The sequence below is a fragment of the Bradyrhizobium sp. IC3123 genome (assembly GCF_020193625.1).
In the GTDB taxonomy this organism is placed as follows: domain Bacteria; phylum Pseudomonadota; class Alphaproteobacteria; order Rhizobiales; family Xanthobacteraceae; genus Bradyrhizobium; species Bradyrhizobium yuanmingense.
On the sequence record NZ_JADYVF010000003.1, the window covers coordinates 789,329 to 894,160 of the forward strand.

The 104,832-nt window shown below is 63.3% G+C and carries 91 protein-coding genes and 5 pseudogenes (1 of these 96 running past the window's edge); 45 read left to right on the forward strand and 51 right to left on the reverse strand.

Annotation, left to right across the window (positions count from 1 at the left end; genetic code table 11):
* Positions 1 to 314: the 3' portion of an NAD(P)H:quinone oxidoreductase gene (gene wrbA / locus I6F20_RS13795; RefSeq protein WP_057028278.1), read on the forward strand. It extends 286 nt beyond the left edge of the window; only the last 314 of its 600 coding nucleotides appear in the window; its start codon lies beyond the left edge, outside the window; its stop codon occupies positions 312 to 314.
* 66 nt (positions 315 to 380) lie between these two features.
* Here the strand turns inward: wrbA and I6F20_RS13800 are convergent, their stop codons facing one another.
* Positions 381 to 1,265, reverse strand: a complete 885-nt coding sequence (locus I6F20_RS13800) for a protein-L-isoaspartate O-methyltransferase family protein (RefSeq protein WP_225126564.1) — start codon at positions 1,263 to 1,265, stop codon at positions 381 to 383.
* 102 nt (positions 1,266 to 1,367) lie between these two features.
* Entirely contained in the window at positions 1,368 to 1,844 is a 477-nt protein-coding gene (locus I6F20_RS13805) for an Lrp/AsnC family transcriptional regulator (RefSeq protein WP_036021132.1), read from the reverse strand.
* A gap of 121 nt (positions 1,845 to 1,965) precedes the next feature.
* On the opposite strand from I6F20_RS13805, the gene I6F20_RS13810 reads away from it, so the two are divergent.
* A complete protein-coding gene (locus I6F20_RS13810) occupies positions 1,966 to 2,505 on the forward strand; it encodes an RBBP9/YdeN family alpha/beta hydrolase (RefSeq protein WP_225126565.1) in 540 nt (179 codons plus the stop codon).
* Positions 2,506 to 2,526: 21 nt separating this feature from the next.
* Here I6F20_RS13810 and I6F20_RS13815 read toward each other — a convergent pair whose 3' ends face one another.
* The 3 genes from I6F20_RS13815 to I6F20_RS13825 are packed head-to-tail and all read right to left on the reverse strand — an operon-like array spanning position 2,527 to position 6,128.
* Positions 2,527 to 3,672: a GNAT family N-acetyltransferase gene (locus tag I6F20_RS13815; protein ID WP_225126566.1), complete on the reverse strand. Its 1,146-nt coding sequence runs from the start codon at positions 3,670 to 3,672 to the stop codon at positions 2,527 to 2,529.
* Positions 3,669 to 5,021 carry an O-antigen ligase family protein gene (locus I6F20_RS13820; RefSeq protein ID WP_225126567.1) on the reverse strand — a complete coding sequence of 451 codons (1,353 nt, stop codon included), beginning with the start codon at positions 5,019 to 5,021 and terminating at the stop codon, positions 3,669 to 3,671. Before I6F20_RS13820 ends, I6F20_RS13815 begins: the two co-directional genes overlap by 4 nt.
* A 3-nt stretch (positions 5,022 to 5,024) precedes the next feature.
* Positions 5,025 to 6,128: a glycosyltransferase gene (locus I6F20_RS13825; RefSeq protein ID WP_225126568.1), complete on the reverse strand. Its 1,104-nt coding sequence runs from the start codon at positions 6,126 to 6,128 to the stop codon at positions 5,025 to 5,027.
* Positions 6,129 to 6,378: 250 nt separating this feature from the next.
* Here I6F20_RS13825 and I6F20_RS13830 point away from each other — a divergent pair, with 250 nt between their 5' ends.
* Entirely contained in the window at positions 6,379 to 7,365 is a 987-nt protein-coding gene (locus I6F20_RS13830) for a glycosyltransferase (RefSeq protein ID WP_225126569.1), read from the forward strand.
* 11 nt (positions 7,366 to 7,376) lie between these two features.
* On the opposite strand, the gene I6F20_RS13835 is transcribed toward I6F20_RS13830, so the two are convergent.
* A complete protein-coding gene (locus I6F20_RS13835; RefSeq protein WP_035997377.1) occupies positions 7,377 to 8,405 on the reverse strand; it encodes a glycosyltransferase family 2 protein in 1,029 nt (342 codons plus the stop codon).
* 322 nt (positions 8,406 to 8,727) lie between these two features.
* Between I6F20_RS13835 and I6F20_RS13840 the strand changes: the two genes are divergently transcribed.
* The 5 genes from I6F20_RS13840 to I6F20_RS13860 all read left to right on the forward strand — a co-directional run bounded on the left by I6F20_RS13840 (position 8,728) and on the right by I6F20_RS13860 (position 14,560).
* Complete coding sequence (locus I6F20_RS13840) at positions 8,728 to 9,528, forward strand: class I SAM-dependent methyltransferase (protein ID WP_109142329.1); 801 nt, start codon at positions 8,728 to 8,730, stop codon at positions 9,526 to 9,528.
* Between the two features lie 282 nt (positions 9,529 to 9,810).
* Entirely contained in the window at positions 9,811 to 12,186 is a 2,376-nt protein-coding gene (locus I6F20_RS13845; RefSeq protein ID WP_225126570.1) for an exopolysaccharide transport family protein, read from the forward strand.
* Positions 12,179 to 12,982: a WecB/TagA/CpsF family glycosyltransferase gene (locus tag I6F20_RS13850; protein ID WP_035997366.1), complete on the forward strand. Its 804-nt coding sequence runs from the start codon at positions 12,179 to 12,181 to the stop codon at positions 12,980 to 12,982. Before I6F20_RS13845 ends, I6F20_RS13850 begins: the two co-directional genes overlap by 8 nt.
* Before the next feature lie 19 nt (positions 12,983 to 13,001).
* The gene (galE, locus tag I6F20_RS13855; RefSeq protein ID WP_225126571.1) at positions 13,002 to 13,994 is read left to right on the forward strand and encodes a UDP-glucose 4-epimerase GalE; all 993 of its coding nucleotides are present in this window, start codon (positions 13,002 to 13,004) and stop codon (positions 13,992 to 13,994) included.
* A 224-nt stretch (positions 13,995 to 14,218) separates the two neighbouring features.
* On the forward strand, positions 14,219 to 14,560 hold the full coding sequence (locus I6F20_RS13860; protein ID WP_035997356.1) for a hypothetical protein: 342 nt from the start codon (positions 14,219 to 14,221) through the stop codon (positions 14,558 to 14,560).
* Here I6F20_RS13860 and I6F20_RS13865 read toward each other — a convergent pair.
* Entirely contained in the window at positions 14,534 to 18,640 is a 4,107-nt protein-coding gene (locus tag I6F20_RS13865) for a bifunctional diguanylate cyclase/phosphodiesterase (protein ID WP_225126574.1), read from the reverse strand. The two genes, I6F20_RS13860 and I6F20_RS13865, sit on opposite strands and share 27 nt — an antisense overlap.
* Positions 18,641 to 18,884: 244 nt before the next feature.
* The gene (locus I6F20_RS13870; protein ID WP_225126576.1) at positions 18,885 to 19,340 is read right to left on the reverse strand and encodes an Lrp/AsnC family transcriptional regulator; all 456 of its coding nucleotides are present in this window, start codon (positions 19,338 to 19,340) and stop codon (positions 18,885 to 18,887) included.
* Positions 19,341 to 19,492: 152 nt separating this feature from the next.
* Between I6F20_RS13870 and I6F20_RS13875 the strand changes: the two genes are divergently transcribed.
* Together I6F20_RS13875 and iaaH are read left to right on the forward strand one after the other, a co-directional pair.
* Positions 19,493 to 22,942 (forward strand): indolepyruvate ferredoxin oxidoreductase family protein, encoded by a 3,450-nt coding sequence (locus I6F20_RS13875; protein WP_225126578.1) that lies wholly within the window; start codon positions 19,493 to 19,495, stop codon positions 22,940 to 22,942.
* Positions 22,943 to 23,017: 75 nt separating this feature from the next.
* Positions 23,018 to 24,439 carry an indoleacetamide hydrolase gene (gene iaaH, locus I6F20_RS13880; protein WP_225126579.1) on the forward strand — a complete coding sequence of 474 codons (1,422 nt, stop codon included), beginning with the start codon at positions 23,018 to 23,020 and terminating at the stop codon, positions 24,437 to 24,439.
* An 81-nt stretch (positions 24,440 to 24,520) separates the two neighbouring features.
* Here the strand turns inward: iaaH and I6F20_RS13885 are convergent, their stop codons facing one another.
* Together I6F20_RS13885 and I6F20_RS13890 are read right to left on the reverse strand one after the other, a co-directional pair.
* The gene (locus I6F20_RS13885; RefSeq protein ID WP_225126580.1) at positions 24,521 to 25,540 is read right to left on the reverse strand and encodes a DUF3616 domain-containing protein; all 1,020 of its coding nucleotides are present in this window, start codon (positions 25,538 to 25,540) and stop codon (positions 24,521 to 24,523) included.
* A gap of 320 nt (positions 25,541 to 25,860) precedes the next feature.
* Entirely contained in the window at positions 25,861 to 26,772 is a 912-nt protein-coding gene (locus I6F20_RS13890; RefSeq protein WP_035997299.1) for a LysR family transcriptional regulator, read from the reverse strand.
* 204 nt (positions 26,773 to 26,976) lie between these two features.
* Here I6F20_RS13890 and I6F20_RS13895 point away from each other — a divergent pair, with 204 nt between their 5' ends.
* From I6F20_RS13895 to I6F20_RS13905, 3 genes are read left to right on the forward strand one after another with little or no spacing between them, the layout of a single operon-like run.
* The gene (locus tag I6F20_RS13895; protein WP_225126581.1) at positions 26,977 to 28,158 is read left to right on the forward strand and encodes an HlyD family secretion protein; all 1,182 of its coding nucleotides are present in this window, start codon (positions 26,977 to 26,979) and stop codon (positions 28,156 to 28,158) included.
* 4 nt (positions 28,159 to 28,162) lie between these two features.
* Positions 28,163 to 29,776: an MDR family MFS transporter gene (locus I6F20_RS13900; RefSeq protein ID WP_225126582.1), complete on the forward strand. Its 1,614-nt coding sequence runs from the start codon at positions 28,163 to 28,165 to the stop codon at positions 29,774 to 29,776.
* A gap of 25 nt (positions 29,777 to 29,801) precedes the next feature.
* Positions 29,802 to 30,263 carry a carboxymuconolactone decarboxylase family protein gene (locus tag I6F20_RS13905; RefSeq protein WP_225126583.1) on the forward strand — a complete coding sequence of 154 codons (462 nt, stop codon included), beginning with the start codon at positions 29,802 to 29,804 and terminating at the stop codon, positions 30,261 to 30,263.
* 133 nt (positions 30,264 to 30,396) lie between these two features.
* On the opposite strand, the gene I6F20_RS13910 is transcribed toward I6F20_RS13905, so the two are convergent.
* The 6 genes from I6F20_RS13910 to I6F20_RS13935 all read right to left on the reverse strand — a co-directional run bounded on the left by I6F20_RS13910 (position 30,397) and on the right by I6F20_RS13935 (position 36,120).
* Complete coding sequence (locus I6F20_RS13910) at positions 30,397 to 31,257, reverse strand: D-amino-acid transaminase (RefSeq protein ID WP_036021055.1); 861 nt, start codon at positions 31,255 to 31,257, stop codon at positions 30,397 to 30,399.
* 176 nt (positions 31,258 to 31,433) lie between these two features.
* Complete coding sequence (locus tag I6F20_RS13915; protein ID WP_036036333.1) at positions 31,434 to 32,165, reverse strand: amino acid ABC transporter ATP-binding protein; 732 nt, start codon at positions 32,163 to 32,165, stop codon at positions 31,434 to 31,436.
* 12 nt (positions 32,166 to 32,177) lie between these two features.
* Positions 32,178 to 32,870 carry an amino acid ABC transporter permease gene (locus I6F20_RS13920; RefSeq protein WP_128266201.1) on the reverse strand — a complete coding sequence of 231 codons (693 nt, stop codon included), beginning with the start codon at positions 32,868 to 32,870 and terminating at the stop codon, positions 32,178 to 32,180.
* Between the two features lie 3 nt (positions 32,871 to 32,873).
* Positions 32,874 to 33,605: an amino acid ABC transporter permease gene (locus I6F20_RS13925; protein ID WP_225126584.1), complete on the reverse strand. Its 732-nt coding sequence runs from the start codon at positions 33,603 to 33,605 to the stop codon at positions 32,874 to 32,876.
* Positions 33,606 to 33,723: 118 nt separating this feature from the next.
* Positions 33,724 to 34,635, reverse strand: a complete 912-nt coding sequence (locus I6F20_RS13930) for an amino acid ABC transporter substrate-binding protein (protein ID WP_225126585.1) — start codon at positions 34,633 to 34,635, stop codon at positions 33,724 to 33,726.
* An 87-nt stretch (positions 34,636 to 34,722) separates the two neighbouring features.
* Positions 34,723 to 36,120: a M20 family metallopeptidase gene (locus I6F20_RS13935; RefSeq protein ID WP_225126586.1), complete on the reverse strand. Its 1,398-nt coding sequence runs from the start codon at positions 36,118 to 36,120 to the stop codon at positions 34,723 to 34,725.
* Positions 36,121 to 36,429: 309 nt separating this feature from the next.
* On the opposite strand from I6F20_RS13935, the gene I6F20_RS13940 reads away from it, so the two are divergent.
* Positions 36,430 to 37,809 (forward strand): LLM class flavin-dependent oxidoreductase, encoded by a 1,380-nt coding sequence (locus tag I6F20_RS13940; protein WP_036021046.1) that lies wholly within the window; start codon positions 36,430 to 36,432, stop codon positions 37,807 to 37,809.
* A 161-nt stretch (positions 37,810 to 37,970) separates the two neighbouring features.
* Here I6F20_RS13940 and I6F20_RS13945 read toward each other — a convergent pair whose 3' ends face one another.
* From I6F20_RS13945 to I6F20_RS13960, 4 genes are all read right to left on the reverse strand, one after another.
* Positions 37,971 to 39,632 carry a thiamine pyrophosphate-binding protein gene (locus I6F20_RS13945; RefSeq protein WP_225126588.1) on the reverse strand — a complete coding sequence of 554 codons (1,662 nt, stop codon included), beginning with the start codon at positions 39,630 to 39,632 and terminating at the stop codon, positions 37,971 to 37,973.
* A 108-nt stretch (positions 39,633 to 39,740) separates the two neighbouring features.
* Complete coding sequence (locus tag I6F20_RS13950) at positions 39,741 to 40,244, reverse strand: GFA family protein (protein WP_225126590.1); 504 nt, start codon at positions 40,242 to 40,244, stop codon at positions 39,741 to 39,743.
* Positions 40,245 to 40,395: 151 nt separating this feature from the next.
* Entirely contained in the window at positions 40,396 to 41,523 is a 1,128-nt protein-coding gene (locus tag I6F20_RS13955) for an alkene reductase (RefSeq protein WP_225126593.1), read from the reverse strand.
* A gap of 235 nt (positions 41,524 to 41,758) precedes the next feature.
* Positions 41,759 to 43,255, reverse strand: a complete 1,497-nt coding sequence (locus I6F20_RS13960) for an aldehyde dehydrogenase family protein (protein WP_035997259.1) — start codon at positions 43,253 to 43,255, stop codon at positions 41,759 to 41,761.
* A gap of 181 nt (positions 43,256 to 43,436) precedes the next feature.
* Here I6F20_RS13960 and I6F20_RS13965 point away from each other — a divergent pair, with 181 nt between their 5' ends.
* The 6 genes from I6F20_RS13965 to I6F20_RS13990 all read left to right on the forward strand — a co-directional run bounded on the left by I6F20_RS13965 (position 43,437) and on the right by I6F20_RS13990 (position 49,799).
* Positions 43,437 to 44,282, forward strand: coding sequence for an SDR family NAD(P)-dependent oxidoreductase (locus I6F20_RS13965; RefSeq protein WP_225126595.1), 846 nt, complete (start codon positions 43,437 to 43,439; stop codon positions 44,280 to 44,282).
* 342 nt (positions 44,283 to 44,624) lie between these two features.
* Positions 44,625 to 45,434: a crotonase/enoyl-CoA hydratase family protein gene (locus I6F20_RS13970; RefSeq protein WP_035997250.1), complete on the forward strand. Its 810-nt coding sequence runs from the start codon at positions 44,625 to 44,627 to the stop codon at positions 45,432 to 45,434.
* 10 nt (positions 45,435 to 45,444) lie between these two features.
* Positions 45,445 to 47,328, forward strand: a complete 1,884-nt coding sequence (locus I6F20_RS13975; protein WP_225126597.1) for a feruloyl-CoA synthase — start codon at positions 45,445 to 45,447, stop codon at positions 47,326 to 47,328.
* Between the two features lie 25 nt (positions 47,329 to 47,353).
* Positions 47,354 to 48,115 carry an SDR family NAD(P)-dependent oxidoreductase gene (locus tag I6F20_RS13980; protein WP_036036313.1) on the forward strand — a complete coding sequence of 254 codons (762 nt, stop codon included), beginning with the start codon at positions 47,354 to 47,356 and terminating at the stop codon, positions 48,113 to 48,115.
* Positions 48,116 to 48,137: 22 nt separating this feature from the next.
* A complete protein-coding gene (locus tag I6F20_RS13985; RefSeq protein ID WP_212260090.1) occupies positions 48,138 to 48,557 on the forward strand; it encodes an acyl-CoA thioesterase in 420 nt (139 codons plus the stop codon).
* 90 nt (positions 48,558 to 48,647) lie between these two features.
* Positions 48,648 to 49,799, forward strand: a complete 1,152-nt coding sequence (locus tag I6F20_RS13990; RefSeq protein ID WP_225126599.1) for an ABC transporter substrate-binding protein — start codon at positions 48,648 to 48,650, stop codon at positions 49,797 to 49,799.
* A 257-nt stretch (positions 49,800 to 50,056) separates the two neighbouring features.
* Here the strand turns inward: I6F20_RS13990 and I6F20_RS13995 are convergent, their stop codons facing one another.
* Complete coding sequence (locus tag I6F20_RS13995; RefSeq protein WP_036021027.1) at positions 50,057 to 50,785, reverse strand: glutathione S-transferase family protein; 729 nt, start codon at positions 50,783 to 50,785, stop codon at positions 50,057 to 50,059.
* A 38-nt stretch (positions 50,786 to 50,823) separates the two neighbouring features.
* Complete coding sequence (locus tag I6F20_RS14000) at positions 50,824 to 51,099, reverse strand: hypothetical protein (RefSeq protein WP_225126601.1); 276 nt, start codon at positions 51,097 to 51,099, stop codon at positions 50,824 to 50,826.
* Positions 51,100 to 51,212: 113 nt separating this feature from the next.
* Here I6F20_RS14000 and I6F20_RS14005 point away from each other — a divergent pair, with 113 nt between their 5' ends.
* Positions 51,213 to 51,911 carry a helix-turn-helix transcriptional regulator gene (locus tag I6F20_RS14005; protein WP_225111545.1) on the forward strand — a complete coding sequence of 233 codons (699 nt, stop codon included), beginning with the start codon at positions 51,213 to 51,215 and terminating at the stop codon, positions 51,909 to 51,911.
* A gap of 5 nt (positions 51,912 to 51,916) precedes the next feature.
* On the forward strand, positions 51,917 to 52,231 hold the full coding sequence (locus tag I6F20_RS14010) for a YkgJ family cysteine cluster protein (protein ID WP_035997229.1): 315 nt from the start codon (positions 51,917 to 51,919) through the stop codon (positions 52,229 to 52,231).
* Here I6F20_RS14010 and I6F20_RS14015 read toward each other — a convergent pair.
* Both I6F20_RS14015 and I6F20_RS14020 read right to left on the reverse strand, forming a co-directional pair.
* On the reverse strand, positions 52,228 to 52,626 hold the full coding sequence (locus I6F20_RS14015) for a hypothetical protein (RefSeq protein WP_035997226.1): 399 nt from the start codon (positions 52,624 to 52,626) through the stop codon (positions 52,228 to 52,230). The two genes, I6F20_RS14010 and I6F20_RS14015, sit on opposite strands and share 4 nt — an antisense overlap.
* 280 nt (positions 52,627 to 52,906) lie before the next feature.
* Positions 52,907 to 53,254 carry a DUF3307 domain-containing protein gene (locus I6F20_RS14020; protein ID WP_050995827.1) on the reverse strand — a complete coding sequence of 116 codons (348 nt, stop codon included), beginning with the start codon at positions 53,252 to 53,254 and terminating at the stop codon, positions 52,907 to 52,909.
* A 403-nt stretch (positions 53,255 to 53,657) separates the two neighbouring features.
* Between I6F20_RS14020 and I6F20_RS14025 the strand changes: the two genes are divergently transcribed.
* The 3 genes from I6F20_RS14025 (at position 53,658) to I6F20_RS14035 (ending at position 56,473) form a co-directional block, all read left to right on the forward strand.
* On the forward strand, positions 53,658 to 55,103 hold the full coding sequence (locus I6F20_RS14025) for a TAXI family TRAP transporter solute-binding subunit (RefSeq protein ID WP_225126603.1): 1,446 nt from the start codon (positions 53,658 to 53,660) through the stop codon (positions 55,101 to 55,103).
* 242 nt (positions 55,104 to 55,345) lie between these two features.
* The gene (locus I6F20_RS14030) at positions 55,346 to 55,564 is read left to right on the forward strand and encodes a hypothetical protein (RefSeq protein WP_035997220.1); all 219 of its coding nucleotides are present in this window, start codon (positions 55,346 to 55,348) and stop codon (positions 55,562 to 55,564) included.
* Positions 55,565 to 55,687: 123 nt separating this feature from the next.
* Entirely contained in the window at positions 55,688 to 56,473 is a 786-nt protein-coding gene (locus I6F20_RS14035) for an enoyl-CoA hydratase/isomerase family protein (protein WP_225126605.1), read from the forward strand.
* A 7-nt stretch (positions 56,474 to 56,480) separates the two neighbouring features.
* On the opposite strand, the gene I6F20_RS14040 is transcribed toward I6F20_RS14035, so the two are convergent.
* Positions 56,481 to 57,125 carry a glutathione S-transferase family protein gene (locus tag I6F20_RS14040; RefSeq protein ID WP_225126607.1) on the reverse strand — a complete coding sequence of 215 codons (645 nt, stop codon included), beginning with the start codon at positions 57,123 to 57,125 and terminating at the stop codon, positions 56,481 to 56,483.
* Between the two features lie 86 nt (positions 57,126 to 57,211).
* On the opposite strand from I6F20_RS14040, the gene I6F20_RS14045 reads away from it, so the two are divergent.
* Positions 57,212 to 58,192, forward strand: a complete 981-nt coding sequence (locus tag I6F20_RS14045; RefSeq protein WP_225126609.1) for a helix-turn-helix transcriptional regulator — start codon at positions 57,212 to 57,214, stop codon at positions 58,190 to 58,192.
* Between the two features lie 137 nt (positions 58,193 to 58,329).
* Positions 58,330 to 58,578: a hypothetical protein gene (locus tag I6F20_RS14050; RefSeq protein ID WP_028138614.1), complete on the forward strand. Its 249-nt coding sequence runs from the start codon at positions 58,330 to 58,332 to the stop codon at positions 58,576 to 58,578.
* Positions 58,579 to 58,634: 56 nt separating this feature from the next.
* Here I6F20_RS14050 and I6F20_RS14055 read toward each other — a convergent pair whose 3' ends face one another.
* The 3 genes from I6F20_RS14055 to I6F20_RS14065 all read right to left on the reverse strand — a co-directional run bounded on the left by I6F20_RS14055 (position 58,635) and on the right by I6F20_RS14065 (position 61,575).
* The gene (locus tag I6F20_RS14055; protein ID WP_225126611.1) at positions 58,635 to 59,582 is read right to left on the reverse strand and encodes a fatty acid desaturase; all 948 of its coding nucleotides are present in this window, start codon (positions 59,580 to 59,582) and stop codon (positions 58,635 to 58,637) included.
* A gap of 15 nt (positions 59,583 to 59,597) precedes the next feature.
* The gene (locus I6F20_RS14060; protein WP_225126613.1) at positions 59,598 to 60,611 is read right to left on the reverse strand and encodes an alpha/beta fold hydrolase; all 1,014 of its coding nucleotides are present in this window, start codon (positions 60,609 to 60,611) and stop codon (positions 59,598 to 59,600) included.
* Positions 60,612 to 60,771: 160 nt separating this feature from the next.
* Complete coding sequence (locus tag I6F20_RS14065; RefSeq protein ID WP_225126614.1) at positions 60,772 to 61,575, reverse strand: MBL fold metallo-hydrolase; 804 nt, start codon at positions 61,573 to 61,575, stop codon at positions 60,772 to 60,774.
* 179 nt (positions 61,576 to 61,754) lie between these two features.
* Here I6F20_RS14065 and I6F20_RS14070 point away from each other — a divergent pair, with 179 nt between their 5' ends.
* Positions 61,755 to 62,954 (forward strand): MFS transporter, encoded by a 1,200-nt coding sequence (locus tag I6F20_RS14070; RefSeq protein WP_157283133.1) that lies wholly within the window; start codon positions 61,755 to 61,757, stop codon positions 62,952 to 62,954.
* 203 nt (positions 62,955 to 63,157) lie between these two features.
* A complete protein-coding gene (locus I6F20_RS14075) occupies positions 63,158 to 64,108 on the forward strand; it encodes an AraC family transcriptional regulator (RefSeq protein ID WP_225126616.1) in 951 nt (316 codons plus the stop codon).
* A gap of 35 nt (positions 64,109 to 64,143) precedes the next feature.
* Here the strand turns inward: I6F20_RS14075 and I6F20_RS14080 are convergent, their stop codons facing one another.
* The 3 genes from I6F20_RS14080 to I6F20_RS14090 all read right to left on the reverse strand — a co-directional run bounded on the left by I6F20_RS14080 (position 64,144) and on the right by I6F20_RS14090 (position 68,320).
* Complete coding sequence (locus tag I6F20_RS14080) at positions 64,144 to 65,757, reverse strand: acyl-CoA synthetase (RefSeq protein WP_225126618.1); 1,614 nt, start codon at positions 65,755 to 65,757, stop codon at positions 64,144 to 64,146.
* A 577-nt stretch (positions 65,758 to 66,334) separates the two neighbouring features.
* A complete protein-coding gene (locus I6F20_RS14085) occupies positions 66,335 to 67,561 on the reverse strand; it encodes an ABC transporter substrate-binding protein (protein ID WP_225111535.1) in 1,227 nt (408 codons plus the stop codon).
* Positions 67,562 to 67,615: 54 nt separating this feature from the next.
* On the reverse strand, positions 67,616 to 68,320 hold the full coding sequence (locus I6F20_RS14090; RefSeq protein ID WP_225111534.1) for a DJ-1/PfpI family protein: 705 nt from the start codon (positions 68,318 to 68,320) through the stop codon (positions 67,616 to 67,618).
* 107 nt (positions 68,321 to 68,427) lie between these two features.
* Between I6F20_RS14090 and I6F20_RS14095 the strand changes: the two genes are divergently transcribed.
* On the forward strand, positions 68,428 to 69,405 hold the full coding sequence (locus tag I6F20_RS14095; protein WP_225126619.1) for a GlxA family transcriptional regulator: 978 nt from the start codon (positions 68,428 to 68,430) through the stop codon (positions 69,403 to 69,405).
* A 66-nt stretch (positions 69,406 to 69,471) separates the two neighbouring features.
* Here the strand turns inward: I6F20_RS14095 and I6F20_RS14100 are convergent, their stop codons facing one another.
* A complete protein-coding gene (locus tag I6F20_RS14100; RefSeq protein WP_225126621.1) occupies positions 69,472 to 70,248 on the reverse strand; it encodes a cyclase family protein in 777 nt (258 codons plus the stop codon).
* 72 nt (positions 70,249 to 70,320) lie between these two features.
* Positions 70,321 to 71,310: a fumarylacetoacetate hydrolase family protein gene (locus I6F20_RS14105; protein ID WP_225126623.1), complete on the reverse strand. Its 990-nt coding sequence runs from the start codon at positions 71,308 to 71,310 to the stop codon at positions 70,321 to 70,323.
* 113 nt (positions 71,311 to 71,423) lie between these two features.
* Here I6F20_RS14105 and I6F20_RS14110 point away from each other — a divergent pair, with 113 nt between their 5' ends.
* Genes I6F20_RS14110 through I6F20_RS14130 form a run of 5 tightly spaced genes read left to right on the forward strand, consistent with a single transcriptional unit; the run spans position 71,424 to position 75,389 of the window.
* A complete protein-coding gene (locus I6F20_RS14110; RefSeq protein WP_311735344.1) occupies positions 71,424 to 72,344 on the forward strand; it encodes an ABC transporter substrate-binding protein in 921 nt (306 codons plus the stop codon).
* Between the two features lie 12 nt (positions 72,345 to 72,356).
* Positions 72,357 to 73,061, forward strand: a complete 705-nt coding sequence (locus tag I6F20_RS14115; protein ID WP_225126625.1) for a GntR family transcriptional regulator — start codon at positions 72,357 to 72,359, stop codon at positions 73,059 to 73,061.
* The gene (locus tag I6F20_RS14120; RefSeq protein ID WP_225126626.1) at positions 73,058 to 73,864 is read left to right on the forward strand and encodes an ABC transporter ATP-binding protein; all 807 of its coding nucleotides are present in this window, start codon (positions 73,058 to 73,060) and stop codon (positions 73,862 to 73,864) included. Before I6F20_RS14115 ends, I6F20_RS14120 begins: the two co-directional genes overlap by 4 nt.
* On the forward strand, positions 73,861 to 74,625 hold the full coding sequence (locus tag I6F20_RS14125; RefSeq protein WP_109142297.1) for an ABC transporter permease: 765 nt from the start codon (positions 73,861 to 73,863) through the stop codon (positions 74,623 to 74,625). The genes I6F20_RS14120 and I6F20_RS14125 overlap by 4 nt, the downstream gene beginning before the upstream one ends.
* Positions 74,622 to 75,389: an ABC transporter permease gene (locus tag I6F20_RS14130; protein WP_225126627.1), complete on the forward strand. Its 768-nt coding sequence runs from the start codon at positions 74,622 to 74,624 to the stop codon at positions 75,387 to 75,389. The genes I6F20_RS14125 and I6F20_RS14130 overlap by 4 nt, the downstream gene beginning before the upstream one ends.
* 1,116 nt (positions 75,390 to 76,505) lie before the next feature.
* On the opposite strand, the gene I6F20_RS14135 is transcribed toward I6F20_RS14130, so the two are convergent.
* The 7 genes from I6F20_RS14135 to I6F20_RS14165 form a co-directional block, all read right to left on the reverse strand.
* A complete protein-coding gene (locus I6F20_RS14135) occupies positions 76,506 to 76,952 on the reverse strand; it encodes an SAM-dependent methyltransferase (RefSeq protein WP_225126628.1) in 447 nt (148 codons plus the stop codon).
* Positions 76,953 to 77,645: 693 nt separating this feature from the next.
* Positions 77,646 to 78,203 (reverse strand): class I SAM-dependent methyltransferase, encoded by a 558-nt coding sequence (locus tag I6F20_RS14140; RefSeq protein WP_081493689.1) that lies wholly within the window; start codon positions 78,201 to 78,203, stop codon positions 77,646 to 77,648.
* Positions 78,204 to 78,215: 12 nt separating this feature from the next.
* Positions 78,216 to 78,926: an alpha/beta fold hydrolase gene (locus I6F20_RS14145; RefSeq protein WP_225126629.1), complete on the reverse strand. Its 711-nt coding sequence runs from the start codon at positions 78,924 to 78,926 to the stop codon at positions 78,216 to 78,218.
* Positions 78,927 to 78,961: 35 nt separating this feature from the next.
* Positions 78,962 to 80,443: a radical SAM protein gene (locus I6F20_RS14150; RefSeq protein ID WP_225126669.1), complete on the reverse strand. Its 1,482-nt coding sequence runs from the start codon at positions 80,441 to 80,443 to the stop codon at positions 78,962 to 78,964.
* Between the two features lie 351 nt (positions 80,444 to 80,794).
* The gene (locus I6F20_RS38365; RefSeq protein WP_369418084.1) at positions 80,795 to 81,127 is read right to left on the reverse strand and encodes an SPASM domain-containing protein; all 333 of its coding nucleotides are present in this window, start codon (positions 81,125 to 81,127) and stop codon (positions 80,795 to 80,797) included.
* Positions 81,128 to 81,131: 4 nt separating this feature from the next.
* A complete protein-coding gene (locus I6F20_RS14160; protein WP_202948374.1) occupies positions 81,132 to 82,235 on the reverse strand; it encodes a radical SAM protein in 1,104 nt (367 codons plus the stop codon).
* 354 nt (positions 82,236 to 82,589) lie between these two features.
* Positions 82,590 to 83,084: an IS4/Tn5 family transposase DNA-binding protein gene (locus I6F20_RS14165; RefSeq protein ID WP_225126631.1), complete on the reverse strand. Its 495-nt coding sequence runs from the start codon at positions 83,082 to 83,084 to the stop codon at positions 82,590 to 82,592.
* Positions 83,085 to 83,629: 545 nt separating this feature from the next.
* Between I6F20_RS14165 and I6F20_RS14170 the strand changes: the two are divergent.
* A pseudogene (locus I6F20_RS14170) lies at positions 83,630 to 84,353 on the forward strand (IS110 family RNA-guided transposase); the annotation flags it as partial.
* On the opposite strand, the pseudogene I6F20_RS14175 reads toward I6F20_RS14170, so the two are convergent.
* Positions 84,295 to 84,511, reverse strand: a pseudogene (locus tag I6F20_RS14175) (ATP-binding protein); the annotation flags it as partial. The pseudogenes I6F20_RS14170 and I6F20_RS14175 sit on opposite strands and share 59 nt — an antisense overlap.
* On the opposite strand from I6F20_RS14175, the gene I6F20_RS38160 reads away from it, so the two are divergent.
* On the forward strand, positions 84,455 to 84,577 hold the full coding sequence (locus I6F20_RS38160) for a hypothetical protein (RefSeq protein WP_346275997.1): 123 nt from the start codon (positions 84,455 to 84,457) through the stop codon (positions 84,575 to 84,577). The pseudogene I6F20_RS14175 and the gene I6F20_RS38160 overlap by 57 nt on opposite strands.
* On the opposite strand, the pseudogene istA reads toward I6F20_RS38160, so the two are convergent.
* Positions 84,574 to 86,105: pseudogene (istA, locus tag I6F20_RS14180) on the reverse strand (IS21 family transposase). The gene I6F20_RS38160 and the pseudogene istA overlap by 4 nt on opposite strands.
* Before the next feature lie 1,058 nt (positions 86,106 to 87,163).
* Between istA and I6F20_RS14185 the strand changes: the two are divergent.
* The 5 genes and pseudogenes from I6F20_RS14185 (at position 87,164) to I6F20_RS14200 (ending at position 90,896) form a co-directional block, all read left to right on the forward strand.
* Entirely contained in the window at positions 87,164 to 87,391 is a 228-nt protein-coding gene (locus I6F20_RS14185) for a hypothetical protein (protein WP_225126633.1), read from the forward strand.
* A 345-nt stretch (positions 87,392 to 87,736) separates the two neighbouring features.
* Positions 87,737 to 89,010 (forward strand): annotated as a pseudogene (locus I6F20_RS14190) (IS256 family transposase).
* A gap of 382 nt (positions 89,011 to 89,392) precedes the next feature.
* Positions 89,393 to 89,869: a hypothetical protein gene (locus I6F20_RS14195; RefSeq protein WP_225126635.1), complete on the forward strand. Its 477-nt coding sequence runs from the start codon at positions 89,393 to 89,395 to the stop codon at positions 89,867 to 89,869.
* 335 nt (positions 89,870 to 90,204) lie between these two features.
* The gene (locus tag I6F20_RS38370; RefSeq protein WP_369418512.1) at positions 90,205 to 90,573 is read left to right on the forward strand and encodes a PilZ domain-containing protein; all 369 of its coding nucleotides are present in this window, start codon (positions 90,205 to 90,207) and stop codon (positions 90,571 to 90,573) included.
* A gap of 107 nt (positions 90,574 to 90,680) precedes the next feature.
* Positions 90,681 to 90,896 carry a hypothetical protein gene (locus tag I6F20_RS14200; RefSeq protein WP_036046582.1) on the forward strand — a complete coding sequence of 72 codons (216 nt, stop codon included), beginning with the start codon at positions 90,681 to 90,683 and terminating at the stop codon, positions 90,894 to 90,896.
* A 436-nt stretch (positions 90,897 to 91,332) separates the two neighbouring features.
* Here the strand turns inward: I6F20_RS14200 and I6F20_RS14205 are convergent, their stop codons facing one another.
* Positions 91,333 to 91,497: a hypothetical protein gene (locus I6F20_RS14205; RefSeq protein WP_157785314.1), complete on the reverse strand. Its 165-nt coding sequence runs from the start codon at positions 91,495 to 91,497 to the stop codon at positions 91,333 to 91,335.
* Positions 91,498 to 91,836: 339 nt separating this feature from the next.
* Between I6F20_RS14205 and I6F20_RS14210 the strand changes: the two genes are divergently transcribed.
* On the forward strand, positions 91,837 to 92,700 hold the full coding sequence (locus tag I6F20_RS14210; protein WP_225126637.1) for an outer membrane protein: 864 nt from the start codon (positions 91,837 to 91,839) through the stop codon (positions 92,698 to 92,700).
* Positions 92,701 to 93,073: 373 nt separating this feature from the next.
* Positions 93,074 to 93,460, forward strand: a complete 387-nt coding sequence (locus I6F20_RS14215) for a hypothetical protein (RefSeq protein ID WP_036046585.1) — start codon at positions 93,074 to 93,076, stop codon at positions 93,458 to 93,460.
* A gap of 956 nt (positions 93,461 to 94,416) precedes the next feature.
* Here I6F20_RS14215 and I6F20_RS14220 read toward each other — a convergent pair.
* Positions 94,417 to 95,190, reverse strand: a complete 774-nt coding sequence (locus I6F20_RS14220; RefSeq protein WP_109146014.1) for an acetoacetate decarboxylase family protein — start codon at positions 95,188 to 95,190, stop codon at positions 94,417 to 94,419.
* 471 nt (positions 95,191 to 95,661) lie between these two features.
* Here I6F20_RS14220 and I6F20_RS14225 point away from each other — a divergent pair, with 471 nt between their 5' ends.
* On the forward strand, positions 95,662 to 96,930 hold the full coding sequence (locus I6F20_RS14225; protein ID WP_225126639.1) for an IS256 family transposase: 1,269 nt from the start codon (positions 95,662 to 95,664) through the stop codon (positions 96,928 to 96,930).
* Positions 96,931 to 97,063: 133 nt separating this feature from the next.
* Here I6F20_RS14225 and I6F20_RS14230 read toward each other — a convergent pair whose 3' ends face one another.
* The 7 genes and pseudogenes from I6F20_RS14230 to I6F20_RS14255 form a co-directional block, all read right to left on the reverse strand.
* On the reverse strand, positions 97,064 to 97,363 hold the full coding sequence (locus tag I6F20_RS14230) for a hypothetical protein (protein WP_225126641.1): 300 nt from the start codon (positions 97,361 to 97,363) through the stop codon (positions 97,064 to 97,066).
* Positions 97,309 to 98,007, reverse strand: coding sequence for a hypothetical protein (locus I6F20_RS14235; protein ID WP_225126644.1), 699 nt, complete (start codon positions 98,005 to 98,007; stop codon positions 97,309 to 97,311). Before I6F20_RS14235 ends, I6F20_RS14230 begins: the two co-directional genes overlap by 55 nt.
* Positions 98,004 to 98,510: a hypothetical protein gene (locus I6F20_RS14240; protein ID WP_225126645.1), complete on the reverse strand. Its 507-nt coding sequence runs from the start codon at positions 98,508 to 98,510 to the stop codon at positions 98,004 to 98,006. The genes I6F20_RS14235 and I6F20_RS14240 overlap by 4 nt, the downstream gene beginning before the upstream one ends.
* A gap of 374 nt (positions 98,511 to 98,884) precedes the next feature.
* The gene (locus tag I6F20_RS37760; protein ID WP_346275986.1) at positions 98,885 to 100,276 is read right to left on the reverse strand and encodes a DUF3141 domain-containing protein; all 1,392 of its coding nucleotides are present in this window, start codon (positions 100,274 to 100,276) and stop codon (positions 98,885 to 98,887) included.
* Positions 100,277 to 100,343: 67 nt separating this feature from the next.
* Positions 100,344 to 101,294 (reverse strand): annotated as a pseudogene (locus I6F20_RS37765) (DUF3141 domain-containing protein); the annotation flags it as partial.
* 1,180 nt (positions 101,295 to 102,474) lie between these two features.
* On the reverse strand, positions 102,475 to 103,452 hold the full coding sequence (locus tag I6F20_RS14250; protein WP_225126647.1) for a threonine/serine dehydratase: 978 nt from the start codon (positions 103,450 to 103,452) through the stop codon (positions 102,475 to 102,477).
* Complete coding sequence (locus I6F20_RS14255) at positions 103,445 to 104,221, reverse strand: cupin-like domain-containing protein (RefSeq protein ID WP_081494001.1); 777 nt, start codon at positions 104,219 to 104,221, stop codon at positions 103,445 to 103,447. The genes I6F20_RS14250 and I6F20_RS14255 overlap by 8 nt, the downstream gene beginning before the upstream one ends.
* Positions 104,222 to 104,832 lie beyond the last annotated feature (611 nt).

Consider the following 104,832-nt stretch of genomic DNA (forward strand, 5'->3'; position numbering starts at 1 on the left):
GGCTCTGGGCCAAGGGCGCGCTGCACGGCAAGGTCGGCGGTGCCTTCACGGCCACCGCGACCCAGCACGGCGGCCAGGAGACCACGCTGTTCTCGATCATCACCAACCTGCTGCATTTCGGCATGGTCGTGGTCGGCATGAACTACGGCTTTGCCGGCCAGATGAAGCTCGACGAGGTCACGGGCGGTGCGCCCTATGGCGCCACCACGATCACCGGCGGCGACGGCAGCCGCCAGCCCAGCGCCAACGAGCTTGCCGGCGCGCGTTATCAGGGCCGCCAGATCGCGGAGACCGCCAAAAAGCTGCATGGCTGATGCAACCCGGGCGGCATTCTCAGTCGGGGAATGCCGCCCCAATCCGGAATTGGGATACGGTCACCGCTAAATCTGCGTGATGTCGGCGTGAGGCCGAACCGGCTCCGTCGGTAGAGGTGCGGGCGCCGTCGAAAGCCACCAGCCCTCGCCGGCAAACCAGCATGTCTCGTCGGGGACGCCCTCTCTCCGCAACGACTGCACCCCTTCCCAACCTTTCGTGAACGCCTCGCCCAATCGCCCGCCGGCCTCGGCATCCTGCAATCCCGCGCAGCCGATGAATTGGGCGCGGCTGAGGAATTTCGCCGGCCAGATCGCACCGTCATCCGGCCGCGTGATCATCAACATGCCGCCGTACATGCCTTCGGGCGCGAGCGGAAACACCAGCCGCCCGCCGGGCCGCAGCGCATCGAGCCATTCCGCCGCCGGCTGCGCCGCGCCCGCGCAGACATAGATCACGTCGGCCTCCGGCAGATCCGCCGCGATGCCCGAGCGTCCGCGCACGTCCACATGGGCGACGTCCTTCAGATTGTCGCGCGCAAGTCCCACCAGACGTTCATCGATCTCATAGGCGTGAACGCGACCGTCGGGACCGACGAGATGCGCGAGAATTGCGGTGTAATAGCCGCTGCCGGCGCCGATCTGGACCACGGTCTCGCCTTCCTTCACGGCGCAGCCATTGAGCCAGTAGGCGTGCGCACCGGGCATTCCGATATTGAGACCGCGCGCCGGGTCCAGCGCCAACAGCGCGTTCTGATAGAGGAAGGCGGGATCATCGTCAGGCGTGACCACATAGGGATGACCGCCGAGACAGATCGACCACGGCCCGGGCCCGGCGAACGGCTCGCGCCTGATGGTCCGAAAGGCCTGTTCGAGGCGAGGGTCTGCAGCCTTCGCAGCACCGCAAATCAACTGCGCATAGAATGCACGATATTTTGCCGAACGGTCTTCCATGTCGCCTCCGCGGAATGGAAGCGACGATAACACAACGAGGACGATCATCGGAAGGCTTGCGCAATCGCGGCCTTTGTGACGGCGCCGTGACGTAGCCACGCCTCAACTCCGTTCCATTTTCTTCCTGACGAGGTCCTTGCCGATCGGCCGCACGGGTTCGCTCCGTAGCACCAGCGAGGTCGTCACAGCACCAAAACCGGCGATGCGATCCACGATGGTCTCGAGATCCTCCGGCGCCGGAACGAGCACCTTGAGCACGAAACAGTCATCGCCCGTGACGCGATGGACTTCGATGATGTGAGGGATTTCGCTGAACCGCTTGAGGCAGGTCTTAATGTGCTCGTGCGAGGTGCGCAGGCGCACCAGCGCCATCAGGCCGAGCCCGAGAGCGCGCGGGTTGATGCGGGCGCCATAGCCCTCGATGATGCCGGCTTCCTCGAGCCGCTTGACGCGTTCGGACACGGCCGGCTGGGACAGCCCGACGGAACGGCCGAGCTCGGACAACGGTACGCGCGCATTGGCCTGCAGCGCCTCGAGGATCTTCAAATCCTTGGCATCGATGCTCCCGAAGCGATCCAAACTCAATTCTCCGTTCCACCTTGAGATCATCGGCAGATGGTCGATTTCGCCGATGACTTGCCATGTGATGCAGGACCGCGATCGGTCACACTGCGGTCAACTCAGATATCACGGGACGTTCATGCACGACATCATCACATTGCCCGGGCTCGGCGGCTCCGGAGATACCCACTGGCAGACGCTATGGGAGCGCGCTGACGCGCGCTTCACGCGATTCCAGCCGGCGAGCTGGGACCAGCCGGAGCTCGACGACTGGGAGCAAGCCCTGGAGCACGTGGTCGCGCGCTGCGCCAGGCCGCCCCTCCTGGTCGCACACAGCCTCGCCTGCCTTTTGGTGGCGCACTGGGCCGCGCGCTTCCCTTCCGCGATTGCGGGCGCCTTTCTGGTCGCCGTGCCCGATCCCGATGGCGGCCATTTTCCCGCGGAGGCCGCAGCGTTCAAGCCGGTCCCCGGCGGCGCGTTGCGCTTTCCCGCGCTGATCATCTCGAGCACGAATGATCCATATGGAGCGCTCGAGGTGACACGGCGGCGGGCGCAGGACTGGCAGTCCGGCCTGATCGTGCCGGGCGCGCTCGGCCACATCAATGCCGCGAGCGGGCTCGGCGACTGGCCGCAAGGACGCGCGTTGCTGGATGCTTTCCGGGCGGGCCTTCCGAGGTGATGGCGAAACAGACGGCGCCCGTCAGCGCGCTCCCTTGCCCATCGCCCTCGCCGCGAGGGAGGCGAGCTTCGGATAGCGCCGAAGGCCCTGCGCGGCGTGATCGCGCCAGGCGAAGGGCAGACCGCGCCAGGACAGCGCGACGCTGACATCGGTCAGCGGCACCCTCTCGGCGCCGAGGCGCCGCTTGTAGTCCTGATTGCCGATGCTGAGGTCGAAACGGCGCAGGCCTTGCGCATGCAGCGCCGCCAGGGTGCGCTCGGTGACGAGCAGACCCGGCGAGCAGCTCGACCATTGATCGCCGCCATGGCTGATGCGCAGCAGGACATAGGTCGCGCCATGCTTGACGCCGAGCGCGGTGGCGACAATGCCTTCCTCGCACACCAGTGCCGAGACCATGGCATGACCTCCCGCGAGGCCCCGGCGGACGACCTCGCGATAGAATCGCGCATGTGTCTCGTCGTTGAGAACGAACCGCGAGCCGAGCTTTTGCATGCGTGCCTGCTGCTGGAGATCCATCACGTCCAACAGCTCGTGCGCACGCCCGACATCGGCGGCGATCTCGAACCGCGCACCGGCAAGACGGCTGAAGACCCGCCAGCAGCGCGGCATCTGCAGGCGCTTGATCGCGGCCTGATAGCCGCCATAGTCGTCGCCCATCAACACGAGATTGCCGTTGAGCGAGGAGGATCCGATTCGGCCGAGCGATACCAGCGGGTTCGGCTTGCCGCCGACCTCCGCCGGCATCTTCTTCAGGCGGAGCAGATCGAAACGGTCGGGCAGAGCGCGTAGCGCGCCGATCAGCGCCGTGTTGATCGCGTCCGTCGCGCCCGCATCCAACGCGGCATCGAGCGCCAGGATCGGTGCGTTGTTGTCGGAGACGCCGAGGTCCGCGAACTCGACGATGCGGATGCCGCGCCTGACATGGCTGATCATCGGCACGATTGCGATGTCCTTGCCGGTGGCAGCATCGGAGATCACGGCGATCAGTGGCGCGACGTCGTGAAACGACTCGTACCAGGCGCCGAGCCAGTTAGCATGCTGGAAGGCGGTGCGGTGCCCGGCGCTCAGGCGCGAGGCCGCGTGCCGCCAGTCACGCAGGAAATCGACCGCGATGGCCGACGCGCTGGACGCAAGATCGTCGGGCTGATCAACGCTGAGGAAGGTCATGCGCGGGGCTCGGTCTGCTCGATGCATTGGAACCTCGCCAGGAAGTGCAGGCCGGCCACCGCCAGCGCGAACATGAACCAGATCGGATTCTGTCGTTCGAGCAGGAAGGTCTCGGTGGCACCGTAGTACAGGCCGAACAGCCACACGGTCAGGAACAGCTTGGCCAGTGCGCCACTGCGGCTGTGAGCCTGCGCCGTCTGGAAATTGCGGAGCGGGGCGAGCACGAAGATGAGGATCACCAGCAGCAGCCCCGGCAGACCGATCGTGACCGCGAGATCGAGGTAGCTATTGTGGCTGTGCGCCGCCGATGTCGCCCATTCGGCTCCTTCCGCGGTGGCCCGCGCACTCACGTCGTCCCAGAACGCAGAATAGCCGTGGCCGATGATCGGCTTCTCCGCGACGGCCGCGAGCGCGAAGTCCCAGATCGCGGAGCGTCCGGTGAAGGTGGGATCGAGCGGAAGCAGCCGTGTCATCGCCGCCAGCACCGGACTGACGACACTGCCGACGGTCAACAGGTTCATCGCAACCAGCGGCACGAAGCAGATGAGCCGCTTCAGCCACAGGCTTGGCGTGACATAGACCAGCGAAGCGAGCACGTAGATCGCAAGGCACAGCACCGAGGACGTCTTGCCGCCGGTGAAGATCAGGAAGGTGCCGGCCAGCACGGCGATCACAGGCCCCATCACGAACGAGCCGACGGCGGACAGGTAGATGCCGACATAGACCAGGATGGTCATCACGGCGGAGGCGATATTCTTGTGGCCAAAGCTGCCGCGCCAGTCGCCGGCAAGCTGCGGCTCGGTGACGTCGAGCGCCGTGTGGACCGCATATTGCGGCGCGAGGAAGACGCCGAGATAGCACAGCGCGAGCAGCACGAGCGCGGCGCCGCCCAGGCAAAGGTTGAAGCTGCGCCGCGTCGGCGGCAGCAATGGCAACACGATGGCGAGCGACGTCACGCTGACCGTGAGCACGAATCGCTGCATCGAAACGCCGCGGCTTTCCGAGAACACGATGTTGATCACAAGCCAGACCAGCAGGCAGAGATGCAGCGGCGTCACCAGGCTCTTCAGCGCGAGCGCATCGGTGGCAGCGACACACAGTATAGCTACCGCAGCCAGCAGACCCCAGGCGATATAGGTCAGCGCCATTCGTCCGCCGACGACCATGGTGACGTCGGGATTGCGCAGGTCCGGGAACGGATCGAGTGTCACCAGCACCAGCAGCAGCGCCCCGACCGCGACGAGGCAGCGCGCCACCTGCACGGCATCGAGCCCTGCGAGGCGATCACGCAGGATATGGCCGAACGATCGGGCCCCGACGTCGGTCATGTTGGCGGCACTGCGGTCCATGGCTCAAGACATTCGGTAACGCCAGTGAAGCTTGGGGTCGCGGCTCAACCCTTCCGAGGCTTCGTCAACGGGTCTTGCGGAGGTCTGCGACATCGCGGGCTGCCGCATGATGCTCCGCGCGATCTCGTAATATTGCAGCGCCCGTTGCTCCAGCGTGAGATTGTCCAGGATGTAGCCGCGCGGATCGAACGCGCCCGCGGTGCACCCGGCCCAGAAATTGTCCCAGCCCGTCTCGAAGCCGGCGATGTCGGTGAACTTGACCCCGCAGCGTTCGTCCCAGTACGGCACCGACGACACCGGCGCGAACTGCACGCGATGCGGATAATAGTCGGGGTCGCGCCATGGCCCGCCCGGATCCCAGGCAAACACCGGCACGCCGCAGGACAAGGCCTGCTGATAGGCGATGCCCTGGCTCTCGCTTTGGCACAGGAAGATCATCGCGCGCGAACGCGCGAGCGCCGCCTGAAAATCGGCTTCCTTGTAGCTGCCGTAGCGCAGCTCCGTGAACGAGCGGCCTTCCTTGACGAGCCGGGCGCGCACGGGCTCAATCATCTCCGACGCGTAGCGCTCGCGGTCCCAGTGGACCTTGTCGTAGATCAAGACATCGACGGTCTTTTGCGCTCGAGCCGACGGCGCCCAGAGATTCGTGTCGATGCCGACAGGCCAGGCCTCGGTCTCGGGCCAATATGGCCGGTACATATCGACGTACCAGGGACCGGGCACCACGACCTTCTTCACCGGCAGACGCTTGAATAGATCAGGGTCGTCGAGCGGATGATTGTGGACGGCAGCGCCGAGCAGGATCGGGTTCTTCCATAGGAACTTGTCGAGCAGGAACGTGCGCCCGACGATACAGGCAAGCTCGTGGGGATGTTCCGCGATGTAACCGTAATCGTTGACGCGGTAGCGGATGCCGAGCCGGTCGAGCCCCGCACAGAGATTGAGGAACACGCGCAGCTGGCCACTCATGCGCGGCTCGCCGAGCAACAACCGGCGGGCGATGCGACGCAGATGCCTGTCGCCCGGAAACCAGCGGTCATCCTTGTCCTCGTAAAAGAGGTTCAGGATCATCGTATCGGGGGCGTGTTCGAACGTGTTTGCGGGCACGGGATTCCATCCGCGGCAGTCCGATGCGCATTCTCGCACGAGGCAGTCCGCCGCACTCTTCCAAATTTGCCACAGGCTTAATGCCAGCGGCTTAACGTTATTCTACGAAACCGGCGGCACACGGCCCTTCTCGGCAACGGTTCGAGCGGAATGCGAGTATCATGCGCGCACGCCGGACTTGCAGATCGCCAGCATTACCAGCGCGGCACATGGGGTCCTGGTTAACGGATCATTAAAGGCGAGCCGTAGCTTGATCACCGCTGAAGAGGTTCTCGAACTGCCAGCCGCATCCCGCGCGGCAGCGCCGGCGCGCTTGCCGCTTCAGGTCGGCTCGACCACACCGGTATCGGTCGTCATTCCGGCCAAGAACGTTGCGGCCTATGTCGGCGAAACGCTTGCCAGCGCTCTGGCGCAGCGCGAGGTGACCGAGGTGATCGTCGTGGACGACGGCTCGGACGACGAAACCGTTGCGATCGTCCGCGGCATGCGTGACCCGCGGCTGCACTTGTTCCACAACGATTCCGCGGGCGTATCGGCCGCACGCAATCTCGGCGCAAGACAGGCAAGCGGCGAGTGGTTGCTCTTCCTCGATGCCGACGACCGCCTGCGCCCCGGCGCGGTAGCGGCGCTGCTCGCTGCAGCGCGTAGCGCGCCGCGCGCCGTCCTCGTCTATGGCGATTACAACACCATCGACAGCGAAGGCCGCCAGATCGGCCGGCGCGGCCTCTTGAAGGGGCGCCGGAAGCCGTCCGGAGACGTCCTGACGCGGCTCGCCGCCGGCAATTTCATCGTCAATGGCGGCATCGCGCTCGCACGCGCGGAAGCTTTCCGTGCCATCGGCGGCTTCGATACGTCCCTCAAATATTGCGAGGACTGGCATTGCTGGTGCCGCCTCGCTGCGATCGGGGAGTTCGCGTTCGCGCCAGAGCTGCTGCTCGACTATCGTCTTCACACCACCAACACCATGAACGCCGCGGTCCGGACGCCGAAGGACTTCTTCCCGGCCATCGCGCGGGTGTTCGATGACGGATTGATCCTGGCGAGATTGCCCGAGCACATGACAGCCGGGCTGCGCCTTGCCGCCGAGATTCATCTCGTTACCTACTCGGCGATGCAAGCGGTCCGCTTCGGCAGGTATCGCCAGGCGTTCGCTTATCTCGCGATGATCGGCCGGCAGTCGCTCAAATCGCTGCCACGCTCGGCAATCCGGGTCGCCCTCGCCCGTTTCGGTATCTAATCCTCGCCGCGTCAGGACGCGATCTTCGAGGCCTCGTAAGGCTTCGGCTCGAGGCCGAGGGCCGCCAGGGCGGCGCCAAACGCAACCATCACGGGATGCATCGCGACGACGGCTTTCGACGACGGCAACAAGGCGGCGGCGCGAAGCAGCGACAGCGGCAAGCGGCCCAGCATCTGCGCAAACACCCGCGCCCGCGCTGCTGCGCTCGGGGCGGCTTTGTACTGCACACGATAATTGATCGCGCCGATGCGCAAGCCGCGCTTTGCGATCCAGCCGAGGCTGGTGCGGCTACGCGGCACGGTCTCGGTGATGACGGCCTCCGCCGTCCAGTGGAACAGCATACCGGCGTCACGGCACCGCACGAAGAAATCACAATCGCCGCCGCCAAGAAAATTGAAGCGCAGGTCGAACGCGGGACGGTCGAACCGCTCGAAGGCGGCCCGCGTGATCAGGCAATTGCCGCAGCCGTAGATCAGCGGCACCGCACCGCTGTAGTCGTAGGCGGGACAGAAGGCGGGATGACGCGAAAGCCAGGGCTTGCTGTCGTCGTCGAAGACCGGCAGCACCGGCCCGCCAACCACTTCGGCGCCGGTCGCCTCCGCGGTGCGGACCATCAGTTCGAGCCAGTCGCTTGATGCGATCTCGTCGTCGTCGATCATCAGGAAACGGGTGGCGGCGGGAAACAGCTGCTGCGCCGTCTCGAAGGCAGCATTGATCGCCTGGCAATTTCCCTGTCGCTTCTCGATCAGGCAGACGCCCTGAAGCCTCCCATCGGCCAAGAACTCCGCGGCAACCGGCGCGCTTTCGCGCCGCACCGCATCGTTCTCGACCATGACGACGGCAAAGGAACGCGGGGTGCGCTGGTTCGCGAGCGACTCCAGCGTCAGGCGCAGGTGTTGCGGACGACGGAAGCATGGAACGCAGACGACGATGCCGACCGACAGGTCGATGACGCGAGAGCTCGCCACGATCTCCCGGTTGGGATCGCGCACGGCATCCGCGATCCGGGCCGCAGACAGGTCTGTCGGGATCAATGTCATGAGATCTAGATGTCCGAGATGTATTGAAGAATCCCTGCTTCGATCGCGCGTCCCACGACGGCACATCGCCGCGGGACAGATGCGTTTCAAAATGAACGGCTGCCGCGCGGCACATAGCCACCAAGTTCGCCGCGCGTCTTGCTGCAATTGGCGGTCCGTGCGCCGACAACGCTCCAACATGAACAATACCGTAGTTAATGCGCATGCGCATTAACCGGGCCGTAAGCACTGCGACCGGTGAGACGGTGCGGCATCGGATTTGCTCTTCGGGCAGGCGCATTTTTTCCTGTAAATTTGAATAGAACAAGCGCGGTCAGAATCCATGAACAAGCCAGCCCCGATCGATTTCGCGACAGCCACGGCGATCCAATTCCCCGCGGCTGCACCATATGCCGAGGCGCTCCATGATCTCGTTCCGGGCGAAGCCCGCGACAGCCTGCTCGCCGTCCACGACGTGCTGTGCCGCGAGCTGCCGCAGGGCCGCCTCGCGATCTATGAGGCGGGCGGCGGCTCGTGCAGCGTTCTGCCACCGGAATTGCTGAGCCGCAGCAAGGTCACCGTGGTCGACATCGACGAGGACCAGGTCCGCAACAACACCTACGCCGACGAGGCGATCCTCGGCGACGTCCAGACCTACAGCTTCGCCCGCGAGACCTTCGATCTCGTGATCTGCTACAACGTGATCGAGCACTTGCCCCATGTCGACGCCGCGCTCTTGAACTTCCGCGATGCGCTGAGGCGCGGCGGGATGATCCTGATCGGCGCACCGAATCCGCGCTCGCTCTCCGGGTTCGTCACCAAATATTCGCCGCACTGGTTTCACGTCTGGTTCTACCGGCACATCCGCGGCATCAAGGACGCCGGCCTGCCGGGCGAGCCGCCGTTCCCGACGTTCTTCCATCCCTTGGTGACGTTGCCGCGGCTGGAAGCATTCGCGGCCGCCAACGGCCTTGAGATGATCTATCGTCGTGAGGTCGAGAGTCCGCGCTATCCCGAGATGCGCCGGCGCAAGCCGCTGTTTGCGGCCCTGGTCGACGCCGGGGCCGCGGTGCTCAACGCCGTGCTGCCGCGCGGCACCGACGTCCGCCGCGGCGACTATCACGTCATCCTTCGGAGGATCTGACGGCGATGGCACGTGCGCGGCCCATCAACGGACGAACGACGGCTCGCGGCCATGCTGCGCGCGGTAACGAACCGTTAAGGAGCGGGTATCGCGAGGTTCACAGGAAGGCGCCGAGGGATGGCATGCGCTTAAACGCTTTGTTTGCCATTTCGGTGAATAGTCCCACAATGAGTATGGTTAATTTTCCCTGTTGCGTTGATTGGGCACCTATATCCCGGGTGCGTGGCGTAAAGCGAAGAGTAACCCCTCAGCCCGCGGCACTTGGAATGAAAGCTGGGGATCATGCTTGATTATAGCCAGCCGATCGATCGAGCCAGACCGGAGGCCGCGCAACGGAAGCCTCAGGCCGGCTTCAACGTGCTGGAGCTCGCCAATCTGCTCTGGCGGCGGAAGGTCGCGATCGCCGCGGCCGCCCTGCTCGGTGCGGCGCTTGCCGTCACGATCGGCAAGAGCGTGACGCCCCGCTACACCGCCACCGCTCAGCTCTATGTCGACCCGCGCGAGCTTCAGCTCGTCGACCGCGAGCTCACGCCCCGGGCCCAGGACGTCACCGGCATGGCCATGGTGGTGGAGAGCCAGGCGCGCCTGATCACCTCCAACAGCGTGCTGCTCCAGGTGATCCAGCAGGCCGGCCTCGACAAGGATCCGGAATTCGGAGGCGGCGAGGCTGGGAGCCTGATGTCGTCGCTGCTCGGCCTGATCGGCCTGCAACCGCGCGCGCCCTCCGCTGCGGAGAAGAGGGAAGTGGAGCTCGCGGCGCTCGATGCGTTGAACAAGCACATCGCGATCCGCAAAACCGAGAAGAGCTTCATCGTCGACATCGAGGTCTGGTCGACGGATCCCGCCAAGGCTGCGATGCTCGCCAACACGCTGACCAATGCCTATCTCTCCGAATCCCGCAAGTCGCAGGCTTCGGCGGCACGGCGCGCCACCAACGATCTCTCCAGCCGCCTGAAGGAGCTGCGCGACCGGCTGCGTAACGCCGAGACCGCGCTGGCGACCTACAAGGCCCAGAACAATTTCGTCGGCACGCAGGATGCGCTGATCAGCGATCAGCAGCTCTCCGCCAGCAACCAGCGGCTTTCCGCGGCCCGCGCGGCGACGATGGACGCGCAGGCGCGGCTCGACCAGATCGAGGCGAGCCGCCGCACCGCTGCCGATGCCGGCGCGATTCCGGAGGCGCTGCAATCGCCGACCATTGCGAATTTGCGCGCGCAATATGCCGACGCCCGGAAGAAATATGCGGAGCAGGCCGGTGAGCTCGGCCCGCGCCATCCGGCGCTGCGCCAGACCGAGAAGCAGGTCGAGGACCTCAAGCGCACCATCAACGAGGAGATCGACCGCTTCGCCCAGTCCGCCAAGAACGATCTGACGCGCGCCCGCGACTTCGAGGCCTCGCTCAACCGCGCGCTGGAAGCGCAGAAGCGGCAGAGCGTTCAGCTCAGCCAGGCCGCCGTGCGCCTGCGCGAGCTCGAGCGCGAGGCCGACGCAAGCCGTGACGTCTATCAGTCCTTTCTCAAGCGCTCCCGCGAGACCGAGGAGCAGGAGAGCCTGAACACCTCGGCCGCCCGCGTCATCGGCGAGGCGACTGTGCCGCAGCGGCGCTCGTTCCCGCCGGCCATGAGCCTGTTCGCCATGATCGGCTTCATCTTCGGGGCGATCGCAGCATCGAGCTGGTTCGTCGTTGCAGATTTGCTTTTCGCCGGTGCAGCCGCGCCCGCGACGCCGACACCCGCCCGGCGTGAGCGCTCGTCGGCGCCGCAGGCGTCCCGAGCACCGGAGCTCCCGCGCGCTGCGGAGGTTGCTCAGCCGCGCCAGGCCCCGCGCGCTCCTGAAGCTGCGCCGTCGATGCCGGAGCTCGCCGCGCCCCCGCTGCAGCCTTCGATGGTCGAGCAGCCAATGATCGAGAAGCCGCTGATCGCACGCTTCCAGGAGGCCGACGTCATCCATACGCTCGGCGCCATACTTCCCACCGGCGGCGGCGTCGATCTCACACGGCTGGGTTGGCCGACGCTGCGCCCCGGCTTTCCCATGACGAGCTTGCTCAACGCCTGGCGCGACATGCGCGCCGCGTTGACGCGGCGCGCCGGCGGCAAGGCGATGCCGGTCGTCGCGCTCGTCGGCACCGGTAAGACCAGCGGCCGCAGCGTGGCCGCGCTGAACTTCGCGCTGGCGGCCGCACGCGACGGCGCCCGCGTGCTGATGATCGATGCCGACCATCAGGCGCGCTCGCTCTCGAACAGGGTCATCCGTCCCGGCAAGAGCGAGCCGAGCAGGCTCGGCTGGCTCTCGATCGGCAGCAAGGACGCGCGCGAGATCAAGACGGTAAACGGCATCTCGGTGCTGCCGGCCGCGGAAGGCGACGCCGGCAAGGCCGCCGATGCCATCCACAAGGCGATTGCGCAGGCCCGTTCCGCGGGAGGCTATGATCTCGTGATCCTCGACGGCCCGGCCATTCCGCTCGCGGCCGGCGGCCGCAAGCTGCTCGAGGACATCGACTCGCTGGTGGCCGTGCTGCCGACCAGCCTCGACGTCAACGATAGCCTGGAAGAGATCCTAGCCGCGCTCGGCCCGGCCGAGCGCAAGCTCGTCGGCGTCGTGCTCGACGAGCTCACCCCTGCAATGCAAACGCGCCAGCGAGGCAGACAATATGCTTGAGCGCCGCGTCAACCTCGACGGACGGGCAGCAACTGCCGAGGTGCCCAGAATCACCGTCGGCGGACTTCGCATGGCCGCGATCGACCTGGAAGAGACCGCCGATTTCATGATCGAGGCGACGAATCCCGACCATCGTATCGGCCGTCCGCTGTTCCTGACCTCGGCCAATGGCGAGGTCCTGGCGCGCTGCTCGACCGAGCCGCAGACCGAGCAGCTGTTCCGTGCCGCCGATTTGATCAACGCCGACGGACAGCCGCTGGTCGCCGCTTCAAAGCTGCAATCCTGGTTCCCGCTGCCGGAGCGCGTCGCAACCACGGACCTGTTCCACGTCGTCGCGCGCAAGGCCGAAGCCGCCGGCCGCACCTTCTACATGTTCGGCGCAAGCGAGGCCGAGAACGCCGCGGCGGTCGCGAACGTCCAGAAAATGTATCCACATCTCAAGATCGTCGGGCACAGCCACGGCTATCTGCGCGGCGAGGCGCTGCGTGCCAAGGTCGAGGAGATCAACGCCCTGGCACCGGACTATCTGTGGGTCGCGCTCGGTGTGCCCAACGAACAGGCATTCGTGAAGGAATTCACGCCGCATCTGACCAATGTTGGCGTCATCAAGACATCCGGCGGATTGTTCAACTTCTTGTCAGGCAGTCGTTCCCGCGCGCCGCAATGGATGCAGAAGATCGGGCTCGAATGGGCCTGGCGCACCTTGCTCGAGCCGCGCCGTCTGCTCTGGCGTTATTTGACCACCAACCCCCGCGCGCTCTATCTTCTCTTCAGCCGCAACCGGCCCCTCCGTTAAGAGAAGAGCAGAATACGACATGACCGACCGACCGACCGTCCTCGTCACCGGGGGCGCTGGCTATATTGGCTCGCATGCCTGCCGTGCATTGTCCGCCGCCGGCTATCAGCCCGTCGTTTATGACAATCTCTCGACAGGTCATCGCAGCTTCGTATCGGGCCCGCTGGTGACGGGCGATCTGCTCGACGGCACGGCGCTGGCGCGCGCCTTCGCCGACCACAAGATCACGGCGGTGATGCATTTCGCGGCGGCGAGCCTCGTCGGGGAATCCATGTCCGACCCGCAGAAATATTACATCAACAACGTCCAGGGCACGCTGTCGCTGCTGCAGGCAATGCGCAACGCGGGCTGCCATCGCATCGTGTTCTCCTCGACCGGCGCCGTCTACGGTAACGCCGATTCCAAGGCGCTGCCGGAAGACTTTCCTTGCGCGCCGATCAATCCTTACGGCGCGTCGAAATTGATGATCGAGCGCATGCTCGCCGACTACCGCACGGCCTATGGCTTCGGCGCGTTCTGCCTGCGCTATTTCAACGCCAGCGGCGCCGATCCGGCCGGCGGCATCGGCGAGCTGCGCGACAACGAAACCCACCTCATTCCCCGCGCGATGATGGCGCTTCAGGGCCATGTCGAGTTCGCGGTGTTCGGCGACGATTACGACACGCCCGACGGCACCGCGATCCGCGACTACATCCACGTCACGGACCTTGCGGCGGCGCATGTGGCGGCCTTGAGGCTTCTGGAGCAAGGCCATGCCGGCGGCAGCTTCAATCTCGGCACCGGCTCCGGCTTTTCCGTGCGCGAGATCCTCGACGCCATCAGGCAGGAGACCGGGCGCGAGGTGCCGCACACGATCAAGCCGCGCCGCGCCGGCGATCCCACCTTTCTGGTCGCCGATCCCTCTGCTGCAAGAAAGGTGCTGAACTTCGTTCCGCGTCACTCCGACCTACCGACGATCGTCCGCACGGCCTGGGCCTGGCATCAGAAGGCGCATCCGTTCAGGCCGCGTTAGGCAATCGCGGCTCCGATCGCTTGCTTGCCGTGCCCTGCAGCGGCTAGAATGACTTGTCGCGGCTGCGCCGGCACATTGCCGGCAGCCGCACGTTCCGCATTGCCGACGACGACGTCGGCCTGCATGGTTCGGCTCGCTTGCACGAGCCGATTTTTCCGAACGACGTGACGATCAAATCAGCGTGTCGACCCGTCGTCGGACGCGATTCCGGGAGCATCGACCACATGCATCAGGCTGCCCGCCTGGAATTCGAGCGCGTGATGGAGGAGTTCGTCCGCTGGCATGTGGTGCCGGAGAACGAGCGTTCGCCCGCGCCCGCCTGGTGGTGGGGGCCCGCGATGGCCGTGGTCGACGACCAGGAGCCGATGAGCGCAACAAGCTGCTGCGCGTTGAACGTGAGCGAAGGGACGAGCTTCGCCGAGGGCGCGCGCGCCATTCTCGCGCTGTTCACCGAGCAGACGTCACTGACCGGTCCCCAGGACTTTCCGAGCAAGGCCGAGGGGGAAGAGCACGAGGTGCGCGAGCTGCACCCGCAGCCGTCAGACGACAGCGCGTTTCAGCCCTGAGCCTGCGTCTTCGTCGGCCACTTCCGGCTGGAGCGGCGGCGCGACGGGCAGCGCCATGGGCCGCAGCAGCTCGCCCATCTGCCGCCCCGGCAGCGGCTTGGAGATCAGGAAGCCCTGCATCTCGTCGCAGCCATGGGCGCGCAGGAATGCCTCCTGCTCGGCGTTCTCGACGCCTTCGGCGACGACGGTCATGCCGAGGGCCTTGCCCATGCTGATGATCGCCTGCGCGATGGCCTGATCCTCCGAATCCTGCGGCAGGTCGCGCACGAAGGAGCGGTCGATCTTGATCGTGTCGATCGGGAAGTGCTTCATCAGCGACATCGACGAATAGCCGGTGCCGAAATCGTCGATGGCGAGACGGATGCCGCGGCTCTGGATGGAGTCGAGCACCTTCAGCGCGCGGCCGACATTGCGCATCATCATGCTCTCGGTGACCTCGAGCTGGAGCAGCACCGGCGACATGCCGGAGGCCGCCAGCGCCTCGTCGACGTCCTGCAACAGATGCTCGTCGGCAAACTGCCGCGGCGACAGGTTGACCGCCATCGACAGCGGCAGCAGGCCGCGGCGCTGCCAGGCCATGGCCTGCGCGCAGGCCTCTTTCAGCACCCAGCGGCCGATCGGCACGATCAGCCCGGTTTCCTCAGCAAGCGGAATGAACTGTGCCGGCGAGACGCTGCCGAGATCGGGATGCGTCCAGCGCAGCAGCGCCTCGACGCCCGTGATCTGACCCGTCGCCATGTCCACCTTGGGCTGGTAGTTGAGCGAGAACTGCTCGCGCTCCAGCGCGCGGCGCAGTGCGCTCTCCAGCGACAGCCGCTCGATCGACTGCGTCTTCACCTCGTTGGAGAAGAAGCGATAGCCGTTCTTGCCGTCCTCCTTGGCGAGGTACATCGCCATGTCGGCGTTCTTGGTCAGCGTCTGCGCGTCGGAGCCGTTGGCTGGATACATCGCGATGCCGATCGAGGCGGTGGAATGGCACTCGTGGCCGGCCAGCTGCATGGGCTCGGCGAGCGCGGCGAGCAGCCCGGTGGCGATGCGCTGGACGTCCTCGATCTCGCCGCACTGGTCGAGGATCACCACGAACTCGTCGCCGCCGAGCCGCGCGACCACGTCGCTCGCCCGCAGGGCGCCGCGCAGACGGTTCGCCACCTCGAGCAGGAGCAGGTCGCCCGCCTCGTGACCCAGCGAATCGTTGATGACCTTGAAGCGGTCGAGGTCGATGAACAGCACCGCAAAGCGGTGATCGTGGCGTTGCGCCGCATCGATCGCCTCGCGCAGCAGGGCGTTGAAGGTCTCGCGGTTCGGCAGATCGGTCAGGCTGTCGTGCGAGGCGAGGTATTCGATGCGCTCGTCGGCCTTGTTCTTCTCGTCGGCGCGATCGAAGTTCTCCATCGCGAAGGAGACGTTGTCGGCGAGGCGCTGCAACAGCTCGACGAATTCGGGCGTGAAGGTCGCCGGTTCGGTCGACATGTAGATCATGACGCCGACCGCCTGGTCGTGCACGATGAGCGGAAACGCGGCGCCCGACCGCGCGCCGTCCGCGCGCACGATGGGGTGGAAGACACGGACGCGGTCGTCGTTGAGATAATCGTTGCTGATGCAGGGCTGGCGCGTGCGGAACGCCGTGCCGCTCATGCCGCGCCCTTCCGGCCGTTCGGGATCGACGGAAAGACGGACATTGCGCGTGGTGCCGGCGGAGGGACCTGCGGCGGCGACGATCTCAAGCTGGTCCGTGCCGGGTCTGGCCAGGGCAATCGTGGTCGAAGTGAACTTGGCGCCGTTCGACGCCGCAAGGCAGACGAGGTCGAACAGCTCGGCCCGCGACTTCGCGCGCATGATCGCCTCGTTGGTCGCGCTCAGCGCCGCGAACATGCGCGTCAGGCGCTCCTTCTGCGCTTCGGTGCGGGCCTTCTCCTCGGCGCGCTCGAAATTGTCGAGTGCGAAGGAGACGTTCTCCGCGAGCCGCCCTAGCAGCTCGACCAGATCGGGCGTGAACGTATTCTCTTCCGGTGCGAGGAAGAGCAGAATGCCGACCGGTTCCCGTCCCGCTCTCAGAAGCGGGAAGCTCGCCGCAGCCCGCGTTCCATCCTCGATGGCCTGCGCGCGCCAATATGCGGAGCGCGGCTCGTTCAGATAATCGTTCATCACACTGGGCCGGCACGTCCGCAGCGAGGTGCCGATGATGCCCTGGCCCTCGGGATGGTCGGCGGAAATGATGCAGGTACGCCCGCTCATGCGCTCCTGCAAGCGTCCCTTGACGGCAACGACGCGGACGAGTTCGCGTGCTTCGTCGATGATGCCGATCGTCGCCGAGGCGAACAGATCGCCGAGCACGGCCGCCTGGCAGGCCGCGTCGAACAACTCCTCGCGCGTCTTGGCGCGCATGATGGCTTCGTTGGTCGCGCTCAGCGCCTCGAACATTCCGCTCAGACGATTGCGCTGCTTGTCCGCCCGCGCCTTCTCATCGGCACGGTCGAAGCTTTCGAGCGCGAAGGCGACGTTGGCCTGAAGCTTGCGCAGCAGCTCGACGAGCTCCGGCGTGAAGGTGCCGCGCTCCGGGGAGTTGAACAGAAAGACGCCCTCGACCCGGTCGCCGTTGAACAGCGGCAAGGCCGCGGAGGATGCGATGCCGGTGCGGCGGGCGCTGGCCTGCCAGGGCGCAATGCGGTCGTCGGCGAGCACGTCGTTGCTGACGGCGGGCTGGCGCGTGCGAAACGCGGTGCCGGTCAAGCCGCGCCCTTCGGGCACCTGGTCGGAGGTGGAGAACGTGAAGTTGCGAACCTGATCCGCATTCGGGCCGTAGCAGGCGACGACGCGCAGCAGCCCGGTCCGATCGTCGACCAGCGCGACGGTGGCTGAGGTGAACTTTGCTCCCGTTGCGGTCGCCTCGCAGACGAGGTCGAACAGCTCAGCCCGCGACCGTGCCCGCAGGATCGCCTCGTTGGTGGCGCTGAGCGCTGCATACATGCGCGCCAGGCACTCTTCTTCGGCGGAGATCCGGGCTTTCTCGGCCTCGCGGCCGAAATTCTCGATCGCGAAGGAGACGTTCTCGGTCATGCGCAGCAGCAGCGCGACGATCTCCTCGTCCTTGGCCCAGGACCGGCTGATGAAGAACAGCAGCACGCCGACGCTCTCGCCGTGCCTGATCAACGGCGCGACCACGCAGGCGGCGACGCCGGTGTTGACGTTGGCCTGCTCCCACGGCGTGCCCCTGGTGCGGCTGGCGAGATCGTCCTCGACAATGGCCTTCTGCGTCCGGAACACCTCGCCCGAGATACCCTTGCCGTAAGGATTGTCCGGATCGACCGAATAGCGTGCCTGGGTGACGAGATCGAGGTTCTGCCCGGTGGCGGCGACAGGCTTCATCCAGTGCGAGTCCGGCTCGCGAAGTAGCACGATGGTCGCCAGCGACTTGCCGCTGTGGACCGAAGCGTCGCACACGAGCTGGTATAGCTCCCGCTCGGTCTTGGCGCGCAGGATAGCTTCGTTGGTGGCGCTGATGGCGCCGAACATGCGGTTGAGGCGCCGCGTCGCCCGCTCGCTGGTCTGCCGCGCGGTCTCACGGGCGAAATTGTCCAACGCGTAGGAAATGTTCGCCGACATGCGCTCGAACAGTGACACCATCTGCTCGTTCAGCGAGTTGGCCTCGCTCCGCGTCACATACAATACGCCGACGCTCTTGCCATTGCAGAGCAGCGGCAGCGCCGCGGCCGCACCGATATGCGCCTTGGCGGCGCCTTCGCGCCACGCCAGCGAGCGCGGATCGTTCAGATAGTCGTTGCTGACGCACAGCTTCTGATCGCGAAACGCCTCGCCGCCGACGCCGGCTCCTTCTGGCGTCCCGGCTTCCGTCGTGATCACGATCGAGCGGAGCCGCGCAACGTCATCGCCACAACCGGCCGCGTAGCGCAGCCTTCGGCCGTCCGGCTCGACCAGGAAAACGGCAACGGCCAGAAAATCCCCGCTCGAAAACCCGGCGTCGCAGACCTTCTGGTACAGCTCCTCCGGCGATCTCGCGTACAGGATCGCTTCATTGATGGCGCTCAACGCCGCAAAGGTGCGCGCGAGTGTCGTCGGCACGATCTCAGCTCCCGGGCATTTCTGCCTATTTATCCCGGGACCTTTATGCGCGGCGATCGCCTAAGTGGTCGTTATTGCGCGGCGCAAACCGTCGATCAAAGTGAACGAGCTGCGAACGAGCGCGACAAAACTGACCGGAATACCGCTGCGACGCCGAACCGCCTACGAATGGCATGTTCAGTTACCACTTTGCAGCCTGTGTTGGTTTACGGGAGGTTGATATCGCGGTGCCGTAGCACCTCCTTCAAAACGGCAGCGCCACGCTGGTCTTGATCTCCTTCAGCACCACGTTGCTGCGGACGTAGCGGATGCCGGGGATGCGGAACATGAACTCGTCGAGGAAGCGGTTGTAGGCCGCCATGTCCTGCACGACGACGCGCAAATGATAATCGGCGTCCCCGGTGGTCGCAAAACACTCCAGCACCTCGCGGCGCTTGGTGACCCTCGCCACGAATTCATCGACGAACTTCGCATCGTGCCGCTCCAGCGAGACGTGGAGGATGGCGGACATCGCAAAGCCCGCCTGCTCGCGCGCGACCAGCGCCGCATAGCCCTGGATGACGCCGCTCTCCTCCAGCGCGCGCACCCGCCGCCAGCAGGCCGAGGTGGACATGCCGACCCCGTCGGCGAGTTGCTGGTTGGTGGCGCGGCCATCTCGCTGGAGATGGGCGAGAATGCGGGTGTCCTGCTCTTCGATCATGGGAGGCTCCAATTCGAGCAGATCTACCAGATTGGGCGCCTGCATGCAAAATTCTACCGGATTTCCATAACAGAAGGGATAAATAGGTAAGACCTACCAGCGGCCCGGGCATAACCTTCCAGCACTGGGCAGGATGCCGCGCGAGGTCCGCCATGGACGCCATTCCGTCACTCGACACGTACGAGCTCTCCGATCGCTATGAGCGCGAGGAGGGCCGCGTCTTCCTCACGGGCACGCAGACCATCGTCCGCATCGCGCTCGACCAGGCGCGACGAGACCGTGCGGCCGGGCTCAACACCGCCGGCTTCATCTCCGGCTATCGCGGCTCGCCGCTCGGTGGCATCGATCTCGAGCTCTGGCGCATCCAGCAGCGGCTCAAGCGGGATCACATCGAATTCCTTCCCGCCGTGAACGAGGACCTCGCGGCGACAGCTGTACTCGGCTCGCAACAGGTCGAGACGCAAGGCGACCGCGAGGTCGATGGCGTGTTCGGGCTCTGGTACGGCAAGGGCCCGGGCGTCGATCGGTCCGGCGATGCGCTCAAGCACGGCAATGCCTATGGCTCCTCGCCGCATGGCGGCGTGCTGGTGGTCGCCGGCGACGACCATGGCTGCGTCTCCTCCTCGATGCCGCACCAGTCCGACGTCGCCTTCATGAGCTGGTTCATGCCGACGCTGCACCCCTCGGACGTCGGCGAATATCTGGCGTTCGGCGAATATGGCTACGCGCTGAGCCGCTTCTCCGGCATGTGGGTCGGCTTCAAGGCGATCTCCGAGATCGTGGAATCAGGCGCATCCATCGCGCTACGCCCGCCGCGCGTCTTCCGCACGCCAGACTTCACGCCGCCGCCGGGCGGCCTGCACTATCGCTGGCCCGATTTGCCGGGCCCGCAGATCGAGGAACGGCTGGAAGCGAAGAAGCACGCGGTCTACGCCTTTGCCAAGGCCAACCCGATCGACCGGCACATCTACGATATCCCCAGCGCCACCTACGGCATCGTCACCACCGGCAAGGCGCATCTCGACCTGATGGAAGCGCTGCGGCTGATGGGCCTCGATGAAGCGGCCTGTCGCCGCATCGGCATCGACGTCTACAAGGTCGGCATGGTCTGGCCGCTGGCGCTGCACGACGCGATGGAGTTCGTGAAGGGCAAGCGCGAGATCCTGGTGGTCGAGGAGAAGCGCGGCATCATCGAGAGCCAGTTCAAGGAATATTTTTACGATTATCCCGGCAGCAAGCCCGAGCGCATGGTCGGCAAGCACGACGAAACCGGCGCACGGCTGATCTCCTGGATCGGCGAATTGTCGCCTCGCGCGCTCGCGAACGTGCTCGCGCGCCGGCTCGATCCGATGTTTCCGGGTCTCAATCTCGCCGCGCGCGCGGCCGCCCTGATGCCGGAAGCCGCGCGCACGATCAATGTCAGCGGCGCGACGCGCACGCCCTATTTCTGCTCGGGATGTCCGCACAACACCTCGACCAAAGTGCCGGAAGGATCGAAGGCGCTCGCCGGCATCGGCTGTCACTTCATGGCGAGCTGGATGGACCGCGAGACCTCCTCGCTGATCCAGATGGGCGGCGAGGGCGTGAACTGGGCTGCTTCATCGCGATTTACCGGCCGCAAGCACGTGTTCCAGAATCTCGGCGAAGGCACCTATTATCACTCCGGCTCGATGGCGATCCGGCAGGCGATCGCGGCCAAGGCCAACATCACCTATAAGGTCCTGTTCAACGACGCGGTCGCCATGACCGGCGGCCAGCCGGTCGACGGGCCCGTCAGCGTCCATGCCATCGCCCACAGCGTCCGCGCCGAAGGTGTCGAGCGCATCGCCCTGGTGTCGGACGATCCCGCGCAATTCAGGCCGGCCGACCTGCCATCCGGCGTGACCATCCATCCGCGTGAGGAGATGGATGCCGTGCAGCGCGAGCTGCGCCAGGTTCCCGGCGTCTCGGTGCTGATCTACCAGCAGACCTGCGCCACCGAGAAGCGGCGCCGGCGCAAGCGCGGGCAGATGGCCGATCCCATGCGCTTCGCCTACATCAACGATCTCGTCTGCGAAGGCTGCGGCGACTGCTCGGTGGAATCCAACTGCCTCAGCGTCGAGCCGAAGGAGACGCCGTTCGGGCGCAAGCGGCAGATCAATCTGTCGGCCTGCAACAAGGATTTTTCCTGCCTCAACGGCTTCTGTCCGAGCTTTGTCACAGTCGAAGGCGCGACGCGGCGGAAGAAGAGCGCGAGCCGGATCGATGCGGCCGGCCGCGCCGCCACACTACCCCTGCCCGCGCCCGCAACGCTCGAGCGGCCCTACGATCTCTTGGTGACCGGCGTCGGCGGCACCGGCGTGATCACCGTCGGCGCGCTGATCGGCATGGCCGCGCATCTGGAACACCGCGGCGTTTCGGTGCTCGACTTCACCGGCTTTGCGCAGAAATTCGGGCCTGTGCTGAGCTACATTCGCCTGGCCGCGAGCCCTGAGGCGCTGCACCAGGTCCGCATCGACCAGGGCGCGGCCGATGCGCTGATCGGCTGCGACCTCGTCGTCAGCTCCTCGCCCAAAGCCTCAGGCACATATCGCCGCGGCACCCGTGCCGCCGTCAACACCGCGGAAATGCCGACCGGCGACGTGGTCCGCTTCCGCGACGCCGATCTCGCTGCGCCAAGCCGCCTGCGCGCAATCGGTCAGGTCATCGGCGAGCACAATCTCGACACGTTCAATGCCAATGCGCTGGCCGAACGCCTGCTCGGCGATGCCGTCTACGCCAACATCATCATGCTCGGCTTTGCCTGGCAGCGCGGTCTCGTCCCTGTTTCGCTGCAGGCGCTGCTCCGCGCGATCGAGCTCAACGGCGTCGCGATCGAACGCAACAAGCAGGCCTTTGCCTGGGGCCGGATCGCCGCTGCCGATCCGGATTTTCTGCCGACCTCGGACAAGGCACCTGAAGCCGAGACGCTCGACCAGATCATTGCCCGGCGCGCCGAGTTCCTCGCGGCCTATCAGAACAACGCCTACGCGGCGCGCTACCGGGCGATGGTCGGAAAGGTCCGCAATGCCGAGGCCAAGCTGAACAGTGAGGCGCTGACCGAGGCGGTCGGTCGCGGCCTGTTCAAGCTGATGGCCTACAAGGACGAGTACGAGGTGGCGCGGCTCCACATGCGAAGCGGCTTTCTCGACGAGCTGAAGCGTGAATTCGAGGACGGCTTCAGCATCCAGTACCACCTCGCCCCGCCGTTCCTGAAGTCGCGGCGCGATGCACGGGGACGTCCGCGCAAACGCGCCTTCGGCCAGTGGATTCAGGTGCCTCTGGCCATGCTCGCGCGCTTGAAAGCACTGCGCGGAACGCCTTTCGATCCGTTCGGCTACACCGCGGAACGGCGCGCAGAGCGTGAACTGATCGCCTGGTATGAAGGCCTGATCGAGCGGATGCTGGGCGAGCTCGATGCGGCGCATCTGCCAAATCTCGTGGCGATCGCCAAAGGCCCGATGGATATCCGCGGCTATGGCCCGGTGAAGGACATCGCGGTTGTGCAGGTGAAGGCCGACGTCGAGCGGCTGCTCGCCGAACTGGACACGCCATCGCCGGCAAGGATGCACGCCACCGGTTGACGCGGCGCCGCGGACGCTTCAGCCTCTGCTCCTTAAGGGACGCTCTGATGGCCTCCTGCGATCGGGTGATGCATCATGGATTTCGACCAGTTGACACTGACCGAGGCCGCGGCCGGCCTCGCCGCCGGGACATTCACGAGCACCGCACTCACCCGGGAAGCCCTGGCCCGCGCCAAGGCCAACGCCGAACTCAATGTCTTTGTCACCCTGGACGAAGCCGGCGCCTTGAAGGCCGCGGCCGCGTTCGACGCGGCAGGCGATAAGACAAAGCCGCTCGGCGGCGTACCTATCGTGATCAAGGACAATATCGAGGTCGCGGGACTGCCCTGCAGCGCCGGCACACCGGCGCTGAAGGATTACATTCCGAAGGCCGACGCGCCTGTCGTGACAAAGCTGCGCGATGCCGGGGCGGTCATCATCGGCAAGACCAGCATGCACGAGCTCGCCTTCGGCATCTCCGGCTACAACACCGCGTTCAAGACCGGCGCCGAGTACGGCGTGCGCAACGCCTATGATCGCACTTTGATCGCCGGCGGCTCCTCGTCAGGCACGGGCGCGGCGATCGGCGCACGGATCGTCGCCGGCGGGCTCGGCACGGACACCGGCGGATCGGTGCGGGTGCCTGCCGCCCTGAACGGATGCGCCTCGCTGCGCCCGACGGTCGGCCGCTACCCGCAAGACGGCATCGCGCCGATCTCGCACACCCGCGATACCGCAGGCCCGATGGCTGCGACCATAGCGGATGTCGCGCTGCTCGACCGCGTCATCGCCGGTGGCGATGCGCTTGCGCCGGCGGATCTGACGCAGGTCCGCGTCGGCCTCGCGAGATCGATGCTGGCCAATCTCGATGCCGACACCGAGGCCGCGTTCCAGGAAGCCGTCGCGAAAATGAAGGTGCAAGGCGTCACGGTCGTCGGGATCGAGATGCCGCAACTGGCAGAGCTCGACGCCCAGGTCAGCTTTCCCGTCGCGCTGTACGAGGCCTATGACGATCTGGTCGTCTATCTCAGGCACACCGGCACCGGCCTCTCCATCGCGGCACTGGCGGAGCAGATCGCCAGCGCCGATGTGAAGGGCACCTATGACGGCTTGGTGATCCCGCGCAAGCTGCCTGGTCCCGACGGCACCCTGGTTGACGCCAAGCCGATCTACGACGCCGCGATCGAGATTGCGCGCCCCGCGCTGCAGGCGCTGTACGCCAGGAGCTTTGCCGACAACCGGCTCGATGCGATCGCCTTCCCGACCACGCCGCGCGTCGCCATTCCCTCCAATCCGGAGTCCAGCAGCCTCGAGAATTTCGGCCTGTTCATTCAGAACACGGACCCAGGCAGCAATGCCGGGATTCCCGGCATCCAGATCCCGATCGCGCTCGGCGCCAGCAGCAGATTGCCGATCGGGCTTGAGCTCGATGGCCCCGCCGGCAGCGATCCCCGCCTGCTCGCGATCGGCATGGCGCTCGAGGCTGCGTTCGGGCGCTTGCCGCCACCGGCTCGCTGACGGACTCCCTCCGGAAATGCTGGAAGGTGGCGCCTCGTTCGTTCGGCCGGCTGGACAAGGCGAGGGGAGGTCCGATCCCGTTCATCGTGGTATTTCGATGGGGGTGGGCGTACCTTCCTTATCGCTGTCGAATACGATCAGGACCCGCAGTCCGGCGGAAGTCGCGCCCAACGGCAGCAGTCCCTCCGGCTTTCGCTTTGGATCGAACGGGAGTTCCTTCAATAGCCGCACGGTCTCGGACTCTCCGTCCCAAGAATATATTGCGTAGGCTCCCGGCCCGTCCGCAACAGGACCGGCCAGGATGAGGGTGCGATCGCCGAACGCGGCGAGATCGCGTACACCCCTGTTGTCACCGAGCGGAAGTCGGAACAGCCGGTGAGTCGTGCTTTTTCGATCACCGAACAGCGCGTCTATCTCTACCGACAGGACGACGGCGCGATTGTCGTTCAAGACGGGGCCCCGGAATCCCGCGAGCAACGTCCGATCGTCCTTGATCGCCAGGCCCTCGATGGTCAAGCCGTTCTCCTCCAGCCTGATATCCATGAACTCGAGAAGCGCAGGTTCGGCCGCGATGACCTCTCGCAATTGCCCTGTACGCTCGATGCCCGACGCATTGCCATCTGCCCCCGTCGTGCGGAACCGAACGATCTGGCTGCTTGCGGCAATCCTCGCCCGAATCTTATCGGCATCTTTCTTGGGGTCGAGCTTGTGGTCCTTGTCCCGCGGATGGCCATGCGAGCCGATGACGTAATACTGCCCTTTGGAGAAGGCGACGCCCTCGCCATCAAGTTCGAGCGCCTTGCCATTGAACGTGTTGTCGATCAACTTCACGGGGCTGCCGGCGACGAGCTTGCCGTCGGTCAATTCGATGAATTGAGCGCCCTGGAGATTGTCGTCGATAACGAGGCACGAACGGGGAAACCCATCAGCGGTCGTGCAGGCGATGCCGCTGACATCCTTCGACTTGCCTCCGTCCTTGCCGATCAGCTTGTTCTTGACCGGCCACACATCGTCGGCCGCAGCAGGAGAAGGCTGCACGCCACCAGCCATCACGAGGCCGAGCAGCAAAGTCGCAATCCATCCTGTTCTGGCAATGGTCATCGAAGCCTCCCTAGAGCCGCAGTCGGGCCAGACCAAGCCATCCAGCTCCATCACAGGATGATGCCGCCAATCCCTTGCGAAGCTCTCACGCAAGCGAACGTTGACCGGCTTGCCCCCGGTCGATCGGTCAAACATGGAAGAGCAACAGATGGAAGAGGAGAAGCTAGAAAGCTGGCCTGGACGAAACGTCGTATCAAAAAAGAATCGAACCGAATGCCTCGGTCCCAAATACATCATTCATATCTCAGGTTGTATTGTTGCAGGCAACTCGGCGTTGTCAACACGCTTTCTGCCGCACGTGGAGCCGGCGGTGAAAGGTCTCATGAATACGGGTTGATCAGCTTCTGCTGCTCGGCGCTGTGGTGCACGAGCAGGTCGATGAAGGTCCTCACTTTCGCCGACAGATGATGACGATGCGGATAGACCGCGTTCATGGAGAGCTCGACCGTCCGATATTCCGGCAACAGGCGCACGAGGCGGCCAGCTTCGAGATCATCCTGAATGAGGAACCCCGCCATCAGGCAGATTGCGGCGCCCTCCAGCGCGACCTCGCGCAGCGCTTCTCCGCTATTGGTGACGAAGCTGCCGGAGACGCGCACCGAGGCCGGCGTGCCCTTGCGATCGAGGAAGCGCCATTCGTCGCCGAACGGATAGTTCAAGTGCCGACCACAATTGTGCCCGGTGAGCTCGTCGAGCTTCTGCACCCGGCCGTGCTTCTCGATGTAATCGTGGGAGCAGCACAGCACGTGGCGCCAGGTGGCAAGGCTGCGCACGATCAGGCTTGAATCCGGTGGCTGTGTCATGCGCAGGGCAACGTCATAGCCTTCTTCGATGAGGTCGACCTCGGCCTCGCCCATGCGCAGATCGATCTTGAGCTCCGGATAGGTCGACAGCAGTTTGGCCGCAATCGGCGCGACGAACGGCACCATGTGCGTGGCGACGTGAATGCGCAGCGTGCCGCGCGGCACCGACTGCAATTCGCTCGCGATGTCGTCGGCCTGTTCGATGTCGGCGAGAATCTGCACGCAGCGGTCGTAATAGGCCTTCCCGATCTCGGTCAGATTGACCTTGCGCGTGGTGCGGTGAAGCAGCCGCACCCCGAGCCGGTCTTCCAATGCCTGCACGTGATTGCTCACCATGGTGGTCGACATGTTGAGCTTGCGGGCTGCTGCGGAGAAGCCGCCGGTCTCGACCACCCGGCTGAACACTTCGAGGCTGGTCAATCGATCCATGGCTTTCCTTGACTGGGATGTGCGCCTCAGCAGCAATCGCGCGGCAATCGCGCTGGCGTAGCCGCTCGCCTGACCCGGTAGACATCACGAACCAGGGTGACCGCTCAGATTATCCACCTTGAATGGATAATCCTTCCAGAATCTAGCCAATTATCATCCGGGCCAGCAAGACCGATAGTCTCAGCGAGCCGACAGGAGACTGCAATGTCCGAAATGCCCCGCACCGAGACCTTCCAGCAAGCCACTGAAATCACGCGCGATTACGCCAAGGCGCCGCCCGCTATGCCGGCCCGGAACAGGGTCCGGCGCGCGGCCTTGGCGCTCGCGCTGCTCGCAGGCACTGCGACCATGGCCTACTACGGACACGATTACTGGACCAACGGCCGCTACCTCGAATCCACCGACGACGCCTATGTGAAGGCGGACTCCACGATCGTCGCGCCGAAAGTCTCCGGCTACATCGCCAAGGTGCTGGTCGGCGACAATGAGAAGGTTCGGGCGGGCCAGCTGCTGGCCAAGATCGACGACCGCGATTTCAAGGCGGCGCTCGACCAGGCGAAAGCCGACGTCGCTGCCGGCGAAGCCTCGGTCCGCAACATCGACGCCCAGCTCGAACTGCAGCAGCCGATCATTGAACAGAGCACCGCCGACGTCGCCGCTGCAGAAGCCAATCTGAAATTCGCTCAGGAGGAGCGCGCCCGCTACGACGACCTCATGAAGTCGGGCTCCGGCACGATCCAGCGCGCGCAGCAGACCGACGCGGCGCTGCGCGCCAGCAGCGCGCAATTGCAGCATGCCAAGTCCGGCCTCGTCGCCGCGCAGCGCAAGGTCGACGTGCTCACCACCCAGCGCGCCCAGGCCACCGCCCAGCTCGAACGCGCCCGCGCGGTCGCGCAGCAGGCGGCGCTGAACCTGTCCTATACCGAGATCACCGCGCCGGTGGACGGCACGGTCGGCGCCCGCAGCTTGCGTGTCGGCCAATACGTGCAGGCCGGCACGCAATTGATGGCGGTGGTGCCGCTCGACGCCGTCTACGTCGTCGCCAATTTCAAGGAGACCCAGCTCACGCATGTGCGGCCGGGCCAGCCGGTCGAGCTGCACGTCGACAGCTTCCGCAACATCAGCCTGCGCGGCCATGTCGACAGCCTGTCGCCGGCGAGCGGGCTCGAATTCGCGCTGCTGCCGCCCGACAACGCCACCGGCAATTTCACCGAGATCGTGCAGCGCGTTCCGGTGAAGATCGTCCTCGACGACCACAGCCTCACCGGCTTGCTGCGGCCCGGCATGTCCGCGGTGCCGACCGTCGACACCAAACAGGCGGTGCTGGCCGAGCGCGAGACGGCCAAGCGCCTTGCCGACAATACGCCCCGCGCGAATGGGGGTTGAAGCCATGGGCACGCTCCAACCGGCCCTCAACGCCACCTCCGCCAATCTTCCCGCCCCCGTAGCATCCGCCGCGCCGGCGGTGTCGACAAAGACCTGGATCGCGGTGATCGGCGCCACGCTCGGCGCCTTTATGGCGGTTCTGAACATCCAGATCGTCAACGCCTCGCTCGCGGACATTCAGGGCGCGATCGGCGCCGGCATCGACGACGGCGGCTGGATCTCGACCTCCTATTTGATCGCCGAGATCGTGGTCATCCCGCTGTCGGGCTGGCTCGCGCAGGTGTTCTCGATCCGCATCTATCTCCTCACCAACGCGATCCTGTTCCTGGTTCTGTCCGCGGCCTGCGCACTGGCGCAGGATCTGTCGCAGATGATCGTGCTGCGTGCCATCCAGGGCTTCACCGGCGGCGTGCTGATCCCGATGGCCTTCACGCTGATCATCATGCTGCTGCCGCGCGCCAAGCAGCCGGTCGGCCTTGCGCTGTTCGCGCTGTCGGCGACTTTCGCGCCGGCGATCGGCCCGACCATCGGCGGCTATCTCACCGAGAATTTCGGCTGGCAATACATCTTCTACGTCAACCTGGTTCCCGGCGCGATGATGGTCGGCATGCTCTGGTACGCGCTCGAGCCCAAGCCGATGAAGCTGGCGCTGCTTCGCGAGGGCGACTGGGCCGGCATCATCACCATGGCGATCGGCCTGTCCGCGCTCCAGACCGTGCTGGAGGAAGGCAACAAGGACGACTGGTTCGGCTCGCCGTTCATCGTCAAGCTCTCGATCATCGCCGCTGTTGCGCTGACGGCATTCCTGATCATCGAGCTCACGGTGAAGAAGCCACTGCTCAATCTGCGTCTGCTCGTGCGTCGCAATTTCGGCTTCGGCATGCTCGCGAACTTCCTGCTCGGCATTGCACTCTACGGCTCCGTGTTCATCCTGCCGCAATATCTGGCGCGTATTCAGGGCTACAATGCCGAGCAGATCGGCATGGTGCTGGCCTGGACCGGGCTGCCGCAACTCGTGCTGATCCCGCTGGTGCCGCGCCTGATGCAGAAGTTCGATGCGCGGATCATCATCGGCGTCGGCTTCGTTCTGTTCGCAGCATCCAACTTCATGAACATCAACATGACCAACGACTATGCCGCCGACCAGCTGCTGTGGCCCAATATCGTGCGCGCCATCGGCCAGGCGCTGGTGATGGCGCCGTTGTCGGCGGTCGCGACCGCAGGCATCGAAGCGGAGAATGCGGGCTCGGCCTCCGGCCTGTTCAACATGATGCGCAATCTCGGCGGCGCCGTCGGCATCGCGCTGCTGCAAACCGTGCTGTCCAAGCGCGAGCAATATCACTCCAACGTGCTGATGCAGTCGGTCTCTGTGTTCGAAGAGGCCACGCGCACGCGGCTCGAGCAGCTCACGCAATATTTCGTCAATCACGGCGTTATCGACCGTGCGGACGCCGCGCATCGCGCCTATGTCGCGATCGGCCATACCGTACAGAAGCAGGCCTTCATCTTCGCCTTCAGCGACACGTTCTACCTGCTCGGCATGGCGCTGATCGTCGCTCTCATCGCCGTATTCTTTCTGAAGAAGCCTGGCCAGGTCTCGGCCGGCGGAGCCCACTGATCAACCAACGAAAAGGAGAACGACCATGAAGCCCCGCATGAACTACTATCAGGCCGCACCCGATACGATCAAAGCGCTGATGGCGCTGGAGGCGCAGATCCAGTCGACGGGCCTCGAGAAATCGCTGATCGAGTTGGTCAAGATCCGGGCCTCGCAGATCAATGGCTGCGCCTTCTGCATCAACATGCACACCGAGGACGCCCGCAAGCGCGGCGAGACCGAGCAGCGCATCTACCTGCTCAATGCCTGGCGCGAATCCCCGCTCTATTCCGACCGCGAGCGCGCCGCGCTCGCCTGGACCGAAGCGGTGACGCTGATCTCAGAGACGCATGCGCCCGACGAGACTTACGAACAGGTCCGCGCGCAGTTCTCCGAGGAGGAGACGGTGAACCTGACCATGCTGATCGGTGCCATCAATGCCTGGAACAGGATCGCGATCGCATTCCGCGCCGTGCATTCGGTGAAGGTGAAGGCGTCAGTGGCTTAAACCGACGGCAACGGACGGTCTCGTAGGGTGGGCAAAGCGTAAGCGTGCCCACCATTCTTCAGCAAAAACGTGAGAAGGCGTGGGCACGGCGCAAGCGCGCCTTTGCTCACCCTACGACAGCTGCCTATGCCGCTTACACCGCCGTCGCCTTGGCGAAGTCCACGTAGATCTCGCGCAGGCGCGTCGCCATCGGGCCGGGCTTGCCGTCGCCGATCGTCTTGCCGTCGATGGCGACCACCGGCTGCACGAAGGAGGATGCGCTGGTGATGAAGGCTTCCTTGGCGGCGAGCGCTTCGGCGACCGTGAAGGAGCGTTCCTCGACGCGCAGCTGGCGCTCCTCGGCAAGCGCAATCACGGCCTTGCGGGTGCAGCCGGGCAGGATCGCGTTGGAGTTCTGGCGGGTGACGATGACGTCGTCCTTGGTCAGGATGAACGCCGTGGACGAGCCGCCTTCGGTCACATAGCCATCCTGCAGCATCCAGGCTTCGCCGGCGCCGGCTTCCGCCGCGGCCTGCTTTGCCAGCACCTGCGCCAGCAGCGCCACGCTCTTGATGTCGCGGCGCTCCCAGCGGATGTCGGGCACCGTGATGACGTTGATGCCGGTCTTGGCCACCGCGGCATTGATGATGTCCTTCTCCGACGTGAACATCACCAGGCTCGACCTGACGTCAGCCTTGGGGAACGGGAAGTCGCGCCCCTTGTCGGCACCGCGCGTCACCTGGAGATAGACGAGGCCGTTCACGAGCTTGTTGCGCGCGATCAGCTCCTTCTGCAGCTCGGTGATGCGCTCGATGGTCTCCGGCAGCTTCAACTTGATCTCGCCGACGGACCGCTCCAGCCGCGCCAGATGCGAAGCATTGTCGACCAGCTTGCCGTCGAGCACGGCCGAGACCTCGTAGATGCCGTCGGCGAACAGGAAGCCGCGATCGAGCACCGAGATCTTGGCTTCCGAGAGCGGGACGAATGAGCCGTTGACGTAGGCGATCGAGTCCAAGGCAGGTCTCCTGGGAGGGGGAATTTGGCGCGCTTATACGCCAGTTAGAGGGACGGATCATCCCTCTATTTGTCATTCCGGGGCGGCGCGAAGCGACGAGCCCGGAATCCATAACCCCGGCTGGTGATTATGGATTCCGGGCCCGCGCCAAGGCGCGTCCCGGAATGACAGAGGAGTTAATGCGACAGAATCTTCGACAAGAACTTCTGCGCGCGGTCGCTGCGGGGCTTGCCGAAGAAATCGTCCTTTGCCGCGTCCTCGACGATCTCGCCGCGGTCCATGAAGATGACGCGGTTGGCGACCTTGCGGGCAAAACCCATCTCGTGGGTTACGACCATCATGGTCATGCCCTCGCGGGCGAGATCGACCATGACGTCGAGCACCTCGCTGACCATTTCCGGATCGAGCGCCGAGGTCGGCTCGTCGAACAGCATCACGATCGGATCCATTGCGAGCGCGCGCGCGATGGCGACACGCTGCTGCTGGCCGCCGGAGAGCTGCGCCGGGAATTTCTGCGCCTGCTCCTTCAAGCCGACGCGCTCGAGCAGCTGCACGGCCTTGGCCTGCGCCTTGTCATGCCCCCTGCCCAGCACCTTCTCCTGCGCCAGGCAGAGATTGTCGATGATCTTAAGGTGCGGAAACAGCTCGAAATGCTGGAACACCATGCCGACGCGCGAGCGCAGCTTCGGCAGATCGGTCTTGGGATCGTTGACCTTGGTGCCGTCGACCAGGATGTCGCCGCTCTGGAACGGCTCCAGCGCATTGACGCATTTGATCAGCGTCGACTTGCCCGAGCCGGAGGGGCCGCAGACCACGACGACCTCGCCCTTGGTGACATTGGTGGTGCAGTCGGTCAGCACCTGGAAGGTGGGGCTGTACCATTTGTTGACGTGGCTGATTTCGATCATGAGCGGGGAGCCCTAGCGAATGATGGCGATGCGCGCCTGGAGGCGGCGGACGCCGTAGGACGCGATACAGGAGATGGTGAAGTAGACCACGGCGGCGAACAGATACATTTCGACCAGGCGGCCGTCACGCTGCGCCACCTTGCTCGCCGCGCCCAGGAAGTCGGTGATCGACAGGACGTAGACCAGCGAGGTGTCCTGGAACAGCACGATGGTCTGCGTGATCAGCACCGGCAGCATATTGCGGAAGGCCTGCGGCAGCACGACGTAGCGCATGGTCTGGGCGTAGGTCAGCCCCAGCGCGCTGGCCGCGGCCGGCTGGCCGCGCGAGATCGACTGGATGCCGGCGCGCATGATCTCGGAGAAATATGCCGCCTCGAACATGATGAAAGTGACGAGCGAGGACGTGAACGCGCCGACGCTGATCGGACGCGAGGCGCCTGTCACCCACTGCCCGATATAGGGCACCAGGAAGTAGAACCAGAAGATCACCAGCACCAGCGGCAGGGAGCGCATGAAGTCGACATAGATGCCGGCGATGCGGCCCAGAATCTTGAATCCGGACAGGCGCATCAGGGCGAGCGCCGTGCCGAAGACTAGGCCGCCGAGAGCTGCGAGGAAGGTCAGCGTCAGCGTGAACGTCATGCCCTCGTAGAACAGATACGGCAGCGCGCGGCGGATGACGTCGAAATCGAGATTGCCGAACATCGCTTATTTCCCCGTGATGTAGCCGGGGATCGCGACCCAGCGCTCGAGGAAGCGCATCGCGGTCACGACGACGGCGTTGACGAGGAGATAGAGGATGGTCGCGGCCGTGAAGGCCTCGAACACCTGGAACGAGAATTCCTGCATCGAGCGCGCCTGTCCGGTCAGCTCGAGCAGGCCGATGGTGATGGCGACCGCGGTGTTCTTGATGGTGTTGAGGAATTCAGACGTCAGCGGCGGCAGGATGATGCGGAAGGCCATCGGCAGCAGCACGTAGCGATAGCCCTGCACGGTGGTCAGGCCGAGCGCAGTCGCCGCCATCTTCTGCCCGCGCGGCAGCGAGGAGATGCCGGCCTGCAGCTGCACGGCCACGCGCGCCGACATGAAGAAGCCGACGCCGATCGCGGCCGTCCAGAACGGCGCGTTCGGCAATTGCTTCAGCCACAGCCCGGCCGCCCTCGGCAGAATTTCCGGCAGCACGAAAAACCACAGGAAGAGCTGCACCAGAAGCGGCATGTTGCGGAAGAATTCGACGTAGGCGAAGCCGAACCAATTGGCGCCCTTCGACGGCAGCGTGCGCATGACGCCGACGATCGAGCCTGTGATCAGCGCGATCACCCAGGCCAGCGCCGCGGTCTCGAGGGTCAGCGCCAGCCCCGACAGCAGCATGTCGAGGTAGGTGCCGGTCCCCATCGGATTCGGCTGGAAGAAGATTCCCCAGTTCCAGTTGTAGTTCACGTGTCCCCCGCGCGAACGCGCCCGTCATTGGACGTCTTGAGCGCCTATGCAAATGTCCGGCCACCCTGGTGTCAAGAGTGGCCGGACATGATCCCGATCGAAAAATCGAGGTTTTATCTTACTTGTAGTCGTCCGGGTTCGGCGAGTCCGTCGGCTTGGCGAACTCGTTCTTCAGCTCGGCCGAGATCGGCGTGTTGAGGTTCAGGCCCTTCGGCGGGATCTTCTGGGTGAACCACTTGTTGTAGATCTTCTCGGCCTCGCCGGAGGTGTAGAGCGCGGCGGTCGCCGCATCAACCACCTTCTTGAAGGCGGGATCGTCCTTGCGCAGCATGATGCCGTAGGGCTCGGGCTTGGAGAACGCGTCCTTGGAGATAACGTAGTCGTCCGGGTTCTTCGAACCGGCGACGAGGCTCGCCAGCAAGATGTCGTCCATGACGAAGGCGACCGCGCGGTCGGTCTCCACCATCAGGAAGGCTTCGGCGTGATCCTTGGCCGGAATGATGTTAGCGCCGAGGCCCTTGGCGACATTGGCTTCGGTGAGCTGCTTGATGTTGGTGGTGCCGGCGGTCGAGACCACGGTCTTGCCCTTGAGGTCATCGATCGACTTCAGGCCGCTCGACTTCTTGAAGACATAGCGGCTGGCGGTCAGGTAGTGGGTGTTGGTGAAGGCGACCTGCTTCTGGCGCTCGGCATTGTTGGTGGTCGAGCCGCATTCGAGGTCGATGGTGCCGTTGGCCATCAGCGGGATACGCGTCGCCGACGTCACCGGGTTGAGCTTGACCTCGAGCTTGTCGAGCTTGAGCTCCTTCTTCACGGCCTCGACGATCTTGTAGCAGATGTCCATCGCGAACCCGACGGGCTTCTGGCTGTCGTCGAGATAGGAGAACGGGATCGAGGAATCGCGGAAGCCGAGCGTGATCGCGCCGGTGTCCTTGATGTTCTTCAGCGTGCCGGTCAGCTCCTGGGCCCCGGCTTGGCTGACGACGAAGGTCGCGGCGAGCGCGAGCCCGATGTGACGGAAATGTTTCACGTTTTTCTTCCCCTTTCGGATGATGCGGCCCGGATGCAAGCACAAATCGGGCCGGATTAGAATGTAACTTTCGGCTGGATCGTCGGCTCAGGTTAACGGGCCTGTCAGTGGCTTTGGCAACTCTCCGAGATCCCAGAACAGCCCGGCCATCACCGTCAAGGCCTCTTCGGTCAATGGCAGCAGGATGTGCTCATTGGGCGCATGCTGGGAGCAGCCGGGATAGGAGTGCGGCACCCAGATCGTCGGCAGTCCCAGGATCTCGGAGAACACGTCATTGGGCAGCGAACCGCCGAAATTCGGCAGGACGGCCGGCGCCTTGCCGGTGGTCGCTCGCACCGAATCCGCCGCCCATTTGATCCACGGACTGTCGAAATCGGTGCGCGATGCAGCAAAACTCTGCGCCGCGCGCACCTCGACCATCGGAAAGCCGCGTCCGACCAGATGTGCGCGGACAGCGTCGATCAGCCCTTCAACCTTGGTCCCAACCACGAAACGCAGTTGCAGCACGGCACTGGCCTGGCCGGGGATCGCGTTGGCCGGCTTCTCGATATTGCCTGAGGACATCGCCAGCACTTCCAGCGTGTTCCAGGCGTAGAGCCGTTCAGCAGCCGAAAGCCCCTCCTCGCCCCAATTTTCGGCCAGCGCCGGCTCGTCGGCAGTCGGCACCACCTCGACGTCGGCGAGATAGGAGCGGATCTGGTTGGTCAGCCGCGGCGGCTTCAAGGCATCGAGCTGCAGACGGCCGTGGCCGTCGACCAGGGTAGAGATCGCGTTGACCAGGATGGTCGCGGGGTTGGCGAGCACGCCGCCCCAATTGCCGGAATGGTGGCCGCCGTCGCGCAAGTTCACGTCGAGGTGGATGCGGATGCCTCCACGACAGCCGAGAAACAGCGTCGGCCGATCGGCCGAGAGGCGCGGCCCGTCGGAGGCCATGAACAGGTCGGCCTTGAGCGCGTCGCGATGGAGATCGCAGACCTTGCCGAGATCGGGCGAGCCGATCTCCTCGCCCATCTCGATGATGAACTTGGCGTTGAAGCCGAGCTTACCGCCGCGCGCCTCGCGCACCGCACGCAGCGCGGCCATATTGATGCTGTGCTGCCCCTTGTTGTCGGCGGTGCCGCGGCCATAGAGGCGCGTCCCGGAAGCATTGGTGCGCCAGGGATCCCGGCCATCACGCCACTCGCCTTCCATGCCGTCGACGACATCGCCATGGCCGTAGACCAGCACGGTCGGCGCAGACGCGCTCTCGTGATGCTCGGCGAACAGGAACGGCGCCTTGCCGCTCGGGGATTCGACGATGCGGCTGGAAAAATCGAGCGCGGCGAAAGCCGGCTGCATCTCCTGCTCCAGATAGGCGCGCAGCTCGGGGCCGCGCTGCGGATTCTGGCTCTCGGTCTTGTAGGCGACGCGGCGGTCGAGTTCAGCGAGGAACGCGCCGGACTTGAAATCCTCACGGGCGCGGGCGATGGCGTCGGCTCTGGTCATGCTTGCTTTTCGAGATGTGAGACGAAGGACCTTACCTGAGGCGGGTTGGCCTTCGAAAGTGGCGGGGACTCGGATAGTTCTTGTAGTTCGCTTCTTGTAGGTCTCTTCTCGTGGTCCTCTTGGGATTTCGTTCTTGCTTCCTTGAGACTGGCTTGCCAGGCACAGCTGCGACGCTGACTTTGGCTTTGCCAAGCGCAAGCCTTCTATCTTGGCCCTTGCCAAGGGCCAATTATATGCAAGAACTTCGCCAAGTTGGGGCGCACATCTATCATTCGAAGAGCGCTCAGTACAGGGCGCCGAGGGACCAGCATGGCCAAAGAGATCAGGCTCAACGCCTTTGCGATGAATTGCGTCGCACACCAATCACCGGGCCTGTGGACCCATCCGCGCGACCGTACCGCCGAGTATAACCGCCTGTCCTACTGGATCGATCTCGCCAAGACGCTGGAGCGCGGCCGTTTCGACGGGCTGTTCCTGGCCGACGTGCTTGGCGTCTATGACGTGTATGGCAACAGCCCTGACGCAGCCTTGCGCAATGCAGCGCAGACGCCGTCGAACGAGCCGCTGCTGCTGCTGTCGGCGATGGCGGCGGTGACGCAAAATCTCGGCTTCGGCGTCACCAGCAATCTGTCCTTCGAGCCGCCCTATCCGTTCGCACGGCGGATGTCGACGCTCGATCACCTCACCGAGGGGCGGATCGGCTGGAACGTCGTCACCGGCTATCTCGACAGCGCCGCGCGCGGTGCCGGCAAGGACAAGCAGACCGGCCATGACGACCGCTACGACATCGCCGACGAATATATGGAGGTCGTCTACAAGCTCTGGGAAGGCAGCTGGGAAGACGATGCCGTGCTGCGCGACCGCAAGCGCGGCATCTTCACCGACCCGGCAAAAGTTCATCGCGTCAATCATGCGGGCGCGAACTACCGCATCAACAACACCATTCACCTCAGCGAGCCCTCGCCGCAGCGCACGCCCGTGCTGTACCAGGCCGGCACCTCGCCGCGCGGCCGGCAATTCGCGGCCAGGCACGCCGAGTGCGTGTTCATGTCGGGACCGTCAGCCAAGGTGATCGCGCCGCGCGTCTCCGCAATCCGGCAGGAGGCGGCCGCACTCGGCCGCGATCCGGCGGAGATCCTGATGTTCTCGATGATGACGATCATCCTCGGACGGACGGAAGCCGAGGCGAAGGAAAAATACGCCGACTACCGCCGCCACATCAGCCCAGAAGGCGCGCTGGCGCTGATGTCGGGATGGACCGGCGTCGACTTCTCCGGCTACGACCTCGACCAGCAGGTGCGCCACGTCCAGAACGATGCCGGCCGCAGCGCGATGGACAACGTGACCCGCGCCGACCCTGACCGCGTCTGGACCGTGCGCGACGTCATCGAGCATGTCGGCATCGGCGGCGCTGGCCCGGTCGTGGTCGGCACGCCCGAGATGGTCGCAGACAAGATCGAAGCATGGTTCGAGGCGACGGATGTCGACGGCCTCAACGTCGCGTTCGCGATCTCGCCCGGCGATTTCGAGGATATCGCCGACATGCTGGTGCCCGAGCTGACGCGGCGCGGAAGGTACAAGAGCGAGTACGCCAAGGGCACGTTGCGGGAAAAACTGTTCGGCGAGGGCCGCGCGCGCCTCGACGCGCCGCATCCCGCGGCGGAGTATCGCGTGGGGAAGAAGGGGTAGGCGGAAGATCGCGCCACAGCCAGGCTGTCGTCCCCGCGAAGGCGGGGACCCATAACCACAGGAAGTAGTTTGGCGAAGACTCGGGAGCTCGATACGCCTACCAGCCGCAGTCGATAGATCACGCGGTATGGGTCCCCGCCTTCGCGGGGACGACTGCGGGGCTACACCTTCCCGTCCACCATCACCTCGATCAGCTTGGTTCCCGGCCGATTGAACGCTGACGTCAGCGTTGCCTTCAGTTCGCTGACATCGCTGACCTTGATCGCCTCACAGCCGAGTGCCTTGGCGACGCCGGCGAAATCGACCGGCGGATCGACGAAATCCATGCCGACGTAATTGTCATCGCCGTGGAAGGCGAGCAGGCGCTGCTTGATGATGCGATAGCCGCCGTTGTTGGCGATGACGACGTTGAGCGGCAGCTTGTGATGCGCTGCGGTCCAGAGCGACTGGATCGAGTACATCGCGCTGCCATCGCCGGAGAAGCACACCACGGGGCGATCGGGATTGGCAATGCTGGCGCCGACCGAGGCCGGCAGGCCCCAGCCGATGCCGCCGGAGGCGAGCCCGTGATAGCCGTAGCGGTCGCGATGCGGATGCAGGGCCGTGATCTGGCGGCTGGAGGTGAGACCTTCGTCGACCAGGATGGCGTTATCGGGCATGGCCTCGACCATTTGCAGCACCAGGAAGTCCGGATCAATCGGTGTGCGGCCGGCACTCTTGCCGATCTGCTCGACCAGCGCGGCGCGGCGCGCGGTCCAGTTCTTCGGCGCGAGCTCGGCGAGACGCTGCTTGGCGCGGCTCGCGAGGGCCGCGCCGCCCATCTCCTTGAGTACCGGGATCAGCGCGCGCAGTGTTTCCTTCAGATCCGCCTTCAGCGCGATCTCGGCCCCGTAGTTCTTGGCAATCTCCCAATCGATGAGACCGATCTGCACGATGCCGAGGCCCTCAGGCAGCGCGTCGACCTCGCTATAGACCGACATCCGCAGCGGGTCGCCGCCGAGGGCGATCAAGAGATCGTAGGGCGCGAGCGTATCGCGCGCGGCCTTCTGCACGCGCGCGAGCGTGCCGACGAAGCTCGGGCTTTCGGACAGAAAGTGCGAGCCGTAGGGCGTCGAGGACTGATAGGCCGCAGCGCCGAGCAGCTCGGCCAGTTCAGCCGCCTCCGTCAAAGCATCGCTCTTGACCACCTCGTCCATGGTCACGATCACGGGACGCTCGGCCTTGAGCAGACGTGCGGCAAAGGCCTTCAGCGCCTCGTCCGAAGGTTTCGTGCGCGCATCGATGCGGGTGGAACGACCGAGATCGAGTCCCGCCTCGCTGTTGAGGATGTCGCCGGGCAGCGAGATGAACACCGGCCCGGTCGGCGGCGTCATCGCCACCTTGGCGGCGCGGCGCACGATGCGCGGCAGGTCCTCCAGCCGTGTCACCTCGACCGCCCATTTCACCAGCGGCTCGGCCATGCGCACCAGCGGACCATAGAGCACCGGCTCCATCAGACCGTGGCCCTGCTCCTGCTGGCCCGCCGTCAGGATCATCGGCGTGCCCGTGAACTGGGCGTTGTAGAGCGAGCCCATGGCGTTGCCGAGGCCGGGCGCGACGTGAACGTTGCAGGCGACGAGCTTGCCCGAAGCGCGGCTGTAGCCGTCGGCGATCGCGACCACCAGGCTCTCCTGCATCGCCATCACATAAGTGAGATCGGGATGGTCCTTCAGCGCATGCATGATCGGCAGTTCGGTGGTTCCAGGGTTGCCGAACAGATGCGTGATGCCCTCGTCCTTGAGCAGCGCGAGAAAGGCGGAGCGGCCGGTGATCTTGTTCTTCATGTTTCCTCCAGGAGCGGACCGTTGCCGCAAGGACCGAAAGCATGATGGCCGAGATGCTGGCAGAGGCGCAAGGAAGCGCGGTCATGGCTGCGTTGCGCGGGAGAGGCGCTACATCTCCTCCCGCCCGAGTTCGAACGGGTCGTCCCCGCTCGCGCGCTTCTTCTTTTTCGAGCGCTGCCAGACGACGCCGGGAAAGCCCTTCAGCGGCACCAGGGACTCGCCGGTATAGGCCCATTCCTGCAGCTCTTCGATGGCGATGTGATAGAGCGGCTGGCGGCCGGTGCGCTCGTTGAACAGGGCGCGGGGGATGTTGACCATGTGCGGCCCGCGCGGACGCTCGTACATGATCGGCGTGCCGCAATGCGAGCAGAAGCTGCGCGCGATCTTCGTCGCCTTGTCCTCGTAGCGGGTCAGCGCGGTCTTGCCTGAGGTGATGCGGAAGCGCTTCTTCCAGCTTCCGACATAGGTGGCGTAGGCCGCGCCATGGGCGCGGCGGCTGGCAGCGGAATGATCGTGCCAGGCCCAGCGCGCGGGCACGTCGATCTCGAAGGCGACCTTGCCGCAGAGGCATTGGCCGGTGGCGATCCCTGCGGCGGCTGCGGCTTTGGCCATGGACGTCTCTCCGTCGTCATCGCTAGCGCAGCGAAGCAAGCTCGTCATTCCGGGGCGATGCGAAGCATCGAGCCCGGAATCCATCCCACGTCCAGGTATGCGGCCCGATGGATTCCGGGTTCGCGACTTCGTCGCGCCCCGGAATGACAGATCAAGCCGCCGTCAGCTCGTCATACACCGGATAATCCGTGTACCCCTTCTCCTCGCCGCTGTAGAACGTCGCGCGATTATACGGCGTGATTGGGTAGCCGTGCTCGAGACGACGCGGCAGATCAGGATTGGAGATGAAGATGCGGCCGAAGGCGATGATGTCCGCATGTCCGTCGGCGATCGCCGCATTCGCGGTCTCCCCGGTGAAGCCGCCGGCGGTCATCAGCACGCCGCTGTAGAGCGGACGGAACAGCACCATCGCCGATGGCACGTTCTGCCAGTTGACCTCGGCGCGGCCCGAGCCGCTGGAGCGCGGTTCGATGAAATGCAGGTACGCCAAACCCAGCTTCTCGAGCGCCTTCACGACATGGGTATAGAGCGGCATCGGATCGGGCTCGCCGGAATCATTGGCGATGCCGTAGGGCGACAGTCGCACAGCGACACGGTTCGAGCCCCAGACGTCGATCGCAGCCTGAGTGACCTCGAGCAGAAGGCGCGCGCGGTTCTCGATTCCGCCGCCATATTGATCGGTGCGCTGGTTGCTGCGCGATTGCAGGAATTGCTCGAGCAGATAGCCGTTGGCGCCGTGGATCTCGACACCGTCGAAGCCGGCGGCGAGCGCATTCTTGGCACCCTGCCGGAACGCCTCGACGATGCCCTTCACCTCATCAGTCTCCAGCGCGCGCGGCGTCTCGTAGTCGGCGATCTTTCCGTCGGCCGTCATCGCCTTCATGCCTTCGGCCTTGATCGGAATTGCCGAAGCCGAAACCGGCAGCTCGCCGCCGTGGAAGGAGGAATGAGAGACGCGGCCGACATGCCAGAGCTGGAGAAAGATGATGCCGCCCTTGGCGTGCACGGCATCCGTCACCTTGCGCCAGCCCGCGACTTGCGCCTCCGAATAGATGCCGGGTGTCGCCGGATTGCCGCGGCCGTGCGAGAGCACCGGCGAGGCTTCGGCGATGATCAGGCCGCCCTTCGTCGCACGCTGGCCGTAATATTCGGCGTTGAGTGGCCGCGGCGCGAAAGTGTCGCGCTCGGCCCGCATGCGCGTTAGCGGCGCCATCGCGACGCGATGCGCGAGCTGGTAGGGACCGACCTGCAACGGCTTGAACAAGGCTTCGAATTTCATGTGGTCCCCGGATGTCTTTGAAAGGATGCAGATGATTGTGAGGGAGACTGACCGCCTGAAGGCGGTGGTTGTTCTCCCTCTCCCCGTTCTTACGGGGAGAGGGTTGGGGTGAGGGGCTGCCTCGGCAATCGCGGTGAGAGTTGGACTCGCGGAGAGTCCCCCTCACCCGGAATCCGCGCGTTGCGCGAATTCCGGCCTCTCCCCGCAAGCGGGGAGAGGCGAAGGAGAGCCGGCCTTACGCCGTCTTGATCCAGACGGCCTTCACGTTGAGATATTCCTCGACGTGCTGCTTGCCGGATTCGCGGCCGTAGCCGCTCATCTTGTAGCCGCCGAACGGCACGGCCGGATCCATCGCCTGGTAGCAGTTGACCCACACCGAGCCGGCACGCAAGCGTTTCGCCACCGCATGGGCCTTGCTGACGTCGCGCGTCCACAGACCGGAGCCGAGGCCGAACGTGGTGTTGTTGGCGCGTTTGACCAGCTCGTCCATGTCCTTGAACGCGATTGCGGAGATGACGGGGCCGAAAATCTCCTCCTGCGCGATGCGCATGTTGTCCTCGACACCCGCGAACACCGTCGGCGAGACGAAGAAGCCCTTCGACAGCGCGCCTTCGGTGACACGGCCGCCGCCGGCAAGCGCCCTCGCGCCCTCCTTCTGGCCGATGTCGAGATAGCCGGTGACGCGCTCGAGCTGCTGCTCCGAGACGAGCGGCCCGATCTGCACGTTGGGATCGAGGCCGTTGCCGACCTGCAGCTTCTTGCCGAACTCGGCGACGCGGCCGACGAATTCGTCATAGATCGAGTGCTCGACGAACAGGCGCGTTCCGGCGCTGCAGATCTGCCCTGAATTGGCGAACACCGCCATCGCCGCGCCGGGCACGGCGGCGTCGAGATCGGCATCGGCGAACACGATGTCCGGCGACTTGCCGCCGAGCTCGAGCGAGACGCGCTTGAGATTGCCGGCGGACGCACGGATGATCGACTGGCCCGTGACATGAGAGCCGGTGAAGGCGACCTTGTCGACGTCGTGATGCGAGGCGAGCGCCGCCCCCGCGGTCTCGCCATAGCCGGGGACAACGTTGATGACGCCGGGCGGCACGCCCGCTTCCATTGCGAGCTCGGCGATGCGCAGCGAGGTCAGCGGCGCTTCTTCGGCAGGCTTGAGCACCACGGTGCAGCCGGTCGCGATCGCCGGACCGATCTTCCAGATCGTCGCGGTCAGCGGCCCGTTCCAGGGAATGATGGCGCCGACGACGCCGATCGGCTCCTTCAGCGTGTAGGAGAATATCTCGCCGGGTAGCGAGTTCTCGATGGTCTCGCCGTGGATCGCGGTGGTCTGGCCGGCGTAATAGCGCAGCATGCCGACGGCGCGCAGGCGGTAGGCACGGGTGCGGCTCAGCGGCGCGCCCATGTCGAGCGTGTCGAGCTGCGACAATTCGTCGAAATTCTTCTCGACGAGATCGGCGAGCCTCAGGAGCAGGTTCTGCCGCTCGAACGGCTTGACCTTACTCCACGGACCTTCGAAAGCGCGACGCGCAGCCGCGACCGCACGATCGATGTCTTCCTTGTCGCCTTCGGCGACGGTTGCGAGCAGCTCGCCGGTGGCGGGATTGCGGGTCTCGAAGCGCTTGCCCGAGGCTGCATCGACCCACTTGCCGTCGATCAGCATCTGCTTGTAGGACCCGTTGGCGAACGGATGGCGCGTGATCGGAATAGCCTGCGACACAGCCATGGCTGCACTCCCTGTCAGGTGATTGATTGGTTCGATCTGGGCGGGATCGTTCGGCCGAGGATACAGCCGCGCCTGATAGGCGTAAAGGCAGCGCGGAACGAAGACCTCCCATGCCGACTTGTGCAGGGTCGCATCGCTGCCATGCTATAGCTCGGCTGAAGGCTTTCCACGGAGACGCTCGATGTCACATCCCGCCATCGTCAAGGACAATGTTGCCGTGATCACGGGTGGCGCAGCCGGCATCGGATTTGCCGCCGCCGCGGCATTTGCGCGCGCTGGAATGAAGGTATGTATCGCTGACGTCGACGAGACACGCTTGGCAGAAGCTGCAACAAAATTGTCATCCGTAACATCGGCCGCAAACGTCATGACCTCGGCCGTCGATGTCAGCAAGATCGAGAGCGTGACGGAACTCGAGCGCGCCGTCCACGCGCGGTTCGGCGGCACCGATGTCCTCATGAACAATGCCGGCATTCAGCCCGGCAGCACGTTGTTCGACGCGCCGGACAATTGGCAACGCATCATCGCCGTCAACATGTGGGGCATCATCAACGGCTCGCGCATCTTCGCGCCAAACATGATCGCCCGTGGCAGGCGCGGCCTCATCATCAACACCGGTTCCAAGCAGGGCATCACCACGCCGCCCGGCGATCCCGCCTACAACGTCTCCAAGGCCGGCGTGAAGGCCTTCACCGAGGCGCTCCAGCACGAGTTGCGCAACACGAATGACTGTCGCGTCACGGCGCACCTGCTGATCCCGGGCTTCGTCTTCACCGGCCTGACCGCAAAGGGACGCACCGAGAAGCCGGCCGGCGCCTGGACGCCGGAGCAGACGGTCGATTTCATGCTGGCGCGGCTGGAGGCCGGCGACTTCTACATTCTCTGCCCGGACAATGATGTGCCGCGCGCGCTCGACGAGAAGCGCATGCTCTGGGCGGCCGGCGACATCGTCGAGAACCGCCCGCCATTGTCGCGCTGGCATCCGGATTACGCCGATGCGTTCGCGAAGTTTGTGACGCGAGAGTAGGCCTGCACCGCTTTCTCGCTCGCCCCCAGGGCTATCGCATATGACTTGTGGCGGCGGTCTGCGCGCACGCCTCGTCCTTCGAGACGGCGCTGACGCGCCTCCTCAGGATGAGGCAAATCGGCGTCAGTGCCCGTTGAAACTGCTGCCGCGCACTCCGACCTCATCCTGAGGAGCCCGCCTCAAGCGGGCGTCTCGAAGGATGGCCGCAGGGAAATCTCAAATGCGATAGCCCTGGGCTCGCCTCGGCCTCCCGGGAGGGTGGGGTCACGGCCACCTGGCCTTGCCCCACCTTGACTCCCCCAAAATTCGTTATACAACATAACTATTCTGACAAGGACGCAAATGACACAAGGAAACGCCGAGACCGCGAATGCGGGTCCCTCCGGGCTGTTGAGGATCGAGCGGGCGGACCGGGTTCTGACCGTGGGTCTGAACCGGCCGGCCAAGCGCAATGCGCTCAATGACGGCATCATCCTGGAAATCGGCGAGTGTTTTGCGAACCTGCCCGAGGATATCGGCGCGGTCGTCATCCACGGTATCGGCGACCATTTCTCCAGTGGCCTCGACCTCTCCGAGCTGACCGAGCACGACGCCACCGGCGGGCTCCTGCACTCCCAGATGTGGCACCGGGTGTTCGACCGCATCCAGTACAGCCGCGTGCCCGTGATCGCAGCGCTCCGGGGCGCCGTGATCGGCGGCGGGCTGGAGCTTGCCTGCGCGGCCCATATCCGCGTCGCCGAGCCCTCGACCTATTTCGCGCTGCCGGAGGGGCAGCGCGGCATTTTCGTCGGCGGCGGCGGCTCGGTGCGGCTGCCGCGGCTGATCGGCGTTGCCCGGATGATGGACATGATGCTGACGGGACGCGTCTACAGCGCGACCGAGGGCGCGTCCTACGGCTTTGCGCAATATCTGACGGAGGCCGGCAACGGGCTCGGCAAAGCGCTGGAGCTTGCGACCAAGGTGGCGTCCAACGCCCCGCTGACGAATTTCGCCGTGCTCCAGGCGCTGCCGATGATCGCGGAGGCCAATCCGCAGACCGGCCTGTTGATGGAGTCGCTGATGGCCACCGTCGCGCAGAGCGACAAGGAGGCCAAGCGGCGGATCCGCGAATTCCTCGAGCACAAGACCGCGAAGGTGAAGCCCAAATCATGAGCGTAAAGTCATGAGCGCCCAGCCGTCCACTTCCGGCATCGAGCGCGGCGCGAGCAATTTCCCGCTGCGGCCCATCTCGTTCGGCGATCCCGTCGTCAACATCGAGCGGCGCGACGACGGCACGATTTACCTGCGGCCAAAGCAGCCGCTTGGCGACTATCCGGTCCGCATCACCGACCGCCTGCATCATTGGGCCACGACGACGCCGGACCGCGTCTTCATGGCCGAGCGCGAAGGCGGCCGCGGCTGGCGCAAGATCACCTATGCCGAGCTGCTCACCGCGAGCCGTCACATCGCCTCCGCATTGATCCAGCGCGGCCTGTCGGCCGAGCGGCCGGTCGTCATCCTCTCCGGTAATTCGATCGACCACGCGCTCCTGGCGTTCGGCGCGTTCTATGCCGGCGTTCCGTTCTGCCCGGTGTCGCCGGCCTATTCGCTGGTGTCGAAGGATTACGGCAAGCTGTCCTATCTGATGAAGCTGCTGACGCCGGGCCTCGTCTTCGCCGACGATGCCGACAAGTTCGCCGATGCGCTCGCCGCCAACGTCTCGCTCGGCACCGAGATCGCCGCGTCCTATGGCCACGTGCCGGGCCACGACGTCACCCTGCTCGCCGACCTGATGGCGACGCCGATCCGTGGCGATCTCGACGACGTTCACGGCAGGATCGGCCCTGACACGATCGCAAAATTCCTGCTGACCTCGGGCTCGACCGGCAATCCCAAGGCCGTCGTCAACACCCAGCGTATGATCTGCGCCAATCAGGTGATGCTGCGCGAGACGCTCGCTTTCCTGAAGGACGAGCCGCCGGTCATCATCGATTGGCTGCCGTGGAATCACACCTTCGGTGGCAATCACAATATCGGCCTGACGCTCTACAACGGCGGCTCGATGTATCTGGACGCCGGCAAGCCGGTGCCTGGGGGCATCGAGGAGACCGTGCGCAATCTCCGGGAGATGTCACCGACGGTCTATTTCAACGTGCCCAAGGGCTACGAATCGCTGCTGCCCTATTTGCGCGACGACCAGGGCCTGCGCGCCAAGTTCTTCGACCGGCTGCATGCGATGTTCTTCTCGGGCGCGGCGCTGTCGCCGTTCGTCTGGGACAGCCTCGACGAGCTCGCGGCGAAGGAGAAGGGCTATCGCGTGCCGATGCTGACCGGTCTCGGCGCGACCGAGACCGCGCCGTTCTTCATGTCGGTCAATCCGCGCACCAGCCGCTCCGGCCATGTCGGCCTGCCCGTCTCCGGCAACGACGCCAAGCTGGTGCCGAACAACGGCAAGCTGGAAGTGCGCGCCAAGGGGCCGAACGTGATGCCTGGCTACTGGCGCCAACCCGACATCACGGCAAAATCCTTCGACGAGGAAGGATTTTACAAGATGGGCGATGCGCTCAAGCCCGCCGATCCCGATGATTTCAACGCCGGCTTCGATTTCGACGGCCGCGTCAGCGAGGACTTCAAGCTCGCGAGCGGCACCTGGGTCAGCGTCGGTCCTCTGCGCGCGCGCCTCACCGCGGCCTGCGCGCCCCTGGTGCGCGACGTCGTCATCGCCGGCATCAACCGCGACGAGATCTCCGCGCTGGTCGTGCTCGATCTCGACGGCTGCCGGCTGATCAACCCGACGCTGCCGCCCGACGATCTCGTCGTCGCGACGCGCGACCGCCTGGTGCGCGAGGCTTTCCGCGAGCGCCTGACCCGTTTCCTCGGCCAGGCCACGGGATCCTCGACACGGATCACGCGCGCGATCCTGATGGACACGCCACTCTCGATCGACAAGGGCGAAGTCACCGACAAGGGCTCGATCAACCAGCGCGCAGTGCTGGAGCATCGCGGCGAGCTGATCGAGGAGCTCTACGCTGCCAATCCGTCGAACCGTGTGATATCGGTCACCTAGAAGAATATCGCCAAAGGAGAACGCCATGTTGTTGAAGGATCAGGCAGCCATCGTCACCGGCGGCGCATCGGGACTGGGCGCGGCCACCGCGCGAAAGCTGGCCGCACAGGGCGCCAAGGTCGCGGTGTGCGACCTCAACACCAAGCTGGCCGAAACGGTCGCCGCAGAGATCAAGGGCGTTGCCGTCACCTGCGACGTCTCCGATGCCGCCTCCGCTGAAGCCGCGATCGCGCAGGCGACCAAGGCCCACGGCCCGGCGCGCGTGCTGGTCAATTGCGCCGGCATCGGCGTTGCCAAGCGCGTGGTCGGCCGCGACGGCCCGATGGCGCTGTCGGATTTCGACAAGGTGATCAAGGTCAACCTGATCGGCACCTTCAACATGCTGCGCCTCGCCGCCACCGAAATGTCAAAGCTGGAGCCGCAGGCGACCGGCGAGCGCGGCGTCATCATCAACACTGCCTCCGTTGCCGCCTATGACGGCCAGATCGGCCAATCCGCCTATTCGGCCTCCAAGGGCGGCATCGTCGGCATGACGCTGCCGATCGCGCGCGAGCTCGCGCAGTTCGGCGTCCGTGTGCTGACGATCGCCCCCGGCCTGTTCCTGACGCCGCTGCTGGCGAACCTGCCACAGGAAGCCCAGGACTCGCTCGCCGCCGCCATCCCGTTCCCGCGCCGGCTCGGCCAGGCCGACGAGTTCGCCGCGCTCGCGCTGCACATGGTCGAGAATGCGTATCTGAACGGCGAGGTGGTGCGCCTCGACGGCTCGCTGCGCATGGCGCCCAAGTAAATTCGCAGAGTAAGGCCGCCAGATGTTCGTGAACCGGCGCGAGGTCCAGATCCAGTGGGGCGATTGCGACCCCGCGAACATCGTCTACTACCCGCGCTATTTCGCGATGTTCGACGATTCGACCTCGACCCTGTTCGAAGCCGCCGGCTTCTCCAAGCAGGACCTGGTCCGCAAATACGGCCTGGTGGGCATCCCGATGGTCGACACGCGGGCCAAGTTCTACATCCCCTCGACCTATGGCGACTGGATCACCATCGAGACCAGAATCGAGAGCATCAAGCGCTCGAGCTTCGAGGTGAAGCACAATGTCTACAAGGGCGAGGCGCTCGCGATCGAGGGTTTCGAGACCCGCGTCCTGGTGGGCCGCGACCCTGATAACCACGACAAGCTGAAATCCGCACCATTCCCGGCGGAAATGGTAGCCAAGTTCACGGGGAGTTAAGTCCGGAGCTAAATCGCCGCATCACCAAAAGACGGGGCTGAATTACCCCGCGATTTCTGCTTTCAAATAAACACGTCAAGGGAGGAATAGATGAAACGCTTTTATTTAACCGCTGCCATCACTGCGGCTGCGCTGACCCTGCCGGCATTGCCCGCGCTGGCCCAGACCAGCGAAGTCACCATCGGCATCACCACGACCACGACCGGTCCAGGTGCGGCACTCGGTATTCCCGAGCGCAACGCGCTGGAATTCGTGCCGAAGGAGATCGGCGGCGTGCCGTTGAAGGTGATCGTGCTCGACGACGGCGGCGATCCCACCACCGCTACCACCAACGCCCGCCGCTTCGTCACCGAATCCAAGGCCGACATCATCATGGGCTCGGCGCTGACGCCGCCGACCATCGCGGTCTCCAACGTCGCCAACGAGGCCGGTATCCCGCACTTCGGTCTGGCGCCCTTCCCGATCACGCCGGAGCGCATGAAGTGGTCGGTGGCGATGCCGCAGCCGATTCCGATCGTCGGCAAGGTGCTGTATGATCACATGAAGGCCAAGGGCGTGAAGACGCTCGGCTACATCGGCTATTCCGATTCCTACGGCGACCTCTGGTTCAACGATTTGAAGGCGCAGGCCGTGCCGATGGGGATGACGATCGTCGACGAGGAGCGCTTCGCTCGTCCCGACACCTCGGTGACCGGCCAGGTGCTGAAGCTCGTCGCCGCCAATCCCGACGCCATCCTGGTCGGCGCCTCCGGCACCGCGGCCGCGCTGCCGCAGACCGAGCTGCGCGAGCGCGGCTACAAGGGCCTGATCTACCAGACCCACGGCGCGGCCAGCATGGACTTCATCCGCATTGCCGGCAAAGCAGCGGAAGGCGTGCTGATGGCCTCGGGTCCCGTGATGGCCCCCGAGGAACAGCCGGACAGCGCGCTGACCAAAAAGCCCGGCCTCGCGCTGAACTCCGCCTACGAGGCAAAGTACGGCCCCAACAGCCGCAGCCAGTTCGCCGGCCATTCCTTTGATGCGTTCGAGATCCTCAAGCGCGTCATTCCGGCGGCGTTGAAGACGGCCAAGCCCGGCACGCCGGAATTCCGCGAGGCCATCCGCCAGGCGCTGCTGACGGAGAAGGAGCTGGCGGCGAGCCAGGGCGTCTACAACTTCACCGAAAAGGACCGCTACGGCCTCGACGAGCGCTCGCGCATCCTGCTCACGGTGAAGGACGGCAAGTACACGCTGGTGAAGTAGGCGTCGCCAAGATTCGAGACAACGAGAGCCGGCCCGATGGGCCGGCTCTTTGTTTTGGTTAGTGGAGTGAGCTGCAGCTCCGGCACCGGTGCGCCCCCTCTCCCGCTTGCGGGAGAGGGTTGGGGAGAGGTGCCTCCGCGGAGGGACCCTCCGAGACTTACGGAGAAAACCCCCTAGAGGAGAAAACCACCCGGCGCTTCGCGCCGACCTCTCCCGCAAGCGGGAGAGGTTGCACCGAGTCAGCCGATGCACCGCGGCTACGCCGCCTGCCGCAGCGGCGTCCAGGCGAACTCGGGATAATAGTCGTCCATCATGCGGTCGACATAGGCGGTGAGGTTCGGAAATCCCTCGGCCCGCTCGCGCAAGGCGGATTCGAAGAACGGTGAGAGGACGCCGGCGAGCATACCGAACGCAGTGGCATCGACGCCGCAGGGCCTGTTGCCCATCAGGAAGGCTTTGTCGCCGAGCTGCACCGACAGCGCGAACAGCGAACGCACGGCAAGATCGACGTCGTCATCCGGCGCATGGCGGCCGAGGCCAGAGAGCAGATAGTTCTCGGCGACGCGGAATTGAGCGTCCTCGCGCAGCTTCTCGCGATTGTGCTCCGGCGCACCGTCGAAGAAATGCGCGGGCCCCTTGGCGAAATTGACCGGATCGACCCAGCGCGCGCCCACCAGCGCCCAATAGACGTGGTGCTCGATCATGCGCTCGAACGCCCAGGCCTGCGCACGCTCGGCCAAGGTGAGGCCGGCATCGAAATCGAAGCCGTAGCGGCGCTCGATATGGGCCCGGATGAAGGTGGAATCGGCCACCGCCTCGCCGCCATCGTCGATGAAGGGCAGCTGCCCCTTGGGCGAGGCCGGCGGCATCGCCCGCTCTTTCCGATAAGGCAGTCCCGCCATCTTGAGCTGCACCTCGGTCTTGGTGACGAAGGGGCTGATTTCCGGCAGGCCGAAGCCGGCGCCAAAACCGTAAAGCGTGATCATGCAAGCTCTCCTGAACCTGTCGAACGAGTGGAAGGAACCTAGCGGCCGGCTGCTGCCACCATGGTGGCAGCAGCCGTGATATCTTCTGCGAAGCGGGCCCCGCGCCAGGCGCGGCCCATCAGATGGCGGACCAGCGCATTCGCGGCATGGTTCAGCGAGCGTGTCACCACGCTTGCGAGCGCAAATCGGAGATCAACGGCCATGAGATCGAGCGGAACGAGGCGGCCAAACGCCCAAGCCCGCAACATTTGGCCGTGCCACAGCTGCGCCCGCCACAGTGGACCGGCCTGGCCGAAATGGGTTGGAATGATCATGGACAAATCCTCTTCAGTCGATGTGTTGTCCCGGTATAGAACCCCCCTGCTGCCAACATCCTGTCAGCAGCCGCGCGCCGATTTCTGATCCGTCGTTCGAGAAGAGAACTGTCATGAGACGCGCCGACCGGCTGTTTCAAATCATCCAGGTGCTAAGGCGCACGCGTAAGCCGCTGACGGCAGACGCGATCGCGGCCGAGCTCGAGACTTCGAAGCGCACCATCTATCGCGACATCGCAACCCTGATCGGCCAGCGCGTGCCGATCCGCGGCGAAGCCGGCATGGGTTACATCCTCGAAAAGGGTTTCGACCTGCCGCCCCTGATGCTGACGCCGGACGAGATCGAGGCGGCCGTGCTGGGCGCGCAATGGGTCGCAGGCCACGCCGATTCCGCGCTGGCGCGCGCGGCCGAAGACTTGATGGCCAAGATCGCCGATACCGTCCCGGAGCGCCTGCGCCCCTTCGTACTGGAGCCGGCGAGCCGGGCGCGTCCGAGCTGGAACCGGGAACCGGACCGCCTGGACATGGCGCGCACCCGGACCCAGATCCACGAAGGCAAGAAGATCATGCTGCGCTATCGCGACGAACAGGGCCGCCCCAGCGAGCGCATGATCTGGCCGATCTCGGTCGGCTATCTCGAAGCCGTGCGGCTGCTGGCGGCCTGGTGCGAGCTGCGCGGCGACTTCCGCAGCTTCCGCACCGACCGCGTGGTCGATGCGACCTATCTCGACGAGAAATATCCGGAACGGCGCGACGTGCTGCGCGCGAGATGGCGGCAGAGCCTGGTCTGGGGTCCGCCGAAGGACACGTGAGGACGATGGACGAGACCGAGCTGTCGAGCTGTTGCCAGGGCTGCGGCGCCTGCTGCGGCTATTCGCAGAACTGGCCGCGCTTCTCGATCGAGAGCGACGAGGAGCTTGCGCTGATCCCGGAGGCGCTCGTCAACGACCGGCAATCGGGCATGCGCTGCGAGGGCGATCGCTGCGCGGCATTGCAAGGCGAGATCGGAAGGATGACGGCCTGCGGCATCTATGACGTGCGGCCGGAGGTGTGCCGCACCTGCATGCCTGGTGACGCCGAATGCGCGATGGCGCGGCGGAAGTTCGGCCTGCCCGTTATCGAGGCCGCTTAGGCGGGGACGGCTTCGCCGATCTCGTCGTCGAGCTCGTCATCGAGCGGTGCGAGCACCGAGAGCGGCTTGGTCGACAGCGTGATCGGCTTGCGCCCACCCGTCAGCGACGTCGAAGCTTTCGCGGTGCCTTCGCGCGACAGCGCGAAGAGCGTCGAGCCGACGCGGCCGCCATTCTCGATCAGGTCGCGCTCGCTGCAGCTCGCTGCGATCGCGACCGCCAGCGAGTGCAAATGGCTCCGGCGGTAGCAGAACAGCGCCAGCCTGGCGCGCACGTCAGGGGAAACACTCTCAACCAGCCTCGGCAGGCCACTCTCGCTGGCGCGATACATCTCGCCAAGGAGCTCGTCGCGGACCGGGCAGAAATCGCTTTCAAAGGCGTCGCGGCTTGAAAACATTGCAGTTCTCCCTCGTGTAAGGAAGATGCAGCGCAATTCTCTAACGAAAGGTTAACCACGCTGCCGGTAGTCACCCGGGGCGGTTGCGCGTCGGCCGCGAATCGGTGGGACGCCTTGGTGGGGTTTTCAAAGACTTCCGCGGCGTCATGACCAGGCTTGTCCCGACCCTTCACGGAAAGCCAGGAGGCACGAAGAACGTGGAGGCCCGGGACAAGCCCGGGCATGACGATCCCTCGTGCTGATGGCGATTGCCTCTCCCCGAAAGGCCCAAAGGCGACCTTCAGTTCGCCGCCATGAAGATCGCGAGGCCGAAGCCGGTCAGGTGGTGCAGCGCCTGGTCGACGCCGATCAGCGTCCAGAACCAGGGATGGGCGAGATCGACGCCGAAATTGGCGGAGACGTATCCCTTGGCGCGGTCGATCGTGATGTGGATCAGGAAGTCGAAGAAGGCCACGAACCAGAATCGCGGCGCCACGATCACGATCAGCGGCAGCGCGACGGCAAGGTGGACCAGGCAGTGCACCAGGAGCGGCAGGGCCCAGCCATGCTTCTGATCCTTGCCGTGCGCCATCCAGGCGGTTTGAAGAACGAAATCGGCGATGACGTGCTTGAAGGTGAGCAGCAACATCCAGCCAATGAGCGCTTCAACCGGAATCGCCGATGACATGGGTGGAAACGACAAAGCTGACGCCCTCATTGACGTGACGAGAAGAATTGGAGCGTTCAGCGCAACTTCTTCTTGGACCGGTCAAATCGCCGGGACGCGCAATTTATGACATCTCCCGCGGCGGAATGCAGCCGGGTGGAACCGGAAAATCGCCAAGTGTGGCTAACCGGTGATAGGATGGCCAATCGCCGCGGACATATCGACTAAGGTTACCTTCGGCTCGAAATTTGCATTCCGCTGCCTTCGCGCTATCATCGGCGATCGGGAATATCGTTCTTTTTTCAGGCGTTTACGAATTACCGGGCCCGCCGCGCTTCCAAGCCACGCGCCGCCGCCAGCCAAACGATAAGGCCAGAGTGCCGCCATGAGTACCGAAGGCCCCATCGCATCGCCGACCATGCCGCCGCCCCGGCGCCCCAAGGTGATCAAGACCAACCAGCAGCAGGTTCTCCTCTACGTCGTGCTGACCCTGCTGCTGTCGTTCGCCACCGTCTGGGCCGGCCGCACGCTGGTGCACAATTCGGAGACGCTGACCTTTGCCGTCGGCGGCCCCAACAGCGATGAGGCGCTGTTCGCGGCCAAGCTCGCCGCCCTCCTGAAGAACAACGCTTCGCGCTTGCGGATCAACATCGTCAACAACGCCGACAATGCCAAGGCGCTCGCGCAGTTCGACCGCAGGCAGGCCGACCTCGCCGTGCTGCGCACCGACGCCAAGGTGCCGCTGCGGGCGCGCACGCTCGCGATCCTCGAGCACGATCTCGTGCTCCTGCTCGGTCCCGGCAACAAGAAGATCAAGTCGCTGGCCGAATTGAAGAAGAAGAAGGTCGCGGTCGTCGCCGAGAACGAATCCTCGCTCGCCTTCGTCCGCAGCATCCTCGACGTCCCCGATGGCCCTGAGGCTGCGAAGATCCAGATGGCGCCGCAGGGCGCGACGCTCGACAAGCTGTTCGCCCCGGCAAACGGCTTCAGCGCGGTGATCGCGATCGTCCACGCCTCGAAGGCGGTCCGGGACAAATCCTATGAGCAAGCCGCCAAGCGCGGCGGCTTCACACTGAACACCATCGAAGAAGCCAAGACGCTGGCGCGCAAATTTCCCGGCATTTCCGACGAGACCGTGACAGCTGGCTCGGTGTCGACATCCCCGCAGATTCCCGACGACGATCTCGACACGATCGGTCTCGAATGGCTGCTGGTCGCGCAATCCCGGATGTCCCCAAGCACGGCCGGCGAGCTCGCCCGCATCGTCTACGAGAACAAGTCGGCGCTCGGGCTCGACAACGGCTTTGCCACCAGGATCGAGCCGGCCTCGGTGGAGAAGGACGCCTTCGTGATCGCGCATCGGGGCGCCGCCGACTACATCAACGACGACACCAAGTCGTTCGTGGATAAGTACAGCGACCTGATGTATCTGGGCGTCGCGGCGCTCAGCGTCATCGGGTCGATCTTCGCCGCGATCTACGCCAAGATCACCCGCATCGCGCCGGAGAAGGCCAGCGAGCTCTCGACCGCCATCCTCGACATCGGCGAGCGGATCGAGCACGCCCATTCGCTGGATCAGCTCGAATGTCTCCAGGATGAGCTCGAGACCATCTTGCGCGGTGCCGTCATCGGCCTCAGGGACGGCACGATCAGTACCGACGGGCTCGACACCTTCAAGCTCGGCTACGAATTCGTCCGTGACGAGATCGGCATGCGCCGCGACTATCTGAAACGTCATGCCGGCGAAGCCGACAAGACGCTATGCGATGCCGGCCCGGCTCCGTCAGACGACAGCAATGTCGTGGTGGTGAAGACCGCCCAGAGCGCCTGACAGCCGCCCCCACCGTTGTCGTGTCCCGGACAAGCTGCAATGCCGAAGGCATCCCAGCGATGAGCCGGACCCAGGAACCGGCACAATATCCGTGACCACATGGACCCCGGTCCTGCGGTGCATCACTTCGTGCTGCGCCGCGTCCGGGGCACGAGACGGAGGCTACCCGTCCGATCGCCAGCCAGTCTGGAACCCTGCCCACCCGCAACCGTTGGTTTCCGGTTGCAACCGGAGAACGCGGCATGCGTGCACTCCTCATCATCCTCCTTCTGGCAATGCTGGCGGCGGCCGGCTACTTCGCCTATTCCGCAATGGCGGTCGAAGGTGAGCCGATCCCGACGGAAGGCTATGTGGCACTGGCGCTGGGCGCGGGGTTTTCCGTCATTGTCGGCGTCGGGCTGATGGTGCTGCTGTTCTTCAGCAGCCGCCGCGGCTACGACGAGCCGCCACATTTCAGGTAAGGCACCCCGCCCGGGACGGCGGCGTGGACGGCAGGCCCGCTGCAGCGGCGCGGCAAACGACCGGCGCCGTCGTTGACGGCCTCCGCCCGGGCGGGCACTTTGGCGCCGACAACGGAGACGAGAATGTCGGACACAGCCGACGCAGCATCTAGCCCCCTGCTCGAAATCATCGGCGCCCGCGCCACCATCCGCCTCAACCGGCCGAAACATCTCAACCGGCTGCAGGCGGAGGATCTCGACGAGCTGACGAGACTGTTCGACCGGGTCGAGGCCGATCCCGATATTCGCGTGCTGGTGCTGACCGGAACCGGGCGCGCCTTCTCCGCCGGCTACGATCTCAATTCGGTCGCGGAACGCGCGGTCAGCGCGGGCGAGCAGCAGAGCGCGGGCTCGGCCTTCGAGGCCGTCGTCAACCGGCTCGAGGATCTCGGCGTGCCGACCATCTGCCGGCTCAATGGCGGCGTCTATGGCGGCTCGACCGACCTCGCACTCGCCTGCGATTTCCGCGTCGGCGTCGATACCGCGGAAATGTTCATGCCGGCGGCGCGCCTTGGGCTGCATTACTACCCGAGCGGCATCAAGCGCTACGTGACCCGCCTCGGCGTCGACAATGCGAAGAAGCTGTTCCTCACCGCGCAGAAGATCGACGCCCCGGAAATGCTGCGCATCGGCTATCTCACCACAATGGTGCCGGTGGAATTCCTGGACGAGGAGGTCGACACGCTCGCTACGATCCTCGCCGGCAACGCCCCCCAAGCGATGCGCGGCATGAAGCGCGCGATCAACGAGTTCGCCCGCGGCGAGCTCGATGAAGGCGCCGCCGACCGGCGCCACCGCGACAGCATGCGCGGCGACGAGATCAAGGAAGGCATCAAGGCGTTCGCCGACAAGCGGGCACCGCGATTTTGACGCCCTCTCATCCACCCGCCGCGGCGGCATGCTGCGCCGCCATCTCCGCATCTGCGGCATTGATGCGCTGGAACGCCGGCCGCGCCGTCATGCGCTCCGCATAGCGGACGAAGACATCCTTCTTCGGCACGATGCCGAACATCATGGTCCAGCTGAACGCGACGCCCCACAATACGTCGGCCGCCGTCATGCGCTCGCCGAGCAGATAGGGCCCGTTCGCCAGCTGGGCCTCGAGCGCACCCAGCATCGTATCGTAATCGGCATAGGGCGATTGCGTGATCGGCGCCGGCTCTCGCTGCATGAACTTGTCGATCAAGGCCGGCTCGAACGACGACCCATAATAGGCGATCGAGCGCAGATAAGGCCCGCGCAGCGGATCGTTCAGGGCGGGGGTCAGCCCCGCTTGCGGGAACAGGTCGGCGAGATAGATGGTGATCGCGACCTGCTCGGTCACCAGCGCCTCGCCGTGGCGAATCGCCGGCACCTTGCCGAGCGGGTTGAGGGCGAGATAGGCGGGCTTGCGCTGATCGCCGGCCTTCATATTGAGGACATGGAGATCGTAAGGTGCCGCCAGCTCCTCCAGCAGCACGCGCGTGCCGGTGGCGCGCGTCTGCGGCGAATAGAACAGGGTGATGCGGTTTGGATCGGTCATGGCAGTCTCCATCTGGCCGGCTGGCGATGGCGCTGCTTGTAGCGGACCATACCTGACATCTTGTGTCAGGTATGGTCTAAGGGATCATGCGCGCGAGTCGGATGCTGTCGATCCTCACCACCCTCCAGGCCAGGGGACAGGTCACCGCGCCCGAGCTCGCGGAGGCCTGCGAAGTGTCGGTGCGCACGATCTATCGGGACATCGACGCGCTCGCGGCGTCCGGCGTTCCCGTTTATGCAGACCGCGGCGCAGACGGCGGCTATCGCCTGCTCGACGGCTATCGCGTGCGGCTGAACGGACTGTCGCAGAGCGAGGCGGGCGCGTTGTTCCTGGCGGGATTGCCAGGCCCGGCCGCCGCACTCGGGCTCGATGCTGCGATGATCGCCGCCCAAAACAAGCTGATGGCGGCACTGCCCCCGAATTTGCGTGAGGATGCCGGGCGGATGCAGGAGCGTTTCCACCTGGACGCGCCCGGCTGGTTCGGCGAAGCGGAAGACCCGAAGCACCTGCGCACCATCGCCGGCGCCGTGCTGCGCGGGACGCTGATCAGGATCCGGTACCGGAGCTGGCGCGCCGAGAAGCAGCGCCGCGTCGCGCCGCTCGGCCTCGTGCTGAAGGGCGGCAGCTGGTATCTCGCAGGACAAGTCGATGGCAGCGTGCGTATCTATCGCGTCGCACGCGTGCTCGACTGCACAGCCCTCGGCGACCACTTCGATCGTCCCGCCGGCTTCGACCTCGCCGCCCATTGGCGGGCCGCGACGCTGCGGCTCGAAGGCGAGATGCACCCCAATGTTGCGATCGTCCGGCTGTCGCCGTTCGGCGTGAAGCTGCTCGACGCGCTCAGCCAGCCCTATGTCAAGGCACGCACACAGCTCGAGGAGACAACCGATGCAGACGGCTGGCGCATTGCGCGCGTGCCGGTCGGAAAGACATCGTGGCATGCCGCGGCCGAACTGCTGCGGCTCGGCCCGGAAGCCGAAGTCCTTGAACCGGCCGATCTCCGCGACAAGATGGCCGAGCTGACGCAGGCAATGGCCGTGCGCTATCGCGCGGCGCAGAAAGCCTGATCGCGGCGCATTCTGCCGCAGCCGACGAAACATTCCTGAAACACGATTCTTCCCGCTTGCCATGAACGCGATCGCGTCTCGTCTCGACGGAAATGCAGGGACGCAACAATGGCCCTAGCGCCGAATGGAGAATGAAGATGTTTCGTAAGCTTGCACTTGGTCTGATCGCCGCCGGCTCGCTCGGCGTTGCCGCTCTCGCCCCCACCGCGGCCTCGGCCGGCGGCTTCCATCACCATCATGGTCATCACCACTGGGGTCCCGGCTGGGGCTTTGGCGGTATCTACCTCAACACCGGCGTCAGCAATTGCTATCAGGAGCGCCTGGTCCGGACCCGTCACGGCCTGCGCGTGCGCGTCGTGAACGTCTGCGCCTACGGGATCTACTGATATCTCGATATCACGACAAAGCTCCGGTCGCATCGCGGCCGGAGTTTTGCGTTGAGCTAGCCGGCCTGCCGCTGCCGGCGAAACCAGGCCCAGGTCTCGCGCGTCGTTCTGATGTAGCCGCGGCCGCGATGGACGATCTCGCCGTCGACGATCGCGTTCAGCTTCGGCAGGGCGTGAAAGGGGATCGAGGGATAAGCGTGGTGCTCGACATGATACGGCATGTTCCACGCGAACCATTTGACGATAGCACCGGTGTAAGTCGTGCGGGTGTTCTGAAAGGCGCTGCGGGTGCGGTCGCAACCGGTATGCTCGGCGTAGAGATAGGGCCGCAGGAAGAACTGCCCGATCACGAGCGGCACGATCCAGACCCAGAGCAGCAGCGCTGAAGAGAACCACAGCGACAGCGCGAGCAGCAGGGCGTAGAGCGCGACATAGGCGCGCGCCTCGGCAACGATGGTGCTGCGCTTGCTCTCGGGAATCCATGGCACGACGACCTTGCCGGTGATCGCGTGGCCGAGCATCAGCCGCAGACGGCCGGCGACCTGGAGCAGGCCGCTATAGGCGAGCGCAAGCTGGGTGTCGGACGTCGGCTTCACGCCAACGATCAGCTCGGGATCCCTTTCCGGGTCCTGCGTGAAGCGATGATGGTCCCAGTGAAACAGACAGTAATATTCGTAAGGCAGCCCGATGATGAACGCCGAGAGATAGCCGACGCCGAGATTGAGGCCCCGGCTCCTGAATGCCGTCTTGTGCGCGGTCTCGTGCACCGCCATGAACAGGAAGGCAACGACATAGCCCTGCACCACCATCAGCGGCAGCGCCCAGAGCGCGCCCCAGCTCGACGAAACCTTCCAGATCAGCCCGCCCACCAGCACAATCACGCTGTAATGGCCGAGGCTCTGCACCGCACCTCTGATGTTGGAGCGAACCGACAATTCGCGCAGCGTGGTGGGCGTCAGGGGCTTCAGGCGATGGCCGGCGTCCGGAATGGTTGCGTCGCTCATGGTCGGTTGCGTGCCCTACTTGCGGAGAAGCTCGGCGATCTCGACCTTGATGAAGGCCTGGTCGCGGGGATTGTTGATGGGATTGCCGGAGCGATGGCCATGCAGCGACGGGATCGGATGCAGCACCGCCGATCTCGCGTTGACGAGCTTGCCGAGCTCGTCCTCGTTGTCGTGCACGTCGAAATAACGGTCAGTCGCGCCCGGCATCAGCAGCATGTGGGCCTTGATCGCCGCCAGCGCGCGATCGAGATCGCCGGCGAATGCCCCACACCGACTGATGTCGCCACGCTGCCAGATGCCGATCTGCGCCAGAAGATCGTTGGCATCGCGCCGCGCGAAGGTCGCATCCCAGGCGCGGACGAGATAATCCTCGAGTGAAGTGAAGCCGGCCTCGCGCCAGAGCTCGTCGCGGTAGAAGCCGTGCGACATCGCCCAGCCGGCATAGACGCGTCCCATGGCGCGGTAGCCGGCGACGGGTTTTTCGAGGAAACGACCATCGCGGAAGGCGGGATCGGCCGTGAGCGCGGCCTTCACGCTTTCAAGGAAGACGTAGTAGGGTGCGCAGCGGGCGCTGCCGCAGACGACCGCGGCGCGCTCGACCATGTCCGGATGCAGCGCCGACCAGTGATAGGCCTGCATGCCGCCCATCGACCAGCCATAGACCAGCGCAAGCTTCGAGATGCCAAAGCGCTCGGTGAGCAGCCGGTGCTGGACCGCGACGGCATCGTGATAGCTCACTTCCGGGAAAGGCGCGGGCGTGTTCGAGGGCGACGACGACAGGCCGTTGCCGAACAGGTTCGGGATGATGATGAAGTAGTGCGTGGGATCGAGCACGCCGTCGGGCCCGATCAGCCATTCAATGTCGGTGTGCTGGGCGCTGAACGAGGTCGGATAGAGAATGACGTTGTCTTTGGCCGGGCTCAGCGTGCCGTAGGTCTTGTAGGCGAGCTTCAGCGCGGGAAACACGGACCCGGATTGGAGCGTGACGTCGCCAGCCTCGAAGATGTCGTAGCCGCGCTGCGCCGTCATGCACTCAGCTCCCGCTCACGGAGGCCGCTAGACCTCACGGCTTCTTCGATGCATCGATCATGCCGGCTCCCGCCAGATGCGCCGTTTGCGCCCGATCTTATAATGTACTTATAGTACACTAATTAGAGGCCGGCAAGATAAATCCGATCCGCAACCCGGCTCAGGCGATGGCCGCGAGATAGCGCGCGACCGACGCAGCAAACGCCGCCTTGGCACCGCTGGCGATGTTGCGGCCCCACCAGGCGCCATAGATCCGGTCGAAGGCGAACGGCTCGACGGCTGACGCAATCCGCCGCACCGCGGCGGCGTTGAGCGGCATGTAGTTCGGATAGGAATACATGAAGCTGACGAAGCGCCGGTCCATCGTCACCTGCGCGATATCCCCCGTGAGCAGTGCACCCTTGCCGTCCGCACCACGCGCATAATGCAGCACGGTGGCGCCGGAGAAGTGGCCTCCGGTGCGAAGCAGCAGCACGTCGCCGGAGAGGCGATGGCTTTCGCCGGTCCAGTGCACGATCGCCGGATGAGGCCGCGTGACAAAGGCGCGATCGTCGGCGTGCAGATAGACCGGCACGCCACCGAACCTGTCGCTCCAGTCGGCGACCGCGCCATAGTAATGCGGATGCGAGATCGCGATGGCCTTGAGACCGCCGAGTGCTGTGATGTGATGGATGGCCTCGTCGCTCGCGAGTGGAATGCAGTCCCACATTACGCAGCCGCCGCCGTCGGGCACCAGCAGCGCTCGCTGCCCGATGGCAAAGCTCGGCTCCATGCCGATCCCGGTCAGGCCGAGATCGTCGCGCCCCACCAGTCGGTGCTTGCGCGCGAGCTCCTCGCGCGTGAGGAAAGCTTGACCGTCCCAGCCGACGAACTGGCGCTCGTCCTCGCAGATCGGACAGGCCGCAGGGGGTTTTCCGCTATCCGGGAATTGAGCGCCGCAGGTTGCGCAGGTCCAGAGGGGCATCGCGCTGATCCATCATGATCCAGTCTTGCAAGACATGACGTCGCACTCGCCGGATCGCAAGAGCAACCGGAACCAACGCCATGAGAGCAGGTTAAGTTCTGGTCCGCCCGGGCACCCGCCCGCCGAGTCCGCATCATGCGAGATCCGATTCGATCGGCAGCATCAAGTTCAGCGTCTCGATGACATCTCGCCCTTCAACGTCTCGCATCTGGCCCCTGTTCGCGCTCAATTTCTTCATGGCCGACATGCAGTCGGGCATCGGGCCGTTCGTCGGGGTCTTCCTTCAGGAACGCGGCTGGGCGACCGGCCTGATCGGCACGGCAATGACGATCGGCAACGTCGCGGGCATGCTGGTCACGACTCCGATCGGCGGCTTCATCGATTCCAGCCGCAACAAGCGGCTGTGGGTGATCATTCCCGGCATCTGCGTCGTCTCGGCGTCTGCAATCATCCTGATCTCGCAAAACTTCTGGGCGGTGACGTTCTCGCAAGTCGCGCAATCGCTGGCGAGCGCCGCAATCGTGCCGGCCGTCACGGGCATCACGCTCGGCATCGCCAAGCAGAAGGGCTTCAATGCGCTCAACGGCCGCAACCAGGCGTACAACCACGCCGGCAACATGGTCGGAGCCGCGCTCTCAGGCTATCTCGGCTACAAGTATGGCTATTTTGCCGTGTTCGCGCTGGCGGCCCTGTTCGGCGCCATCGCCATCGCTTGCGTGCTGATGATTCCAGCCAAGGCGATCGACGATCGCGCCGCGCGCGGCAGCAAGGAGGACGATTCCAAGGCGCCGCCGGATGCGATGACGATGCTGCTGAAGCACAAGGCGCTGCTCGTGCTGGCTCTCGCCCTCGCGCTGTTCCACCTCGGCAATGCCGCGATCGTGCCGCTGTACGGACTTGCCGCGGTCGCCGAGGGACAGGCCAACGGCCCGAGCTTCGTCGCAACCACCGTGGTGATCGCACAGGGCGTGATGATCGTCACGTCGCTGATCGCGATGAAGGCCGCGAGCAAGCGCAATTACTGGCCGGTGATCCTGGTGTCTTTCATGTTCTTGCCGGTCCGCGGCGTGCTCGCCTTCTTCGTCACGGGATGGTGGGGCGTCGTGCCGATGCAGGTGCTCGACGGCATCGGCACCGGACTGCAAACGGTCGCCGTCCCCGGCATGGTCGCGCGCTCGCTCAACGGCACCGGCCGCATCAATCTCGGCCAGGGCGCCGTGATCACCGTGCAGGGTATCGGCGCGAGCCTCAGTCCCGCTCTCGGCGGCTGGATCGCGCAATGGATCGGCTATGGGCCGACCTTCCTGCTGCTCGGCGGCTTTGGCCTGGCGTCGATCGCGCTGTGGCTGGCCTTCAGTGCGGCGGTGAAGAAGTATTGAGCGACAGCGCCGTATGGCGGTCGCGGCGCAACGTGCCCGCCTTCGATCTGCCCAATAAGCAGGCTGCGGCACCTGGTCGCTGGCTCAGCGCGTAGGCGCGAATGGTTTTTTGCGCAATCTGGCGCTTTTCCAGTTGCCGCATCCCCGGCGCGCCGACGAAAGTGCGGACCGCAATGAATCGGCAATAGGCGTTCCGGCGATCGATGACCCAGCCGCAGCTCTCATTCGATGGCGACCCGAACGGTGCGGCCTATGAACAATGGCGCGAGCAGTTTTGCCGTCAGGTAGCGAACGTCGATTTCGTGCCGGTTGGTGAAGGGCGCGTTCACCGAACCATTGCGCCTGCCATTCTTCCCCGCCTCAGGCTCTCGGCCTCGTTCGGCACGCCGATGTCCTTCGTGTCATTGGGAACGAACGACGAGTTGGTGATCACGACGTCGCCCAATTCGGCATTGCGTGGGGCCATGGGGAAACGGCCACTGGAGGTCGCCGCCGGCGACATCACGATCGGCGATCCCTCGATCAAGGGGGCCCAAATCACGCAACTGGCGTATGGTAATTTCCAGACCGCGCTGCTGCCGCGAAAGGCCCTGCTGCGCGCCTGCCCGAATGCCGAGGACCTGATCGCGGGGTCGATCTCTGGCGCCAACCCGATCACATCGATGTTCCTGCGATATTACGATCTCGCGCATGCGCACGCGGACAAGCTCGCGCCGGCGGAGCTCGATGCGGTCTCGCAGCACCTGTTCGACCTCGCCGTCCTGATGCTCGGCGCACGCGGCGATGCCGCCGAAGAGGCTCAATTGCGCGGCCTTGCGGCGGCGCGCTTCGAAGCGCTCAAGTCCGACATCCTGGCGCAGCTGGACAGCACCGCATTGTCGCTGTCCGACCTTGCAGCCACGCACCGCATCAGCGCGCGCACGATCCAGTTACTGTTCGAGAAGGCCGGCATCACCTATAGCGGCTTCGTGCTGGAGCAACGATTACTGCGCGCCGAACGACTGCTGCGAAATCCTGCGATGCGCAGCCGCAAGATCATCGAGATCGCGCACCTCGCCGGATTTCACGACGTCTCTTACTTCCATCGCGCGTTTCGCCGCCGTTTCGGAGCGACGCCCGACGACGTCAGGAAGCTGGCTGGCGAGGCCGAATAGGCGAGTTCGCCGCGACGGCGCCGGAACGGCGCCTGCTACGTCCCAAAGCTCTTCTGCACCGCCTTGTCGAGCGTCTCGCCGCCGACGAAGTGCTGGCGCAGCTCGCGCTTGAGCAGCTTGCCGCTCGGATTCTTCGGCAGGGCGTCCACGAAGATCACGCGCTTGGGCACCTTGAAGTGGGCCATATGGCCGGCGCAATGTCTGATGACGGTTTCTTCGTCGAGCTTTGCCCCGGTCTTGACCACGACGATGGCGGTCACCGCCTCGATCCAGCGCGGATCGGGCAGGCCGACGACCGCGACTTCGGAGACCTCCGGGATGCGATAGACCATCTCCTCGACCTCGCGGCTCGCGACGTTCTCGCCGCCGGTCTTGATCATGTCCTTGACGCGGTCGACCACGGTGATGTGGCCTTCCTCGTCGACCGTGGCGAGATCGCCGGAATGAAACCAGCCGCCGGTGAATGCCGCTGCGGTCTTGACCGGATCGTTGTAATAGCCGGAGAGCAGATGCGGCGAGCGATGCACGATCTCGCCGACTTCGCCGACCTTGACGTCCTCCATCGCCGTGTTGACGACGCGCGTCTCGACGTTGAGCACGGGCTTGCCGGCGGAGCCGGCCTTGCGGAGCTGATCCTCCGGCCGCAGCACGGTCGCGAGCGGCGCGATCTCGGTCTGGCCGTAGAAATTCCAGAACTTTACGGCCGGCAGCCGGCGCTGCAATTCGAGCAGCACCTCCACCGGCATGATCGAGGCGCCGTAATACCCCTTCTGCAACGTCGACAGATCAGTCCTGTCGAAGTTCGGCGAGCGCAGCATCGCGATCCAGATCGTCGGCGGCGCGAAGAATGAGGTGATCCTGTGCGCCTGGATCAGCGCCAGGATGTTGTCGGCGGTCGGCTTGCCCGTGATCACGCCGGAGGCGCCGAGATAGACCTGCGGACCCAGGAACACATCCAGCTGCGCACAATGATAGAGCGGCAGAGCGTGCAGGAACTTGTCGTCCACGCTCATGCCGCCATCGATGATGCAGCTGACATACTGCCACATCACGGCTTCATGGGTCAGCATCGCGCCCTTGGGCAGCGATTCCGTGCCCGAGGTGTAGACGATCTGCGCGAGATCGCGGCTATCGACCGAGGCGTCCAGGAACGACCCGTCGGGATGCAATAGATCATCGATGGTGGTGAGGTCGGCAGGCGCCGCGGCCGGATCCTCGCCCGGCAGCCAGATCATCTTCTCGACCGCGCAATCCTTCGCGCTCGCCGCGCGTGCCGGCCCGACGAAATCGGGACCGGTCGCGAGCAGCTTTGCGCCGGAGCTCTTCAGGATGAAGTTGATCTCGTCCGGATTGAGCATGAAGTTGATCGGCACCAGCACCGCGCCGATCCGTGCGGCCGCGAAGCGCAACGCCGCGAAGACGTGCGAGTTGCGCGAGAGCACGGCGAGGCGATCGCCCTTCTCGACGCCGAGCCCAAGCAGGCCGCGGCCGAGCCGGTTGCAGATCGCATCCATCTCGGCAAAGCTCCAGCTGACATCGCCGCAGCTCACGGCGAGCTTGCTCGGCTCACGGCCTGCGGAGCGGCGCAGGAGATCGCCGATGGAATGCTCGCGCGCTTTCGAGATGGTGGCTGCGGTGTCGCCGGTCATTTCTTCCCCGTGGAATTTCGCTCGGCTCAACGCTCGCGAGCTTTCGTGTTTCGCGGAACGTAGTCGGCGCTGTCAGCGACGTCAAATTGCACGGGGCAGATCAAAACTCGCGAAAACAACCCCATGCACAGTAGACGGGGGCTGCAAGATCAATGGGTTAGGTGTGGAGCCGGATTGGGTGCGGGTCGGCAGGCTTTCAGGAGCCAAGAGGCCGAGGAATCGTGGTGACTCGCCTGTCCGGCTCGCCCAAGCGAGCCGAGGCGAATTGGCCGCGATCGTTGCCGCCCATTCCGAATGGGGTCTCTCGCGATTTGCTTCGTCGGGCAAAACAGGAGCATAGTGGCATCATCGCAGGAGGTCGGGCGGGCCGGGATGTGGCGGCGCCTTTCGGCGAGCGAGTTGCGCGGTTGAGGCTCGTCAGGCCTTTTTGTTTTCTCCAACGTTGGCCGATGCACAGTCGGAGTTGGCGCGGTCCAGCACTGTCACCGTGGCGCGGTCCAGCACCGTCACCGTAATGCGCGCCGACCAAGCCCGCGATCACGATTATCCATCAGATCGCGGGTTTGGCACTCCAACCTCAATTGCCCCGCTTGACCAGCGGGCATTCGCTGTCAGCCAGCGAAGCGTAGACTTCGCCGCTTGGGATTTTCTCGAGCACGTTATAGTACTCCCAGGGTGCCTTGACCTCGGACGGATCCTTCACCTGCACAAGATAGAAGTCGTGCACGAGCTTGCCGTCGTCGCGCAACCTCGCGCCGCGTGCGTAGAAATCGTCGACGGGCGTCGAGCGCATCTTCTCCAGCACTGGATCCGTCGCATCCGTGCCTGCGGCAGCGACTGCTTTCAGATAGTGGCTGACGCCGGAATAGACCGCGGCTTGCGGTGCCGTGGGCATGGCGCTGCGAAGCTTGAAGAAGCGCTGGCCGAACGCCCTGCTCTCGTCATCCAACGCCCAGTACCATGCCGTCAGCGTGGTCAGGCCCTTGGCGGTTTTCGGGCCCATCGCATGAACATCAGTGTCGAACATCAGTTCGGCCACCGGCTTCTGGCTTCCCGTGTTCATGCCGAACTCGTTCCATTGCTTCATCAGGTTGACGAGCTGGTCGCCGGCATTGGCGAAGGCGATCGCCTTGGCGCCGGACGCCTTCGCCTGCAGGATGAAAGAGCTGTAGTCCGCGTTGCCAATAGGGTGATACACCGCGCCGAGCGACTTGCCGCCCGCCGCCGCCAGCACGCGCTGCGATTCCGACACCATGTTCTTGCCGAACGCGTAATCGGCCGCGATGAAGAACCAGGTGTCGTAGCCCTGGCTGACCAGGGTGCGGATCGGTCCCGACACCAGATTGTAGGAATCGTGCAGCCACGCCAGGCCGTTTCGCGAACATTGTTTGCCCGTCAGTTCGGTGGTCGCCACCGCCGAGTAGACCGCAATCTTGTTCTTGTCACGCGCCAGCGACTGGATCGCCAGCCCCACGGCCGAATTGGAGACGTCGGCGACCATGTCGACGCCGTCGACGTCGAACCATTTCCGGACAATGCCGACGCCGATATCGGGCTTGTTCTGGTGATCGGCGGCCAAAATCTCGACATTGATCGACGGCACCAGTTTCTGAAAGTCTTCCGCCGCCATCCTGGCTGCCGCCACGGAGCCCGATCCCGACAGGTCGGACAATGGCCCGGTCTGGTCATTGATAATGCCGATCCGGACCACGCGACCGGAGAGTTCGGCGGCGTGGGTGGGCAGAAAAGATGCGATGAAAGTCCCAACGACGAGAAGCGTAGCGATGCGGCCGTGCCAGTTCATGCGAACACCTTTCCAATAAGGGCGCTTGTGCCTTTCCTCCCTGTCTCGAACAGCTTAAGCCGCCGTTGCTCTCGCCTTGAGTTTAGAAACCGCCTTCTGCACCGCGGCTGCGCGCTTTTGCAGCCAAGGTTCGGCCTCGCGGCGCATGCGGGAAATCAGCTCACGCGGCGCATTCTGCACGGTGATGTCGAACGGCGGCTGCGGCTGATATTCCAGCATCAGCTGGAGGTTTTTTGCAACGTCTTCGCCGCAGAGTTCGGCGGCAACCTGAAAACCGAAATCGATACCGGCGGTGACCCCACCGCCGGAAATGCGGTTGCGGTCGACCACGACGCGTTCGTCGACGGCGATGGCGCCAAACGCAGCAAGCTGGTCGCTCATCAGCCAATGGCAGGCTGACCTGTATCCATCGATGAGGCCCGCGGCGCCGAGGATCAGACAGCCGGCGCAAACTGAGGTGATGTAGCGCGCCGATCCACCCTTGTCGCGAACGAAGGCAATCACCTCGTCATCGTCCATGGTGGCGACTTGTCCCGGACCGCCGCCGATGCAGAACACGTCCAGATCCGGGCAGTCGGCAAAGGTCGTGGTTGGCAGCAGCGGCAGACCGACGTCGCTGACGACGGGCTCGATGCGCTTCCACAGCAGGTGCATGCGGACGTTCGGCAGACGGGCAAAAACTTCGAATGGTCCGGTGACGTCCAGTTGCGTCATCCCAGGATAGTACAGAATTCCGATTTCGATCCGCTTGCCGGACATGGAGCCCTCCTAACGTTGGATAACTCATGTTGACAGCGGAGGGCCTTTGCCGAAATGTCATAACACACGCAATTCCTGCCAAGCCTTCCCTGCTCAAGGCGCTGCCAATGGCCCGTTCCGCCCCCCGCCGCGTGGTCTTCGTCCTTTTCGACGACTGTCTGCTGCTCGACTTTGCCGGACCGCTACAGGCCTTCGAACTGGCCTGCGAAACGTCGAAAGCGGGGCGCGCGCCCTATGTCTGGCAGATCTGCTCGTTGAAAGGCGGGTCGGTCAAAACCTCGTCCGGTCTGGAGGTGATGACGACCGCCCTCGCTGACTGCGACCACAAGAACATCGACACCCTCATGGTGGGTGGCGGTCCCGGCGTCCATCGCGCCGCTGCAGAAGCCGCGCTGGTCGATTGGTTTCGCCTGGCAGCGCCGAAGGCAAGGCGCGTCTGCTCGGTCTGCACGGGCACATTCATCCTCGCCGCAGCCGGGCTGCTGCGCGGGCGGCGCGCGGTCACCCATTGGGGTTCCTGTGACCTGCTGCGCGCAAAACATCCCGACGTTTCGGTTCAGGTCGACCCGGTCTTCGTGCATGACGGCGGCATCTGGACATCGGCAGGCGTGACGGCCGGCATCGATCTGGCGCTCACGCTGCTGGAAGATGATCTCGGCCATCGCGAGGCCATGCGCATCGCGCGGCGCCTCGTCGTTTTCCTCAAGCGGCCCGGCGGGCAGGCGCAATTCAGCGTGCCGCTGTCAATGCAGGCCTCGGAAGATCGGGCTCTCGAAAAAATTTCGAGCTGGATGCAAGAAAATCTCGGCCGCGATTTGCGTGTCGAAAGTCTCGCCGAACGAGCGGGCATGAGCCCGCGCACCTTCGCGCGCGTGTTTCGCCAGAAGACCGGCCGCACGCCCGCCAAGGCGGTCGAAGAGCTTCGCGTCGAGGCTGCCCGGCGCGCGCTGGAAGAGTCCGCCTCCCCTATCAAGGAAATCGCCGCGCGCGCAGGCTTTCAGAGCGAGGAGCATCTACGCCGCGCGTTCCGCCGCCGCCTGAACGTGCTGCCGCATGACTACCGGGTTCGATTCCATCAAGGGTAGAGACAACAAGCGACGGGCGGGGTGGCTCGACCTTTTGACGCCATGGGCACCCAACGGGACAATAAGCTACCCCTCCAAAATCGCGACCGCTCGCGTCCATCCCGCCGAGGCTCGCTCGATCTTCACGGGGAAGCATGACACCTTGAAGCCGGTTGGCGGCAGCTGTTCGAGATTGTGCAGCTTCTCGAGATGACAATAGCCGATATGGCGTCCGGCCTTGTGGCCTTCCCAGATCAGGCTGGCGTCTTTCGTCTCGGCGTATTTCTTCGCGGTGTGAACGAACGGCGCGTCCCAGCTCCAGCCGTCGATGCCGGTCAGGCGCACGCCGCGCTCGAGCAGGTACATGGTAGCTTCATAGCCCATGCCGCAGCCCGAGGTAACGTAGTCCTGCCGGCCATATTTGGCGCCGGCGCTGGTGTTGACCACGACGATCTCGAGCGGCTTCAGCTCGTGGCCGATGCGCTTGAGCTCGGCCTCGACGTCCTTGGCCGTCGCGACATAGCCGTCCGGCAAGTGCCGGAAGTCGAGCTTCACGCCGGGCTGGAAGCACCATTCCAACGGCACCTCGTCGATGGTCCAGGACCGCTCGCCGCGATTCATGGTCGGGTGAAAATGCCAGGGCGCATCGAGATGCGTGCCGTTGTGGGTGGAGAGGCTGACCTGCTCCACCGCCCAGCCCTGGCCATCAGGCAGATCCTCGGCCTTCAGTCCATCGAAGAACTGCAGCATGCGCGGCAGGCCCTGCTGATGATTGATGTACTGGATCGTCGGATGATTGCCAGGCGGGTCGGCCGGCACGTCGTTCTGGAGGGGGACGGAGATGTCGATCAGCTTGCTCGTCATGGCGCTTCCTCGTTGATTGTTCTCGTTGGCGGCAGTCAGGCGTCGCTTCAAGCGCGCCTTCAGACGCCCCCTTCAGGTTTCTTGCCGCTCGACGCGATTCTTCAAAATGCCGATCTTCTCGACCTCGAGCTCGATCGTATCGCCATGCTCGAGAAACCAGCCGAGCTCGAGGCCGCAGCCATTGCCGACCGTGCCGGAGCCGATGAATTCACCGGGCATCAGCGTCTCGTCCTGGGAGACGTGCGCGATGATCTCCTCGAACGAAAACAGCATGCCCTCACTCACGCCTTTCGAGCGGGTCTCGCCGTTGACGCGCGCTTCCATCTTCAGCTTGTAGGGATCACCGATCTCGTCCGGTGTCACGATCCAGGGCCCCATCACGTTGCCGCCGTCAAAACTCTTGCCCTTGGCAGGGCCGAGCCGTCCCTCCATCTCGATGCGCTGGGCGTCGCGCGCGGAGAAATCATTGAAGATGGTGTAGCCGAAGATGTGATCCTTGGCTTTCGCGGCGGAAATGTTCGCGCCCTTGTTCTTGGTGATGATCCCGAATTCGAGCTCGTAGTCCATCACCTTGCTGTAGCGCGGCCATTTCACTGTGGTGTTGGTGCCGCGGACGCTGAAGCGGTTGGTGATGTAGAAGATCGGCTGCTTGCGATAGACCTCGGGCAATTCGCCGAGCGGCTCGGCGTCGATGCGCGCCAACTCTGCCATGTCGCCCTTGGCACGCGCGGCGAGCTTCAGCTGCCCGCGCGGCGCCTGCAGGATGTGCAGGGGAAACGACATGCCGTCGCGCATTTGCCTGGGCTCCGGCACCGGCGCGAGGATGTCGACGGCGCTGACCGCCGCCGACAGCGTCGCGTCCTGGCCGTGCTTGTCCAGCAGAGCCCGGGCCCGATCCAGCGCACGGGGCCCGGCGTCGATCAGCGCCAGCATCGAGCCGAAGGCCGGATCGGCCCCGCCGTCCCGTGCGGCCGCGGCAACGAGGTCGAACACCTGGCTGTCGTTGCTGTGGACGGCTCCGATCTTCTCCTGACCGGCCGATCTGAATGTTGCGAGCTTCACCTTGGGCACCCCTTGTCATCGTTTCGAATATATGATCAGATAAAATATCGATAAACAAGAACGAAAAATATAAAATGAGGAGGAGCGCAGTGGGGCGAACGCAGATCACAGCGATGTTGGCAGGTCTCGTGTTGGGGATGTCTGCTGGCTTGACGGCACCCGCGCTGGCGCAGGCCAAGATCCAGATCGGCTGCACCGCGACCTCCGACTGCGCCTCGGCCATGGTCGCGGTCGACGAAGGCATCTTCAAAAAGCACGGGCTGGAGGTCGAGATGACGCCGATCGCGATCAACTCCAACATCCCGGCGGCGATCCTGTCGAATTCGATTCAGGTCGGCGGCCCCACCTCCACCGTCTTCTTGCAAGCCGTGGACGGCGGCCTCGACCTCGTCGCGATCGCCGGCGCCTCGGTCATGAACCCGACCTCCAACACCGCGATCGCGGCCTTCGTCCGCAACGGCATCACCATCAAGGATCCCAAGGATTTCATCGGCAAGAAGGTCGGCGCGCCCGGCCTGAACGCCTTCCTGCACGTACTCTTCGTGAAATGGCTGGTCGAGAAAGGCGTCGATCCCAAAAGCGTCAATTTCGTCGAGGTCACCTTCCCGACCATGGCCGACATCATCAAATCAGGCGGCGTCGATGCGGTGCTCACGGCCGAACCGTTCGTCACGCGCATGAGCAATGCGGGGCTCGGCTCGGTTGGCGCGCGGTACGGCGCCGAGCTCGGCCGCACCGATCCGATCATCTTCTATGCCGCATCGCGCGACTGGGCGGAGAAGAATGTGGCCACCGTGAAGAAGTTTCGCGAGGCCGTCGCGGAGGCCGCCGCGATCGTCAACAGCGACCGCGAGAAGGCCTCGGCCTCGATCGCCAAGTTCACCAAGCAGCCGCTCGATCTCGTCAAGGCGACGCCGCCGAACCAGTCCGAGCCGAACCTCAAGCCGCAAAACCTCAGCTGGTGGATCGAGGTGATGTCGTCGCAGAAGATGCTTCAATCGAAGCTCGACACCGCGAAACTGGTGCTGAACTAAGGGATATCGACGATGCCAGCTCCCGAGCGCACTCTCGAACGCCTGCCGACGGAAGCCGGCACCTTGAGCGAGCGTGCCGCAAACCTCATCGAGCAGGACATCCTGGCGGGAGATCTCGCACCGGGATCGCGGCTGGGCATCCTCGACCTCGTGCAACGTTACGATATCGGCGCCACGCCCCTGCGCGAAGGCCTTTCGCGGTTGATGTCGCGCGGCCTCATCGTCGGCATCGGCCAGCGCGGCTTCCGCGTCGCCGAGGTCAGCCGCGAGGATCTCGCCGACATCACCTGCATGCGGACGGCGGTCGAGATCGAGGCGGTCAAGCTCGCCATCCTCCACGGCGATGCTGCCTGGGAGGCCGGCATCATCAGCGCGCTGCATCAGATGCGCCGACACATCGAGCGCACCGGCGACGAATTCCGCGAGGGCGCGGCGGAGTTCGACCGGCTGCACAAGGGCTTCCACACCGCGCTGCTCGCCGCCTGCGGCTCGCGGCGCATGCTGGCCGCCCACTCCGACCTCTACGACCAGGCCTACCGCTACCGCCGCGTGATGATGGGCGCCATCGACAGCGGCGAGAGATTCATCCGCAGTCACCAGATGCTCGCCGACCTCGTGCTCGCCCGCGACGTGGCCGCCGCGCAAAAAATGCTGGCGGCGCATCTGCACTCGACCATCGATTTCGTCTATCCGCAGGTGAGCGGGGAACAATCATGAGCGTCGTTGCAAGGCTCATTGAGGCGCGCGCCGCGCGGCGGCAGAAACCGCTGATCGCGTTCAATGCCGCGACGCTGCGGCTCGGCGGCAAGACCATCATCGAGAATCTCGATCTTCAGGTGCGGCCGGGCGAATTCCTCTGCATCGTCGGCGCCTCCGGCTGCGGCAAGACCACGGCGCTGCGGCTCGCCGCAGGTCTCTATCGCCCCACGAGCGGCGCGGTGACGTTTGACGGCGAAGAGATCACCGAGCCGCGGCGTGAGGTCGCGATCGTGTTCCAGGATTACGGCAAGGCGCTGTTGCCGTGGCGGACCGCGGCCGGAAACATCTCGCTGGCGCTGGAAGCCTCGCGCGTGCCGGCGCGCGAACGCGGCGCACGCATCGAGGCGCTGCTGCGGAAGGTCGGACTGCCCGGTCATGCCGACAAATATCCGACCGAGATGTCCGGGGGCATGCAGCAGCGCCTGCAGATCGCGCGCTGCCTTGCGCAGGAGCCGACCACCCTGCTGATGGACGAGCCGTTCGGCGCGCTGGATGCGATGACGCGGCAGGGCTTGCAGGACGAGGTCCTGTCGCTGACGCAGGCGAGCGAGACCACCGTGATCTTCGTGACCCACGATCTCGACGAGGCGATCTATCTCGGCGACCGCGTCATCGGCCTCTTGCCGCATCCGGGCCGGATCGGGATCGAGCTCGACGTCGACCTGCCGCGTCCGCGCGACCAGCTCGCCACCCGCGAGCATCCGGAATTCCTGCGGCTGCGCCGGCAATTGTTCGACTTCATCAAGGCGACCGAGCATTGAGCCTCGATCGCACCAAGCCCTTGCTGCTGCCGCTGGCGCTGGTGCTGGCGTTTGAGCTCTGGGCGCGCCTCACCCATCTGCAAAGCGACAGCCTGGCGCCGCCGAGCGCAATCCTCGCGGCGCTGGCCACGGCGCTCGCCGATCTCTCGATCCCGATCGCGACCCGCGACACGCTGTTCGCTGCCTTCGCGGGTCTTTCCATCGGCAGCGCCATCGGGCTTGCGCTCGGCATCGCCTTCGGCATTTCGCGTCCGCTTGACCGGCTGATGGAGGTGACGGTCGAGGCGATCCGCCCGATTCCCTCGATCGCGCTGCTGCCGATTGCGTTGATCGCGCTCGGCTTCGGCTACCGCATGGAGATCGTGATCGTGGCGTTCGCCTGCGTCTGGCCGATGCTGATCATGACCCGCAGCGCGGTGCGCAGCATCGAGCCGCGATTGATGGAAGTGTCGCGGGCCTTGCGGCTGAGCGCGCCGCAACGGATCGCGAAGATCGTGATCCCGGCCGCACTGCCGCGGATCTTCGTCGCCTTCCGCCTGTCGGCCGGGATCGCCCTGATCGTCGCGGTCACCGTCGAGATCGCCATCAACCCGATCGGCTTGGGTGCCGGCATCATGCTGGCACAGCAGGCCCTGCGCGCCGACCTGATGCTGGCCTATCTCGTCTGGATCGGCGCGATCGGCTACGCGCTGAACATGCTGTTGATCGCCGCCCAGCGCCGTCTGTTCGGCCGCGCCGCGCTCGCCGGAGACAATCCATGAAGCGCACCGCGATCCTCTGGCGTGTCGCAAGCGCCCTCGTCGCAGCCGGCTTCATCGCGGCGTGGCAACTCGTCGCCAATCTGAAGCTAGTGTCGCCGGTGTTCCTGCCCGGTCCGGACCGCGCCTGGGCCGCTTTGGTGCGCGGCTTTTCCAGCGGCGATCTCGCGGGCAAGCTGATCGGCACGCTGGAGCACATGGCCTATGGCTGGTTCGCCGCATCGATCGCCGGCATTGCACTGGGCGCGCTGATCGGCTCGTCCAAGATGATGCGCGCCTATGTCGCGCCGTCGCTGGAATTCTTAAGGCCCCTGCCGGTCTCGGCGATCATCCCGGTCGCGATCGCGATGCTCGGGCTGACGCAAGGCATGGCGCTGTTCGTGATCGCCTTCGGCGCGATCTGGCCGATCATGCTCGCCACCATTCACGGCTTTGCCGCAGTCGAGCCGCGGCTCTATGAGGTCGCCCGCTCGCTGCAGATGTCGCGCACCGCAATCATCGCCAAGATCGCCCTGCCCTCGGCATTGCCGGATATCCTCGCGGGCATGCGGCTCAGCCTGACCGTCGCGCTGATCCTCTCGGTGGTCTGCGAGATCCTGGCCGGCCTCGACGGCCTTGGTCACTGGGTGCTGCTTTCGGCACGCGCGTTCCGGTCCGCCGACCTCTTCGCCGGCGTCATCCTGCTCGGCGCGACCGGATATTTGACGTCGATTGCGATGTCACTGGTCGAGCAGCGGCTACTCGCCTGGCAGACCGCGGCGAGGTAGCGCGGCGATCCCATCGCCAAACAAAAACGGCCCGCTTCACGCGGGCCGTTTCCGTCTCGGATCCGGTCAATCCGAATTTGGTTGCGGGGAGGCGCAACACCCGATTGTTGCGATTGATTGAACAGGAGATTCCTAAGCTTGCTGCATAACTGATTCGGACCGGGCCGCTGATTAAGAGACAGCCCCGGGGTGAGAACAATCAATGACTTACTGGTCGCACCACTGGGCTTATCCGACTGAAAGTGGGCATTCGTCGCACGATCTTAGTGATTGCACTGCTTGATATCCGAACACGCGCTACTCGGACTTTACGGGGTCAACTGCGACCAGGTTTTACGCGGCATGGCGTGCCGACCTGGCCCGGGCTGAGGCTTTCAGATTCTAACTGGCCGGGAAGATTTACACTGGCGACGCGCCTCATTACGATCCGAGGCAAACCGGTGGCCAGCTTCGAGGCATTGATAGCCGCCGTCGACGCCGCCGTCCAGCGAGGGCTGTGCGCCTGCCGGGGGCTGTCGCCACCGCCGAAGGACAGCTTGTAGGCGTCAGCGCGTCGCTGCGCGGTTTGACGTCGCCTATGGAACTAGGCTTTGAGCAGCCGTTCGGCATGGTGATTGCGGCGGCGTTCGTTGGAGAGTTTTACCACAGGGACCACATGTTTTCTGAACGTGCGAAGCATCTTCCCGGAACCGAGCCTGCCGTAGCATTATTCGTCGAGTTCTTTCCGAACGAAATCGCGGCGATCCTATCGGGCCGCGCTTGCAAGCCCAACCACGCAATCTGGCTACTTCGAATTCTTCCGCGCCGAAGACGTTGTCGCGAAGTCTCTTGAAATCCTCGGGCGCTTCGGCAACGCCGGCGACATTCCCGTCCTTCGTACCTGGTCGATACACCCTACTCTTGATCGTCTCGCCGTACAGGCAATCAGAATGATCGAAGAAGCACCGCCTACTCAGAAAACGAGCCAGGTCGGATAATTCATCCCGAGGCAGCACCATCATGGTGAGGATTGCCCGAAGCTCCATTTTATAGAGCTTCCGTTTCAGGACCTCCGTAAGGCGGGCGTTCTCACGCTGCCCCTGATCACCTTGGGCTAACTACTCGCCACTCCTTCCTTCATTCCTTGTAGTAATCCTTCATGACCTCGTTGGACCAAGCTGGTTGCGCTATCGCTCCTCGCGGGCCAAATTCTTCCATGTAGGGTTTCACATCGATGACCGGGCTGCTATCGATTGCGTCCAGCCCGCGCACATGGAGTGTGTGGCCCGAAACCCCGAGCAACGCGCAACGTGAGACACCCAGCCGGTTCGGCCGCGACTTGCCGCGCTGGGCAAAGATTCCCACCAAGGGCCAATCCGCTCGCTCCCTCGGGTGCCGCGCGCCCTTCTCTACCGAATCCGGTGGCACCTTGTGCATCAGGAAAACTACTTCAACGTGACAAAACTCCGAGAGCCCCAGTAGCGCGTTTGCACCGAATTGGCGTTGATCGAAGTCGATGTATGATTCCACCGCCCCCCAATGGTCATCTTCAGGTGTCTTACGCGACGACCTGACGGTCGCCACGGGTCGGATGCATATATCCTGCTTCGGTCACGTTGCCCCCTCAACTTCCTGCCAAATCCCGCCTCGCACCAGGGTCTCTCCCGGTTGAACGCGCTGCACGGTCGCGTAGACGGCAGCCGCATCGCACGACAAGCCACTCGCAAGCGTATCCCGCGTGAAGAGCAACATCCGCGAGATCTCCTCCTTTTGTATGTTCGCTTGCAGTAGATCGTGACGATCGGCCCGTTGTCCATGGCGCCGTAATGCCAGCCGTCGCGATGGAAATTGTGGGGCGCCACCTCGTGCCAAATCGCCCAGCAATGCCCCGGCGGTAGGTGAAGAATGCCGAGGATCCCCGAGCAGAGGTTCTCGAGCAGCGCCGATGGCGGCGAATCGAGAGGTGAATAGATATGAAGGACAGGCACCTGAACCTCACCCACCAACCGTGACACACGCGCTTCGCAACAAAGGCCCCCGTCCCCGCTCAGTGATTAACGGCCGGCTTGCGCGCAACCGCAAGCAACGTCCTCACCGGAATCAGGAATTCGGCTTGATCTACCGCGAAATCAATCCCCAAGGCGTTCAACGTCGCCGCGGGGGCCGACGCAAGCTGCGCACGGATAGCCTGTTCCGCCTCAGGGCCAGAGGCTGCAATTTCGCACCAGCGCTGTATGCTGACACCTTTCGGACTCTCTCGAAGATGCGTCTCGAAGGTCAGGATCTCCAGATCGGCGCCCGCCAGGGTATCTCGCCAGGCCAGCGGCGTGTGGCTTCGGACGTGCGTTGGATCGTGCAAAACTTCCAGCCGATGGTTGAATTCGTCAAGGTCGGAATCGTCGTAGCCATGCAGGTCGATAACTGCGACATGCCCCCCGGCCGAACCAGCCTCGCCATCTCCCGCACCGACGCTTGCAGGTTCGGAAAATGATGCGGTGCAAGCCGGGAAACCGCGACGTCGAATTCGCCGGATCGCAGCGAGACAGAATCGCTCATGGCCAGCACAGTTTCGACCTGGATTGCCTTCTCGTTCGCAAGTCTCTGGAAGGCCCCCAGCATGGTCGGGGCACCATCGACTCCCACGATGCGTTTCGCGCGACCTGCAAACGACAGAGCAAGATGGCCAGCGCCGCAGGCTATGTCGACAACCGACGCGCCGGCCGGCAGGTCGAGCAATTCATGCAATCGCCTGATGGAATGACTGCTCGAATGGACCTCGCTTGTCGCAAAGTTTGTCGACAGTTTGTCGAAGCGCTGGGTTGCCAAAGACGTCATCGTCGATCTCTCCTATTGCGCGGCCGGGGCAGACGGCGGAAAAGCGGATTGCTTCGTTAGGTCGACGATGACATCCAACGTGTCATCGTCAGGCGCGTGGGCACCAGGCCGCGCGAGCATGTGTCCGACCCCTTCGATGATGCGGGTGGTAACGACGGTTCTCGGCCGAACGATCAATTGCTGCGCCGACCGAGGTCCATACGTGTCCGGACCGACGACTTCGCTCAGTTCACCGTCACTGTTACAATATCCGACCAGATCCCGCGCGCCGTAGAGGAAGTCGATTCGCTCGACCGGCGGCATAACAACGCTGGGTTCTTCGATCACACATCCAAGCAGAACAGCCGCGCAGATATTGAGCGAGGTCGGGCGTCTTAGAACGTCAACAATCGAAAGTGCGCCGAGCGACACGCCGAGTAGAATGAGCGGAGATGATCGTGCCGCAATCGCCTCGTGTTCCAAGATCTCGGACAACCGCCGCGTCCGGTTCGCCCGGCGCGCCGTTATCGACACACCTCCGCGCGGTCGATCGGACTCGACATCAAATCGAACCGTAATCATTCCGGAGGAAACGAGCCTGCCGGCCAGCCGCTCGTACAATTCGGATTCGAAGCCGCCCTGATCCATCGGCCCGACATTTCCGGATGGTACAATCAAGACGCGGCCGATCTCGGATCCCGATATCGGTACGAACTCATGAATGCGAATTGCTTCCGGGTTCATCGTTCTCTGCGTTTGCAACATGAGTAGGCAGCCTCTTAGCGCCGGCAGACGGCGGCGACGACACCGCCGATACGGCCGTGGATATGCGTCGTAATGATCTCCTCGTGGAGGGTTTCACCATCAAGCGTCGGCTTCAGGTACTCCGACGACCCATTGACCGGCTCGAGCAGTCCCTTTGCCATGAGGTCTTCGATCACGCCGGCATAGGGCTCATCGGACAACAGATTCACGCCATAGATCCGGGCAAACCGCTGCACGGAGATCGGCTGGTTTGACTTGAAGGCGAACCCAAGCGCCGTCGCGACGGCTTCCGCGCCGGTCAGGCGCCTGCCGGACGCGAGCGGTGCGGTGCTCTGAGATTCCACATGGCGCGCATGGGCGGAGATGTCGGCGATGTTGCGGGTCTGGATAGGATCCGGCCGAATACCCGCGAGCCAGCCATAGGAGCCGGGACCGAATCCGATCATCGTGTCGTAATTCTGCCACTTGTTGCGCGACACCTGTGGGATGTTGCCGTCAGGATAAGATCCTGGCGCACTCCACCAGCCGCAGGGGCTGGGTTCATAGTTTGCATCGAGCAGGACATCCACCATCGCTTCGCGCATCGCGTAGGTGGTTTCAAGCGTCGGGAACAGATTCTGGTCGTGCAGACGTTGGCGGATCTTGTCGTTGTTCCAGGCGGCTTGATTTCCGATCCCCATTTTGTGCCTATCCGCATTTCGCAGGCAGTAGATCGTAATGGTGGGCACGCCCATAGATACCAGAAGGCTCACGTCATCCCGTACGGAATCGGCTGTATGATAAGGGAGGCCGAACATCAGATCGGCGTTGAAGGGCCGACCGCCCATGGACAGTTTTTCGATGGACTTCAGCGACATTTGTCGGTCGTGCCCCCGACCAGCGAAGGCGTTGACCTTGCTGTCGAGCGACTGGAGGCCGACGCTGAACCGGTTGAAGCCGATCTCGATTGCATCACTGACTTCGTCGGCGAGGAAGTTGTCCGGATTGCCTTCCAACGTCGCCTCGCATCCCGGTATGACGGAATAGTTGTCTTGCACATGCCGCATGATCCGCGCCAGGTGCCTGGGTCTGAGCAGCGATGCGGTGCCGCCCCCCAGAAACAGCGACTCAACGCGAGCCGCTGACAACCACGGCGCTCCCCGCAGATATCGTTGCGATTCCTCAATCAGCAAGCCGGTCCAATGATCGAGGGCATCATCGAGCTTCGCGCCGGTCGGGGCCTGCCGCTTGACGTAGTTACAGAACCGGCAAACGTAGCTGCACAGGGGCAAATGGAAATAAAGATGGACTGGCTTCTGCGCGCCATCATGTGTCGCGATCTGCTGCCAAGTCTCTGATGCAGTCAGCGTCGCACCGAAGTTGGCCGTGACATTGATGTTGTAGATGTCTTGATCTATGCGCAATTCGGGGTGTAGCGCCAGCAGAGCACCTGGATTTGTGATGCGCGATCGCGGCGGAGCCGACCTCACCAGCGGAGTAGCAGTCGGTGCATGCATGATCTTTCTCCGGATTGTAATCCCGGCCACCGGTGGCGGCCGGGATCGGCTTCTTAGGCCTTGGTTGCGGAGGCGGCCCCGACAAGCGCAAGGGTGATCCCGTCGTTGCTTGGGGTAAGGCGGGCGACGTGCCGATTGCCGCTTTTGAGCGACGGCAGAGGCGGCGCCGACGGTTGCCAGCGATACTCCGTCTTGCGCCAGATCGAGGCCGTTGCCGGGACTCGCGCTGATCTCGATGCCGTCAACTGGCAACAGCTGTCGGCCAATGGCTTTCGTGCTCATGGTTCGATGTCTCCTTTCATTGCAGCCCGCCAAACCATATCGGCGCGGGGCGGGCGACCGGTGCCGATCTCAGGCGACGGTATGCTCCGCTCGATGTGGTCGGGACGGCGCCATCGTGAGCCGGACACCCGCCTTTCGTCTCTCTTCCCAGAAGGCGCCCGCACGCAGCATGAACAGGCGAAGGTATTCGGTCGCGCCGCATCCCTTTTGATTCCGGGAGACATTTTGCGCGAGTGGCGGACACCGAAACTGACACCAGATTCCGGCATTGTGGACAGGACATTCCTGACATCCATTGTGATCGTCGAACGTGATGCGCCTGAATTCGTCAAAACCATTGGCCCATATCTCGGCGAACGGCTGATCGACGACGCTGCCGGCCCTGTAGAGCCCGCCGCTCATGCAGTTACTGCAGGGAAACACATCGCACGCTGTTGACGTAGACGAGCGAACGTCCGCACTTCTCCTGCCCGGTCGCGCGCTCGAGCCTCTGGCAGAATTTGATCGTATCGACACTGCGGACGGCCACCGCCGATGCTACGCCCCCGACTTCCTCCGCCTCCGGCGCGGCCGAGTAGCGGTCCATGCACCGACGATACACCTCGAACACCTCGTCGATCTGATCCGGCTGGAGAAGAATGCCTGGGTGCAGAAGAGCCCGGCCGACCGGGCGTGTTTCAAGCCATTGCGGCCGCGGATAGTCGTTGATCGCGCACCATTCAAAGATCTCCTCCGCGTCAGCTACATTGTTGCGATGGACGGAGATCGCAGTTCGAAAGGCGTGACCGTGCGTTTTCATCCATTCGAAGGCGCTTCGGAGCTTCGGAAAATCCATCTTACCGCGAACTGTTCGCTCAGGGTCCGCGGTGTCGAAGCTGATGAAGAAGGAGGTCCCAGGGGTTATGCGCGCCAGGGCTTCTTCCGTGATCAGAAGACCATTGGTGAAGATTTGCGTGCTGAACGGCTTAGTTCGGGCATAGTTTATGATTTCGATTGCGTCCGGGTGGGCGAAAATCTCGCCACCGGTGAGAAACACCTGCAATACGCCGGATTCCGCAAACTGATCCAGCAGACCGATGATCTTTTCGGTCGTCATTTCGTTGGGTCGCTTCGGACCCGACCACGTATAGCAATGCTTGCAGCGCAGATTGCAAAGGTTGGTGAGCTCGATGAAGGCAATGGCCGGCGCGGTCAAATGGAATTGCTCGAGCCGGACCAGAGGAGACGAGAGGATGTTGTCGTCAATGTCCGGCAACTTGGCGTCGCCCGCGCGGGCGGCTTCGAGTAGAGGGAGCGCCGCTGGATGAAGGAATTCGACCCGTCCATCCGGCAAGAGCGCAACAATGCCGCCCTCATTTTGCTGATAGGGGGTGTTCATCGCGCCACCCGCAATGGCTGGATGGTCCGCGAGATTGCAGGTGCGTATCCGCGCAAATCCGCTGTCAGGCCGATGCTTCTGGAAGCCATGTGTCAGTCCTCCGTCAACCAGAACGTAGGCGGCGACACTCACCGGGGAATCTCAGGCTGATCTCCAGCCAATCACCGGAGCAATTTGCACCAGAGTTCGTGTTGGTTGGACGGCATTTGGATCGCAGCCACTCGCACCGCGGGCGCTATTAAGGGACTCGCATGTCCAGCGGATCGCATCTCCATCCCCAGCCAAACGGTCAACGCAAGTCCTAGTCACAAATGCGTTCCTACTTCTCGAGCCGCGCAGAACAGCTCATAGATGTCGCTCTCGCGATCACCGACGTGAACGCATCGTCCTGGATCGCCCAGCAGCCCCGTGGATTGCTGGACATTGTCCAGCCACCGAATGCTCTCCTTCTTCTCGATGGGAACGCGCGTCGGATTGATTGTTTTCTTAAGCGCGGCGGTCCCCTTGAATTTCTTCCGGGTCCAGAATTTGACCGCCGTCAGTCCAAGCGGCAGCCCTTCGGTCGTCACCGCCAGGCTCGAGTGCATCAGGATGCCGCAAACCGTGTGCGATCTCAGGCCGCCCGCCTTGTCCCGGCCGCTGTTTGTGCTTTTGGTGATCCCGATCGCGTCCGAGCTCTCTCTGATAGCTGAATTCGGTCGTATCATGGAGCACTAGAACAGGACCGTCGGTGCCAATCGTGCGCTCCCGCGTCGATTGAAAGTGGCCGGCCAGAATGTCCGCCTCACTGACCCGGTCGTTGGAGAAAACACGATACGCAGCCTTGGTATTGGCCCAGTCCTGGCACACCAGCGGAATGCTTTCACCCATCGCGCTCCCGATCTGCGCTACCAGTTTGCGGAGCCGCTTGTTCAGGCGCTCGTCGGCAAGGCTGCAGCCAGCGAGCTCGCGATCAAACCATGCGTCGGCTTCTTCGTCCATTGGCACCGCCCCCTGCGAATCGGTGCCAGACAAGGAATCCGGTCGATTCCTGCGATGCAATGGTTTGTGCGCTCCCTCAGCCCGTTCGGCCAAATGTGGGTAATTGAAAGCGTCACCGGACGCGTACGCTCATAATGGTCTCGTTGCTGGTTCAAGTCCAGCCGGGCTCACCACTAACTTGGTAAAATGTGCGGACACCGAAAGAGTGACTCGATTCCTCTAAACGCGCCAAAAAACGGACTCGTCGTGTTCCAAGTAAACCCTACATGCGGATTCCGACGAAGTCGCCCAGGCGTACCGATATGAAGTCGCCCGTGGATTCCGAGACGATGTCGCCCACCTTTCCGATTTGATCTCGCCCAGCGGCGAGGCGTGCTGGCCGGCTGGTTCTCTGGCATCGGTCAAGCCGCGCGGTCAATCTGGAATCGCGACTTCAACCTTTTTTCTTCTTCTGCGGTTGCTGTGATGGGGTGGACGCCCCCTCGACGGCATCGATGTGCCAAAGTGAAGGGTGTTGAACAACCATCACCAGAGAGGAAGCGTCCATGAACGAAGTTAGCACGATTGGACTAGATTTAGCGAAGTATGTCTTTCAGGCCCATGGAGCGGATGCCGCCGGCAAGGTCGTTTTTCGCAAACAGCTGCGCCGGAATAAGCTGCTGGCATTCTTTGCCGAGCAGCCGGCTTGCCTCGTGGCGATCGAAGCCTGCTCGGGCGCGCATTACTGGGCTCGTGAGATCGGCAAGCTCGGCCATGAAGTGCGGCTGATCCCACCGGCTTATGAAGCCCTTCGTGAAGCGGCAGAAGAACGACATGGCCGATGCAGCGGCGATCTGTGAAGCGGCGCAGAGACCGACGAGTGAAGAGCAGCAAGCGAGCGCGGTGGTGTTTCGGACCCGCGACCTGCTGATCCGGCAGCGGACCCAGGCGATCAATGCTTTGCGTGGTCATCTCGCCGAATACGGGGTGATTATGGCAAAGGGCACGGCCTATGTCGCAGAGCTTGTCGAGCGCGCAATGGATCCAAAAACCGACGTGCCCGAAGCGGCACGGTTCGTACTCGAGATATTGATCAAGACGATGTTGACGCTGGAAATGCAGATCAAGAAACTCGACAGCGAGATCACCCATCGCGCCCGAAAAGAAGAAGATGCCCGCCGTTTGATGACAATCCCAGGCGTAGGACCAATGACGGCGACGGCTTTGCTTGCTTGGCGAACAGCGGGCGGTCGAGACCGCGCGGGGTGCGATAGTCGATGTCCTCGACGCATGCCTGCTGGCGCAGCTTGGCGTAGCGCAGGCGAGTGGCGAGCCATTTTGTCGTGCCGCAGCGAGGCTTCACGTTCGAGCAGCAGAGCAAGCCATTCGGCGTGACCGAGGCTGCCAGCCTCACCGGCGGCTTCAATGTCGGCGAAGGCCTTGGCCATGCCGTGGAGGCCGAGGGCGTTGAGGCGGTCGAGGGTCGGATGGGTGAGCAAGGGACGGTCTCCTAATTGTAGTAGCGCGGTCCGCGGATGTTGGCATGCAGGATCGACGCATCGTCCGCGGAGCGCTGGTGAGCGGGACGCCGATCGAGATTGTTGGCGAGGATCGACTTGACCGAGCCATAGGTGCGCGCGCCGATGTCGATCGCCCGCGCAGCCGCCGCGTCCAGCCGTTCGCGCCCATAGGAGGCGGCGAGCCTGAGGATGGCGAGGCAGGCGCGGAAGCCTTGTTCGGGGTGCGAGCGCTCGTCGAGAATGAGGTCGCACAATGCGCTGGTTGCCGGCCCGATCGCGGCGGCGTCCTGACGGATACGCCCGATAGTCCAGCCGGCGTAGCGCCGATGGCTGGAGGCCATGTGCTCCGGCACGGTGGTGTGCTTGTGATTGCCACTCATGCGCTGATGCGCGGCAATCCGCTCGCCCTTGTGGAAGATCTCGACGGTGCGGGCGGTGAACCGCACCTCGACCTCGGCACGCGCGAAGCGATGCGGAACGCTGTAATAATGCTTCTCCACCTCGACGTGGTAGTCGAGGCTGACGCGGCGGATCCGCCACTCGGCGAGCAGGTAGGGGCTCGCCGGCAACGGCTTGAGCGCCGGCCGGTCGATCTCCTCGAGCAGCCGGCGGCGCGTCACGCCGAGCCGCCGGATCGGCCGCTCCTCGTTGAGCCTGGTGAGCAACTCGCCGATCGCTGCATTGACCTCGGCGAGGCTGTAGAAGACGCGGTGGCGCAGGCGGCCGAGCAGCCAGCGCTCGATAATGAGGACGGCCTGCTCGACCTTGGCCTTGTCGCGCGGCTTGCGAGGTCGCGCCGGCAAGACGGCCGTGCCGTAATGCGCGGCCATCTCCGCATAGGTGCGATTGATCTGCGGGTCGTGGAGGCTCGCCTTGATGACTGCGACTTTGGTGTTGTCAGGCACCAAGAGCGCCGGGACGCCGCCGATCGCCGCGAAGGCGCCAACATGGGCGCTGATCCAGTCGGCGAGTCCCTGCGTCCACGTCGCCTGCGCGGAGGTGAAGCTCGAGGCGCCGAGCACGGCGACGAAGATCTGCCCCGTCCTCCGCTCGCCGGTGAGGCGGTCGACTACCACCGGCACGCCGTCGCCCGCGTAGTCGACGAACAGCTTGTCGCCGGCCGCGTGCGCCTGGCGCATCGTCACCGACAGGCGTCCCTCCCAGGCGCGGTAAAGCTCGCATAAGCGCGAGTACCGGTATCCGCCGGGCTCGGCGCCGATGTACTCCTCCCACAGGATCGACAGCGTCACATGCTTGCGCTTGAGCTGCGGTGCACCGCCGCCCAGTCGGGCTCGGCGATGCGGCGATGACCCTGCCGGTTACCGTTGCCGGTCTTGGCGAACAGGCGGGCCTCCAGGGCCGCGTCCGTGAGTTCGTCGGGCAACGGCCAGCTCAGGCCTGCGGCCTCGAATCGCCGGATGGTCAGCCGCACTGTCGAGGGCGCCGCGCCCATCCGCCGAGCAATCTCGCGGCTCGGCAGCCCAGCCGCCTTCATCCTGATCACATCGCGCACACGGCGCATCGCAAGCCTCTCCGTCGGCATCCAGGGTCCCCCTTCGCAAAACCGAAAGGTTGACCCTATGGGAGCCAGAAGAGGTCTCGTCACCCCGGGTTCGCCCTTGCGAGACCCGGGCGACATCATCCCGGAATGGTGGGTGACATCATCTCGGAACGGGTGGGCGACTTCAAATCGGAATGGTGGGCGAGATCATCTCGGAATCCTGGGCGACATCGATCGGAATCCGCAACCCTACAAGCACGCCACTCGAATCGGTTGGCTCCTCCGTGGGTCCTCTAGAAGCGCGCGTATGCGCGCTGCGATCTTCCGTGCCTCCTCAGGCCCGGGTTCGAGCTTCACGCAATCGAGGATGCTGAGCAGCGCCTGGGCCTCCTCAGCATTAAACGTCGCGACTTGTCGATCTGCCAGGCTCAAAGATTGATCGGCCGCCCGGGCCTGATTGGCTGCAAGCACCGCAAGCGCCTGCGAGCGTAGGGAGGTGGCGTGTCGCTCCAACGTGTGCATTCCGTTTGGACCTGCAAGGTGGCGTCGCAAGCGATGGTGGCCAGCCCGTCCTCGAAGACTGAGGCTGACCACCTTTGCTCCCGAGAGGCTGAAATTCTCAAGATGCTACCAATTTGTATTCTGAGAACAGTTGGAGAGCACCTACCAGCACGAGGGGGTTGCCGCATCCCGCGTGCCTGTATAAAATGCTCGGCCTGTAACTGTTCGAGCTGGCTCCGCTCATAGGAGTAACGCCTTGCCAAGGACCGAAGTGGCAATCCAAGCATTCACGGACTACGTCCGTAGGCCAAGCCATACACCGGCAGAAGACACGTACGGCCCACAGCGAACTAAAGAACAGCTGGCCGATTGGCGATCCCGGGTTGAAGTTATCCGCTCAAAAATGGACGCGGTGGCGGATTGCCCGATTTCGACCTTATCCGAATTCGAGGCGCTCAGACGCGAGATGGGGACAGATTTTCCCGCAACGCCACCCGCTTTACTTAACCGTGTAGCGGACGCATTTTTACACCGTGGTTCGGCGGATGCCCGACCCTCAATCAGGACGGAGCCGGATGATGCCTAGCACATTCTCGCTGCACAAGATCGACGAAGCGATACGCGACCTCGAAGAAAAAGTTGCTCTCGGTGCAGAAATCAGCCGCGAGGAGCTCGCGAGCAGCATTCTGCGGATTACGAAGCGTCTTCGAGATGAACTCGAAGCGGCGGTCACGGTAGTCGATAGCCTCAAGGATCACACCGGACTCACGGTGGCAGCCGCGCGACCTAAACAGCGGGAACGTTAGCGGCAACTTGACTCGACGCTTGGAAGTGGACCAATAAAGTGCTGTCCCTGCCACTCGCTAGTGACTTCTACGCAGCCAGCCTCAGCGACGAAAGAAGCTGACGGGGATACATCATCCCGACGAATGCCCTAGCGCAACTACCAGGATAGGGCGGTGACTTGGCGATCAGTCCCGGATCGTAGGCAGCACGGGCGCGGCGCGCTGGCGAAAGTCTCACAGGCATCCCACCCGAGAACCGGCTGGTACGGGGATGTCCCGGGTTCTGTTGAATTTCTGAAGAGGTCGGCGTTGCTCACCTTGAGCCGGTAGGCTCGGGGTGCTGATTCCACAAAGGAGAGCAACGCCATGACGAGAGATATCACACCGGCTGGTTCGCCGGCCACTGGGGCTGTGGACGAAGCGTTTGCGGAAGTGCGGGCGAGCTTTGATCGGTTCTGCCTTGCGGCGGGGATCGAGGCGCTCGGCACGATGATGGAGGCGGACGTGACGGCGGCCTGCGGGCCGCGCCACGGTCGCGATGCGGCGCGGCGGGCGCACCGTTGGGGCCGAACGCGCGGACGGATGGGTTTCCACGGCGGCAAGATCGAGGTCGAGCGCCCGCGGGTCCGGGGCGTGGACGGCCGCGAGGTCACGATCCCGAGCTGGGAAACGGCGGCGCAGGAGGACTGGCACGGTCGCTGGGCGATGAACCTGATGCTGATCAATGTGTCGACGCGCCGGTTCGGCCGCGCTGTCCGGCTGCCCGAGGGTGACGTGCCGGCACCGCCCGGATCGGGGGTTTCGAAGTCGGCGGCCTCGCGGAGGTTCGTAGCGCTGTCGCGGCGCGGCTGGCCGACTTCATGGCTGCCGATCTGTCCGCGCTCGACCTTCTGGTGGTCCAAATCGACGGGCTGCATCTCGGCGACGATCTCGTGCTGGTCGCCGCGATCGGGGTTGACGGCGAAGGCAACAAGCATCCGCTGGCGCTGGTGGAAGGGGCGACCGAGAATGCCGCAACGGTTCAGGCCCTGCTGGGCAACCTGGTCTCGCGCGGGCTCGACCCGACGGTGCCAAGACTGTTCATCGCCGACGGCGCGAAGGCGTTGTCGAAGGCGATCCTCCGCACCTTCGGTTCGGCCGCTGCGATCCAGCGCTGCCAGATCCACAAGGCGCGCCACATCATGGAACGCCTGCCGAAACAGCATCATGCGGCCACCCGTCGGGCGCTGCGCCAGGCCTGGGAGCTCGATGATACCGACAAGGCCGAAAAATTGATCCGCAATCCCGCGCGTCGACTCGACCAGCAATGGCCCGGCGTAGCGGCCAGCATCCTCGAAGGCCTCGACGAAATCCTGACCGTCGTCCGGTTGAAGTTGCCGAAGGAGCTTCGTCGATCGCTCGCCTGTACCAACATCGCCGAGAACATGATGGGCACCATTCGCCGCGTCACGCGCAACGTCAAACGCTGGCGGGATGCCGGTATGGCCTTGCGATGGGTCGCGGCCGGCATGATCGAGGCCAACAAGGGCTTCCGACGATTGAAGGCGCATAAGCAATTGTCGGTTCTGCGTGCGGCTCTTCAAGCTCGCCACAATCGCATGACGATCAACCCCGTTGCCCACGTCACGAGGGCCGCGTAACATTCATTCCGGCAACGTCGATCCGACCTAGTTCAACAGCGATCGGGACATCCCCGGCTGGTACACCGCGACGCTCATTGGAACGAGGGCCCGAAATCACCATCGGCCCCTTTGGCCAGTGCCCACGGCAGTAACCAGCATTATTGAGGATTGGATTGAGGGCGTCATCATCTTAACCGACAACGATGAGAACCTGGAGGAGATTGCCGCGCTTCACTAGGGCAACGGGCCGACCTGTATGGCGCAACCTGACCGAAATCCCGCGGTGATAGTGGAGCGGGCGCCACTACGTCTTGGCTGACGCGCGGAATTTTTCAGCATTCTCCGCGGCCACAGCTAAGGATCGAGATAACTCACGTGCCTGCCCCGCCGTCACCTGGAGGTGAACGCCGACGACGCTCGCGATGGCAATGGAGATTTCACCATCTATCTGCTCAACTATGATGGCAGCCGACTTGTCGATCTCGATCTCGGCAATACGTCCAATGATAACATCCTGTTCATTCGCCATCACGACACGGCCTCGATTTGTGGTCGGTTCGGCTGGAGGTGCAGCGGCGGGACCCTATCCGTAGAATCGAATCAAAAGGCGGATAGCAAAGAACGCCCCCGCAGCTACCACTGCCGTCATGGCTATCGCGAAAGCTATTCTAGCGGCTTGGATGGTGATCTCTTGGCGTTAATTCGAGGGGGCGATCTTGGTGGGCAGATTCCCATGCTTCCGCCCCTTACGAGTGACGGTCGCGATGAGGCATTATCGCCGAAGGCGAACTGCGACGCACCTACCAAGATGGTGGGGTATTATGAAGATTTAACGGCCTTGCTGTGGCAATACCATCCGCTCAATCCTGCCTTTTGACATACTGAAGGAACACACCGGGAGGACAATTTGCCTTACACAATCGTCTTTACACAACACCTCCACCCCAGCCACTGACAGTCCTTTCTGCGGCGAGCGGCCACAGGCCTACCGTGGTATTTTGCACCATTGCCGCCATCTCCACCGTTGAGGCCAGCAGTGCCATTCAAGGCCCGGAAAGCTACGGGTCCAACCGCGAAATCGCGATCGGCCACAAACGGTAGTCCTCCGGAATTCCCTCAACCTGAGGATCGCTCTACAGAATTTATCGCGATGGTTATTGGGTTTCGGAATAATGTGGGAAGCGCCAACAAGAATAACGGAGAATGAGGGATATGAGCCTGGAGCGCCAGTACCGAGAGCTAAAGGATTTGCAAGAAAAGGTCCGTCAACGTGAAGGGAAGAATTGGTCCCGGCGGTCCCTCGAAAGGCAGTCGGTGTGGCGAGAGGTTCTTCTCTCAATTCCGGGACACATCACCTCCGAGCCATGCCTGGTGCGTGATCTATCCAGTAGAGGCGCTGGCATTCAGCTTAACGGACTCACGCTTCTGCCGACGGAGTTTTCGCTTTCTTTCGATGGGTTTCGCACCACCTCTCCTTGTCGCCTCACGTGGCGACAGGGAGACTTTATCGGGGTGGCGTTCCAAAACACGGACCGTTATTCAGCCCTCGTGAAGCCAAATACGAAGCCTGTTTTGCGGTAGTAGCGCCTTGCGTCAGCTTCCCGCACCGAGAAAATGAGTAGTTGCTAAATCGCGCAAATTGAGATGAATACGCCCACTGGCTGGAGGCAAAGCCCCAGAGGCCGACTATGCCAAGGACCATTCGTGAACAGCTCGAAGAAGTGGAGCGAGATATCACGCTTTACAATGAATTCGCAGAGGCTGAGAAAGCTCGCTTCAAACTTGAGTGTTTCCTTTGGACCGCGGAAGAACGCATCGAATGGCAGGAGACGCAGCGTTCGATTGCCGAGTACCTCAGGGAGCTCCACGACAAGCGCATCTTGCTTGATGAGCTTGAAGAATGACCTAGTGCTTCGCCGCCGTAGGCATACGATGAAGGCGCCAGATTGGCACATGCACGTGAGAGTCGGGCTTGCCAAAATACCTCCCGGCCCGGGGCGCGCGTACGCACGTCTTCCGCTAGGGGAACGAACACTGGTGCTACACAACACGGACAAAAGACACTCAAGTCGTCTTATGGGTCTTTCTGAAACACGCCTTGGCGACTGCTGGCGCAAATTGCGCTAATTAAGGCCGCATTCGCCCGATGAGCCACAGCTCGACTGCGGCTTTGTGCGTCCATTTCCGCGCCAATTTTCCTCGCGTCTTCTGGCCGATTTCTAGCTGGTTCGCAGCGCAGTCAAAGGCCGAAAGGGAAGGTGCGCAGTCCCGCGATCCCGGGCCGCCTCGGCTTTCCCAAAGTACCTTTGCAATCGATGGCCCTCGGCGGCCTCGCGCGGGTCAATCGACCCACGTCGCGCGCCATCCCTTGCGCTCGGCATCAGAGACCACGCGCTGCCGATCCCAGCCGAGCATGTAGCTGAGGATGGGGTGTGTTCGGATCACGCGGCTTGTCGGTCCTAGGACTACAGCAGCGTGGAAGTGCGGCGCATCGATCACGATCATCGGCCGTGCCCTTGTCGGCGCAGGTCTCGTCTAATCCGGCCAGCTCGATCTTGAGCGCTTGGTCCCGGTAGCCGAACGTACTGCACCGGCTGCGCTGGCTGTCGGCATTGAGACCATTGTCAGCAACTTGACGCCGGACGCCGCGACGAAGTGCCTGCAGAGCCCGCGAATTCACTTCGGCACGCGACTTGCTCTCTTTGCCGCATCATCACCAATCGCAGTGCGATGGTCTTCGGGACGGACTCGGCGCGCGTCGGTGTTAGCGTCTGGTCCGCCCCGACGGTTTTGCTGCGCGATAACTTAAGGGCGCTCGGTCGTGGACCGAGAAAATACAGGGACGTGTTGGATGCGATCTGGAGTTCTTCTTTTGGGAGCCACGACAATTGCGCTCGTCGCAACCGATGCAACGAATGCGGCAGACCTCGAGCCAGGAGTGAAACTGCCACCGGCGGCTATATTGGCGGGCACGTCGGCGGCGGCTACGGCCGCACCTCCTTCAGCAATCCCTACGGTCCGTCGATCTATGGCGATGTCGTCGATACCCCAGTGTTCCTCGCCGGTGGCCAGATCGGCTACAATTGGCAGAAGAACGGTTGGGTATTTGGTGTCGAACTGGATGCCAGCGGTGCTGTCTCCGACGGGACAAATACCTGCCTCGCCGCCTCCGGCTTTATTGTGAGCGCAAACTGCAAGGCAGGTCCCAACGTCTTTGCCACCGGGACCGGTCGCGTCGGTTACGCGTTTGGCGCGCTGGGCCACACGCCGGCCTATCTCAAGGGAGGCGTCGCTTGGCAAAACAACCGGGGCGACGTCGTCAACAACTTCGAAGGCGGGTCGCCACAGGAGAAAGCCCACTTCGACTATGGTCGCCTTGGCGCCACCATCGGGCTGGGCGTCGAGCAAGCGCTTACGCCTGCATGGTCGGTGAAAGCTGAGTATGACTATCTGCATTTCGGCGGACCGAGTGTCGCGACTCCTCCGACGGAGCAGAATCCGCCGTTCGCAATTCTTCCGGCGAACACAACGGGCCTCTCCAGCAACTATCACATCGGAAAGATCGGCTTGAACTACCTTTTGGCTCCGACCCATGGACGGCGCAATGGTCGGATGCGCCGCTGTACGCGAAAGCACCCGCCGGTGCGCCGATCCGGTGTAGCCGGTGTAGGCCGCAGGCTGGTTGGTTCATTCCCGTGCCAGCGCTGAGCAGCTTGGGGTTTTCTTTGTGGAACCTGACGAACTCGATCAGGTTTTCGATGCCAAAGTCGCAGAACGCCTGAACACCATCTTCGCCGACGCCATAGACCCACTGGCCGCTCTCTACACGGCTTTTGCGACATGCCGATTCAGACTCTCCGCGAATTATAGCCATCGGAGCACCTACCGGGAATCTGGCAGACTGAACAATCCGCCTCCAGCATTGGTCACGTCAAATGTCGTCCTTAAGTCAGGTCCTTGCGATCAGGGCTACCAAAAGTGGCAGGTGTCCCATATTGGAGATCGTGTTACCCTCTGAAGGTTGATTGAGCTGAGCCGCGAAACCAATCACAACGTTACAGTTCAGAGAGGAGACGTTCCAATGGCATCGAGCGTAGCTGAAGACGAGAAACGCCGTACACAGCAAGCGCCGCAAGTGACCCAGGCATCGGCTGCTGGGCCAGGTGGCGCCGCCGAGCACACTAAGCAGTCGACGGCAGCCACGCGCGCTTCATTCGTGTTTGCAGATTGGCAGAAGTCGATCGAAGCAACGACAAACTTCTTCGCGGCGGCTTTGAAAGACGGTTTGAGATTGACTGCTTCCTCTTTGCACGATCACGCCAATTTTCTAAAAGTCGTTGCTGAGGTCAAAACGCCCTCCGAGTTGCTGAAAAGCTATCTGGACTTGGCAGAGCGATCTTGGTCGAGATCGTTCAGTGAAGGCTCGAAGTTGTTGGATAATCTCAAGATACAACAACATCAGCGTTGAGCAGTCGAATCGTGTAGATCATATAAGCGACGACGAGCTTGGGGCAGTCGCCTAGTACTTTCCCAAGATCGTCTGATCGGCCAGTTCTGATGGCAATGCGCCTTCGGTAGAGCAAAGCATTTTCGAGCGGCCGGTCGTCAGCTCATTGTCGCCGTTTGCTGAAAACGGACGCGGGTGTAAGAGCAGGAAGGCCGTCCAGGCATTGGTGCCCGCAATTTGTATTATAAGGCCACGATCGGAGCAGCGACAGCATTGCTTATGTGCCGGTCCGCACCGTGGCTGCAGGCGCACCTTGAAAGAACTCGGAAGCCGCGAGCCAAAGGCCGCTGGCGGCGTGGGTTCCTTGGCATTAGCGCCTCGATTTCTGTCCTGGGCCAGCCATTAGGGATACGCTGAAGCGTTGTGGTGATCATGCGAATGATCGACGTTGTTCATATTCGCAGTCTGCAGCAGTGATGATCACCGCTTTTCATCCGCGAGCTCGCTGATTATGCCGCAAGCCGGATTATGCCGCATGAGCAGTCTTCTTCGCTTCGAGGCTGGCACCCGTTGGTCGCCACGTCGCTGCGCGGGGACCAGGTCGCCGCTGGCATGGCACTGACCAAGCGGCTAGTTCCGAACGACGCAACGCACGTGCCCGCGGCTGCTCGGCAGCTGTGGAGGGGCACCAGCGCAGCATAGCTGGCATAGGAGAGCCAACGGGTTCTTTCATAGCCGTCGGCGTAGACGGCGTTGATGGTCTCGGGCGTTAGATGGCGATGAAAGGCGGACGTTCTCCGTCGAGTCGCCACCGAGAAGTCGCCCCGCGGCGGGCGCACGCGGCAGCCTTCTCCCTTGCGTGTTTCATGCAGTGCGTTAGGACCCTAGCTTGCGTCGCTGTAATGGCCCATCAATGGGCACGCCGAGAGCCCGCGGCTGAACTCAGGATCCGATGAACTCCTAAAGCTTATCGATCACTATTTGCCTGGAGTTGCGGTTTCCGAAAGGATATCAATGACCTCGAGCTTGGCGTCATACTCCTCGTATGTGCCAAGCATGGGTTCGCCAAGTGCAATATTGTGCACGGGATCGACAATCGAGGGTGAGTCGTAAGTTAGGGAGATGGGTCCAGTAAATTGAACTTGATCGCCAAGCTCGTCGCGTCGCAACGTTCGCGCGGTGCACCATTTGACGAGCTGCGTTACTGCGCCCTTCCCGCGCTCATTGATGGGGGGCAAATGCCGAACCGAGTAGAAATACGTCCGCGCAGAAAACATCTGTTGCGAACTCGAGCTCATGCGCTGGTCCGGTTGAGCGGTAAGAGTCAGCAGGCGCTTGCCAGCTGGACGCTCGAGCGTACCCTGAATTAGGCCACCTTCTCTAATCAGAGTAATGTGCGCCAGCTTTTTTGGAGCACCAAGAACCTCTCGTCCCGAGGCAAGCGCTGCATCATTCGTTGTCACGTAAATGTAAGGAATGTAAAAGCCGGTCTCACCGCCGGGATCACGAACTTGAATTCCTGAATAGCACTCCAAGTACGGCCCCACAGTGCTTGAGGGATAGCTCGCGACCCCCACAACGGCGATAGCAGGGTTTGCTACGGGTACTAATCCCTTCGGTAGTAGAGAGGACACCTCGCTCCCCACGCTGAATACAAGGTTTATGGCTTGGCAGCCGAGAAACGCGCTGCCACGGTCTCTGCTCCCACGGTAGAGAGGCGCATCAAGAGGAATACCTTTTACCTCGGGCATCGCATTCCTCCTCGCTCTTGGAGTGTTTGGACGCAACTGTAGATTCAGCTAACTCATCTCAGCAACAGTGCTCGGTTTTTGAAGCATCCTGAAGAGACTGTGATGATGCAACCTCGATGATGCAACCTCCAATGCAGCTCGGTGATCCCTCGGCTCATAGAGCGCTGATCATGATCGTCTCGCCGACGACGCGTACAGTACTGCGCGCTGCACCTCAATTCTGTGGTGCAGAATGAGCTTGACGATCGTGCGTTCATTCCCGTGAAGTATGCTCACCGACGATGATGATAACTCGATAGGCCTCTCTATCTGTCGCATGCAACGTCGATGCCAAGCACCTCATTCGGTGTTAGAGGACTCGCTCGGATGAAGATGAGCTATGCGGGAAAGTGGGTGCTGACGGAATGAGATAGGCGGCGTATCGAGGCGGGTGTCGAGCCTGCCAGAACCTCTCGAGGAGAGCGATACGCCATGAACGATACTAGCAACATTGTCCCGCTTCGTCAGCCCGACGAGATCGATGATCCACTGACCAATATCCTGCGCGCCGGAGCGCGGCAGCTTCTTGCACAGGCCGTCGAGGTCGAAGTCGAGACATTTCTTGCCACGGTGAATGATTTGAAGCTTGCCGACGGACGCGCCCGTGTCGTGCGGCATGGTTACGGCCCGACGCGAACGATCCAGACTGGCGTCGGCCCGGTCGAGGTCGCGCGGGCGAAGGTTCGCGACCGTGGAGCGTCCAGCGAAGGCGAACGCATCCGGTTCAGCTCGGCAATCCTGCCGCTGTGGGCGCGGCGAACCAGAAGTCTGGATGCGCTGTTGCCAGTGCTCTATCTGCGCGGCATCTCGACCGGCGACTTCCAGGAGGCGCTGACGGCCCTGCTGGGCAAGGATGCGCCGAACCTGTCGCCGGCGGTGGTGTCCCGGCTGACGGCCGAGTGGCAGGGCGAGTACGAGCGCTGGCAGAGACGCGATCTGTCGGCGCGGCGATACGTGTACGTGTGGGCCGATGGGGTCTTCCTGCAGGCCCGCATGGAAGACCACGGCGAATGTATGCTGGTGCTGATCGGCGCGACGCCGGAAGGCAAGAAGGAACTGATCGGCTTCCAGGTCGGCGTCCGGGAGAGCGCGCAGAGCTGGCGCGAACTCCTGATCGACGTCAAACAGCGCGGATTGCAGATCGCGCCGGAAATTGCCGTCGGCGACGGCGCGCTCGGCTTCTGGAAGGCGCTCGACGAGGTCTTTCCCGGCACACGGCACCAGCGATGTTGGGTACACAAGACCGTCAACGTCCTGGACAAGGTCCCGCTCTCGGTGCAGGCCACCATGAAGAAGGATCTGCGCGAGGTCTATTGGGCGCCGAGCCGGGCGTCCGCCGAAGCGGCGATCGACGTCTTTGCCGAGAAATACTGCGCCAAATACGGCCGGGCGGTCGACTGCCTCGCCAAGGACCGCGACGCGCTGCTGGCCTTCTACGACTTCCCTGCCCAGCATTGGGATCATCTGCGCACGACCAACCCCATCGAAAGCGTGTTCGCGACTGTACGGCACAGAACCGTGCGGACGAAGGGCTCGTTGTCGCCGACCACCGCCAAGCTGATGGTGTTCAAGCTGGTGATCACCGCTTCAAAGACCTGGCGGCGGCTCAAAGGCACAAATCAGTTGCCCAAGGTCATCGCAGGTGTCAGATTCAACGACGGCATCGAGGTCATCCACGTGCCGGCAAACCACGCCGCCTGATCGCCTCATCACCCAAAATCCCGCATAGCTCCCGAGCAAGAAGCGAACGCGAAAAGGCGCTTTTATCGGTTCGCTTGGCTGGAGCTCCGAGCTAATTACGCTCTTCATAAGTTTGCCGCTTGGTGCAGGCGGTTCATCGGCAATGCAACGAGCTGCCAGCGAGAATGCCAATCGCGCGCAGCGCGGCGGCCGCTTTCGCGAGTGGTGTAGTCATCTTGACGGTGCCGATTTCGTTGCTGGGCATGGTGTCAATTCGTTGCAGCAGTCGCGCGAAGCTGCTGACTTGTCTGTCCAGAAGAGCGACGTCGACGTAGTCACCCGGTTCAATACTTAACAGGTACTGCGGCACGGTTACGAGCGCGATGTTTGGGATGCCTTTCAGGTAGAGCGGCTGGCCTTCGCCGAACTGAATGAGCGCGTTTGGGGCCGACACTCTCGGCGCTTGCCCGGTGTACGCCACTCTGATTCGATAAGCGCCGTCAGCTGCGCGGTGGAGGCGTAGAGCAGTTCGGGTGCGGGGTTGCCTGTCGGCCCGTAGGTGTTTTTGAGGGGATTGTCCCGGTATTCCCGAGCGCCGAGGTGCTCGATCACCAGGCCCGCCACCGCGTGGCGATCTCCCGGGCCACCAGCCCACCATTGTGGGTGATCCCGCAACCAGCGCGAAGTGGCTTGGCCATGCTCGGTCACCGCCGGTATTCGAAGGTGTCCAGCTGTTAACACGAAGATGACCGTGCGTGCCAATGGGTGAGCGACAGTCTGGCGCGCGAGTTCGACCACACCGATGTGGCCGTTCTCCTCGACAATATTTGTACCATCGCTGTGGCTTACCACGAGCACAGTTTCGTGGGGTGCGCCGCGACCTTCCACAGCCGCCCATACTGTACGCATGGCGCTATTTCGTTCGATCACCGCGTCAAGGATGAGCGTCGCCCGCCTGGCCCGTGAGGCGGCGTCCAACACAAAGTCGGCGTCGTCTCCGGCCACGAAGACCGCTGGAATGTTCTGGTAGGGCAACGTGAACGGTAAGTACTGTCCTTTGGCGTTGAAAATGCTTATGCCACGCCAGGCGAAGATCACCGCCTCAACGCCAGCTCGTCGAGCACGCGCCAGACCGAGGCCGGCGAACTGGCAGGAAGCAGCGGCATAGTGGTCTTGCCCCATGCACGCGCCCGATCCCAAGTCTTGACCGCCGCATCAAACGGGAACTCCCGATTTCGGACCTCGACGACCGCAATTCCTCCGCGCGCTTTGGTCCATCGCGGTATTGGACCGCGCAATCTGTACAACTGCTTCTCGGTCCCTAGGGGGCCGGTGGTCCCGGAGTAGGGAAAGACCGAAGAGATCGCTATGTCGCGCCCGTCGATCTTAAGACGCAGAACGTCGGGATTTTCTGCAGCCATGCTCCAGCGATCGAAATGCAAGACGTCCTCGTGAACTCGCATACCGAAGTCGGCCCACTGCTGTTTGACATGCTCTACAAGTTGATCGTGGCTCTTTGAGCCCGAGATTCGGGAGCCAAGGGACTCCAAGTACATCAGCTCGGCGCGGATGGTATCGTGGTCCACGGCGAAGAACTCCATTCCGCGGATTTCGGCAGGGAGAAAGTGCCCCAACAACTAATATCTCTGCTCGGTCCGGAGGAAGTCGCCAGATTCGATGACTTCAGCGCGGCTGGTTATTTTCTGCAAAGGGAACGCATCGGTATCTGCTCGCTTCTTTCGTCAAGCTAATTCTTGAACGTCGAGCCCTCCGTTACCATCAGCGCACAGGATCCGGAACACACAATAGGCGCGTGTCGAACATGTTTGGCCGCTCCAGCCGCAAGCGTCAGAGTACAACGTGCAGGACGAACTGGCTTCATCCTGTGCCAACTACGAGGCGCATCGACATTGCCCTCAGTTGCCACGCCTGGCGCTCAAGCCGATGGTCATCCTTTACGCCAAGCATCGACGCTTTACTCAGCCTTCATTTGCGCCAAAGGATTTTCGGTAACATCGCCGGTGATTGGCGGCTGCTCAAGCACCTGAGCAAACCGCCCTAGGAGGTCGATCGTCTTCGGCGACATTTCCGCGATGGGACCGGGTACATAGCGTGCGACCAGGCAGGCGCGGCGGCGCTCCTCAGAGTCATCCAGCAGCAATGGCAGGGTCTCGATTGCTTGCTCCCGTTCCAAAGTGGCGATGATGGTCTGTTGGCGAGTGATTGTAGTCAGACGGTCAGAAGGGACCGAGCGGAACGGCTCGTTCTGCGTCAGGACGCGTGACCAGCGATCGAGACGATCGCGGCGGATACCGCCGCGATCGCTCACAAGCAGCGCCATCATGCGGATGACGGCCTCGATAAAGCCGCCGGTCGCGATCATCTTAAGCGCACACTGAACGTCCGGGCGCGACCTCAATTCTTCTGGCGTCATTTGCCTCGCCTGCACTTCGTAGCGATCACCAAAATAGTGCTGCAAAGGAGTGTTCCACATGCTGTGGAACGTCAGCTCATACATCATGTCGCGCAGGTCGCGCCAGTAGATCATCACCTGTGCGATATGCTGCACATACAAGGCTTCCGCCAGCAGGAATGGATTATCTACTCTGGCCTTGGCTCGAGACTGGCGAACCTGCTCGCTTATGGACCTGAAGCCAGCCAGCATCGGATTTCGCGAAGAAATTAGCGCTCGCGACAGGCGCTCCGGGTGAACACTACGGCAAGCTTGGGCCGTGAAGGTCGTGACTGCAGCTCTGACGAAGGGGCGGGCGATTGTGTGATAGATCTGTGCCTGAAGTTCAGACGCCCGGTCAACTGCACCGAAAGGGAACTCATCGCGATAGTTGTCGTTCAATGCCCGGATGTCCTTGAAGCTGCGTTCGACTAGTTCAACACTGAAGCTTTTTCGTCCATCATGTTCCTGAACATCTTTGACGCACATTTCGTAGAGGCCGGGCATCAACGCTTCGATTGCCTCAAGCGTGGTTGCAACTTGCCGGAACTCCCTGTTGACAACTTTTGAAGAGACGAAGATGCCGAGGTGCCCGATGTCGTCATGCACCATATAGATAATGTGTTGGCCGCGAACGCGGATCTCCTCCTCGTCCTCGTAAACATCTGTGATCCAATTCAGAGCCTGCTGGGGCGGCGTCACTTTGTCGCCATGGCTGGCAAACACGATGATCGGCGCGCGGATCTGCTTGAGATCCACGTGCTGACGCCCCGATCCCAGGTAGGCCATGTTCTTGCCGAGCCGGTTGCCGATGAACAAGTTTTCGAGAATCCAGCAGATCTCGTTTTCGTGCAGCAAGCAGAAGCTGCTCCACCACTTCTCGGTGGCAAGAAAGCTTTCGCGCGTCGTATCCACGTCGCGGAAAAGCTCGGCGTACCTTTAGGAACAGCCGGCGCTCGGGATTGAGCATCTCGAAATTGTGTATGAGATTGGCTCCATCAAACATGCCCTGGCCAAGGTCGCACAGAAGCATCGGGATCCAGACTCCGCCGAATATGCCGGCAATGTAGCGGAAAGTGTTGTCGCCGATGTTTCCCGACACAGCCGTCACCGGTGATCCATTGATGACGACGGGTCCTGTCAAGTCAGGGTTTGTTGCGGCCAGAACGAGGCTCGCCCAGCCTGCTTGGCAGTTGCCGATAATGGCCGGCAGAGGCGCGCGCGGATGCCGGCGGATCACTTCTCGAACAAACGCCGCTTCCGCATAGGCCACATCAGAGAGTTGCTGATCCTGCTCCGGCTCGCGACGGAAGCTCACCAGATAAACCGGATGACCTTCGCGCAATGCGACGCCGAGCTGACTATCGTGCTCGTGAGCTCCCACACCCGCAGTGTGTCCCGCTCGTGGAGGGATGATAACAAAGGGCCGACGACGGGAGTAATCGACCGTAACATCTTGCGGCGGGATGATGCGCAGCAATACGAAGTTGGACTTTACGGGAAGATCCCTTCCGTCCATGATCTTCTCGTACTCGTAGAAAAGAACCGGCTGACAGCCTGCCGCCTCATGTTCAAGGAAGAGGTCGCCGCTCTCCCGGAGAAGATCGATTAGCAATATAGCGCGCTCGCCCGCGTCGCGGGTGTATTCACGCCAGGAAACGCCAAGCTGTCCATCGTCACGCAGGCTCCGCAGATCTTTGGCTAGACGTTCGCCGCTTGCCAAGAGCTCGGGCAGGCGCATAAAGACCATTTCGCAGCCGCGCTTGACCCGCAGTATCCAGGCAACTTGTAGAATGTTGATGGTCTTCGCGCCCTGTTGGACCATGCGATCAGCGTGGAGTCTGAATGGGCTGCGGGTGAGCGCGTGCTCGAGTTCTGCATGTTGCGCTTCCATTGACTGGGCCAAGTTGGAGCGCTGGAACGAGTCAGACATGGCCTGACCTCCTCTGTTCTAGAGTCGATGCCGCCCCGTGATACTAAATTGCGCTGTGGTGCCGGATTGCCTATCGATGGCGTCTTTCATCCGGCAAACTGCTCGCAAGCGAGGTCAAAGTGTGACCAAGGAAGCGTAACCTCAAGAGGACGTTTTGCGAGCAGGGTGACTTTCCACGACGTTCCCAGATCTCTCGGTGCAAAGTCGATGCCAGGCATCTCGTTGCTGCCGAGACGAAGGATGGCCAAGCAACTTCCGTCTTTCCTCTTCTGCTGCATAGCGTTTGTCCGATTGAGAACCAAGCTTGTCAGAGATCGGACGCTGTGGGTCGCCTTTGTTAGACAGCCACCTCGCATGCCTAGGGAGCATTCCCCGGGACCACCTATTATTTCAGATGGGTCCTGCTCAATCTTCCAAACTTTCGACCGGTCGCCCGTAGCCATCGCCTCAAACATGATCTCTCACACATGAGCGCTCAATCAGGAGGCGAGTTGGCACATTGGTTGCTATTACGGTCTATGACGACCTGGTCCGCTCAGCGCAGTCAGAGATTGCGCCTTCCAGAATGATCTCAAACATGGAGTTAGATCATGGCGAATGAGACGAGAGTACCCGTCACCAGGAAGGCTAGTGAGCCCGCGTTTTTTCCTGAAGCATGGCGCCCACTCGAGGCATTGCGCAACGAGGTGGATCGCTTGTTCGAAGACTTCTTTGGCGGCGATTTCTGGCGCCGCTCGTTCCCCCCGCACGCTAGTCTTGGAAGGTCGGTTGCCAAGAAGGTCGCCGCAAGCCCCGCAGTGGATCTTAGCCTAGCCTAGGATTACCCCTAGGGCCTGCAGCCCTCGCCTTCGTCAAACAAGACGGTCCTCAATGGAGGAATACGATTGGTTGGCGAGTGTGGTCTGTTCGGAGTCGCACTCTGGGTTCCCCGGGGGCGGGCTCGTGTCCCCGGTTCAGCTCACCACTGGGTCGGTAAGGTGACAATCGCCTGAGCGCTGGATTCAGGCTGGAACGTGCCGTGCAAACAGCAATACTTCAATTACCTTATCTCGTAGGCTTATTTGTGCGAGCTCGGCTAGGATCGATAGTTTGCGAGGTACCTACGATCGTGCTCTAATCGCGGCATGCCACGCCCCGTTCGTCACCGCACGCGCACTGAAGCCGACAGCCGGCCGCTCTGTTAGCAGAGGATTGAGCATAGCATCTCATAGGAAATATTACCGCCGCAAACCACGACGGCAACGTTCTGGCCAGCGTATCGCTCCGCCGTCTTCAGATAGCCGGCTACCGCCACTCCTGCGGCTCCTTCGATTGCCATCCTGTGGCCAGCGAGCACGAGCCGAATAGCGTCCACGATTTCGTTTTCTTGAACCAGGACGCACTCGTCTATGAGATCTCTAGCGTAATTGAAAGTGATGGCCTCACTTTCGATGCCGCCCGCAGTACCGTCCGACAATGTAGGGTTCTCGCACACATCCACTATTTTTCCAGCCTTTAACGCAAGATACAGTGCCGGGGAATTCTCAGGCCAGCAGCCGACGATCCGGAGCTCAGGATGGAGGGGCTTGAGATAACTAGCGATGCCGCTGATAAGGCCGCCGCCACCGACCGATACAAACACTGCGTCTAGCCTAGGGCATTGCCGCTCAAGTTCAATGCCAATGGTGCCCTGACCCACGATAACGTCTAAGTCATTATAGGGCGAGATGTATGTCCTATGTTGGACGACCGCGACTTCGCGCGCGTGCGCTTCGGAAGTAACAGCATCCGCGCCGAAAAACTGCAGCTTGACGGATTTGTACTGCTCAAGAGCGACGATCTTGGATTTCGAGGCAGTCGTGGGCAGAAATATGGTCCCGCGTGCCTTTAGCGCGGAAAGGCTATAGGCGACGCCAAGTCCATGGTTCCCCGTTGACGAGGCGATGACGCCTCGGGCGAGATCGTCTTTGGAGAGGGACAGGATCTTGTTGAGAGCGCCGCGGACCTTGAAAGATCCCGTGTGCTGAAGATTCTCGTACTTGAGCCACACCTCCCCTCCCCCGGACAAACCCGAAAGAATTGGGGAACGGTCGACGAAAGTCTCCCTCACGAGTGATCGGATGCGAGCTTCAGCCGCAACTATACGACCAACAAGGCTTGCGCCAGCGCCCTCAGGCATGCCCTTCTATCCACCACCAGTTCACAGCAACGTTCAGGCCGTGAGACCGAAGATAGTGCCACCACCCCTCGGGAATGTAAAGAATATCGCCACGACACAATACGCATTCGAAAGGCCGCGCGTTCAACAATCTCGGAAACCGATCGAGATCTGGAAGGCGAAGGTTTAAACGACTGAAGTGACGATGCTTAGGATGGTCATTATATGGGTAGAGATTCCTGCGATCCGCCGGCGGGAACAAGGTAATATGCTTACGACCGCTTATCATTGCATACAGGTTGTCGTAGGAATCGTAATGCAGCTTCGAGGCGTTACGGCCAATTCCCATCCATAAGTATGGAGGCCTCATTATCTTCGCGAGTGGGGCGAACGGCGGACGAACGACATCACCCACAAGTTCAGGGAGATACCGCAACGTATCAATCTGGGCGAGATAATAGGTCGTTTGACTGGCTACGTCGCCATAGAGCAGATAATCGACGAAGCGGCCGAAGGTCGAGTGGGTTTGATCTTTGCCAATTCGCTCTGGGACTGCGAACTCTTTGTCCGGAGAGAATTCGATGGGCACCCGCCTATGGCCTGCTGCTGCCTTTAAGTAGCCGGAGCTCCAACGTTCGATAGCCCCCAAGGTCAATGCCGCGCCTTTGATGACGACCGGAAGCGCCGGACGCACAAATCGTCGATAAAATTCCTCTGCACTCGGAGTAGCGATGCTTTCGATCGATTGCGCGGTCTCCAGCCACGCTCTGTTAACCACGGACGGATTCATGATCGCTCCTAAATTTGAACTCTGTCGCACCGAGTGGAGGAGTTTCGTCTATGACTTCATCACTGTGGCCGTTCTGCTTAAGGTCACGCCTATAAAGGATGTCCTGGTTCAGCTCTTCCGTGGCGTAGTGACCTCCAGAAACGGTTACTATCGGGGTCCTCCTCGATCATGCGAAGCAACAGCCGGCACATCGATTCTGGCGGTGAGAAGGATTCGCTTAGTCGCGTCGATGCGATGGCGGATGAAGTATTCCTCATGGAGATATGCGGTCGGACCTCCAAATTTAGGAGGAGGCCCACTCGCTTCTCGGATGGAGTGAGCACTGTACTACTTCACAATTCTAGACCGCCTGGAAATCGCGCCACCATCGGGCGGCCACCGTTCCCAGCTCACGCGCCACACGCGCTGCAAGTACAGCCATTTCACTCCCTTCGTCGCGTCAAACGCGCTGCACGATCAGCCCGCAGTTCCTCATTCCGCAACTAGCGCGCCGCACGATCTGCGAGCTCGGCCCGCAACTCCTCGTCGCGCAGGGAGCGCGCTGCACGATCGGCCCGCAGTTCCTCATCCCGCAACGAGCGCGCCGCACGATCTGCGAGCTCGGCCCGCAA

Excerpts from the sequence above, each read along its gene's own strand:
- I6F20_RS13800 (WP_225126564.1), bottom strand. The coding sequence starts at position 1,265 with ATGGAAGACCGTTCGGCAAAATATCGTGCATTCTATGCGCAGTTGATT.
- I6F20_RS13810 (WP_225126565.1), top strand. The coding sequence starts at position 1,966 with ATGCACGACATCATCACATTGCCCGGGCTCGGCGGCTCCGGAGATACC.
- I6F20_RS13815 (WP_225126566.1), bottom strand. The coding sequence starts at position 3,672 with ATGACCTTCCTCAGCGTTGATCAGCCCGACGATCTTGCGTCCAGCGCG.
- I6F20_RS13820 (WP_225126567.1), bottom strand. The coding sequence starts at position 5,021 with ATGGACCGCAGTGCCGCCAACATGACCGACGTCGGGGCCCGATCGTTC.
- I6F20_RS13835 (WP_035997377.1), bottom strand. The coding sequence starts at position 8,405 with ATGACATTGATCCCGACAGACCTGTCTGCGGCCCGGATCGCGGATGCC.
- I6F20_RS13840 (WP_109142329.1), top strand. The coding sequence starts at position 8,728 with ATGAACAAGCCAGCCCCGATCGATTTCGCGACAGCCACGGCGATCCAA.
- I6F20_RS13845 (WP_225126570.1), top strand. The coding sequence starts at position 9,811 with ATGCTTGATTATAGCCAGCCGATCGATCGAGCCAGACCGGAGGCCGCG.
- I6F20_RS13850 (WP_035997366.1), top strand. The coding sequence starts at position 12,179 with ATGCTTGAGCGCCGCGTCAACCTCGACGGACGGGCAGCAACTGCCGAG.
- galE (WP_225126571.1), top strand. The coding sequence starts at position 13,002 with ATGACCGACCGACCGACCGTCCTCGTCACCGGGGGCGCTGGCTATATT.
- I6F20_RS13860 (WP_035997356.1), top strand. The coding sequence starts at position 14,219 with ATGCATCAGGCTGCCCGCCTGGAATTCGAGCGCGTGATGGAGGAGTTC.
- I6F20_RS13870 (WP_225126576.1), bottom strand. The coding sequence starts at position 19,340 with ATGATCGAAGAGCAGGACACCCGCATTCTCGCCCATCTCCAGCGAGAT.
- I6F20_RS13875 (WP_225126578.1), top strand. The coding sequence starts at position 19,493 with ATGGACGCCATTCCGTCACTCGACACGTACGAGCTCTCCGATCGCTAT.
- iaaH (WP_225126579.1), top strand. The coding sequence starts at position 23,018 with ATGGATTTCGACCAGTTGACACTGACCGAGGCCGCGGCCGGCCTCGCC.
- I6F20_RS13885 (WP_225126580.1), bottom strand. The coding sequence starts at position 25,540 with ATGACCATTGCCAGAACAGGATGGATTGCGACTTTGCTGCTCGGCCTC.
- I6F20_RS13890 (WP_035997299.1), bottom strand. The coding sequence starts at position 26,772 with ATGGATCGATTGACCAGCCTCGAAGTGTTCAGCCGGGTGGTCGAGACC.
- I6F20_RS13895 (WP_225126581.1), top strand. The coding sequence starts at position 26,977 with ATGTCCGAAATGCCCCGCACCGAGACCTTCCAGCAAGCCACTGAAATC.
- I6F20_RS13900 (WP_225126582.1), top strand. The coding sequence starts at position 28,163 with ATGGGCACGCTCCAACCGGCCCTCAACGCCACCTCCGCCAATCTTCCC.
- I6F20_RS13905 (WP_225126583.1), top strand. The coding sequence starts at position 29,802 with ATGAAGCCCCGCATGAACTACTATCAGGCCGCACCCGATACGATCAAA.
- I6F20_RS13915 (WP_036036333.1), bottom strand. The coding sequence starts at position 32,165 with ATGATCGAAATCAGCCACGTCAACAAATGGTACAGCCCCACCTTCCAG.
- I6F20_RS13920 (WP_128266201.1), bottom strand. The coding sequence starts at position 32,870 with ATGTTCGGCAATCTCGATTTCGACGTCATCCGCCGCGCGCTGCCGTAT.
- I6F20_RS13935 (WP_225126586.1), bottom strand. The coding sequence starts at position 36,120 with ATGACCAGAGCCGACGCCATCGCCCGCGCCCGTGAGGATTTCAAGTCC.
- I6F20_RS13940 (WP_036021046.1), top strand. The coding sequence starts at position 36,430 with ATGGCCAAAGAGATCAGGCTCAACGCCTTTGCGATGAATTGCGTCGCA.
- I6F20_RS13945 (WP_225126588.1), bottom strand. The coding sequence starts at position 39,632 with ATGAAGAACAAGATCACCGGCCGCTCCGCCTTTCTCGCGCTGCTCAAG.
- I6F20_RS13950 (WP_225126590.1), bottom strand. The coding sequence starts at position 40,244 with ATGGCCAAAGCCGCAGCCGCCGCAGGGATCGCCACCGGCCAATGCCTC.
- I6F20_RS13955 (WP_225126593.1), bottom strand. The coding sequence starts at position 41,523 with ATGAAATTCGAAGCCTTGTTCAAGCCGTTGCAGGTCGGTCCCTACCAG.
- I6F20_RS13960 (WP_035997259.1), bottom strand. The coding sequence starts at position 43,255 with ATGGCTGTGTCGCAGGCTATTCCGATCACGCGCCATCCGTTCGCCAAC.
- I6F20_RS13965 (WP_225126595.1), top strand. The coding sequence starts at position 43,437 with ATGTCACATCCCGCCATCGTCAAGGACAATGTTGCCGTGATCACGGGT.
- I6F20_RS13970 (WP_035997250.1), top strand. The coding sequence starts at position 44,625 with ATGACACAAGGAAACGCCGAGACCGCGAATGCGGGTCCCTCCGGGCTG.
- I6F20_RS13975 (WP_225126597.1), top strand. The coding sequence starts at position 45,445 with ATGAGCGCCCAGCCGTCCACTTCCGGCATCGAGCGCGGCGCGAGCAAT.
- I6F20_RS13980 (WP_036036313.1), top strand. The coding sequence starts at position 47,354 with ATGTTGTTGAAGGATCAGGCAGCCATCGTCACCGGCGGCGCATCGGGA.
- I6F20_RS13985 (WP_212260090.1), top strand. The coding sequence starts at position 48,138 with ATGTTCGTGAACCGGCGCGAGGTCCAGATCCAGTGGGGCGATTGCGAC.
- I6F20_RS13990 (WP_225126599.1), top strand. The coding sequence starts at position 48,648 with ATGAAACGCTTTTATTTAACCGCTGCCATCACTGCGGCTGCGCTGACC.
- I6F20_RS13995 (WP_036021027.1), bottom strand. The coding sequence starts at position 50,785 with ATGATCACGCTTTACGGTTTTGGCGCCGGCTTCGGCCTGCCGGAAATC.
- I6F20_RS14000 (WP_225126601.1), bottom strand. The coding sequence starts at position 51,099 with ATGATCATTCCAACCCATTTCGGCCAGGCCGGTCCACTGTGGCGGGCG.
- I6F20_RS14005 (WP_225111545.1), top strand. The coding sequence starts at position 51,213 with ATGAGACGCGCCGACCGGCTGTTTCAAATCATCCAGGTGCTAAGGCGC.
- I6F20_RS14010 (WP_035997229.1), top strand. The coding sequence starts at position 51,917 with ATGGACGAGACCGAGCTGTCGAGCTGTTGCCAGGGCTGCGGCGCCTGC.
- I6F20_RS14015 (WP_035997226.1), bottom strand. The coding sequence starts at position 52,626 with ATGTTTTCAAGCCGCGACGCCTTTGAAAGCGATTTCTGCCCGGTCCGC.
- I6F20_RS14020 (WP_050995827.1), bottom strand. The coding sequence starts at position 53,254 with ATGTTGCTGCTCACCTTCAAGCACGTCATCGCCGATTTCGTTCTTCAA.
- I6F20_RS14025 (WP_225126603.1), top strand. The coding sequence starts at position 53,658 with ATGAGTACCGAAGGCCCCATCGCATCGCCGACCATGCCGCCGCCCCGG.
- I6F20_RS14030 (WP_035997220.1), top strand. The coding sequence starts at position 55,346 with ATGCGTGCACTCCTCATCATCCTCCTTCTGGCAATGCTGGCGGCGGCC.
- I6F20_RS14035 (WP_225126605.1), top strand. The coding sequence starts at position 55,688 with ATGTCGGACACAGCCGACGCAGCATCTAGCCCCCTGCTCGAAATCATC.
- I6F20_RS14040 (WP_225126607.1), bottom strand. The coding sequence starts at position 57,125 with ATGACCGATCCAAACCGCATCACCCTGTTCTATTCGCCGCAGACGCGC.
- I6F20_RS14045 (WP_225126609.1), top strand. The coding sequence starts at position 57,212 with ATGCGCGCGAGTCGGATGCTGTCGATCCTCACCACCCTCCAGGCCAGG.
- I6F20_RS14050 (WP_028138614.1), top strand. The coding sequence starts at position 58,330 with ATGTTTCGTAAGCTTGCACTTGGTCTGATCGCCGCCGGCTCGCTCGGC.
- I6F20_RS14055 (WP_225126611.1), bottom strand. The coding sequence starts at position 59,582 with ATGAGCGACGCAACCATTCCGGACGCCGGCCATCGCCTGAAGCCCCTG.
- I6F20_RS14060 (WP_225126613.1), bottom strand. The coding sequence starts at position 60,611 with ATGACGGCGCAGCGCGGCTACGACATCTTCGAGGCTGGCGACGTCACG.
- I6F20_RS14065 (WP_225126614.1), bottom strand. The coding sequence starts at position 61,575 with ATGCCCCTCTGGACCTGCGCAACCTGCGGCGCTCAATTCCCGGATAGC.
- I6F20_RS14070 (WP_157283133.1), top strand. The coding sequence starts at position 61,755 with ATGACATCTCGCCCTTCAACGTCTCGCATCTGGCCCCTGTTCGCGCTC.
- I6F20_RS14075 (WP_225126616.1), top strand. The coding sequence starts at position 63,158 with ATGACCCAGCCGCAGCTCTCATTCGATGGCGACCCGAACGGTGCGGCC.
- I6F20_RS14080 (WP_225126618.1), bottom strand. The coding sequence starts at position 65,757 with ATGACCGGCGACACCGCAGCCACCATCTCGAAAGCGCGCGAGCATTCC.
- I6F20_RS14085 (WP_225111535.1), bottom strand. The coding sequence starts at position 67,561 with ATGAACTGGCACGGCCGCATCGCTACGCTTCTCGTCGTTGGGACTTTC.
- I6F20_RS14090 (WP_225111534.1), bottom strand. The coding sequence starts at position 68,320 with ATGTCCGGCAAGCGGATCGAAATCGGAATTCTGTACTATCCTGGGATG.
- I6F20_RS14095 (WP_225126619.1), top strand. The coding sequence starts at position 68,428 with ATGGCCCGTTCCGCCCCCCGCCGCGTGGTCTTCGTCCTTTTCGACGAC.
- I6F20_RS14100 (WP_225126621.1), bottom strand. The coding sequence starts at position 70,248 with ATGACGAGCAAGCTGATCGACATCTCCGTCCCCCTCCAGAACGACGTG.
- I6F20_RS14110 (WP_311735344.1), top strand. The coding sequence starts at position 71,424 with ATGTTGGCAGGTCTCGTGTTGGGGATGTCTGCTGGCTTGACGGCACCC.
- I6F20_RS14115 (WP_225126625.1), top strand. The coding sequence starts at position 72,357 with ATGCCAGCTCCCGAGCGCACTCTCGAACGCCTGCCGACGGAAGCCGGC.
- I6F20_RS14120 (WP_225126626.1), top strand. The coding sequence starts at position 73,058 with ATGAGCGTCGTTGCAAGGCTCATTGAGGCGCGCGCCGCGCGGCGGCAG.
- I6F20_RS14130 (WP_225126627.1), top strand. The coding sequence starts at position 74,622 with ATGAAGCGCACCGCGATCCTCTGGCGTGTCGCAAGCGCCCTCGTCGCA.
- I6F20_RS14140 (WP_081493689.1), bottom strand. The coding sequence starts at position 78,203 with ATGACGTCTTTGGCAACCCAGCGCTTCGACAAACTGTCGACAAACTTT.
- I6F20_RS14145 (WP_225126629.1), bottom strand. The coding sequence starts at position 78,926 with ATGAACCCGGAAGCAATTCGCATTCATGAGTTCGTACCGATATCGGGA.
- I6F20_RS14150 (WP_225126669.1), bottom strand. The coding sequence starts at position 80,443 with ATGCATGCACCGACTGCTACTCCGCTGGTGAGGTCGGCTCCGCCGCGA.
- I6F20_RS38365 (WP_369418084.1), bottom strand. The coding sequence starts at position 81,127 with ATGAGCGGCGGGCTCTACAGGGCCGGCAGCGTCGTCGATCAGCCGTTC.
- I6F20_RS14165 (WP_225126631.1), bottom strand. The coding sequence starts at position 83,084 with ATGGACGAAGAAGCCGACGCATGGTTTGATCGCGAGCTCGCTGGCTGC.
- I6F20_RS14185 (WP_225126633.1), top strand. The coding sequence starts at position 87,164 with ATGCCTAGCACATTCTCGCTGCACAAGATCGACGAAGCGATACGCGAC.
- I6F20_RS38370 (WP_369418512.1), top strand. The coding sequence starts at position 90,205 with ATGAGCCTGGAGCGCCAGTACCGAGAGCTAAAGGATTTGCAAGAAAAG.
- I6F20_RS14200 (WP_036046582.1), top strand. The coding sequence starts at position 90,681 with ATGCCAAGGACCATTCGTGAACAGCTCGAAGAAGTGGAGCGAGATATC.
- I6F20_RS14205 (WP_157785314.1), bottom strand. The coding sequence starts at position 91,497 with ATGATCGTGATCGATGCGCCGCACTTCCACGCTGCTGTAGTCCTAGGA.
- I6F20_RS14215 (WP_036046585.1), top strand. The coding sequence starts at position 93,074 with ATGGCATCGAGCGTAGCTGAAGACGAGAAACGCCGTACACAGCAAGCG.
- I6F20_RS14220 (WP_109146014.1), bottom strand. The coding sequence starts at position 95,190 with ATGCCCGAGGTAAAAGGTATTCCTCTTGATGCGCCTCTCTACCGTGGG.
- I6F20_RS14225 (WP_225126639.1), top strand. The coding sequence starts at position 95,662 with ATGAACGATACTAGCAACATTGTCCCGCTTCGTCAGCCCGACGAGATC.
- I6F20_RS14240 (WP_225126645.1), bottom strand. The coding sequence starts at position 98,510 with ATGGAGTTCTTCGCCGTGGACCACGATACCATCCGCGCCGAGCTGATG.
- I6F20_RS14250 (WP_225126647.1), bottom strand. The coding sequence starts at position 103,452 with ATGCCTGAGGGCGCTGGCGCAAGCCTTGTTGGTCGTATAGTTGCGGCT.
- I6F20_RS14255 (WP_081494001.1), bottom strand. The coding sequence starts at position 104,221 with ATGAATCCGTCCGTGGTTAACAGAGCGTGGCTGGAGACCGCGCAATCG.